This window comes from Mesorhizobium sp. M0239 (assembly GCF_040321815.1).
In the GTDB taxonomy this organism is placed as follows: domain Bacteria; phylum Pseudomonadota; class Alphaproteobacteria; order Rhizobiales; family Rhizobiaceae; genus Mesorhizobium.
Window position 1 is genome coordinate 1 of sequence record NZ_JAMYSG010000005.1, and the last position, 111,747, is coordinate 111,747.

Genomic DNA, 111,747 nt, shown 5'->3' on the forward strand with positions numbered 1-111,747 from the left:
GTTATTAATACCCGCTAGCGGGCTTGGTTGTGATGGTTTGGTAAACCCGGGCTCCGTGAACTATGTTTTGCCCTATTATTTTAATTCCATGGGGGGGCTCTTTTTTGTGCGCGCCGCTCTTTTTCGTGGCGGTGACATGAGCACGACCCCCCTCCTGCAAACGGCTTCCATGGCCTGCAAACCTGCCGGCCGGCTTGCCGCCGGCCTGTTGGCCGTGATCGTGTTTCTTGCCAGCCTTGCCGTGTCAGATCAGGCCTTTGCCCATGCCGCGCTGATCAAGACCGATCCGGCCGACGGCGCGGTGCTGGAACAGGGGCCGGCACAGTTCTCGCTGACCTTCAGTGAGCCGGTGTCGCCACTGGTGCTGACCCTGGTGAAGCCCGACGGAACGCCGGTTGCTCTGACGTCATTCCGTCTCAGCGACCAGACGCTCGAGATCGACAATCCGCAACCGCTCAAATCCGGTACGCATGTACTGAGCTGGCGTGTCATTTCGGCAGACGGTCATCCCGTCGGCGGATCGCTGCTGTTTTCCATCGGCGCGCCAAGCGAACCGCCGGCCGTGTCCGAAGCCGTCGACTGGCCGTTGCGGTCGGCGATCTGGCTCGGCAAGGTTTTTCTCTACCTCGGGCTTTTCCTCGGCGCCGGCGGCGCCTTCGCGCTTGCCTGGCTGGCCGGGGGCGGACAGGCTGGCCGGCGTTTCTCCATCGTTGCAATCCTGTGCGGGCTGGTCGCGGCACCCTTGTCGCTCGGCTTTCAGGGGCTGGACGCACTTGGGGCCCCGCTCTCGCATCTGGCGCAGCCGGTCATCTGGCGGACCGGGCTTAGCACCAGTTTCGGCTGGACAGTGCTGGTCGCGCTGATCGCGCTGGGCCTTGGCCTGCTGTCGCTGGCCGGCCCCCGCGCTACCGCCAAACCATTGGCGCTGGCCGGCCTGGCCGGGGTGGGGGTTGCCCTTGCCGCCAGCGGCCATGCCAGTGCCGCCGAACCGCAATGGCTGACACGGCCGATGGTGTTCCTGCACGGCGTCGGCATCGCGTTGTGGGCCGGCGCATTGGTCCCACTCGGGCTGGCGCTGAAGGGGCAATCGGCGGGGGCCACGCCATTCCTGCGGCGGTTTTCTTGGGCGATCCTGCCGGTGGTGGCCGTGCTTGCCTCTGCCGGCATCGTGCTTGCCGTCGTCCAGGTGCAAACACCGTTGGCGCTGGTCGACACCGCCTATGGAAGGCTGCTGTTGATCAAGCTCGGGCTGCTGGTCTTTCTGTTCACGCTCGCCGCCGTCAACCGCTGGAAACTCACGGCATCGGCCGAGGCGGGATCGACGGAAGTTCAACGCAGGTTGGTCCGCTCGATCGGCGTCGAGATGTTGATCGTGTTGGCGATTTTCGGCGTTGCCGCGGGCTGGCGCTTCACGCCGCCGCCACGAGCCCTCGCGATTGCGGCAGCGCAACCGGTGTCGGTCCATATCCACGCGCTGAAAGCGATGGCCGATCTCAACATCACGCCGGGCCATGCCGGACCGGTCGTCGCCTCGATGATCATCATGAGCGGCGATTTCGGCCCGCTCGACGCCAAGGAGGTGACGCTTGTGCTGTCGAAACCCGATTCGGGCATCGAGCCCTTGAAGCGCGCGGCGGCCAAGCCCGGCGACGGCAGTTGGCGTGTCGACAACCTCGTCATCCCGGTGGCCGGCCGGTGGACGGTGCGCATCGACATACTGGTCTCGGACTTCGAGATGGTGAAGATCGAGGCGCCCGTCGACATCCGCGCCGAGTGATATTCAGGTGATGCCGGCCTGCGAACGGCGGCTTCCTGCGCTTCCGGTGCTCACGTACTTTAAGTACGCTCCGCTCCGGTTCTCGGAAACCACCATTCTCGACTCGGCCTGACCTGAATCTCACACGCCGCGGCATCAACACAATTCGGCGAGGCGGTTGACGCAGCCCGAAAGGCCCGTCAATCATCGCGGCAAAACGCGATCTCAACAAAATCCGAAGGCAGGAAAAAAACGATGGAAAAAGCCGAAATCGGCCTGATCGGCCTTGGCACGATGGGCTCCAACCTGGCGCTCAACATCGCCGAGCACGGGCATCGCATCGCCGTCTTCAACCGCACCAGGGCGCGCACGGATGCTTTCATCGAGAATGCCGGCGCGCTCAGGGACATGGTCGTGCCCTGCTACAGCCTGGAAGAGCTTGCCGCCGCGATCCGGCCGCCGCGCCCGATCATCATCATGGTGCTGGCCGGCATGCCGGTCGACGAACAGATCGCGGCTCTGCGCGGCGTGCTGTCGGCCAACGACATCGTCATCGACGCCGGCAACGCCAATTTCCGCGACACGATGCGGCGCTTCTCCGAGCTTTCCAGCTCGGACCTCACTTTCATCGGTATGGGCGTGTCCGGGGGTGAGGAGGGCGCGCGCCATGGGCCGTCGATCATGGTCGGCGGCACGGAGGACTCATGGAAGCGCGTCGAGAAGGTGCTGACGGCGATCTCCGCCAAGTTCAAGGACGAACCCTGCGCGGCATGGCTCGGCACCGACGGCGCCGGACATTTCGTCAAGACCATCCATAACGGCATCGAATATGCCGACATGCAGATGATCGCGGAGATATACGGCATCCTGCGCGACGGCCTGGGCATGGACCCGAAGGAGATCGGCACGGTGTTCGCCAACTGGAACAAGGGCCGGCTCAATTCCTACCTGATCGAGATCACCGCCAAGGTGCTGGCATCAGACGATCCGAAGACCGGCAAGCCGGTGGTCGACATCATCCTTGATCGCGCCGGCCAGAAGGGCACCGGCAAATGGTCTGTCATCGAGGCGCAGCAGCTCGGCATCCCGGCCACCGCGATCGAGGCGGCGGTGGCGGCGCGCGTTCTATCGTCGATCAAGGACGAGCGGCTGGCGGCGGAAAAGGCCTATGGCAACATCGGCGTGACGAAGATTTCCGGTGACAAGGACGCCTTGCTGAAAGATCTGGAACTGGCGCTGTTCGCCGGCAAGATCGCCGCCTACGCCCAAGGTTTTGCGGTGATGAGCGGCGCCTCCAAGGAATTCAACTGGAACCTGCCAATGCCGACCATCGCCAGGATCTGGCGCGCCGGCTGCATCATCCGCTCGCAGATGCTCGACACCATGGCGGAGGCCTTCAGCAAGGGCGGCGCCTCGACCAACCTGCTGATGGCCCCGGCCTTCATCGCGCTGATGCAGGAAGCGCATCCGTCGCTGCGGCGCATCGTGGCGAGGGCTTCGGAGGCCGGCTCGCCGGTTCCGGCGCTGTCTTCCGCACTTGCCTATTTCGACAGCTACCGCCAGGGCCGCGGCACGTCGAACCTGATCCAGGCGCAGCGCGACTTTTTCGGCGCGCACGGCTTCGAGCGTATCGACGACAAAGGCGCGTTCCATGGGCCGTGGGGAAGCGGTGCGGCTGGTTAGCCCAAGGGCCTAAACGGAAACCGGCGGGCTGAACGCCCGAACCTCGCTGGTGGCGACCAGGCGCTGCAACGAGCCGGGTGCGGCGCCGCCGATCCAGCCGAGCACGGAGCGGGCGAGATCGGAGCCGGCCAGGCGGAAGTTCTCGTTGACGACGAGCAATTCCGGCCGGAACAGGTGCAACAGGTCCGACGACTGCTTGGACACGACATCGACGTCGCGGCCAAGCTTGAGGCCGGCATCCTCGATGCCGGCGACGATCGCCAGTGTCGCGGCGGCAGCGCTGCTGACGAAGCCGTCCGGCCTGTTCTCGCGGCGCATCACCTGCGCGGTTCTGGTCCTGATCTGCTCGATCGTGTGATCGATGGAAACGGTGTTGAACGGAATTTCGCTGGCTCCGACCTCGCTTAGCGCATCGGCAAAGCCGTTCAGCGTGTGGCCATAATAGGTCAGCCCGGGCGGCGGCGACAGAAGCGCCAGCTTGTGCCTGCCCATGCTCGCCAGGCGGCGCACGGCTTCCATCGCGAAAACATGGTTGTCGAAGTCATGGTAGGGATGGACGAGGCCCATGTCGGTGCGCCCATGCGTGGCAAAGGGCATGCCGTGCTCGAGCATGTAGCGGGCGCGCGGATCGTTCGGTTGGGTGCGCGAAATGATGACTCCGTCGGCCGAGCCGGTCTCGACGAGATAGCGGATCGGCTCCATCGGATCCTGCGAGCGGGAATAGGGCGTGACGATCAGGTGATAGGGCGTTTCGGCGAGCACTTCCGAAACGCCGTAGATGATGTCCGAGACGAAGCTCATGATCTCGCGGTCGGTGTTGAGCACGAGGCTGATGACATTGGTCCTGCCGGTGCGCAGACGCACGCCGGCGCGGTTCGGCCGGTAGCCGATCTGCTTGGCGACGAGCTGGACGCGACGCCTGGTTTCGGCGCCGATTTCCGGGGCATCCTTCAAGGCGCGTGACACAGTGGTGACGCCGAGCCCGGTCATGAAGGCAAGCGTCTTCAACGTCGGCCGTCCCTGTGCCGAGGTCTCCCCGTTCTTGTCCGTACGCTGTCTGTCCATTCGTCCCGCCCGTCAGGCGCATAGCAGCCGCGAGCCATGTCGGCAATCGCCGCCATAGCGGTACGATATGCGTTCCAGCCCCGGCAAAGCCTCAATATACTGAAACGTTACAGATTGCCATATCGAGTTACATGTCCATCGCCACGAGGTGGATGGTTCTTTTGCGAAACGCATTGGGATTCCAGGAGAAATCGCCTCTGCCGCCGCCTTTTGTCCGTATCAGGCGGCATTTCGGTGTTTGCGCCGCAGCAAACCATGCTGCAGTGCATGGGAAGCGCGATCATTCATGCGAATTTGTTCGCGGTCCGAAAAAATATCGAGGGCGCTTCGTTGATGGGTTGCACAGCCCGCGCAATTGCCGTATCGAAAATCTGTAACGTTTCAGATTCTGGGAGGAGCCGAAATGCGATACAAGCTTTTGACCGCTGGGCTGGCAGCGACGGCCGCGTTGCAGTTTGCCGGCCAGGCGGCCGCGACGGACCTGGAAGTCACCCATTGGTGGACGTCGGGCGGCGAGGCGGCGGCGGTTGCGGAACTTGCCAAGGCATTCGATGCAACCGGCAACCACTGGGTGGATGGCGCCATTGCCGGCTCCGGCGGCACGGCGCGGCCAATCATGATCAGCCGCATCACCGGTGGCGATCCGATGGGCGCCACGCAGTTCAACCATGGCCGGCAGGCGGAGGAACTGGTGCAGGCCGGCCTGATGCGCGACCTCACCGACGTCGCCACCAAGGGCAAGTGGACTGATGTCGTCCGGCCGAAGAGCCTGCTCGACGGCTGCACCATCGACGGCAAGATCTACTGCGTGCCCGTCAACATCCATTCCTGGCAGTGGCTGTGGCTGTCCAACGAAGCCTTCGCGAAGGCCGGCGTGCCGTTGCCGAAGGACTGGAATGAATTCGTGGCGGCAGCGCCGGCGCTGGAAAAGGCCGGCATCATCCCGCTCGCCGTCGGCGGTCAGGCCTGGCAATCCTCCGGTGCCTTCGACGTCCTGCTTGCGGCTGTGGGCGGTACGGACACATTCCTCAAGGTCTACAAGGACAAGGATGCCAAGTTCGCCGCCGGGCCCGAAGTCGCCAAGGTCTTCAAGGCCGCGGACGATGCCCGCAAGATGGCGAAGAACACCAATGTGCAGGACTGGAACCAGGCGACCAACCTGGTCATCACCGGCAAGGCCGCTGGCCAGATCATGGGCGACTGGGCGCAGGGCGAGTTCCAGGTTGCCGGCAAGACCGCCGGCAAGGATTATACCTGCCTGCCGGGCCTTGGGCTGAACGAGGTGATAGCCACGGGCGGTGACGCCTTCTACTTCCCGCTGCTCAAGGATGCCGACAAGAGCAAGGCGCAGGAGGTGCTGGCCGAGACGCTGCTCGATCCCAAGACGCAGGTTGCCTTCAATCTAAAGAAGGGATCCCTGCCGGTGCGCGGCGACGTCGATCTCAATGCGGCCAACGACTGCATGAAGAAGGGCCTCGCCATTCTTGCCAAGGGCGCCGTCATGCCGTGGACGGACCAACTGCTTTCACAGGACACCCAGAAACAGAAGGAAGACCTTTTCGCCGAATTCTTCGCCAAGCCGGAACTGACCGTCGAAGACGCGCAGAAGCGCTTCGCCGACCTCATCGCTTCGGCGGACTGACGCTGGAGGCAACCCGCCTCATTCCGGCCTTGCGAATGCAGGGCCGGGAATGCACCGCCCTTACCCAGCCGGCTGACGAGATGAGCAAGAGCGAACGCCCCAACCTTCTGTTCCGCAACCTCAATGCGAAGCTCGCCTCGATCCCGATGATCCTCACCGCCATGGTGGTTTTCGTCGGCGGCACCGTTTGGACGGTGCTCTATTCCTTCACCAATTCGAAGCTCCTGCCGCGCCTGAATTTCGTCGGGCTCGACCAGTATTACCGCCTGTGGGCGGCGCCGCGCTGGCTGATCTCGATCGAGAACCTGTTGATCTACGGCGCGATCTCGCTGGTGTTCTCGCTGGTCATCGGTTTTCTGCTTGCCGCGCTGCTCGATCAGAAGATCCGCTTCGAGGACACGTTCCGCACCATCTTCCTCTATCCTTTCGCGCTCTCCTTCATCGTCACCGGCCTGGTCTGGCAGTGGTTGCTCAATCCGGATTTCGGCATCCAGCATGTCGTGCGGGACTTCGGCTGGACGAGCTTCAGCTTCGACCCGCTCTACAATTCCAGCATCGTCATCTACGGCATATCGATCGCTGCGCTGTGGCAAGGCACCGGGCTCATCATGTGCCTGATGCTGGCCGGCCTGCGCGGTATCGACGAAGACATCTGGAAGGCGGCGCGCGTGGATGGGATCCCGATGTGGAAGACCTATCTGTTCATCGTCATCCCGATGATGCGGCCGGTCTTCATCACCACGCTCGTCATCATCGCTTCCGGCATCGTCAAGGTCTATGACCTGGTCGTGGCCCAGACCAGCGGCGGCCCGGGCATCGCCTCCGAAGTGCCGGCCAAGTACGTCTACGACTATATGTTCTTCGCCCAGAACCTCGGCCAGGGTTTTGCCGCCTCGACCATGATGCTGCTCTCGGTGGTGATCGTCATCGTGCCTTGGGCCTATCTCGAGTTCGGGCGACGCAAATGAGCATTGCAGACATCACCGCTCAAGCAAGCACTGCCGCCGGCGCGCGCCAGGACATCGCCGGGCCCTACGGTCCAAAGCCGCGCCGCATGATTTCGCGCCGCAACGTCTTCCTCTACGGCACATTGTTCGTCATGGCGGTCTACTACCTCTTGCCGCTCTATGTCATGGTCGTCACCTCGCTCAAGGGCATGCCGGAGATCCGGCTCGGCAACATCTTCTCACCGCCGCTCGAGATCACCTTCGAGCCGTGGGTCAAGGCGTGGTCAACGGCCTGCACCGGCCTTAACTGCGACGGGCTCTCGCGCGGTTTCTGGAATTCGGTGCGGATCACCGTGCCGTCGGTGCTGCTGTCGATCGCCATCGCCTCGGTGAATGGTTATGCACTGGCCAATTGGCGCTTCAAGGGCGCCGATACGTTCTTCATCATCCTGATCGTCGGCGCCTTCATTCCCTACCAGGTGATGATCTATCCGATCGTCATCATCCTGCGCGAAATCGGCCTCTACGGCAGCCTCAGCGGGCTGGTGATCGTCCATTCCATTTTCGGCATGCCGATCCTGACGCTGCTGTTCCGCAATTATTTCGCCTCGATGCCGGAAGAGCTGTTCCGGGCGGCACGCGTCGACGGCGCCGGCTTCTGGGGCATCTTCCTGCGCATCATGCTGCCGATGTCGCTGCCGATCTTCGTCGTCGCCATCATCCTGCAGGTGACCGGCATCTGGAACGACTTCCTGTTCGGCGTCGTCTACACCCGCCCCGACACCTATCCGATGACGGTGCAGCTCAACAACATCGTCAATTCGGTACAAGGCGTGAAGGAGTACAACGTCAACATGGCCGCAACCATCCTGACCGGGCTAGTGCCGCTGATCGTCTACTTCATTTCCGGCAAGCTTTTCGTACGCGGCATCGCCGCCGGCGCGGTGAAGGGGTGATGGCGATGACGGCAGCCAACGATACCAGCGTTTCGATCCAGGACCTGTCGCTGAATTTCGGCGCGGTGACCGTCCTGGAGACGCTCAATCTCGATGTCGCCGATGGCGAGTTCATCGTGCTGCTCGGGCCGTCCGGCTGCGGCAAGTCGACCTTGCTCAACTGCATTGCCGGCCTGCTCGATGTCTCCGAAGGCCGCATCTTCATCAAGGGCAAGAACGTCACCTGGGAAGAGCCCAAGGACCGCGGCATCGGCATGGTGTTCCAGTCCTATGCGCTCTATCCGCAAATGACGGTGGAAAAGAACCTGTCCTTTGGGCTGCGTGTCGCCGGCACGCCAAGAGAAGAGATCGCCAAGCGGATCGCGCGGGCGGCTGAAATCCTGCAGATCGAGCCGCTGCTGCAGCGTAAGCCGGCCGCACTTTCCGGCGGCCAGCGCCAGCGCGTCGCCATCGGACGGGCGCTGGTGCGCGATGTCGACGTGTTCCTGTTCGACGAGCCGCTGTCCAATCTCGATGCCAAGCTGCGCGCCGAACTGCGCGTCGAGATCAAGCTGCTGCATCGCAAGCTGCAGAACACCATGATCTACGTCACCCACGACCAGATCGAGGCGATGACGCTGGCCGACCGTATCGCGGTGATGAAGGGCGGCGTCATCCAGCAGCTCGATGCGCCGCAGACCATCTACAACCGTCCGGTCAACCGCTTCGTCGCCGGCTTCCTCGGCTCGCCCGCAATGAACTTCGTCGATGGCCGTCTGGAAGACGCGGACGGCGGCTGGCGGTTCGCGGCCGAGGATATCAAGATCCCGCTCGGCACTTACGACTTTGCCAAGCCTCCGGCTCCAGGCCCCGTCACATTCGGTATCAGGCCCGAGCATGTCAGTCTGAACAGTGGCACCGGCTGGCCGTTCTCGATAGCCGCCAATGTCGAGGTGGTCGAGCCCATGGGCTCCGACACGCTGGTCTGGCTGATGCTTGCCCAGCAGAATTTCAGCGTCCGGGTGACCTCGGAACGCACGCCCAAGAACGACGAGGCGGTGACGCTTGGCTTCGATCCGATGCGCGCCTCGCTTTTCGACACGGCAACCGGCACACGCATCTAGCTTCCGAGAACCAACCTTCCAACGACAATCCCCAAGCGAAACGGACAGAGACGATGAATTGGTCATTCCAACTTTACAGCGCCCGCAATTTCCAACCCTGGGACGGTGTGCTCGCCACGCTCGGCAAGCTCGGCTACGCTCAGGTCGAAGGTTTTGGCGGCGTCTATGATGATCCCGAGGCTTTCCGTGCCGAGCTCGACAAGAACGGGCTTGCCATGCCGACTGGGCATTTCTCGATCGACGCTCTCGAGAACGATTTCGACGGCGTGCGCAGAACCGCCGACGCACTCGGTATCACGCTGCTCATCTGCCCTTTCCTGATGCCCGACCAGCGGCCATCCGACGCCGCCGGCTGGCGCGGCTTCGGCGAACGCCTGGCCAAGGTCGGCGACGCCGCGAAAAAGGCCGGCTACGGCTTTGCCTGGCACAACCATGATTTCGAGTTCAAGAAACTTGCCGACGGATCGGTGCCGCAGGACCACATCCTGTCATCCGCGCCCGATGTCAGCTGGGAGATGGACGTTGCCTGGGTGGTGCGCGGCGGCGATGATCCGTTGTCGTGGATCGAAAAACACGGCAAGCGCATCAGCGCCGTCCACGTCAAGGACATGGCCAAGCCCGGCGAGGGGCTGGATGAGGATGGCTGGTCGGATGTCGGCCATGGCACCATCGACTGGGCCGGCCTGGTCAAGGTGCTGCGTGCCAAGAGTGCTGCCCAATACTACGTCATGGAACAGGACAACCCCAACGACATCGAGCGTTTCGCCCGCCGCTCCATCGCAGCCGCCAAAACCTATTAGGAGCAATCAGCATGGCAAAGAAACTTGGCATCGGCGTCATCGGCTGCGGCAACATCTCGAAAGCGTATTTTTCGCTGGCGCCGCTGTTTCGCGGCATCGAGATGCGTGCCTGCGCCGACATCAACATGGAGGCGGCCAGGGCTCGGGCGAAGGAGTTCAAGCTGCGCGCCGAGACCGTCGAAGACCTGCTCAGGGCCGACGACATCGACATCATCGTCAACCTGACCATCCCGGCGGTGCATTATGAGGTGTCGAAGCAGATACTCGACGCCGGCAAGCACGTTTATTCGGAAAAACCGTTCGTGCTGTCGGTCAAGGAAGGGCTCGACCTTAAGAAGCGGGCGCAGAAAAAGGGTCTTCGGATCGGCTCGGCGCCAGACACTTTCCTCGGCGGCGCGCACCAGCTGGTGCGCAACCTGATCGACACCGGCAAGCTTGGCAAGGTCACGAGTGGTACCTGTCATGTCATGGGCCACGGCATGGAGCATTGGCACCCCAATCCGGATTTCTTCTTCCAGCCGGGCGCCGGTCCCGTGCTCGATATCGGGCCTTACTACATCACCAATCTGATCCAGCTGATCGGACCGGTGAAACAGGTCGCGGCCTTCGCGACGACGCCGGCCAAGGAGCGGACGATCAGTTCAAAGCCGCGCGCGGGTGAAAAGATACCGGTCAACACGCCGACGACCATCCATGGGCTGCTGGAGTTCGAGAACGGCGCCGTTATCACGCTCAACACCAGCTGGGACGTCTGGGCCCACGGCCACGCGCCGATGGAACTCTATGGCGAGGCGGGTACGGTGTTCGTGCCGGACCCGAACTTCTTCGGTGGTGACGTTCGCTTCACCGACGCGGCCAAGCCGGTCAAGAAGCTGCCGAACTGGCCGCATCCGTTCGGCGTGCCCAACGAGATGCATTCGCAAGGCATGATGGCCAACTACCGCACATCGGGCCTCGCCGACATGGCGGTGGCGATCGCGGAAGGCCGGCCGCATCGCTGTTCCATGGAACTGGCGCTGCACGCCGTCGACGTGATGACCGGCCTGTTGCGCTCCGGCGAAACCGGCAAGTTCGTCGCCATGCAGACCACCTGCGAACGGCCGGCGGCACTTGGCGTCAAGGAAGCCAAGGCGCTTTTGGCGAAGAAGAAATAGGGCAGCACACCTCAACCCTCTCCCCGTTTCGACGGAGAGAGGGTAAGGGTGAGGGGCAGAGCCAACTCGCCGCGTTGTCGCGATGCAGCCGACCGGCTCGTTTTCATTTGAGGATTTTCCGATGCCCTACACGCCTGCCGAAAACCGCTATGAAAAGATGATCTACAACCGCTGTGGCCGCTCCGGCCTGAAGCTGCCGGCAATCTCGCTGGGGTTGTGGCATAATTTCGGCAACGACACGCCGCACAAGACCAAGCAGGCGATCGCGCGCAAGGCCTTCGACCTCGGCATCACGCATTTCGACCTCGCCAACAATTACGGTCCGCCGCCCGGTTCTGCCGAGACCGCTTTCGGCGAAATCCTGCGCACCGACTTCGCCGCCTACCGCGACGAACTGATCATCTCGACGAAGGCCGGCTACGAAATGTGGGCCGGCCCCTACGGCGAATGGGGCGGGCGCAAATACATTCTGGCCAGCCTCGACCAGAGCCTGAAACGCATGGGGCTCGACTATGTCGATATCTTCTATTCGCACCGTTTCGACCCCGACACGCCGCTGGAAGAAACGATGGGTGCGCTCGACCATGCGGTGCGCTCGGGCAAGGCGCTCTATGCCGGCATCTCGTCCTACAATTCGCAGCGCACGCGCGAGGCCGCCGATATCTTGAAGCAGCTTGGCACGCCTTGCGTCATCCACCAGCCGAGCTATTCGATGCTGAACCGCTGGGTGGAGGAAGACGGCCTGCTCGACACGCTCGAAGGGCTCGGTGTCGGCTCCATCGTGTTCTCGCCGCTGGCGCAAGGCATGCTGACCAACAAGTATCTCGGCGGCATTCCGGACGGCAGCCGTGCTTCCCAGGGCAAGTCGCTGAAGACAGCCTTCATCAACGACAAGACCATCGCCAACATCAAGGCGCTCGACGCCATCGCCAGCAAGCGTGGGCAGACGCTGGCGCAGATGGCGCTGGCCTGGGTGCTGCGCAAGGGCAGGGTGACCTCGGCGCTGATCGGTGCCAGCCGGCCGGAGCAGGTCGAGGACTGCGTCGGCGCGCTCAAGGTGCTCGACTTCAGCGATGCCGAACTCGCCGAGATCGATACCTACGCCCGGGAGTCCGATATCAATCTGTGGGCAGCTTCGGCCGAGCGCAAAGGCCCGCCGCGAAAATAGACCACTCGAGCCGGCAAAATAAGAGCGGCGGCACTCCCGCCGTTTTTCATGGGAAGCCAAATGGCCGCGGTTCAGGGCGTTTTCGGCTTCTGCGCCGTGCCGAGTCCCGCCTTGGGTTTGGCAGGCGCCGGAGCAGAGCTTTTCATCTTCGCCTCGATCCAGCCGGTGTAGTTGACCAGCCGCGTGTAGATGCCGTAGGCGTCCTTGTGGCCGCAGGCAGCACTGCCGTCAGCCGGGCCTTCGCCCCAGCTGACGACGCCGATTTGGACCGGCCCGCCGGTGCCGGTCATGAACAACGGGCCGCCGCTGTCGCCATTGCAGGCATCGCGCACGCCGCTGGTGGTGCCGGCGCAGATCATGTTGCCGGTCAGCGGGTCGGTCATGTCGGCGGCGATCGCATTGGCGGCCGCGTCGATGCCTTTTTTCGAATAGCGCATACGGCGCGACAAATCGCCAAGTGCTGCCTTCAGATCATGTGCATAGATGGCCTTGATGGCGCTGTTGCAGGCCTGGTTCGGCTGCAGGTCGAGGTCGGCGACCATCAGCGTGGTCGGAAAGGTGCCGTCCTGCATCTTGCCCCAGCCGGTGACCGTCGTCTTGCCGGTCTCGGGCGTTGCGTCCTGGGCGACCTTGATGGTCGGAGCGTCGGCCGGTTCGGCAAGCCGAAGCAGCCCGAGGTCGTTGTCGAGGGTCTGCTCGCTGTAGCCTTCGTTGACGATGACCTCCACCACCTTGTGGCGCTTGCCTTCGCTGAGATCGGTTGCACCGGTCAGCACGGTGACGCTCTCGGGCGAAACCGGCTGGCCCTTGTCGTTGAGGCAGTGTGCTGCCGTCAGCACCCATTGCGGCGCGATCAGGCTGCCGCCGCAGAATTGGGCGTTGGCCTGCGATGCCGGATTCTCGTCCAGCCTGTCGGTGGTGAGCAGCGCGACCTGGAACGGGTAGGCTCCCTTTTCGGCCTGGTTGCCGCCATAGACGCGGTCGGCCGCGTCGGGGTTCTCCGCCGCTGCTTTCGCCCTGGCTTCCGTCACGCGCTTCATTGGCGAGACCGCTGCCTCCGGTCGGGCGACCGCTTCGTCGGCCTGGGTGAAATTGGCTGCCGCAAGGACGGCCGCGATGCCGAGCAGCGATGCGGCGGCGATCGGCCTGAACCGATGGATGATGTTCACCTGAAGCCCTCCTGAGACATGTACCCGAGCGGACCAGCCCCGGCACATGATCAACGAAACAAGCCTCAGCCTGGGGATCAGACCGCGCAGCACAGTTGTTGCGGCACGGCAGGAACACCAAGTCGGGCACCGCTTCGCGGATCGCGTTCCTGTGCAGACCTCGCTCAAAATCCTATAGCCCCCCACGGGCTATGTGGAAGCGATTTGTCATTCCAATGTTGTATTAATTTAGGCAATATATCCGCGCGAGTGCCTCTGGCGGGACCTCGACAGACTGTAGGGGTAATGATCAGGTCAGGCACCGGTAATCAAAAACTCCTTTTTTGGCCTCACCACGATCTCGACAATATTTCTGTATCTTGATCCAGTCCTTGCTGACTTTTGGGAGAGTCTCACCATGACAAAACTGACAAACGCACTTGTTGCGTCCGCATTGCTTTCCACCGCAATGTGGACGGTTCCGGCTTTCGCCGCCGATCCTGGTTCCGCCAGTACCGGCAATGGCGAAAGCGCGCGCGACGTGACTTCAGGCGACTACAAGCCCGGGCGGGCAAAGCCAATCCCGCCACCGAAGCTGACCGACGAAGACAGCCGCGCCGCGCCGCTTGCCGACGAGGCAACGGCTGTCAAATCCTACGGCATCGTCGGACGGTCCGCCGATGGCAAGGAGATCAAGATCGAGCCGAGCCAAGCGCTGCGGGAGCTTATCATCAAGGAACTGAACGCTCCGGCCACTGGAAAAGACGGGGCCGAGCGCAAGACCGAGGATCCGGACCTCGGCGAAGGCGAAGCCGGCCGTCAGGTTTTCGGCACCGACGATCGCGAGCAGGTCAAGAACACCAAGACCTATCCGTTCTCGGCAATAGGCTATCTCGAAGCCAAATCGCCGAAGACGGGCAGCTTCGGCAGCTGTTCGGCAACGCTGATCGGTCCGCGAACCGTACTCACCGCCGCGCACTGCCTCTACAGTCATGAGGACAAGGATTGGCTCTCCGACTACCTGTTCGTGCCGGGCCTTAACGGCAGCACGGCCGACGACGCACCGTTCGGCGCCTTCGCCTTCGAAAGCGCCTATGTGCTGCAAGGCTTCATCGACAACTACCAGGGTTATTATGGTTCGGTCCTGCTGTGGGATCTCGGCATCGTCACGCTGAAGCAGGATGTCGGCACCAATCTCGGCTGGCTGGGCTATGCGAACTATGACGATCTCGGCGACTTCACCGCCAATCTCGTCGGCTATCCCGGCGACAAGCCGATGGGCACGATGTGGAAGGCAAACTGCGAAGTGCACGCCGAAAACATCGCGCCGGAATATTTCCAGTACGACTGCGATACGTTCCCAGGGTCGAGCGGCAGCTCGGTCTATGCCTACGACAACAAGGCCAAGCAGCGCATCGTCACCGGTGTCAACGTGGCGGAAAGCCCCGACGCGAACACCGCCGTGCGCCTGAACGCCGCCAATGTCCAGTGGATCAACAGCCTGTATAAGTAATCACTGCGCCTTCGCGGTGGAAAAAGGCGGCGGAGCAATCCCGCCGCCTTTTTCGCGCCGCTATTTGGCTTCGGCTGCAGGCGTGCCGTTGCGCACGTAGCTCTCGATTGCCGAAGCGAAAGTGGGAGAACCCGCCTTGCGCTGCTTATCTATGTAGCCGGCAAAATAGCTCCAGAAAGAGACGGCATAGTCACGGAAATAAGCATCGGTCACTTTGCGCGAACACAAATCGCCGTCGATGCAGAAGGACAGCCGGTTGAGGAAATAGACGATGCGATCGAAATTCTCGCTGAAGTCGGCGAGCGGCATGTCGCCGCCGGAGGCGGTCATCGCCTCGATGCCGATGCGTTGCCGGAACACCTGCTCCTCGGTCGGCGAGGGGTTGGCGCTGAGCAGATTGTCATATTTGGCGTTGAGCGCCGTCAGACGATCCTTCAGGGCACGCTGCGCCTGCTGGTAGTCCTTGTTTTCCCAGAGCTCGACAAGCGACATGGTCTGCTCGACGCGCTTCTGCTCTTGGTTGGCCAGGAACTGGTAGACCGAGAACATCAAGGTGAAGATGATGGCGAGACGCACGGCCATGCCCGACCAGGCATAGACCAGCATGCGCCAATCGCGGTCTGTGAAGGGGTTGCTCTCCTTCTTGATCTCGTGGCTGCTTGGCCACGGGAAACCCTCGGTGGTTTCCTGCAGGGCCGGTTTGCCGGCCTGCGCTTTTGCGGGTGCGGTCATTGCTGTCTGCCTGGTGTTGCCCGTCGGCTTCTTCATCCGCAGCTGTCCAGTTCAATGGTGGCGGAGGGATCAAGCACAATGCCCGGCGTCTCCAGCTTCTTTTTCAGGCATTGCAACTGCAGGCGCGAAATCATGAACTGTACGTCAGGCTCCGCCGCCCCCTTGTTCGGGGACGGCAAGGCTTCGACGACGCCACGCGAGGCGCAGTTGCTGAGATCGACGACAACCGCGTCGCTGCCGCTTTTGGCGAACTGGTCGTACTGATCGAGAAAACATGTCGCCAGTTCCGAGTTGGTGACGATCTGCTTGACGCATAGGCCGCAGGCCTCGTCCGCCGACGCGTTGGCGATCAGCAACAGGCCGCCGGCAAGGCCGACTACCGTTCCACGCCAGGAAAACACAGAATTCTTCACAATCGATCCTATCCATTTCATCCGCCGTCATGCGTCAGCGGCCGGGAATGTTCTCATATCGCGCCGATCGCGCAAGAGCCGCCGCAGAGCCCTGCGCGCCGGCATCCGCTCAGGCGCGCGGCACCGTCTCCAGCGGGAAGATCATTACCGCGCCTTTCGGGCCGCTCTTGTCGGCAAGCCGCATCACCGAGCGGGTTGCCGGCGCCATGCCGAGATCGGTCAGCATGTCGGAGAAGCCGGCGGAGCCCATTCCGCGTGTCGCCGAGGCGACGCCGTCCTGTGCCAGGAAGCTCAGATCCTGCTTCTCGCTCTCCGGCGGCGCCTCGGTCAAAACCGCGATCATCCGTTCCATGCCGAAGCTGGTGTCGGTGAAGGCCAGCAGCCCCTCTTCGAGTATGGCTTGCGGGGCGAGGCGTTCGGCAACGATATGGGTGATCGAATAGTCGCTGCCGACATAGAGCACGTTGATGTCGACCAGCAGATCCGAGCCGTTCCTGGCCAGCACATGCACTTCGTCGCCCGGCGAGACGCGCGGCACAACCGAAGCCTGCAGCGGTTCGAGGCCATCCTTGTCGCGACGTTTGACCTGGAACTGGACGTCGACGTCCTCGGGCCTGTAGTCCGAGGCCGCCGCCAGCCGCGAAAGCCCGGTGGCGCGGAAGATGGTGCGCAGGTTCCTGGTCGTTGCATCGGCCAGTTTCTGGCGGTCGTGAATGATGATCAGCGGCGGTTTGCCGCCCTCCTTCAAGGTCACGTCGCCCGACGCCGGCAGGAACCACAGCGCCGGCTTAGCGGTCGCATCCTTGGCGGCGCCGGGAACGGCATTCTCGCGCATCACCGCGAGGCGGAGGTCGGCGCTCTTGCCGGGCTCGACCAGCTCGATGTTGAAGCCGGTCTCCCTGGCTGTGGCCAGTTCGTCGAGAACCGCATTGACCAGAGCGGTTTCCTTCTCAAGTCCCTTGGCCGCGGCCGGCCGCGCCAAGACGAGCTTGTAGTCGACGGCGATCTCCGCCACCCGCCCATAGGCGTTGGCGGGAATGTCGGCGACTTTGAGCGCCGGCTTCTTGTCGAACTCGACCGGCTTGACGCGGCTTTCCAGGTTTTTTGCCGACTGCACTTCCAAAAATCCGACAGCGTCGGACAGCGGCGATAGCGCCGACGGCAGGATGGCGAGCTTGCTGCCGGGGGTGAGGCGGTGCAGCAGGCCGGCGCCGATCGTCGCTTCGCCGTCCTTGATGACGACAGGCCACTGCATGACCGCGTCGGTCTTGTCGGTGCCGAACACCCGCGCATCCAGTTCGCCCTCGAACAGCGGTGTCGGCCGGGTGCGGCTGTCGGCCGAATATTGCTGCAGCACGGCCTGGCCGAGCTGGCGATAGGTGACGTTGGGATTCTCGGCCAGTTTCGACAGGATGGTGAAGGTGAACAGGCCGAACCGCGGCGCATCCGCGATGCCCTTGGGCAGCGGCATTTCCGGTGTCGTCTCCACCGTCTGCGCGGCATAGAAGGCGACCAGTTTGCCCTTGGTGATCGGTTCGCCACCGGTCGGCGTCAGGGTGAAGGCGGGCTTGCGCGTGCCATTGTCGTCGACGCCGCGCGAGCCGGCGACCGAAATCACCTCGTCATAGGCCTTGATCGCGGCAGCCCGCTCGGCCTCGTTGCCGCCGACCAGGTCGGCGAACTCGACCTTGCGCTCCAACTCGTCATCGACCTCGACGGCGCGTGTCGCGGTGCCGGAATGGCAGCAGTCGAACACGACCCAGACGAAAGCGCCCTTGTCGCGAATGGCGTCGAGTGCCGCGCCGATCTCGTTGTCGATCAGCGCATTGGGCACGCCGGCATCGCGGTTGATCCATTTGCCGATATCGACGGGCAGGAAGATCTCGTCGAGCCCGTCGGTTTCGTCGCCCTTGACCATCTGCGGCTGCTGGGCGCCGTGACCGGACAGATGCAGATAGACGAAATCGTCGCGCTGAACCTTGGCGGCAAGGTCGGCCAATGCGGCCTTGATGGCCGCATGGGTCGGCAGGCCACTGGCGCCGGGGACATCCTTGGCGAGCAGCGTGACGTTCTCCGGCGCGAACCGCACCGGGTCGGGCACATTCTTCAGGAGATAGTCGCGGACGAGGGCTGCATCGTTCTTCGGCCCGACCAGCCAATTCCTCTGCGGAAGGTTGGGATATTCGGTGCAGGCGACCAGCAGCGCATGATAGGTGCGCGATGCGGCCATGGTCCGGAACGACACCATGCCGGCCATGGTCAAAGCGGACGTGCCGACCAGCAGCGTCCGCCGCGTCAATTTGATCATGATTGCTTCCCCAAGCCCGACCGAAATTCCAAGCGCGGCAATCCTCGCTGAAGATATTGTCAGTATTTTGAACGTTACATCGCAGAGCAACCTGCCTGTTGCCCCGCTCCGATCGATGTTCTCGACCGCCTTGCGGGCAGAATGCTGGAAACAGTAGCAAAAATGCCTGTTCGTCGCTATCTGGATGGGTACATGGATAGTTTGTGCGCGGCGCAAGCGACGGAAGGCGAGTTGGAAACAGGATCATGGCGGCAAGGGATGTGCTGACGAAGAACCAGCTGTGCGTGCTCGAGAAACTCGAGACCGCCAGCGGACCGCTCAGTGCCTATACCTTGCTCGACCAACTGCGCGAGCGCGGTTTTCGCGCGCCTCTGCAGGTCTATCGAGCGCTCGACACGCTGGTGAAGTCAGGTTTCGTGCACCGGCTCGAAAGCATCAATTCTTTCGTCGCCTGCGCCGAGCCGCACGACCACAGCCATTCGATGACCGCCTTCGCGATATGCGACACATGTGGGCAGGTGACCGAAATGTCCGACCACGATGTCGGCCACAGCTTGGACGAATGGGTGCGCTCGACAGGCTTCGCCGCCAAGAAGGCGGTGATCGAGTTTCGCGGGACGTGTGCCAAGTGCCTGGCCGAAGCGGCTTGAGGCCCATCGCTTCGTCATCCTAGGGTCTACGCCGCGTCGCTTCGCTCCTTGCTTCGCCCTAGGATGACGAAGAGGCGGAGCGTCAATGCGCCTCGTCCCAGTTGTTGGCGGCGCGCGCATCGACATGCAGCGGCACCGACATCGATACCGCTGGCATCGCCGCGTTTTCCATGACGTGACGCACGACCGGGATCGTCGCCTCGACTTCCGCCTCGACGGTCTCGAAAATCAGTTCGTCATGCACCTGCAGCAGCATGCGTGCGGAAAGCCCTGCTTTTTCCAGCGCCTCCTCCATGCGGATCATGGCACGGCGGATGATATCGGCGGCGGTGCCTTGCAGGCGGGCGTTGATCGAGGCGCGTTCGTTGAAGGCGCGAAGCGAGGGGTTGGACGATCTTATGTCGGGGTAATGGATGCGACGGCCGAAGATCGTTTCGACAAAGCCATGCTCGCGGGCATAGGCCTTGGTCTCCTCGATGTAATCGCGGATGCCGGGGAAGCGCTCGAAATATTTCTTGATGTAGTTGCCGGCCTCCTCGCGCGGGATCGACAGCTGGTTGGCGAGACCAAAGGCCGAAATGCCGTAGATGATGCCGAAATTGATCGCCTTGGCGCGGCGACGGACTTCCGAAGGCATGCCCTCGACCGGCACGTTGAACATCTCAGACGCGGTGATGGCGTGGATATCGGCGCCGTCGGCGAAAGCCTGCCGCAATTGCGGGATCTCGGCGACATGGGCGAGCACCCGCAGTTCGATCTGGCTGTAGTCGGCCGAGACCAGCCGATGGCTCTTGTCGGTGATGAAGGCGGTCCTGATCTTGCGGCCTTCGGCGGTGCGCACCGGGATGTTCTGCAGGTTCGGATCGGAGGACGACAGCCGGCCCGTCGTCGTCGCCGCCAGCGCGTAGGAGGTGTGGACGCGCTTGGTGTCGGGGTGGATGAAGCCCGGCAGCGCATCGGTATAGGTCGATTTCAGCTTGGTCAGCTGGCGCCAGTCGACGATCTTGCGCGGCAGTTCGTGGCCTTCCGCGGCGAGATCTTCAAGAAGCTGCGCCGAGGTCGACCACTGGCCGGTCTTGGTCTTCGAACCGCCGGGCAGGCCCATGCGCCCGAACAGGATGTCGCCGAGCTGCTTTGGCGAGCCGATGTTGATGCGTTCGCCGATGAGCTGGTAGATCTCCTCTTCGAGGCGAGCGGCGCCCTGCGCCAGTTCGCCGGAGAGCCGCGACAGGATCTGCCGGTCGACCGAGATGCCGCGCTGTTCCATGCGCGCCAGCACCGGCACCAGCGGCCGCTCCAGCCGCTCATAGACCGACACTAGGCCTTTGGCGGCAAGCCGCGGTTTCAGCACCAGCCAGAGCCGCAGCGTCATATCGGCGTCTTCGGCGGCATGAGCGGTCGCCTTGTCGATGTCGACCTGATCGAAACCGACGGAGCTTTTGCCGGAGCCGGTGACGTCCTTGAGCAGGAGAGGGGTATGACCCAGCCATTTCTCGGCTAGCGAGTCCAGGCCGTGACCATGGGGCGTGCCGGCATCGAGCACGTAGGAGATCAGCATGGTGTCGTCGAACGGTGCGACATCGATGCCGTAGCGGCTCATGATGACAAGATCGTATTTCAGGTTCTGCGCGATCTTGAGAACCGATCTGTCTTCGAGCAGCGGTTTCAGCACGGCCAGCGCCTCGCGCAGCGGAATCTGGTTTTCGAGCGCGCCACCACCGAGCAGGTCGCCATTGCCGCTCATGTGGGCAAAAGGAATGTAGGCGGCGCGGCCGGGCGCTGTGGCGATGGCCATGCCGATCAGTTCGGCCTGCATCGGATCAGCCGATGTTGCCCTGACATCGAAGGCGGTGATGCCGGCCTCTCGCGCCTCGGCGACCCAGGCTTTCAGGGCCGAGATATCGCGGATGCAGTGATAGGCCGAAGTGTCGATCTTGCCGGTGGCCGCGCGCTCCAGCCTTAGTGCCGCGAGCAGGGAAGGGGTATCGCCTTGTTTTGACGTCTCCGCCGTCCCGCCGGCTTCGTCCGATCCAGTGCCGGACGCGTTTCGGGCAACCGGCGGCAAACCGGCCCCAACATCCGGGCCATGGGCATGGTCGGCGCGTTCGACGGTGACCGCGACGGCCTGGACATCGCCGGCCTCGGTGCTGGTCGCCTCCGCGACACGGCGGGTCAGTGACGTGAATTCCATGGTCTTCAAGAAACCGATCAGCTTCGGGCCGTCCGGCGCGTGCAGGACGAAATCGTCCAGTCCCTCGGCGACCGGCACATCGTTCATCAGCGTCACCAGCTGACGCGAAATGCGCGCCTTGTCGGCGTTGGCGATGATCGATTCGCGCCTCTTGTCCTGCTTGATCTCGCCGGCCCGGGCCAGCAGCGTGTCGAGGTCACCGAACTGTTCGAGCAGTTGCGCCGCCGTCTTCGGCCCTATGCCGGGCACACCAGGCACATTGTCGACCGAATCGCCGGTCAGTGCCTGCAGATCGACCATCTTCTCCGGCGGCACGCCCCATTTTTCGATGACTTCCGGAATGCCGATCTGGCGGTCCTTCATCGGGTCGTACATGGCGACCGTGTCGCCGACCAGCTGCATCAGATCCTTGTCGGAGGAGATGATGGTGGTGTCGCCGCCAGCTTCGCAGGCCAGCCTCGCATAGGTGGCGATCAGATCGTCGGCCTCGTAGCCTTCGATCTCGACGCAGGGCAGGTTGAACGCCCTGGTCGCCTGGCGGATCAGGCCGAATTGCGGGATCAAATCTTCCGGCGGTGCCGAGCGGTTGGCCTTGTATTCGGGGTAGAGGTCGTTGCGGAAGGTTTTCGACGAATAGTCGAAAATGACGGCGAAATGCGTTGGCACAATGCCTACATCGGTGTTGCGGGCGTCGAGCATCAGCTTCCACAGCATGTTGCAGAAGCCGGAAACGGCGCCCACCGGCAGGCCGTCGGATTTGCGGGTCAGCGGCGGCAGCGCGTGATAGGCACGGAAGATGTAGCCGGAGCCGTCGACAAGGAAGAGATGATCGCCTTTTTTCATGCCGGCAGGGATAGCGCGGCGCGGCGGCTTGGTCCATGCCAAAGGCAGCCTCAACTATCGGTTCCGGCAACACCCTGACAGATCGCCGTCACCCCGCTCACGCCTATGTTACAAAACTGTAATTTTCGTGCCCTTGAATCGCCATGTTCAGAGACCCAAATACACGTCATCGGCAGTTTTCGCCGAGTCCGGAGCAAGGCCCGTCCCCCGCCTATCCCGGACACCTGCGGCAGCCTATCCCCCCTCTCCGGGCTGCCGCATCGTTTCGAGTAGAAGGCCGCCGTGGTTCCCCCTCCACCACGGCGGTCTTTTTTATCCCAGACAGACGTTTGCAGCCCGTGGTCCAATGATCGCGGGCTTTTCGTTTTGCTGTCCTGCCTTTACGGTTCGGGTTCTGAATCGAAAGGCTTCACATATGTCCGCAGTTTCCCCCGTCCTCGACCGTCTCGACAAGAATCTCGACCAGAGCCTCGAACGCCTGTTCGGCCTGCTCAGGATCAAGTCGATCTCCACCGATCCGGCCTATGCCGCCGACTGCCGCAAGGCGGCGGAATGGCTCGTGGCGGAGCTCAAGCTGATCGGCTTCGATGCCAGTGTGCGCGACACGCCCGGACACCCGATGGTGGTCGCCCATCACGATGGCCCGGCCGGTTCGCCGCATGTGCTGTTTTACGGCCATTATGACGTGCAGCCGGTCGATCCGATCGAATTGTGGGAAAGCGACCCGTTCGCCCCCGCGGTCAAGGAGGTCGGCCCGGATCACAAGGTGATCACCGGACGCGGCTCGGCCGACGACAAGGGCCAGCTGATGACCTTCGTCGAGGCCTGCCGCGCCTGGAAGCAGGTGCACGGCAATTTGCCTTGCCGCATCACCATCCTGTTCGAGGGCGAAGAGGAATCCGGCTCGCCCTCGTTGAAGCCGTTCCTCGAAGCCAATGCCGACGAACTCAAGGCCGATTTCGCGCTGGTCTGCGATACTGGCATGTGGGACCGCGACACGCCGTCGATCTGCGTCGGGCTGCGCGGGCTGGTCGGTGAGGAGATCACGGTGAAGGCGGCCGATCGCGACCTACATTCGGGCCTCTATGGGGGTGCCGCCGCCAACCCGATCCGCATCCTGGCCAAGGTGCTGGCCGATATCCACGACAAGGACGGTCACATCACCATTCCCGGCTTCTATGACGGCGTCGAGGAAACGCCGTCGCAGATCCTGAAATCTTGGGAGACGCTGGGCGAGACGGCCGAGACGTTCCTCGGGCCAGTCGGCCTGTCGATCCCGTCGGGCGAAAAGGGCCGCTCCGTGCTGGAGTTGACCTGGGCGCGGCCGACGGCCGAGTTCAACGGCATCATCGGCGGCTACACCGGCAAGGGCTTCAAGACGGTGATCGCGGCCGAAGCCTCGGCGAAGGTGTCGTTTCGCCTCGTACACAAGCAGGATCCCAAGAAAATCCGCGCGGCGTTCCAGAAATTCGTCAAGGAGCGGATTCCGGCCGACTGCTCGGTCGAATTCCATCCGCATGGCGGCTCGCCGGCAATCCAGCTTTCCTACGACTCGCCCTTCCTGGCCAAGGCCAAGGATGCGCTGTCCGACGAATGGCCGAAGCCGGCGGTGACGACGGGCAGCGGCGGGTCGATACCGGTGGTCGGCGACTTCCAGACCTATCTCGGCATGGAATCGCTGCTGGTCGGGTTCGGCCTCGACGACGACCGCATCCACTCGCCCAACGAGAAATACGAGCTCAGCTCCTTCCACAAGGGCCAGCGCTCCTGGGCGCGGATTCTCGATGCGCTGACCCGCTGACGCGGCGTGAAAATCAACTTTCAGTTGATTTTTCAGCGGAACGCGGCGAGGACGGGCCACAAGACAAAGCGCTACAGCGTCCCTTGCGGGTCAAGGGACGCGCAAGGCTCGACCGGAGAAGACAATGGCCGATATCCGTTTCCACAAGCATGATCTGCCCGACCTCTCGCACTACAATGTCGGGGCAGTGGCCATCGACACCGAAACGCTGGGGCTCAATCCGCATCGCGACCGGCTGTGCGTGGTGCAGATTTCGCCTGGCGACGGCACGGCCGATGTGATCCAGATCGCGCCCGGCCAGAAGAAGGCGCCGAACCTCGTCAGCCTGCTGCGGAACCGCGGCGTAACCAAGCTGTTCCACTACGGACGCTTCGACCTTGCCGTGCTCTACAATGCGTTCGGCGTCATGCCCGAGCCGGTGTTCTGCACCAAGATCGCCTCGCGGCTGACCCGCACCTACACCGACCGCCACGGGCTGAAGGACATCTGCTTCGAGCTTCTTGGCGTCGGCCTCTCCAAGGCGCAGCAATCGTCGGACTGGGCGGCCGAGACGCTGTCGCCCGAACAGCTCGAATATGCAGCTTCCGATGTGCTCTATCTGCACCGGTTGCGCGATGTGCTGGCCGGACGGCTGGCGCGCGATGGGCGGATCAAGGAAGCCGATGCCTGCTTCCGCTTCCTGCCGACGCGTGCCAAGCTTGACCTGATGGGCTGGGACGAAGAGGATATCTTCGCCCATAGCTGACGGTCGTCGGCGCGCTCCGCGGCCGGTGAGCGTTTGGAACCGGATGCAGGCCGCCGCGTTCTGTCGGCTCAGTTTGTCGGTGCAATTGGGGGATGATGACATGGCGGACAGAAAGCCGATGCGACCGCACCGACAGATGGCTCCAAGGTCTCCGTGACCTGGAAGGACAGCGACGGCGTCATCAACGAATCCATCGCGCAATATCGCGACGACGGCTGGTGGGTCTATATCGACAGTCACACGCAAAAGAAGGTCGAGCCGACCAGTTGGCGCCCTGCCGCAAGCGACGATGACGATCAATGATGGCGCCGCTGGTGAGGCCGGCCGCTTTCGAATAGCCTGAAGCTGTTGATATCGAGGCCGATTCGGAGCTTTCCGTTCCGCCGTCGTCCTCTTGCTCGGAGGAACTCTCTATGGGTGTCGAAAGCCTGCTCGTCTTCATCATCATCGGTGCCATCGCCGGCTGGCTCGCCGGTCTTATCGTTTCCGGCTTCGGCTTCGGTCTGATCGGCAACATCATTGTCGGTATCGTCGGCGCGTTCATCGCTGGCTGGCTGTTCCCGAGGATCGGATTTTCCATCGGCGGCGGCACTCTCGCCGCGATCATCCATGCCACAATCGGCGCCATCATCCTGCTGGTGCTGGTCAAGGTCCTGAAAAGAGCCTGAGGCTCGACAACGCAAAGAGCGCGCCATGAAACAGAATACGCTCTATCTCGTCATTGGCGCGCTCGTCGTCGTGGTCATTGCGCTCGGCATCTACGTCTATCGCGAGCAGACCAAACCCAAAGGCGTCGAACTCAAGATCGACGACAAGGGCATTTCGATCCAGCAGAACTAGCCTGCACCGGTGGGGCAGATGCAGGAGCGCGACATGGGGGCTTCCGACGCGCCGGAAGACGACGATCCGCCCAGAATTACCGTCGCGGAATGGGAGAGGCTGAACAGGCCGCCAAGGCGCGAGGCGCTGTTGCGCTATCATTGGCGGGTGTTTCGCTTTCTGAGGACATCCGCGCCGGTCAGCGAATTGCAAGGGCAAGAGCAGGTATTCCGCGGTGCGGTCGTCGCCACCGTGGCCTTCAACCGGCCCGAAATGATCGAATGGCAGATCCACCTGGTGCGCCGATACGTTGCCGAGCACGAGAGCTACATCGTCTTCGACAACAGCAAGAAGGACGAGGCGAGGCAAGCGATCCGCGATCTCTGCCGTCGCCAGCATGTTCCCTATGTGGCATTGCCGAAGAACAGGCTGGTCGTCAGCAGATCGCACGGTCAAGCGCTCAACTGGATCGTGCGGAATTTCTTGCCTGGGTTCGGGCCGAAGCTTTTCGGCTTCATCGATCATGACATCTTTCCAACTGAACCATTTTCGATCCGCGACCGGATGGAGGGCAAGAGCCTCTACGGCAGCGTGCGGCGCGATACGCCGACACCAGGCGGCTGGTTTTTGTGGCCCGGCTTCTGTTTTTTCGATGGAAGCCTGTTGCGACGGCGGCTGGATTTCGCCCCGAGCTACAAGTTTCATATGGATTCCGGCGGCGGCAACTGGCCGGTGCTCTACAGGTCGATCGACCCGGCGATGGTTCGGTTCGCTGAAAACAAATCGCTTCGCTTCGGCGCTGGACATGATCAATCCGAGGATTTTTTCATGGTGGTCGATGGCTGGCTGCATGTAACGAACGCCTCGAACTGGAGGCGACAGCAGGTTGACAGGAGCGAACACATTCTCGCGCTGTTGCGGCAAGCGGGCGGTCCCGACCAGCCGGATGTGAAGTTCGAGCCCATCTGAAATCAGGTCTGAGGCGGGTGGTGTTGACAGAAAACGCTGAGGGGCCTGTTGCATTGCGGCCTGAAATCCAGGGGCTGCGTGGCATTGCCGTTGCCCTGGTGGTGGTTTTCCACATCTGGCCCGCGGTTCTTCCTGGTGGGTATGTCGGGGTCGATGTGTTCTTCGTCATCTCGGGCTATCTCATCACCGGTCTGCTTGCCCGCATGGCGTTGCGCGATGGTCGCATCTCGCTGATGGCCTTTTATTCGCGGCGAGTGCGGCGACTGCTGCCGACTGCGATCCTGGCCCTTCTTGCCACGCTCGCCGGAACGCTGGTCTTCCTGTCCATGGCCCGTTGGGAAGAGACGGCGATCCAGGTCGCTGCCAGTGCGCTCTATGTGCAGAACTGGCGGCTTGCCTGGCAGGCGGTCGACTATCTCGGCGCCGAGGAGGCGGCGAGCCCGGTACAACATTACTGGTCTCTATCGATCGAGGAGCAGTTCTATATCGTCTGGCCATTGCTGATGGTGGCAGGCCTTTGGCTGGCGCGCCGTCTCGGGCGGCCAGCGAAAGGCGTATTCCTCGTAGGGCTGACCGCGGTTTTTGCCGGATCGCTGATCGCCTCGGTTCTCATCACCCGGAGCGATCCGGCCGCCGCTTATTTCGTAACCCATACCCGTCTGTGGGAGCTGGCGCTCGGTGGCCTGCTGGCGCTGACGGTCCATCGGTTCAGGGCAGGGCTGCCATTGCGCACCGCAATGGCGATGACCGGTATTGGCGCTATCGGGTTTTCAGCGCTTTTCCTTTCCGCCTCGACGCCATTTCCTGGCGCTCTTGCGTTGCTGCCGACCCTGGGAACGGTGCTCATCATTGCCGCCGGCGGCATCAAACTAGGTCGGTTTCGCGCACTTGACGCCAGCATCCTTTGCTATGTCGGCGACCGGTCGTATTCGATCTACCTCTGGCATTGGCCGCTGGTTGTTTTCTATTCGGCGCATCGCCCCGCCGCCGGGCTCTTTGCAGGTGTCGTGCTGATCGCCCTGACGCTGGCAATCTCGGACCTGTCCTACCGATATGTCGAACAGCGCTACCGGCAGCCGCGGCCGGATACGGAACGGAAACCTCTGGCCTATGCCACTGCCGCCGTTGCCGTCTGCGTGATGGTGTCGGGTGGGTTCGGCTATGCGCTCGACAGGCAAGACGTCGATATCACCCTGATCGGGACACCGAATTATCCAGGGCCGGCAGCGCTGCTTGCCAACGCTTCGGTTCCGCGCGACGTGGAACTGCTGCCATCCCTCGGCAAACTCAGGCGTGACGTACCGATCGTCTATCGACTGAAATGCCATCAGGAGCAGGACAGCACGCAAGCTGTGGGCTGCCAGCTCGGCGATCCCCAGGGAACCAGGACCATTGTCGTCGCAGGCGATTCACACGCAGCACAATGGATCCCGGCCATCGACGAGATTGCCAGGGACCGCAAGTGGAAACTGGTCACCTTCACCAAGGCTGCATGCCCTTTCACCCTTGCCGCGGTGACGGATGACGGTAAGCCGTATGAGGCCTGCGCAACATGGCGCGACAACGTTCTCGCCGAGATCAGGAAATTGCGGCCAGACCTGATGTTCACCAGCCAGTCTCGCTATTCCGACACACCGGAGCCAGCAATGATCGACGGTTTGCGCGGCATCTGGAGCGACTTGAACAGAGCCGGCGTGCGCATTATCGCCATCCGGAACACGCCTTTCGTCAAGTTCGATCCCGGTGATTGCCTGGCCGCCGATCCCGACAAATGCGTCAACGCGCGACACGAGGTGGAGACGAGCGACGTCTTCGCCCTCGCCGCAGGGGCATTGCCGGGGGTCCGCGTCGTTGACATGAACGATGCCTTATGTGGCAAGAACAGCTGTTCGGCCGTGGTCGGCAACATCATCGTCTGGCGCGACCATCACCATATGACGGCCACCTATGCGCTGGCGCTGGCGCCCTATCTGGCGAAGGCGGCGGGTCTCTAGCGAGATATCAAGGCGTAGCGGCTTTTTCGCATCAACATCGTTGACCAATGCCAAGGCCGGCATTCGGACACGACTTAACCCGCCCTTAAATCGCCGCATCTACTCTTCAACCCGAACGCCATAGGCATCGGGGATATCAAGCACAGCGCATGGCGAACCGCAGGGACAGTCGCATCGAACCCAGTTTCGAGGGGCCGCCGCAGGCGCGGTCCTCGGCGGGTCTTTCGGTGAACGAGGAGGATCGCGTCGTGCCGAGCAATCGCAAAGCCTCCGCAAAACGCAAGCCGGCCAAAGGGAAATCGTCGCGGGCCAAGCGCGGCAGAAGCCGGCGCGGCCTGTTCGGTGTGCTCGGCCGGCTGTTCTACTGGTGCTTCGTGCTGGCCATCTGGGGCGGCATCGGCGTGGCCGGCATCGTCGTCTACTATGGCGCCAAGATGCCGGCGGCGACGACCTGGTCGATTCCCGACCGCGCCCCCAACATCAAGATCGTTTCGGCAGATGGCCAATTGCTCGCCAATCGCGGCATGAGCGGTGGCGAGGCCGTCGGCCTGCATGAAATGTCGCCCTATATCCCGGAAGCCGTCATCGCTATTGAAGATCGGCGCTTCTACTCGCATTTCGGTATCGACCCGATCGGGCTTTCTCGCGCCATGGTCACCAATGTGCTTGGCGGGCATTTCTCGCAGGGCGGTTCGACGCTGACCCAGCAATTGGCGAAGAACCTGTTCCTGACACCCGACCGCACGCTGGAGCGCAAGGTGCAGGAAGTGCTGCTGGCGCTGTGGCTGGAGCACAAGCACACCAAGGACCAGATCCTCGAAATGTACCTCAACCGGGTCTATTTCGGTTCCGGCGCCTATGGCGTCGAGGCCGCCTCGCGCCGCTATTTCGGCAAGAGCGCGCGTGACGTCACCCTGTCGGAAGCCGCATTGCTTGCCGGCCTGTTGAAGGCGCCGTCGCGGCTGTCGCCGGCACGCGATCCGAAGGCCGCCGAGGAACGCTCGCAACTGGTGCTTGCCGCCATGCGCGACGAGGGAAAGATCAGCGCCAAGGAACTGACCTCGGCAATGAGCGCGCCGGCAACGCGTGCGCCGTCCTACTGGACCGGCTCGGAGAATTACGTCGCCGATACCATCATGGAGGAACTGCCCGACCTGATCGGCGACGTACGCGGCGACATCGTCATCGACAGCACCGTCGACCTGAACCTGCAGAAGCTCGCCGAACAATCGATCCGCAGGCTGATCGACGACAGCGGCAAGAAGCTCAACGTCAGCCAGGGCGCCCTGGTGTCGATCGACGATTCCGGCGCGGTGCGCGCCATGGTCGGCGGCTACGACTATTCGACGAGCCAGTTCGACCGTGCTTCGGAGGCACGTCGCCAGCCGGGCTCGGCGTTCAAGCCGTTCGTCTATATGGCCGCGCTCGAAGCCGGTCGCACGCCCGACAGCATCCGCAACGATGCGCCGATCAAGATCGGCAATTGGACGCCCGACAATTACGGCGGCAAGTATTTCGGCAAGGTGACGCTGGCCACCGCGCTGGCCAAGTCGCTGAACTCGGTGGCGGCGCAACTGACCATGGAGGTCGGGCCGAACGCGGTCGTCGAGGCGGCGCACCGCATGGGCATCCAGTCCGATCTGCAGTCCAACACCTCGATCGCGCTCGGCACTTCGGAAGTGACGCCGCTGGAGCTGACCTCGGCCTATGTCCCCTTTGCCAATGGCGGCTACAAGCCCGACATCCATTTCATCCGGCGCGTGACGACCACCGAGGGCAAGGTGCTTTACGACAGCGGCGGCGGCAGCGCGCCGCGCGTCGTCAAGCCTGAGATCGTGGGCATGATGAACTCGATGATGACGGGCACGGTTGAGATCGGCACTGCCCGGAAAGCGGCTTTCGCCTGGCCATCGGCCGGCAAGACCGGCACCAGTCAGAATTCGCGCGACGCCTGGTTCGTGGGCTACACCGCCAACCTCACCACCGGTGTGTGGTTCGGCAATGACGATGGCAGCCCGATGAAGAAGGTCACCGGCGGCGCACTGCCGGCGCAGGCCTGGCACGAGTTCATGGTTGCGGCCCACGAGGGTGTGCCGGTGCGGCCACTGCCCGGCACCTGGAAATCGACGCCGGCCGACACATTCGTCCCCGACGAGATACCCTCGGCGAACAACACGGCGCCGGTTCCGTCAACGTCGGTCGGCCAGCAGGCTCCGGCGCGGCCAGCAGCGCCGGTTGCCCAAGCGCCGTCCCGCGCGGCCCGTCCCGCCCAAACCGTAGATGCCGATGGCCTTTCCATGCCAGAGGATGACGGCGCCACCGCATCGATCAAGCACCCGGTGCCGCCAGGCGACGTCGGCGGTCCGCGCAAAAAGCGGCAGACCTCCATCCTCGACCTCCTTGGCGGCTGATCCGATCCGCTAATTCCGTGGTTTGGCGTTGCCCAATTTCTTGCTGTCAAAGGTCAGGTTGTCGCTGTGAATCTTGCCATCGCGGACGGTAAGGTGCTTGGCGCAGGAAAGCGCGCCGGACGACTTTGTCATCAAGTCATACATCAGCAGCGCCTGGTGATCGTCGCCGAAAGCAGCGATCATGCGCACACCGGTCACATCCTGTGAAAGTTTGGTCAGGCCCTTCAGGTAGGGGGCCTTGCCGGTCGATTGCTGCATCGGCCCATCAAAAACGACGTCGTCGGCGACATAGGATGCTGGCTTTTCGAGGTCGTGGCCTGTCCACGCCTTGGTGAAGGCCGTGGCGATGTCGAGGGGTGCTGTCTGTGTCATGGCTCTGTCCGATTGATTTGATGTGAAACCCCGCACCCTTGTCCTGCACTCCCGAACCAACGGCGAGTTGGCTTCCCGGTTCCTCCTTTGACGTGAATGGTGACATTTCGGCCTCTCGCCACCTCGGCGGCGTTCGGCTACATCTGCCGGCCGGAGACCTTGAAATGACTGAACTCGACACCAGAAAGACCATCGTGCTGACCGGCGCCAGCCGCGGCATCGGCCACGCCACCGTCAAGCGTTTTTCGCGCGAGGGCTGGCGCGTCATCACCTGCTCCAGGCAGGCTTTCGCCGAGGATTGCCCGTGGCCGGCCGGGCCGGAAGACCACATCAAGGTCGATCTCGCCGATCAGGAGGATGTCGGCATCGCCGTCTCCGAAATCCGCCACCGGCTGGAAGCGCATGGCGGCCAGCTGCATGCACTGGTCAACAATGCCGGCATTTCGCCGAAGCTCAAGGACGGCAACAGCCGCATGGATTCGATCGACACGCCGATGCATGTCTGGCGCGACGTGTTCCAGGTCAATTTCTTCGCGCCGATCATGCTGGCGCGCGGCCTGTTCAAGGAACTGGCGGCGGCCAAGGGCTCGATCGTCAACGTAACCTCGATCGCCGGAACCCGCGTGCATCCCTTCGCCGGCACGGCCTACGCCACATCGAAAGCGGCACTCGGCTCGCTGACGCGCGAGATGGCACATGATTTCGGCCCGCACGGCATCCGCGTCAATGCCATTGCGCCCGGCGAGATCGACACCGCGATCCTGTCGCCGGGCACTGACAAGATCGTCGAGACCATCCCTCTCAGGCGCCTTGGCACCACGGCGGAAGTCGCCGACATCATCTTCTTCCTGTGTTCGCAGCAGGCGTCCTACGTGACCGGCTCGGAAATCCACATCAATGGCGGTCAGCATGTGTGACAAATCAGGGTGCTCATCCGGTTATTGTGAGAACGGCCTTGCCGCTGAAGCTGCGCTGTCGCAGTGCGTCCAGCACTTGGGCGATGTCTGTCCACGGCACGGTCAAGGCCACGCGCGTTTCGAGCCGGCCGGCTGCGACCAGAGCGAGCAGCGAGGCGATGTCCTCGCCAATGCCTGGACCAGACGTGTAGTACGCGAAAGTCTGAAGCCTCGCTCCTTCACGATCCGGAACGAACTGGCGGAATCCGACGGGCGTCAGTTCGCCGCTGCTCGAACCGAACATGACGATGGTCCCGCCAGGTGCGATGCGCTCGATCGCGTGAGCGAGGCTTTTGCCGCCCACCGACTCCGTGATCAGCGAGAACGGTCCCTCGGCCAGATCGATCGCTTCGACAACCTGCTCGGCTCCAAGGCCGCGGAGATCCTCGGCGTGCCGGGCGGCGGCGATTGCCGTCACCGAGGCGCCCTGCTCGCGGGCAAGCTGGACCTGGAAACGGCCGACCGCGCCGCTTGCACCGGTAATCAGCACCTGCTGGCCGGTCAGGTCGCCGCCATGGCGTAGAGTCCTCAGCGCCGTCGTGCCCGCGACTGGCAACGTGGCGGCGGCGGCAAAGCTGACGTCATCGGGCAGGACGGCGAGACGGTCGGTCGGAACGGCGACACGTTGCGCCCATCCGGCTTCATCGACCAAAGCCGCGACGCGGGCGCCAACGGCCGGTCCTGAGCCATCGGCTGCTGCCCGTTCGACGATCCCACCGATGTCCTGGCCGGGTATCCAGCCGTTCGGACGTATGCTGAGCAGGCGCAGTTCGCCGCGATTCAACGAGGTCGCGTGGACCGAGACAAGCGCCTCGTTCGAGGCCGGTTGAGGCTCGGCAAGCTCTGAGATCCTCAGTCCGGTCGCGCTGTCGGAGGAGATGACGAGGGCGAGCATGGTTGATACCTCCTAGCTGCGCGGCGGTCGCACCGCTCATTCGCAAGTGTACCTTATCGACTTTTGCCTTTGAATAATTTAGATATGAAAGCAATTGATCGCTAAAAACTGTCAATCATGAGACAGCCCCTCAGCTACCCCTGGCTCGATTTCGATGTGGATGACCTTTCCGCGCCTGCGATTGCCGTGCGCGTCGATATCCCAGAGACCAGAGCGGAGGTACCCTCCCATTGGCACCGCAAGGGCCAACTCGTTTTCGCGCTTGCAGGCGGCGTCACATGCCGCGTCCCAAGCGGTTTATGGATGGTGCCGCCGCATTGCGGGGTGTGGATCCCCGGCGGCATGGAGCACAGCAATGTCGCAACCGCCAACGCCCGGATTTTTTTCGTCTACATAGAGCCGGGAGCCGCCGATCTGCCGGAGCGGTGCTGCACGCTTTCGATCTCGCCACTGCTGCGCGAATTGATCATCGAGCTTTCCGATCGGCTGCAGGACGACGAGGCGAGGGGCGAACTCTTGATCAAGATACTGCTCACCGAATTGCCACGCATGGCTGTCCAGCAGCTACACCTGCCGATCTCGTCCGAGCCGCGCTTGAACAGGATCGCCGAGGCGTTGGCGCAGGATCCCGCCGACCGCAGCACACTGGCGGAATGGGCCAATCGCGTGGCGCTCAGCGAAAGCAGCCTCGCCCGCCTTGTGGCAAAGGAGACAGGGCTGAGTTTCGGGCGCTGGCGCCAGCAATTGCACTTGATCGTTGCAATTCGGGAACTGGCTTCCGGCAAAAGTGTCCAGCAGGTCTCGGGCGATCTCGGCTATGGTTCCGTTACGGCCTTCATCACCATGTTCAAGAAGGCGCTTGGGAAGCCGCCGGCCAAATACCTCAGTGGCATCGCGCAAAATGGCGGCTCTGCATTCGTGGCGTGATGCTCGCTTGAAAGGGTGGTCGAGCCGATCACGGTGCCAGCGTGCGAGAGTGCAGCCTGGGCTTTGGAACTCAGGCCACCGATGGCTCGGCGGTTTCGCGCCTCAACTCCGGTTTGGGACCGAGAACTTCTTCCACAATCCCGCGCGCAATCTCGCGTTCACCCATGATCACCGTATCGGCGCCCAAACCCTTGAGATGTTCGACCTCGGCGTCGGAATGGGCACGAGCGATGACGTTGATGCCAGGGTTGGCGGTGCGGGCTCGGAGCACGATCTGGCCGGCTTCGAAGGCATTGGGGATGGCAAGGATCAGCCGGCTGGCGCCTTCGGGATTGGCGGCGGCGAACACTTCGGCATTGGCCGCATTGCCGGCGACGGTCTCGATGCTGTCCGCTTTCAATTTCGCCAGCGTCTTGTCGGCGTCCTCGATGACCAGGAAGGGCATTGCCGCGTCTTTCAGCGCCGAGCCGACCAGGCCACCGACACGGCCGTAGCCGATCAGGATAGCATGGCCGGTGAGTGCCGTCTTTGGAGGCGGGCCGTCCTCCTTTTTCGTCGTTGCCGCGACAGAGGCTACCTGGCCCGGCTCCGTCGCCGGACCAACCGGTTTTGCCTCGACCGGTGGTGCCGTCCTGGCGGCGCGCCGTTCCAGCCACGGCTTCATCCAGTCGATGGCCAGGAACATCAGCGGGTTGAGGACAATCGACAGGATCGCACCGGCCAGAATGAGGTCGCGGCCCTGTTCCGGCAGCAGCTTCAGCCCGACGCCGAGTTCAGCCAGAATGAAGGAGAATTCGCCGATCTGGGCAAGGCTTGCCGAAATTATCAGCGCCGTGGCGATGGGATAGCCGAAGGCGACAACGATGGCGAATGCGGCCAGTGATTTGCCAATGACGATGATGGCCAGCGTCGCCAGGATCGGCCAGCCATTGCTGATCAGGCTGAACGGGTCGAACAGCATGCCGACCGAGACGAAGAACAGCACGGAGAAGGCATCGCGCAGCGGCAGCGATTCCTCGGCGGCGCGGTGGCTGAGCTCGGACTCGCTCATGATCATGCCGGCGAAGAAGGCGCCCAGCGCCAGCGAGACACCGAATAGTTTTGCCGCACCGAAGGCGACGCCGAGCGCGATGGCCAAAACCGCCAGCCGGAACAGTTCGCGCGAGCCGGTATGGGCGACGTAATGCAGGATCCAGGGAATGACCCGGCGGCCGACCACCAGCATGACGATCACGAAAGCGGCGACCTTGGCCAGCGTGATGCCGACGACGCCCCAGATGCCGTAGCTGGCCGGCAGCGACAGCAGGCCGCTCGCATGGGCGTCAGCCTGCTCCTGACCGCCGAGCACGCCAGCGAGCGCCGGCAGCAGCACCAGCGCCAGCACCATGGCCAGATCCTCGACGATCAGCCAGCCGACGGCGATGCGGCCGCGCTCGGTCTCGATCATCCGCCGTTCCTGCAGGGCACGCAGCAGCACCACGGTCGAGGCCACCGACAGCGCCAGGCCGAACACCAGCCCCGCGCCCATCGACCAGCCAAGCATCCAGGCAAGACCGGCGCCAAGTGCGGTGGCGAAGCCGATCTGGACGATGGCGCCCGGCACGGCGATGGCACGCACCGACAGCAGATCCTTCAGCGAGAAGTGCAGCCCGACGCCGAACATCAGGAGGATGACGCCGATTTCGGCCAGTTCGTTGGCAAGGCCGGCATCGGCGACGAAGCCAGGCGTGTTCGGCCCGACCAGCACGCCGGCTACGAGATAGCCGACCAGCGGCGGAATGCGGAAGCGATTGGCGAGAGCCCCGAAGACGAAAGCCAGCCCCAGACCGGCGACGATGGTGGCGATAAGGGGCGTGTCATGCGGCATTGTCTATGGAGCGCCTTTCAAAAACAGCGATGTTGGATGAGCGCCGCCCAAAGCCGCCGCCTGTTTGCAATATGGTGGATGGTATGTCGGCGATGCAACCCGCAAAGCCATGAAATCGACGGCGCTGCCGCAAATATTTGACCGGCAGCTGAGAAAGCTGCCGGTCAAATCGGAATTTATGCGGTGCTATTCGTCTCGATCGGTCAGGGCCGATCGACAATGATCAGGCTGCCTGCAGCAAGGCCTCGATTTCCGGTATGGCATGGTTGGTCAATGTCTTGGGAATTTCGGCGGTCACCTTGTCCCCGACCTCCTTGTGCAGCTTTTTGCGCATTGTCCCAAGCACCACCGGCGGTGCGACCAGCACGATCTCGCTGAATTCGCCGTCATGCGCGAGCTTGTAGAGCCGGGCGGCGATTTCATCGGCGAAACGCTCCTTGCCGATGCGGTGCCAATCCGTATCCTCGACCGCGCTGCGGTGTACGGAGGGACCATCATTGTATCGGCCCGGGCTGTCACTGCCTTGCTCGCGGGTGGGCGGGTTGTCCTGCTGCATTTCCTGCACCACCTCGAGATTCGGATATTTATTGTCGCCAGCGTTCCTGAGGAAAAGCGCCTTCTCGCCATCGGCCACCATGACCCAGATACCGTGCTTGAGTATGATTGTGTTCATGATGACAGGCTCCTTTTCAGCCGCGTGGTGGCCTTTCGTGGCGTTCCGCAGCCGGGTTTCGATCCGATATGACAGGCCTTTTGAGAACGCGCCCGGAGCCACTAATGTTCCAGTCGGCAGCCGCGTCGGCGTTGGACATTCTGGCTATCCAGAGTTCGCGGCTTTAATCTACTAATTTGGTAGAATTTAGAAAAAACGGTTTTGCGGCTTTTCTCCCCAGGCGCTAAAAGACCCGGAAAACAAGGCCTGCGACAGCAGCTTGAATCCGCTCCATCTGTAAACGAGAAATATTTTTCTCTTGGCCGGGATGCTTTCAGAAAAGCAATTGCATCCCGATAAGGGATGCGCGAGTGCGTTCCTTCTGGTTTCTCGCGCCCGCGCGTAGAACTGCAAGCTCATTCAGGATTCCGCTCGCGTCCATGTCGCACACTGCTCCCAAGCTCAACGCCTTCCCCGTGTTCATGCGGGTCGAGGGCGAAGCCGTGGCCATCGTCGGCGGCGGCGAAGAGGCGCTGGCCAAGGCGCGGCTGATCGGACAGTCGAGTGCGGTCCTGCGGATTATCGCGGAACACGCCGAGCCCGACCTGCTCGCCTTCGTCGCCCAGGCCGGCGCGAGCCATTTTGCCGCCGCTTACGACGCATCGCAGCTCGAAGGCGCGATCATGGTGTTTGCCGCCAGCGGCGACGAGGAACTCGACCGTCGGGTGGCTGCGGATGCGCGCCGCCTAAGCATTCCGGTCAATGCCGTCGATCGGCCTGAGCTTTGCGATTTCTTCACCCCGGCGCTGGTCAACCGCGCGCCAGTCGCCATCGCCATCGGCACCGAAGGCGCCGGGCCGGTGCTTGCGCAGATGCTGCGCGGCCGCATCGACCGTATGCTGTCGCCGTCGCTCGGGCCGCTGGCAACGCTTGCCGCTTCGTTTCGCGGGGCTGCCGAGAAGCTGCTGCCGAGAGGCAATGCCCGGCGCCGCTTCTGGAATGATTTCTTCACTGGTGCTCCTGCACGCGCGGCTGAAATCGGTCAGCTTTCGCAGGCGCATGATGCTGCCGTCGATATTCTGCTGTCGAACACGCCCGCTTGCGGTCACATCGCGCTGGTTGGCGCCGGTCCGGGCGCCGAGGATCTACTGACCTTGCGGGCCCATCGTCTGCTGATGGAAGCCGATGTCATCGTCCATGACGCGCTGGTGCCGGAGGCGGTCGTTGCCATGGGTCGCCGCGATGCCGAGCGCCTGCCGGTCGGAAAGCGCAAGGGCTGCCACACCAAGAGCCAGGCTGAGATCAATGCGCTGCTGGTCGAGCTTGGCCGTGAAGGCAAGCGTGTCGTGCGGCTGAAGTCAGGCGATCCGCTGGTGTTCGGCCGGGCCGGCGAAGAGATGGCGGCACTTCGCGATGCCGGCATCGCCTATGAGGTGGTTCCGGGTGTCACCGCGGCCTTTGCTGCCGCCGCCGATTTCGAACTGCCGCTGACCTTGCGCGGTGTCTCCTCGTCGATGGTGTTCACCACCGGCCACGATCTCAAGGGCAATTCGCTGCCCGACTGGGCCAAGCTCGCCATTTCCGGCGCCACCGTCGCCGTTTATATGGGCCGCTCGGTGGCCGCCGAGGTTGCCGGACGGCTGATCGAGGCCGGTCTGTCGCCAGATACGGCGGTGGCCGTGGTCGAGAATGCCAGCCTCGCCAACCGGCGTCGCTTCCACGGCACGCTTGCCGACCTGCCGTCGCTGGAAACGCGCGCCGATCTTTCCGGCCCGGTCATGACCATCATCGGCGATGCGGTCGCCGGCGCCAACTTTGAACGGTCCGAGCCGCTGGCGGCACACAGGCATGAAGGCGCGTCCAGTTCGGTCGCCGAAGGAGTTCAGCAATGAAGATACTGACCGCCAACCGCCTCACCGACGGTATTGCCGTCTGGTACGCCGATGGCGGCTGGGCCGAGACGGTGGACCATGCCGACCTCGCCCATGACAAGGCAGCCGAGGACAGGCTCGAGGCGATCGGCGCCAAGGCCTATGCCGCCAACGAAGTGGTCGACGTCAATTTGATCGACGCTGAAGTCGTCAACGGCGTCGTCCAACCGGTGCGGCTGCGCGAGAAGATCCGCGCCGCCGGCCCGACAATCCGCAACGATCTCGGCAAGCAGGCTGCGCGGGCAGCATAACCGAGACACCAGGCATGGGCGGACGCGCCCTGAAAGACCAAGCATGTACCGTTACGATGAGTTCGACCACGATTTTGTCCAGGCCCGCGTCGCGGAGTTCAGCGACCAGGTGCAGCGTCGTCTTGCCGGCGAGATCACCGAGGACCAGTTCCGGCCATTGAGGCTGATGAACGGCGTCTATCTCCAACTGCACGCCTACATGCTGCGCATCGCGGTGCCTTACGGCACGCTGAACGGCAAGCAGTTGCGCATGCTTGGCCACATCGCCCGCAAATACGATAAGGGCTATGGCCATTTCACCACGCGCCAGAACATCCAGTTCAACTGGCCGGCGCTGTCGGACATTCCGGCGATCCTGGCGGATCTCGCGAGCGTTGAGATGCATGCCATCCAGACCAGCGGCAATTGCATCCGCAACGTCACCGCAGACCACTTCGCTGGCGCTGCCGCCGACGAAGTCGCCGATCCGCGTCCCTACGCGGAAATCCTGCGCCAGTGGTCGTCGGTGCATCCGGAATTCTCGTTCCTGCCGCGCAAATTCAAGATCGCGGTGACGGGTGCCGAGCGCGACCGCGCCGCCATTCAGACCCACGACATCGGCCTGCACCTGAAGAAGAACGCCGCCGGCGAACTCGGTTTTGCCGTCTATATCGGCGGCGGCCAGGGTCGCACGCCAATGGTTGCCCGGAAAATCCGCGACTTCCTGCCGGAAGCCGATCTTTTGTCTTACTGCACGGCGATCCTGCGCGTTTACAACCTCTATGGCCGCCGCGACAACAAATACAAGGCGCGCATCAAGATCCTCGTCCATGAGACCGGCGTCGAGGAGATCACCCGCCAGGTCGAGGCCGAGTGGCAGGAGTTGAAGGACGCCGAGTTGAAGCTGCCGGAAGCCGACATCCGCGCCATCGAGGCCTATTTCGCGCCACCGGTGCTCGCTGGGCGGCCGGAAGGCGACCAGGCGGTCAAGCTGGCGCGGCTCGATTCCAAGGGGTTTTCGGAGTGGCTCGACCAGAACGTCGTGACGCACCGCCATCCCGACTATGCGGCGGTGACGATCTCGCTGAAGGGCATCGGCGAGGTGCCCGGCGACGCTTCGGACAGCCAGATGGAAGCGATCGCCGACATCGCCGAGAAATATGGCTTTGACGAGCTGCGTGTCAGCCATGAGCAGAACCTGATCCTGCCGCATGTGGCCCGCGCCGACCTCAAGGCGGTCTATGATGCGCTGGTCGGCATCGGTCTGGCGACAGCCAACTCCAACCTGATATCGGACATCATCGCTTGCCCGGGCCTCGATTATTGCGCGCTGGCCACGGCGCGCTCGATCCCGATCGCGCAGGAAATCTCGCAACGCTTCGCCTCGCTGGAACGGCAGCGCGAGATCGGCGAACTGAAGCTGAAGATCTCCGGCTGCATCAACGCCTGCGGTCATCACCATGTCGGCCACATCGGCATCCTCGGCGTCGAGAAGAAGGGCTCCGAACTCTATCAGGTGACGCTGGGCGGCTCGGCAGACGAGAACACCTCGGTCGGCGAGATCATCGGCCGCGGCTTCTCGTCGGAAGAGATCACCGACGCCATCGAACAGATCGTCGAGACCTATCTCGGCCTTCGGCTCGACCCACAAGAGAAATTCATCGACGCCTACCGCCGAGTCGGTCCCGCGCCGTTCAAGGAGGCGCTCTATGCTGGCGAAGCCAAGGCCGCTTGACCGTATCGGAGACGTCGATGACGGCATCGCCGCCAAAGCGGCGGGGCTCGACGCGCTCTACGGTCATCTGAAGCCGATCGAGATCATCGAACGCTCGGCCCGCGAACTGTTCCTCGACGAGATCGCTGCGGTGTCGTCGTTCGGCGCGGACTCGGCTGTGCTGCTGCACATGATCGCCAAGATCGACCGGACACTGCCGGTCATCTTCCTCGACACCGGCAAGCATTTCGAGGAGACGCTCGGCTATCGCGACGCGCTCGCCGCCGATTTCGGGCTGACCAACATAAGGGTGATCAAACCCGAGGAAGCAGCACTCGAACGGATCGATCCGACGGGCAATCTGCATCAGAGCAACACCGACGCCTGCTGCGATGTACGCAAGGTCGAGCCGTTGGCGCGTGGCGTTGCACCCTTCCGCGCCTGGTTAACCGGCCGCAAGCGCTTTCAGGCCGCGACACGGGCAGCGCTGCCGGTGTTCGAGGCCGTCGGTCCGCGCATCCGCATCAATCCGCTGGCACACTGGACGACATCGGATCAGGCCGACTACATGCGCGCGCATGCGCTGCGCGAAAATCCACTGGTCGCCTATGGCTATCTGTCGATCGGCTGCTTCCCGTGCACGCAGCCGGTGCAGCCGGGCGAGGACGCGCGCAGCGGCCGCTGGGCTGGTCACGCCAAGACCGAGTGCGGCATTCACCTGTCGGGGCTGGAGAAGTCGCTGACCGACGCATCACTATAGGGTATGCTGAAATTCAGCCGGCCTGCGAACGGCGACCTTCATCCGGAGGCCGCCGGCTTTGCGTGGGATGGACTTTCAGCGGACCTGGATCTTGGGGCTTTAGGAATCTTTATGACTGGACCGACGACACCGGAGACCCGGCTCTGGACCCCTGCGGGTTTTCACGAGGATGAGTGGACGCATGCCGAAAGCGCCGATGCGCTGTCCGGCAACGGCCGCTTCATCCTGCCGTTGCAAGTCTTCCTCGATCTGGATCCGGAGGTGCGCCGCTCGGCCAAGGAACGGCTCGGCGTCCTGCTGCAGCCGGGTGATCAGCTCGAGAAGATTGCCGACCTGCTCGACCAGCTGTCGCTGGTGGCATTGGCCTTCCCGGCCTTCAGCGACGGCCGCTCCTTCTCTAAGGGAGAACTGCTGCGCGGCCGCTACCATTTCGAAGGTGCCGTTCGCGCCACGGGCCAAGTGCTGGTGGACCAGCTGCCGCATATGCTGCGGCTGGGCTTCGACGAGTTCGAGATTTCCAATCCGGTGCTGTTGAAGCGCCTGGCGGAGGACCGTACCGGCGGATTGGGGCTCTACTACCAGCCAGCCGCCGTGCCGGAACCAAAAGGCCCGAAATACTCCTGGCGGCGCGTTCGCAGCAGCTGACGTTGCGGTAATTCCGCGCGTCTTTACATCAGTCGTGTTCAGGCCTTTTCTTGATCATCCGGATGGAAATCCGTGGACGATCGGGGAGGGGTCTTCATGCGTTACGACTATGTCATAGCCGGCGGTGGGTCCGCCGGCTGTGCGCTTGCCGCGCGGCTTTCGGAAGATCCATCGAAAACGGTCTGCCTGATCGAAGCTGGCGGCGAGGGCAGGGATATGCTGATCCGCGCTCCTGCTGGCATTATCAGCATGCTTTCCGGCCGGCCCAGAATCAACAACTGGGCCTTCGAGACCGTGCCGCAGCAAGGTCTTGGCGGCCGCAAGGGCTACCAGCCGCGCGGCAAGGCGCTGGGCGGCTCCAGCGCAATCAATGCAATGCTCTATGTCAGGGGCCATCGCAGCGACTATGACGAATGGGCAAATCTAGGCTGCGAGGGCTGGTCGTGGGATGAGGTGCTGCCCTATTTCCGGCGCGCCGAGGGCAATGAGCGCGGCACTGATGCGTTGCATGGCGGGGACGGCCCGCTGAAAGTGTCGAACCAGCGCTCGCCGAGGCCGATCGCCAAGGCCTTCATAGAGGCTTGTGCCGAAAACCAGATTCGCGCCTCGGACGATTTCAACGGACCGGAACAAGAGGGCGCCGGCTATTTCCAGGTGACCCAGTTTGCCGGTGGCGCCCGTAATGGCGAGCGCTGTTCGACTGCCGCCGCCTATCTCCATCCGGTGATGCAGCGGACCAATCTGACCGTGGTCACGCGGGCGCACGCCACAGGCATCGTCCTTGACGGCAAGCGCGCCACCGGCATCCGCTACCGGACACGCAAAGGCGAGACAGTGGCACAGGCGTCGCGCGAGGTGATCCTCTGTGGCGGTGCCTTCGGTTCGCCGCAGCTTCTGTTGCTGTCGGGTATCGGCCCGGCGGCCGAACTTGCCGTGCATGGCATTCCCGTCGTCCACGAATTGCCGGGCGTCGGCAAGAACCTGCAGGATCACCTCGATTTCATCGTCGGCTGGAGATCGAAGGACACCGATATGCTTGGCATGAGCCCGCGCGGCGCGTTGAGTTTCCTCAGGCACATCGCGCAGTGGCGCCGGGATGGAACCGGGCTGATCGCCTCGCCGGCGGCCGAGAGCGGCGCTTTCGTCAAATCCGACCCGGCGCTTGAACGCCCTGACCTGCAGCTGCAATTCGTCATCGGCCTGGTCGAAAACCATGCGCGCACGCTGCACTACGGCTTCGGTTTTTCCTGTCATGTCTGCATATTGCGGCCGCACTCACGTGGCGAGGTTGGGCTGGCCAGCGCCGATCCATTTGCCGCGCCACGCATCGATCCGCGCTTTCTCGGCGACCAGCGCGATGCGGAACTGCTGCTGAAAGGCGTGAGGATCACCCGGCAGGTGCTGGCTTCGCCGGCGCTGACGCGCTACCGGCACAAGGAAATGCACATCGCCGGCGAGCCGAGCGATGCCGATCTGATGACCCATATCCGTACCCGCGCCGACACGGTCTATCACCCGGTCGGCTCCTGTCGGATGGGAGTCGACGAGATGGCGGTGGTCGATCCGCAACTCAAGGTGCGCGGGCTTGAAGCCTTGCGTGTCGTCGACGCCTCGGTGATGCCGACACTGATTGGTGGCAACACCAATGCCCCAACCATCATGATCGCCGAAAAGGCCGCCGACATGATCAGGGCTGCCTGATCGGAGCTCCAGGCCGCGGCGCCCATAGCGCGGCGGTCCTTTTGTTATGACGCAATTGCCCAGGGAAAACGTTACGCGCTTTCCCTGGAAAACCGTTCAAACTTCTCCTGGAATTGCTTAAGCCGCCGCCCGTGCCTCGCGGAACGACACCAGCTTGCGGCGGTTTTCGTCCCACAATGCCAGTTTGACGCAGCGCAAGCTTTCGAGCAGCGTGACACGGCCGATGTCGCGCAACTCGGGATAATCCCGCAGCACTTCCTGCAACCGGTAGCACGGCACCTTGGCGGAGAGATGATGGACGTGATGGACACCGATGTTGCCGGTGAGCCAGTTCAGCACCGGCGGTAGATCGTAATAGGACGATCCGTGCAGGGCAGCGTGCTGGAATTCCCAGTCGGCATCCTTCGCCCATTCCGTTTCCTCGAACTGGTGCTGGACGTAGAACAGCCAGATGCCGGCCGAACCGGCGAGGATGACGATCGGCAGGTGGACCACCAGGAAAGCGCCCGGGCCGACGAACCATATGAGGATGGCTGCTGCGACCGCGATGCCAAGATTGGTGGTCATCGACGACACCCAAGGGGTCAGGCCGCCGCGCATCATGCCGACGGGGAGCCTTTGCTCGAAGATGAACAGCCAGATCGGACCGAGCCCGAACATCACCAGCGGGTGGCGATAGAGACGGTAGGCGAGGCGGCCTCGCCACGACATCTGCCGGTATTCTGCAACGGTCAGCGTCCGGATGTCGCCCATGCCGCGTTCGTCAAGATTGCCGGCGCTGGCGTGGTGCGTCGCGTGGGCACGCCGCCAGCAATCGTAGGGCGTCAGCGTCAGGATGCCGAGCGCGCGGCCAATCCAGTCGTCGGCGTAGCGATTGGCGAAGAAGGAGCCGTGGCCGCAGTCGTGCTGGATCATGAAGATGCGCACCAGAAACCCGGCCGCGGGAAGGATGAGGACCAGTCCCCACCAATGGCCATAGGCATAAGCCGCCGAGGACAGTCCCCAGAGTATGGCGAATGGAATGAGGGTGATGGCGAGTTCGACGGCGCTGCGCCGCCTGTCGGGCTTCTTGTAGCGGGCGAGAATCTTCAGCCAGGCGCGCTTGCTGTTGGCCACCGCCTCAGGGGAAATCATGTTCATCAGGAAGCATAGGCGCGGTGCTTCGCCGCCGCAAGGCAACATCACGCAAAATTACTGTGCGTAATTGTCGCGTGGCTTGGCGGTCGAGCCAGCCAACCGCCAGCTCAACCTGCTGATGACGTCGACCGCTATTCGCGATCGAGGATAGGACAGCCGCGCTCGGTGCCAAAAGTCACGCGCACGCGGTCGCCACCCTGTCTGCCGCGGACCGTGATCTCCCGGCGGCCGATGGACTCAATTCTTGCGCGGCGGATGCCCATTCGCTCTGCCTTGTCGAGAGCCCGGTCTTCCGTGCAGCCTCGTTGACGCCGGTCGCGCCGATCGTCGCGACGGGGACCTTCGCAATCGTCGTAGGCGGGGTCGCAATCTTCCATGAGCTTCAGCCGCGGGCCATGTTTGCCCAATTGCAGCTGCAGATTGTCTGCTTGTGCCGGAAAGGCCGCCAAGGTGATGGCGCCGAGGCCGACAAGCGCCATCAGCGATGAGGTAATCGAAACCTTGCGCATTACGTCCTCCATTTGAACCAACCCATCTATCCTTAGATGGTTCGGCTCTCCACGGCTATTGCCGATAGGAGGTTTGCTGCCAAGATCGATTGTTGCGTTACGGCCGGCGCCAGCCGATGTCACCGCGCTCCGCCCCATCGAGGCGGTCGAGCAGTTCTCTGAGCCGGTCGGGGATGTCGGCCTCGGTGCGGAAGGCCGGCAAGGTGCGCAGAAAGCGGGTCACCGCCTCGGCGCCGAACTGGCGCCTGATCTCGATGGCCAGCCCCTCTGTCTGTTCGCCCATGTTGCGGGTCATCATCTCAAAATCCTGTCTCGGCTTCGAAACTCCTGCAGCAAGAGAATGGTTCCCCCATCATGCCTGTGTGGCAAGCAAAGCCGGCGGTTAAGGTAAAATTTGAATTAAAGTCGAAATGTCTTGCCTGTCATTGCCCGGCCTTGGCCGGCGGCTTCCATAGTCGCTTACCCCTTGATTTTTGGCCGCCAAACATCGATATCGGGCACAAAATCCACATCATTCGAGATTGACGGGAAACGGCGATGAGCGACCAGGCAAAAGACGAACGCGCGCCCGATGAAGTCGAGGCGACCGAGCCCACAGTCGAGCGCACGGAAGGCAGCACCGACGGTGATTATGAAGCCCTTGTGCGGCTGCTGAAGGAAAATGAAGAGCTGAAGGACCGCGCGCTGCGCGTGGCGGCCGAGATGGAAAACCTGCGTCGCCGCACGGCGCGCGATGTGCACGATGCGCGCACCTACGCGGTCGCGAATTTCGCCCGCGACATGTTGTCGGTGTCGGACAATCTGCGCCGCGCGCTGGATGCGATTCCCGCCGAGGCCAAGGCATCGGGTGACGCCGGCTTCAAGGCGCTGATCGAAGGCGTCGACCTCACCGAGCGCGCCATGCTGTCGGCGCTGGAACGGCATGGGGTCAAGAAGCTCGCGCCTGAAGGCGAGAAGTTCGATCCCAATTTCCACCAGGCGATGTTCGAAGTGCCCAATCCGGATGTCCCGGCCAACACCGTGGTCCAGGTCGTGCAGCCGGGCTATTCGATCGGCGACCGCGTGCTGCGCCCGGCCATGGTGGGCGTCGCCAAGGGCGGGCCAAAGTTCGCCGCCGCTGAAGCACCGGTCGAGCCGGGGCCGGTGAACGAACAGGCCGAGAAAGATGCGTGAGGCAGGGAATAGGCAGTAGGCAGTAGGCAGTAGGAAACTAGGGCAGTCGTATCATCGCGCGGCTTCGTGCTATTCATACTGCCTAATCCCTAATCCCTACTGCCTTGGCCTCATGAACCCTATCGCGCTTCTTGATTATGCCGGTGTCGCCGTCTTCGCGGCGACCGGGGCGCTGGCGGCTTCGCGTAAGCAACTCGACATTATCGGCTTCCTGTTCCTGGCCAGCGTCACCGGGATAGGCGGTGGCACGCTTCGCGACGTTATCCTCAACCTGCCGGTTTTCTGGGTCGCCAACTCCGGCTATGTGCTGGTCTGCGCCGCGGTTGCGGTGCTGGTCTTCTTCGGCGCGCATCGTGTCGAATCGCGCTGGAAATGGCTGCTCTGGCTCGACGCCGTCGGGCTCGCCGCTTTTTCGGTGATGGGCGCGGCCAAGGGGCTTGCGATTACAGGCTCGCCGGTCGTGTCCGTCATCACCGGCGTGCTCACCGCCACTTTCGGCGGCATTTTGCGTGATCTCCTTGCCGGCGAGCCATCTGTGCTGCTCAGGCCCGAGATCTACGTTACGGCGGCCCTTGCGGGTGCCGGCCTTTACACGCTTGGCGAACTTGCCGGACTGCCGCCGCTCGCCTCGGACCTCGCCGGTTTTGCGGCGGCGTTCCTCGTGCGCGGTGGTGCGCTCAAATTCGGCTGGTCGTTTCCGTCCTACAAGAGCCGACCCGGCAGGCGGCCGGAAGATATTCCGTGAAGAGAGGGAATAGGGAATGGGGAATAGGGAATAGGGAATAGGGAATAGGGAATAGGGAATAGGGAATAATCAGTAGTCACAGGAGCTTAATCGTGGCGTCATCACTACTGCCTACTGCCTACTGCCTACTGCCTACTCAATCTCACGCCGCGAAGCGCTGGGCTTCGCCGCCATAATAGTTGACGTAGCGTGCGCCGATCTCCTTGACCGGCATCACGACGAACACATCGACCGTCGAGAATTCGCGATCGATGACGCAACCATCGCCGATGCGGGCACCGACGCGCAGATAGCCCTTGACCAAAGGCGGCATCGCGGCGATCGCCGCCTTGGCATTGACGGCCTCGATCGGCATCAGATCCATCGAGCAATAGCGCCCGGACACCGCGCGCACGTCCCAGGCCGAGTTCGTCCGGCAGTGGTGGGCGAGGTAGGTGAGCGCCTCGGCATGCGCTGCCGGCACGGTGCCGTTAAAGGACGCGCAGCCGGTCATCACACCGATTTCGTAATGATTGATGTAAGCCCAGATGCCTTGCCACAACGCCTCGATGGTGCGCTTCGAGCGGTATTCCGGCAACACGCAGGAGCGGCCGAGTTCAAGGAAACGCTGGCCGGGGTGGCGGGCGATGAGCTTGGTCAGCTCGAATTCACCTTCGGAATAGAAGCCACCGGCCGTGGCCGCGATTTCTTGCCGCAGCAGCCGATATGTGCCGACGATGCGGCGATGTTCGGGACCGGAAAGCGTGGTGTCCAAAACCAGCAGATGGTCGCAGAGCGGATCGAACCGATCGGCGTCCCGGCGGTCATGGGCCTGGAACAGGTCCTTCCTGGCGCCAAGTTCGTCGTAGAACACCCGGTAGCGCACTTCCTGCGCGGCCGCGATCTCGGCCTCGTTGCGAGCGAGCCGCACTTCAAGATTGCCTATACGGCCCAGCGCAGCGCCCTTTATGACGGAATCGACGTTACGTCCGGCAAGCAAGGCGCTGCTGGCGTTCGGCCGAGTGTCACATTCCGGCATAACTGTATGCACGAGTGATTCTCCTTCGAGCCATCCCTCTTGGCACGGGGATACGGTGTAGGTGCAACAGGATTGTGACAGTACCGTGATACGACGTCATGGGCAATACTTCGTCGGCTGGCGAATACGATCAACCGGCTACGTTTAAGTGATCGCCCGTGCCGAATGACGGTGGAAAGCTCAGGCCGCGACGACCTGCCCCTCGACAGCATTGACCAGCGCCTCGGGGTCGAGCGGCTTGGTGACAAAGCCGCTGGCGCCATGGGCCAACACCGCATGACGGGTCTTTTCCTGGCTGTCGGCCGACAGCACCATGATCGGCACCGGCCGCACTGCACTTTCTTCCTCATGGCGGCGGATGGCGGCAATCGCGTCCAGCCCGTCCATGACCGGCATGTGCAGATCCATCAAGACCACGTCGAAGCGGTCCTTGTGCGCGGCGCCGGTGACAGCCTCGACGGCGGCCTTGCCGTTGCCGACCACCTTGACGCGATGCCCGGCCTTCAGCAGCGTGGCGCGGGCCAGCATGGCGTTGATGTCATTGTCCTCGGCGATCAGCACCGACAGGCCGCGCTGGCGGTTGCCGACGGCGCGCAGCGTCGGCGCGCCGCGCCTTTCCGGCTGCGGCGGGCCGAGGCTCGGAGCATGGCTGCTCAACAGCACACGCAGAAGTGTTCCGCCACGCACCGGTCTGGCCAGGAAGGTTGCGTAGCCGCTGGCTCGGAACTCGCCAAGCATGCCGCGATCGGTCGGCGCGATCAGCGTGATCGCCTCACAGTCGGAGAAACCGCTTTGGCGCAGGCGCTTGAGCAGCCTTCCGTCGCCTTCTTCCATCGCTGCATCGACCAGGATCGCATCGCAGCCGGCGGCGAAAGGCGCGGCCTGTGCGGCAGTGGTGGCGATGTCGACCGCGCCGCCATTGGCGCGGATGGTGCGGGCGATGGCGTCGGCCTCGACGGCGTTCTTCGACAGGATCACCGCGCGTCTGCCCGAGAGAGCATTCTGGTGGCCCTGCGGCGCTTCGGTGGCCGCTATCGCAGGGATTTCGAAGACGAACTCGGATCCCTGGCCGAGCCGGCTGGATACCGAGATCGTGCCGCCCATGGCGGCCACCAGGCGTCTGGAGATGGCAAGGCCGAGGCCGGCCCCGCCATGTGTGCGTGTCGACGTGCCGTCGGCCTGCTCGAACTCCTCGAAAATGCGCTCCAGGTCGGCATCACGCAGGCCCGGACCGGTATCGGCGATGGTGAAGCATATGCGGTCGCTGGTTTCGGTGCGTGCGCATGCTATGCTCACCAGCACGCCGCCGCTGTCGGTGAACTTGATGGCGTTGCCGATGAGGTTGAGAAGCACCTGCCTCACCTTGCCCGGATCGGCGGTGATCAATTGCGGCACGTCGGGTTCGACATGGCAACCCAGCCCGATATCCTTGGCGAAAGCCCGCGCTGCCAGCAATTCGATGATGTTGTCGGCGATCTCGCGCACCGACATCGGCTGCGGCTCGGGGTCGAAACGCCCGGCTTCGATCTTGGAATAGTCGAGAAGATCCTCGATCAGGGCAAGCAATGCGCTGGCCGAGGTCGAGACCGCGCCGACATAGGTTTGCTGCTCCGGCGACAGGCTGGTGTCGGCGAGCAACCTGGCCATCCCCATGATGCCGTTCATCGGGGTGCGGATTTCATGGCTGACGGTGGCGAGGAAGCGCGATTTGGCCTGGCTGGCATATTCGGCCCGTTCGCGTGCGGTGATCAGCGAGGATTCGGCGCGTTTGCGGGCGGTGATGTCGCGGGCGATGGCGCGGTGCGAAACCGCGCCGCTGTCCTTGTCGCGCACCGACAGTTCGATCCAGGAGAACCAGCGCTGCCCGCTCGGCGTGCTGATAGAGACATCGGTGGAACTCAGGCACTCATGGTCGGAAAAGGCGGCATCGGGAACCATGCCGACCTCGATGCCCAGTTCTGCCAGGGTCTTGCCGGCAAGGTCGCGCTGGTCGATCTCGACGAGATCGGCGAAGACCTTGTTGGCATAGACGATGTAGCCATCGCGGTCGCGATGGATGACGAGATCGCCAAGCGCGTCGATCAGGCCGCGAAAGCGCTCATCGCTCTCCTGCATCTCCCACATGCGGTCGGCCAGCGTCTCGATCTCGGCGCGGCTGCGGGCAGTGGTTTCGTCAAGAAGGGCAGAGGTGCGATGTTCGCTCCGCCTGGCGCGCAGATGCAGGGCAAGACCGGCAAGACCGGTTGCCAGCAATGCGACGCTAATGAAGATTGGTGCCCCGGTCAGATGCGCCAGCCCGGCCACCACCACGATGGCGACGAATGTCAGAAAGGGCAGGCTTTCGCGCCTGGAGAATTCCGGCTCGGGCACCAGCGGCGGGAGCACCGCATCGACGTCGTCGCCAGTGTCCGCCTGTTGGCTGCCGGATTCCGCGATCATGCGAAATCCTTGCCAGACAGAGATTATGGAAAATTGCGGCGGATCGTTCGAATTTTAGCGGATGAGCGCTTTTTGCCGAGGCGCGGCGGGTTTGCCGCAGATCTGGCGATTCCATCCCTTCCGGCAGTTGGGCGGAGTCACATATCCACGACGACGCGGCCGCGGATCTTGCCGTCGACGATGTCGCGCGCGGCATCGACGATGCCGTCGAACCCGATGGTGCTGGACAGGCTGGCGAGCTTCTGAAGATCGAGGTCGGTGCCGATGCGGCGCCATGCCTCGAGGCGGACTGCTTTCGGCGCCATCACTGAATCGATGCCGAGCAATGAGACGCCGCGCAGGATGAAGGGCGCGACGCTGGTCGGCAGGTCCATGCCGCCGGCCAGGCCGCAGGCGGCGACCGCGCCGCCATAGGAGGTCATCGAGAGCACATTGGCCAGCGTGTGGCTGCCAACTGCGTCGATGCCGCCGGCCCAGCGCTCCTTGGCCAGCGGCTTGGCCGGCTGGGCAAGCTCGTCGCGCGATATCACTTCGGCGGCGCCAAGGTCGATCAGATAGGGGCTTTCGGCATTGCGGCCGGTGGAAGCAATGACATGGTAGCCGAGGCTGGACAGGATCGAGACCGCGACCGAGCCGACACCGCCGGCCGCCCCCGTCACCACCACCGGGCCGCGATCGGGCAGGATGCCGTGCCGCTCCAGGGCCATGACGCAGAGCATGGCGGTATAGCCTGCGGTGCCGACGGCCATCGCGTCATGCGGGCTGATGCCCTGCGGCAGCGGCACCAGCCAGTCGCCTTTGACACGGGCGCGGCCAGCATAGGCGCCGAAATGGGTTTCGCCGACGCCCCAGCCGTTCAGGATGGCTTTGTCACCGGCGCGCCAGTCGGGATGGGAAGACGAGATGACGGTGCCGGCGAAATCGATGCCCGGCACCAGCGGCCAGCGGCGGATCACCGGCGCCTTGCCTGTGATCGCCAGGCCATCCTTGTAGTTCACCGTCGTTGCCTCGACCGCGATGGTGACATCGCCTTCCATCAGGTCGGCGTCGGTGAGATCGGTCACGGTTACCGACTGCTTTTTCTCGGCGTCACGCGAAACGAGGATGGCTTTGAAGGTTTCGGACATGTCTTTCTCCGCGATCGTGTTTGGCGACATGAACTGTGCGGCGATGGCGGCACGGGGTCAATCCTTCGAAGACTTGGCCTTCGAAGACTTGGCCTTGGAAGGCATGGCTTTGGAAGGCTTGGCGTTGGACGGCCCGGGCTCGCGCCGCCAGCCGAACAGCTCGTCGAAGACGACCAGTGCCGCGCCCACCGAGATGAAGGCGTCGGCAAGGTTGAAGACGGCGAACGACCAGACCGTCGTGTGGAACAGGATGTAGTCGATGACGTGGCCGTAGACGGCGCGGTCGATCAGGTTGCCGAGCGCGCCGCCGACGATCAGCGCAAAGCCGGTGCGGGCAAGGATCTGGGACGGCGCGATCCGCGTCGCCAGGAACAGCACGAAGGCAACGACGGCGAGCGAAATGACGATCAGCCCGGTGTCGCCGAAGGATGAGAACATCGAGAAGGCGATGCCGGTATTGTAGGTGCGAAACAGCGCCAGGAAGGGCAACAGATCAACCTTTTCCTGAAAAGGCAGACCGGCCTCGACCAGGTACTTTATCCACTGGTCGAGCGCGATGGCCGCGACGACGAGCAGTGCGTAGGGAGTCCATGATCTCACGGGCAGGCAACCTTCATTGCTGGTCCAGGATTGGCTCGAGCTTCAGCGCGCCGCGCCGGATCTCGAACAGCATGATGCCGGTGGCGACGGCCAGATTGAGCGAATCGGCACGGCCCGCTTGCGGAATCCTGAGCAGCCTGTCGCAGCTCGCAGCCAGGCTTTCGGGCAGCCCCTGCTGCTCGTTGCCCATCATCAGCAGCACGGGCCCGCGGGAAAAATCGACCGAGCGGTAGTCGACGGCGCCTTTCAGGTGGGTTCCGGCGACGAGGCCTGAGAAGCCGCCTCGCCAGGCAAGGAAAGCCTCGGTCGTCGCCTTGGCTACCGGCACGGCAAAGATCGAACCCATGGTGGCGCGCACCGTTTCCACGGAGAATGGATCAGTGGTATCGCCGACCAGGATGACGCCTTTGGCGCCGACGGCATCGACGGTGCGGATGACGGTGCCGAGATTGCCGGGATCGCGTACCCGATCGAGCGCCACCCAGACGTCGCCATTGTCGGCGCGCACATCCTTCAAGGCGAGGAATTTCTGCGAAAAGACGCCCACCACCATTTGCGGATTGTCGCGGCGGGTGATGGCGACCAGCACCTTTTCCGACACTTCTAGCACCATGCCGCCTGCGGCAACCGTGCGTGCGGCCACCTTCTCCACCGCCGCATTGCCGCGCCCTGCCTTGGCGAAAACTAACGTCCTGATCTGCCAGCCGAGATCGAGCGCATCGATAACCAGCTTCAACCCTTCGGCCATGAAGGCGTTCTGCTGGTCGCGGAATTTCTTCTGCGCGAGCGCCTTGATGTCCTTGACCAGCGGATTGGCGAGGCTGGTGACCTCCTTCACCTGGCCAGGTGCGCCTGCATGCCGCTCGTTCATTCAGCCACCCAACGCGAAAACAGTGAGGTCGAGAGCGCCCGGCCGGCGGACTTTTCACGGATGATCAGCTCACCCGATTCCATCTTGCCGCCCATGCCGGCAAACGTATCGCGCATCAAGGCGTGGATGGCGAAGAAGGAGGCGCGGATGGAATAGGCGGTCAGCACCACGGCAAGCGGCTTCGGCGTCAGGATCGCCCGGCAAAGTTCGGTCAAATCAGGCAGGTCCTCGAACAATTGCCAGACCTCGCCCTTGGGGCCACGGCCATAGGCCGGCGGGTCGAACAGGATGATGTCGTAGCGGCTGCCGCGACGCTCCTCGCGCTCGGCGAATTTGACCGCGTCGTCGACGATCCAGCGGATCGGCTTGCTGCCGAGGCCGGCCATCTCCTGGTTTTCACGGGCCCAGCCAATTGCCTTCTTCGAGGCATCGACATGGGTGACCTCGGCCCCGGCGCGAGCCGCCACCAATGAGGCGAGACCGGTATAGCCGAACAGGTTCAGCACCTTGACCGGCCGCTTCGCCGCCGCGATCAGCCCGGCCATGTGATCCCAATGGGAGGCCTGCTCGGGAAAGACGCCGACATGACGAAACGAGGTGAAACGGCCGAGATAGTCGATGCCGTCATGCTTCATCGGCCAGGTCTCGCCGAGTGGCAGCTTGGGAAAACGCCAGCGGCCGATACCCTCCTCGTCGGTGTCGCCGGTGAAGACGGCGTCGGCGCGCTCCCATTCCTTTGCCGGCAAGGCCTTTTGCCAGATCGCCTGGCCCTCGGGCCGTACGATACGGTAGGGGCCATATTGTTCGAGCTTTTGGCCGGTGCCGCTGTCGAGGAGCGCATAATCGGCATTGGGCGCCACTTCCAGGATCACGGGAAGATGTTCGGCGGGCAGAGCGCCTTCGCGGCGGGCCAGGATGCGCGGCGCCGAGTTCGGTTCGGAACGACTTTCCGTCTTCGCCTCATGGCGCTCGCGCGGTGGCGCTTCCGGTCTGGCGGGAGCCTGGCCGGGACGCGGACGCGACACGTCCGCCGCACCCTTCGCGGATGGATGTGGACGGTTGTCGCGGCGTTTGTCGCGAAAAGACTTCAAGCGGGGGCAACTCCGAACGGGGTGGCCGCTTTTGACATAGGGCAACCGGCTTCGCAACCAAGTCCGACAGGTCGGCCTCTCCGGTTCAGGTTGGCCGCGATGGACCAATGTCAAAGAAACAGGCAAATCTACCGGATGTCCCGCTCCGAACGCCTGCTCGACCTGATCCAGTGCCTGCGCCGGCATCGCCGGCCGGTGAGCGGGCAAGCGCTGGCCGATGAACTCGGGATTTCGATCCGCACGCTCTACCGCGACATCGCCACGCTGCAGGGCCAGGGCGCGCCGATCGAGGGCGAGGCGGGTGTCGGTTATGTGCTCAAGCCCGGCTTCATGCTGCCGCCGCTGATGTTCAGCGACGAGGAGATCGAAGCCATCGTGCTCGGCTCGCGCTGGGTCGCCAAGCAGCCGGACCAGCGTCTTTCGGCCGCCGCTGCCAACGCGTTGGCCAAGATCGCGGCTGTCCTGCCGGACGATCTGCGCGAGGATCTCGACGCGAGCACACTGCTGGTCGGCCCTCCCGCCATGGCCATCGAGACCATCGACCTTGGCCTCGTACGGCAGGCCATCCGCAACGAGCGCAAGCTCGGCTTTCTTTACCGCGACGCTGGCGGCGCTGCGTCCGAGCGTGTCGTGTGGCCATTTGCGCTGGGCTTCTTCGACAAGGTGCGGGTGGTGGTGGCGTGGTGCGAGATGCGGCACGATTTCCGGCATTTTCGCACCGATCGCATTACCGAACTCCATGCAACAGATACGCGCTATCCCCATCGTCGCCAGGCGCTGCTCAAGGAATGGCGGGCAACGCTCGACACGTCGCGTGGTTCGTGACGGCTACTGCCAGAAACTGACAGTAGCGCATCCTATGTTCGCCAAGTCGAAACGCTGAACCTTGGAGAGCAGACATGACCACCCCGAATTTCGTCATCCTCTATGTCGACCAGCCGCAGCAGAGCGGCGCCTTCTACAGCGCGCTGCTCGGCCGTCAGCCGGTCGAAAGTTCGCCGACCTTCGTGCTGTTCGTGCTCGATGCCGGCTTCAAGTTCGGCCTGTGGTCGCGCCATACGGTGGAGCCGGCAGCCGCCACGTCAGGCGGTGGCGCCGAAATCGTGTTTGCGCTGGATACGCCCGATGCGGTCGATGCCGCCCATGCCGACTGGTCCGGGCGCGGGCTGACAATCCTGCAGACGCCGACCGACATGGATTTCGGCCGTACTTTTGTCGCGCTCGATCCCGACAATCATCGCCTGCGCGTCTATTGGCTGTCCGACGGCGCACAAGCCGATGGTGACCAGAAATGAGCGCGTATTGGATCGCGGTGGCATCGGCCGAACATGTCCGGCGGGGTCGCGCAGCCGGCTTCATGCAGGTCAATCACGGCAAGGCGGCACCGCTGCGTCGCGTCAAGCCAGGCGATGGCATCGTCTACTATTCGCCGACCACTGTTTTGGGCGAGAAAGATGGCCTGCAGGCCTTCACCGCGATCGGCACGGTGCGGGAAGGCGGGCCCTATCAGGGCGATATGGGCGCCGGCTTCACGCCGTTCCGCCGCGATGTTGCGTGGGCTAAGGCCGAGGAAGCGCCGATCAAGCCGCTGCTCGACAAGCTCGAATTCACCGTCGGCAAGTCGAACTGGGGTTATCAGCTTCGCTTTGGCCTGTTTTCGGTCAGCGCGGCCGATTTTGCTCTGATCGCAGAGGCGATGGGCGCCAAAACGGCTGCGGCAGCGAATTAAGTCTTCATCGCCTTGTAGACGGCAATGCCGGCGGCAAGATCCTCGAGCGCCGCGCCGACCGACTTGAACAGCGTGATCTCACCGGCGCTCTCGCGACCCTTCTTCTGCCCGCGCGCCAATTCGTGCAGATCGGCGACGATGGTTTCCGGCTTCAGCACGCCGGAGGCCAGCGGCTGGACGATGTCGCCGGCTTCCTTGGTGGCGCCGGCGCGGGTGTCGACATAGACGCGGGCAAGCCTGATCGCGTCGTCATCGCTCTCGCGCATCGTCGGCGTAAAGCCTCCGACCAGGTCGACATGGGTTCCCGGCTGCAACAGCGCACCCTTGATCAACGGCGTGGTGGTGATCGTCGCCGAGGAGACGATGTCGGCCTGCCCAAGCTCGGCATCGAGATCGCTCGCCGCGCTGGCTGCAAAACCCTCGGCGCGCAGGTCGGCGGCGACTTTCTCGGCATTGGCCGGAGTGCGGTTCCAGATGCGGATGGTCTTGATCGGCCGTACGGCCGAGTGCGCCTTGGCGAGGAAGGGCGACAGCGCGCCGGCGCCGACCACCAGCAGCCGCGAGGCATCGTCGCGGGCGAGATAGGAGGCCGCGAGCGCCGAAGCGCAGGCGGTGCGCCACTGTGTCAGCCGCTGGCCGTCGATCAAGGCCTCGGGTTCGCCGGTGGCGCCATTGAGCAGGAGATAGAGCCCCATCACCGCCGGCTTGCCGATGGCATTGTTGTCGGGGGACACGGTAACGATCTTGACGCCGACGTGACCGCCGGCCGACGTGCCGGCCGCGTTGAGATCGGTCCAGGCCGGCATCAAAAGCAGGGTGGAGGCGGCACCATCTGGCCGCTCGATCGTATGATGATGCCTGACCGGCTGCACCGCACCGTCGCGAAACGCCATGCGCAGCGTCTCGACCAGCCTGGCAAAGCTCAGGGCATGGTCAACCTCTGCGGCCGAAATGGTCAGCATGCAAAACTCCGTGGGGACAAAACCGCCAACAGGCGGTTCAAGCGGTCGGCTTCGGCAATGCGGACCCTTGGGCGGACCCGTGGGCGGAGCCTGGGGCCGTTCCCGGAGCCTGGCTTTGTGATACCGCCGGCGCACGGCTGACCGCCTGGCGCAGGTTCTCGGCCTCGACGCCGCGCTGGCGCGCCAGCTTGCGATAGCGGCCCTGCTTGACCCAGGTTGCCAGGCTGCCGACGATCATGCCGATGGCGAGTGCCAGGAACAGGAAGATGAACAGCGGCAAAGTCAGGGTCAGCTTCGGATTGCCGGGGTTGAACGGATCCAGCGTGAAGGCGACCAGTTCGCGGTTGGCAACGGCGAGTGCGATCAGGATGATCGCCAGGGGCACGAAGATCGCGATGAGCATGAAGCGATTGAACATGATGTTTTCCGTCGGAAGCTGGCCTGTCCGAAGGCCGTCAGGCGCTGACGTCGCGCCTACTTGCCGCCGTTCAGCCTTTCACGCAGTTCCTTACCAGTCTTGAAGAACGGCACCCATTTTTCCTCGACCTCGACGGATTCGCCTGTGCGCGGATTGCGGCCGGTGCGGGCGGGACGATTTTTCACCGAAAAAGCGCCGAAGCCACGCAACTCGACCCGGTTGCCTTCGGCAAGGGCGTCGGTGATTTCATCGAAGATGGCGCCGACGATGTTTTCGACGTCGCGCAGGAAAAGATGCGGATTGCGCGTGGCAATAATCTGCACAAGTTCGGACTTGATCATGAGACGGGTCCCCGTGAAAGCAGTGCGGTCAAAATTATGAGGATGATTTTATTTGCTTTTTTCACTTGCCCCAAACGGCGTCTCAAGGGTGCCAGACGGAAACGAGACCGTCAAGAAACAAGCGGTCGGCTCCGAGTTCATGGATGACGTCGCCGCTGTAGGCGGGCAGGCCGAGCGCACTGCCGATGGTTTGCGCCATCGCTTTCGAGAACAGGAAGCTGCCGCGCCGTTCGGTATCCTTCCACTCGACGACCTTGAGCTTGGCATCGACGCCCTTGGTGGCCAGCCAGTCGACCGCTACGGCCTCGCCGCCGACGGCGTCGATCAGCCCGTTGGCAACGCCTTGGCGCCCGGTGAATATCGAGCCGTCGGCAAGCGCCAGCGCTTGTTCGCGGGTCATCTTGCGGCGTTCGGCGACGATGTCGACGAACCAGTTGTAACTGTCGAGGATGAGTTTGCGAACCATGGCGCGCTCGTCGTCATTGGTCGGCTTGAAGGGAGAGGGCGCGGCTTTCAGCGGCGAGGATTTCACCTCCTCCAGCTTGACGCCGAGCTTGTCCATCAGGCCGCTGACGTCGGGATACTGGATCAGCACGCCGATCGAGCCGACGATCGAGGTCTTGCGGGCAACGATGTGATCGGCGGCACTGGCGATCATATAGCCCGCCGATGCGGCGAGCGTGCCGACTTCCGCCACCACCGGCTTGTCGGCGGCCAGCTTGCGCACTTCTTCATAGATCGATTCACCGCCAACGGTGGTGCCGCCAGGCGAATCGATCGACAGGATCACCCCTTTCACCTTCGATGAAAGACGGATGGTTTCCAGGCGCTTGATCAGTTCCTCGTCCTCGGTGATCGTGCCTTCGATCTTGACCTTGGCAATATGGTCGACCGTCGAGCCGCCGAAATCGTCGCCATAGAACCAGGTTGAAAGCGCAATCACCCCAAGGGCTACGATGCCTATGGCGACAACGCGCCAGAATGTCAGCTTGCGCCGCAAACGGCGGCGGTCGATCAGGTCGTCGGCTCTCAGTGCCATGGTCAGCCTTTCAGTCGGCGGAAGGGGACGCTTTTAGACCATGATCCTCTCATCGGGAAGCAGTTCTCTTTCCGGCAGTGTCTCAGTCTGAAGTTTGCGCAAACGGCTAATCCTTTGGCCGAGTTGCGCAAACGCCCTATATACCGGCAAAAGGCATAGGAGATTTCATGATCGCCAAACACACAACCGCCGAAGATATGGCTCGAACTGTAGGCGTCGACCCGAACACATTCCGCCAAGCGTTGCGTAATGTGAAGCACCCTCGGAAACGCAACACTGATTGGGAAGTGAAAATTGGCAGCCCATCGTATTCGGGAATGCGCACCGTTCTTGTTGGTCTCATACAGAGGAAGGCGGCCTGACGCCGACCGGATCTAAAGCCAAAAGCGTCCCGCCGACGTGATCGGCAACGCCGCATACACGATCGGCCAGGCTGGCCAGGCGGGGCATCCGACATCTCCCCTCACGTTTTTGGGCAATTACCGCGAGGTCGGGCGGCGAGACAGGCGCTGATAAATTTTACGCCGCGTGTCTGTTTCTGCTATGGAGAACACGCAGTTGTGCGGACTTCGTTTTCGTCTGTACAAAGGCGGTTGTCACACTTTTGCAGTTTTCGTGGGCTTGTGCTTGCTTGAAAGCGCCGGCGTCCCACCTATAGGCGGTGCTCAAGGGCGGGCAGGGTTAGAAGAAAGCAGTGAATGTTAGCGCGACCTATTGAACCAACCAACGCCGAGGCGGTGTTGGCTCCCCCGGCGGACGGCCGGACGCGCGGCGATGCTTTCGACCGTGCACAGCGTCATTCGCGCCGCGTGCGCGTTCTCAAATTTGCCGTGCCAGTGGCCGCGGCACTGATAGCGGTCGCTTTCCCGGTCTATTCCTATCTCGCCGCACCCGTCGCCGTGAAGGTTCAGGCGGAAGGCACTGCCTTTTCCAACGGCAAGCTGGTGATGGCCAATCCCAAGCTCAACGGTTTCACCAAGCAGAAGCAGCCTTATTCGATGACGGCGCTGCGTGCCATTCAGGATGTCAGCACGCAAGGTATCATCGAGTTGGAAGGCATCGACGCCAAGGTGCCGATCGCGCCCGACAATGTGGCGGCGGTCAAGGCCTCGCACGGCACCTACGATCGCGACGGCAATACGATGAACCTGACCAGCGACGTGACGATCACCACGACCGACGGCATGCAGGCCAAGTTCAAATCGGTCTTCCTCGACATGGGCAAAGGCACTATGAAGACGGGAGATCCTGTCGATGTTAGCCGTGGCGGGTCGCGGATCACGGCGGATACGATGTCGGTCCAGGACAATGGCAAGGTTCTGGTTTTCGAGAACAAAGTGCGCGTCAACATCGATTCCGCCGCCTTGAAGGCGGCACAGGGAAACAGCGGAGAAACCAATGCGGCTCAGTAGTTCGACGCGGCTCGCGGCTGCAACTTCAGCGTTGCTGCTGCTCGGACTCGTGCCGTCATGGGCGCAGACGACCAGTCAATCAGGCCTCAAACTGTCCGGCGACAAGCCGATCCAGATCGAGAGCGACAAGCTGGAAGTCCGCCAGGCCGACAGTGTCGCCATCTTCACGGGCAATGTCAGCGTCGTCCAGGGGCCGACATTGATGAAGGCCGGCAAGATGACGGTCTACTACGTCAAGGACCCCAACGCCGCTGCCAAGGGCACGGAGGCCGCGGGTGCGGCGATGACGGGCTCGGCCAACATCGATCACCTGGAGATCTCCGACAAGGTTTACATCAAGTCGGATGCGCAGGTCGCGACCGGCGATCAAGGCAGCTTCGATATGAAGAGCCAGGTGCTGGTGCTTTCGGGCAAAAAGGTCGTTCTGTCGCAAAACGACAATGTTCTGGTGGGCTGCAAGCTTACGGTGCAGATGAAAAGCGGACTGGCTCAGGTGGATCCATGTGCTGGGCAACGCGTCCAGATGTCGATCACGCCGCCGCCGAAATCGGGAGCGACGAACCCCTGATGGCCAGCCTGTCGTCGTTGACGGCGCGTCTTCCGGGACGGGCCGCCGGCAAGCTTTCGGCGCCGGCCACGGTGACCGTCGATGCGGGAAAGTTCAAGGGAACCCTGATCGCCAAGGGGCTGACCAAGAGCTACAAGGGCCGCAAGGTCGTCAGCGGCGTCACCATCGGCGTGCGCGCCGGCGAGGCCGTTGGACTGCTCGGCCCCAACGGCGCCGGCAAGACGACCTGTTTCTACATGGTTACCGGCCTCGTGCCGGTGGATGAAGGCACGATCGAGATCGACGGCTTCGACGTCACGTCGATGCCGATGTACCGTCGCGCACGCCTCGGCATCGGCTATCTGCCGCAGGAAGCGTCGATTTTCCGTGGGCTCAATGTCGAGCAGAATATCCGCGCGGTGCTGGAAGTGGTCGAAAAGGACCGCAAGGTGCGCGAGCGCAATCTCGACGAACTGCTCGAGGAATTCCACATCAGCCATCTGCGCAAGGCGCCATCCATGTCGCTTTCGGGCGGCGAGCGGCGACGCCTGGAAATCGCGCGAGCGCTGGCGACGCGTCCGGCCTACATGCTGCTCGACGAGCCTTTCGCCGGCATCGATCCGATCGCTGTCGCCGATATCCAGCAACTGGTGCGCCACCTGACAGCGCGCGGCATCGGCGTCCTCATCACAGATCATAATGTGCGCGAAACGCTCGGCCTGATCGACCGCGCCTACATCATCCATGCCGGCCAGGTGCTGACCCATGGCAGGGCCGACGAAGTGGTGGCAAACCCGGATGTGCGGCGACTTTACCTCGGCGAGGGTTTTACGCTCTGAACGGTTCGTCGTTCATGGAAAACGCCAATCCCCTCCGTCTTTTCGTCTTGACGCAATTCCCAAGGGAAAGCGCTATGCGCTTTTCCGGGAAAACCGTTTCACACTTTTCCTGGAATTGCTCTGAGCGTGAAATTTGTTTCCTGACACGATTTTTGCGGTTCGCGCGGCGCTTTTTTCTCGATTTTGCTCCGGGATAACGCTCCGGTAAGCGCGTTTTGCTACCAATTGCCTTGACAAGCAAAAGCCGGGCCAGTTTTTATGGCCGGCTGCAAAATTCTTGCCCGGAAGTCGGGATGCGTAGACGAGGCGTTTGAAACCGAACCATGGCGTTGGCGGCCAAACTACAGCTACGACAATCGCAGTCGCTGGTGATGACGCCGCAGCTGATGCAGTCGATTCGGCTGCTGCAGTTCACCCATGTCGAGCTTGAGCATTTCATCGACGAGGAAATCGAGCGCAATCCGCTGCTGGAACGCGCCGAGCCGCAGGACGATGCCGCCAGCGACCAGGCGCAGAAGATCGAGGCGGAGCCGCAAGCCACCGCCGAAGGCGACTGGTTCGAAAACGAGACGCAGTGGAGCGCCGAGGCGATCTCGGACAAGCTCGACACGTCGCTGGAAAACCTGTTTCCCGACGACCCGGGCACCAGCGAGCGGCTCGGTCCCGACCTGACGGCACAATGGAAGTCGGCTTCGGGCAATGGCGCGGGTTCCTCATCCGAGTGGTTTGATGCGGGCGATATGGCGACTGCTGTGATCACGCTGCGCGACCATGTCGGTGAACAGGTGGCGCTAGCCTTCGCCGATCCGGCTGCACGGCTGATCGCCGCCGAACTCGCCGACGGCCTTGACGAGAGCGGCTATCTGCGTGCCGACCTGGCCGAGATCGCCGTTCGTCTCGGTGCGGATGCCGCCGCCGTCGCGAAGGTGCTGGCGGTGTGTCAGACCTTCGAGCCGGCCGGCCTGTTTGCCCGCGACCTAGCCGAATGCCTGTCGCTGCAACTTGCGGTGCGCAACCGGCTCGATCCGGCGATGAAGGCGCTGGTCGCCAATCTCGAACTCCTGGCACGGCGTGATTTTCACGCATTGAAACGGATCTGCGGTGTCGACGAGGAGGATCTGCTCGACATGCTGGCGGAGATCCGGGCGCTCGATCCCCGGCCGGGCATGGCGTTTTCGGGCGGCGCCAGCGACGCGATCGTCGCCGATGTCGAGGTGCGCGCGGCCAATGACGGCAGCTGGACGGTCGAGCTCAATGCCGAAACGCTGCCGCGGGTTTTGGTCGACCATATCTATTTCGCCCAGGTCTCACCGCAGGCCAAGAACCAGGCGGAAAAGGATTTTCTGGCCGAATGCCTGCAGAATGCAAACTGGCTGACGCGCAGCCTCGACCAGCGGGCAAAGACCATCCTCAAGGTCGCCTCGGAAATCGTTCGCCAGCAGGATGCCTTCCTCGTCCATGGCGTGCGGCAGCTGAAGCCGCTCAATCTGCGCACGGTGGCCGACGCCATCGGCATGCACGAATCGACGGTCAGCCGGGTCACAGCCAACAAATACATGCTGACGCCGCGCGGCGTGTTCGAGCTCCGGTATTTCTTCACCGCCTCGATCGCCGCCTCGGGCGGCGGCGATGCGCATTCCTCGGAAGCCGTGCGTGACCGCATCAAGCAGTTGATCGACGAGGAAAAACCCGTCGACGTGCTTTCCGACGACGCAATCGTCGACATGTTGCGTGAAAGTGGCGTCGACATTGCAAGGCGTACGGTCGCCAAGTACCGGGAAGGCATGAATATCCCCTCTTCGGTGCAGCGCCGACGCGAGAAACGGGCGATGGCCAGCGCCGGGCGCTGAGCGGGTCGATTTTCCACAGGCCGGCACTTCATTGACAAGCCGCGGTGAAGTGGCTAGAAGCCCGCCCGCATGAGACGGGCTAGATGCCCGCATGCGGATGGTCCGTCACGACGTTGGCCTCGGGACGGTCAAAGGGCGGCTTGTGATCAACCGGAAAGTTTGGATTTAAAATCGGCGCAAGTGACGCCGCAAAGCTTGTGCGCACGGATCACGAGTATAAACTCGGGCCAGTTTGAAGCCTGAGCAGGAAGGTCAGTTTTCAGATGAATCTGCGCATATCGGGAAAACACATGGACATCGGCGATGCGTTTCGGACACGCATCAATGATCGCGTCGGCGAAGCGATCGGCAAATATTTCGATCGCGGCTTTGCCGGACATGTCACGGTCATCAAATCGGGCTCGCGCTATTCGGCGGACTGCATGATCCGGCTGGATTCCGGCGCTTCGCTGCAGGCCACCGGCGATGCCCAGGATCCGACATTGGCCTTCGAGGCCGCGGCGGATCGTCTGGAAACCCGCCTGAGGCGCTACAAGCGCCGGCTGAAATCGCACAATTCGGGCGCCGCCAACGGCCAGCCGACCGACATAGCCTACACGGTGATGGCGCCGCTTGCCGATGACGACGAGGACATTCCGGAGAATTTCGCGCCGGCCATCGTCGCCGAATCAACCATGACGCTGAAGACCATGTCGGTGGCGTCGGCGGTCATCGAGCTCGACACCAAGGACAGCCCGGTCTTTGTCTTCCGCAATGCGGGAACCGACCATCTCAACATCGTCTATCGCCGACCCGATGGAAATATCGGCTGGATCGACCCGTCGACGACCAAGGTCGCGCAAGCGTGACGACAATGGTCGCACGGACGTGACGACCACGGTCGCACTGGGATAAGAGCCGGCCGCACGAGGGGTGGGGACTGGTGACGGCAGGCGAACAAGGGATTTTCAAGCATGGATCTGAGCGATCTTATCAACGTTCCGGCGATACTGCCGGCGTTGAAGGCGAACTCCAAGAAGCAGCTGCTGCAATTGCTGTCCGAACGGGCAGCGGCGATTTCCGGCATTCCGGAGCGGGAGGTGTTCGACACCATCTTGCAGCGTGAGCGGCTGGGTTCGACCGGCGTCGGCAACGGCATCGCCATTCCGCACGGCAAGCTGGCCGGCGTGAAGCGCATCGCAGGTGTTTTCGCCCGGCTGGAGACGCCTGTCGATTTCGAATCGCTGGATGATCAGCCCGTCGATCTGGTGTTTCTGCTATTGGCGCCGGAAGGGGCGGGCGCCGACCACCTCAAGGCACTGTCGCGCATCGCGCGGGTCCTGCGCGATGCCGACACGGTGGCCAAGATCAGGGGTACGCGCGACGCCACGGCTATCCACGCGCTTTTATCGGACACCCAGGCTTCGCACGCGGCCTGAATTTCGAGAATGATATCGCCACAGGGCCGCCATGGGCGGCCCTTTTCCGTTTCAGCGGGAAATCGCTCTCAGTGAATGGCGACCGTGGTCAGATCGTTTTCCATGGCACCGGCCAGAGCGCGGTCACGCGCATCGGAAAGCAGGATCGGCTGGCCATTGGCGGCAAACAGCGCCCACAGTTCCATGCCGGGGGCGATTTCGCCGAGATTGGGGAAACGGCCGAGCAATTCGTCGCTCGAGACCTTTCTGAGATAAGCGACCGAGCCTTCGCCGAGATGAGCGAATTCGCCATTGGTCATGGTGATGTTTTCAGTTCTGGTCATTTCAAAGCCTCCTTGGCGCGAGGACGCCGCTCAAGGCCATCCCGCATGAGAGCCATTCAATTTGCTGCATCGTGCTTTCGAAAAATCGGTGCCGATTTTCCGGCCGATGCAGTGGTAAAGATCAGTCTTTCACCGATATGTTTATTTTCCGTACCAGCCGTTCGGACTCCGGCCGATCGAGGTCGATCGACAAAAGACCGTTCTTCAACTCCGCCGCGATCACCCGCATGCCGTCGGCCAGCACGAAACAGCGCTGGAACTGGCGCGCGGCGATGCCGCGATGAAGAAATTCGCGCTCGGTGTCGTCGGTCTGACGGCCGCGCACGACCAGCTGGTTTTCCTCCGTGGTGACATCGAGATCGCTTTCGGCGAAACCGGCGACCGCCAATGTGATGCGCAACCTTTCGGTCTTGCCGTCGGCGCCGCTGAGGCGTTCGATGTTGTAGGGAGGGTAGCTGTCGCCGGATTTCGCCAAGCGTTCCAGGGTCTTTTCCATGGCGTCGAAACCAAGGAGAAGCGGGCTGGAAAAGGGCGTCATTCGGCTCATGTTACATTGTCCTCTCAAGAGCGACATAAAGTGGAAAAACCCAGATGGCATTTTTCCCGATGGCCTTGATATGGTCCGCCCCGCGACCAAGTTCAAGCCGTCAACAGACCCGCCCAAAAAGACCAGGCCGTGGACTCACAGGAATGATCGGCATGGCGCTTGAAACGGCGAGCAGATGCAAGGAGAAGCGCGCAGGTCGGGGATCGTCTTCCCCGGTCGAGCGGTTCGGCATGGCAGCTCGCGGCCGCTTCGGCGTCATTTGGATGTTTCGATCGGATCGGTTCAAGCCCACGACCTCGCCAAACAAGGAATTGAAATGCCCCAGTCACGCAAGATCATCATCGACACGGATCCCGGTCAGGATGATGCCGTCGCCATATTGCTGGCGCTCGGCAGCTCCGAACTGGAGATCGTCGGCATATCAGCCGTTGCCGGAAACGTGCCGCTGAAGCTTACCGAAAAGAATGCCCGCAAGATCTGCGAGTTGGCTGGCCGTCCGGACATCAAGGTCTATGCCGGCGCCATCCGGCCCCTGATGCGCGAATTGGTCACCGCCGAGGAAGTGCATGGCAAGACCGGTCTCAACGGACCGCAACTGCCCGAACCGACGATGAAGCTGCAGGACCAGTACGCGGTCGATTTCATCGTCCAGACGCTGATGAGCGAAGAAAGCGGCACGATCACGCTTTGCGCGCTCGGCCCGCTCACCAACATTGCGCTGGCGCTGATCCGCGAGCCGCGCATCGCACCACGCATCAAGGAAATCGTGCTGATGGGCGGCGGCTTCTTCGAAGGCGGCAACGTCACCCCGACCGCCGAATTTAACATCTATGTCGATCCGCAGGCCGCCGATGTCGTGCTCAAATCCGGCATCCCGATCGTGATGATGCCGCTCGATGTCACCCATAAGGCGCTGACCACTGCCAAGCGCACGCAAACCTTCCGCACGCTCGGCACCAAGGTCGGCACCGCCACCGCCGAGATGCTGGAGTTCTTCGAGCGCTTTGACGAGGAGAAATACGGCACCGACGGCGGCCCGCTGCACGACCCTTGCGTCATCGCCTATCTGTTGAAGCCGGACCTGTTCAAGGGCCGCAACTGCAACGTCAGCGTGGAAACGGCCTCCGAGCTCACCATGGGCATGACCGTGATCGACTGGTGGGGCGTCACCAAACGGCCGAAGAACGCCATGGTGATGCGCGACATCGACCATGACGGCTTTTTCGCGTTGCTGGTGGAGAGGCTGGGGCGGCTGTAGGTTCTTCCTTCTCCCCGTTCACGGGGAGAAGGTGCCGGCAGGCGGATGAGGGGCGGCACAAACGTTAATATTTTGTCTGCAGACCCGGCGTTGCCCCTCACCCGATCGCTTCGCGACCACGCTCTCCCCGTAAACGGGGCGAGGGAAGAGGCGCACCTTACTTCGCCTTTGAAAACGCCAACCACAGGCCGCCGCCGACCATGAAGCTGCCGCTGATCCTCGACAAAAGTTTTATGCGGCCGGCCGACAACAGGCGCCCGGCGCGGCCGGCGGCCAGCGCATAGGTCGAATCCGAGAAGGCGGCGAAGATCATGGCGGTCAGGCCCATGATGGCGATCTGCAGCGAGTAGTTGCCTTGCGGCGAAATGAACTGCGGAAAGAAGGCGCCGAAAAAAATCAGCGTCTTGGGATTGCTGAGCGCCACCAGCAAGCCCTGCAGGAAGAAGCCGCCGCGTGGCTTTCTCGCTGTTCCATCGGCATTCAGCGTGCCTTTGGAACGGAACATCTGCACACCCATCCAGATCAGATAGGCGGCGCCGATCAGCCTGACCCACTCGAACCAGTGGCCCATGCCTGCGATCAGCGTGTTGAGGCCGATGCCGACGATGGCGATCATCACGGCAAGCCCGGCCTGCGTGCCGGCGACATTGGCGAGGCCGGCGCGCGAGCCATGGCGAATGCTGTTGGCGATGATCAGCGTGACCGTCGGACCGGGCACCAGGATGATAACGATGCAAGCGAGGACATAGGCAGCGTAGAGTTCGAACGACATGATTTTTCCCCAGGAATACCGCCGAGGCGGCGCGGTTGAGGGTAATCAATGCATAGCAGCGCAGCCGGTGCAAGCCGCTACCTAGCGCCCTGCGACACGCCAGTCCGCCCGGTTCAGGCGCCGGCCTGCCAGGGCAGTGTAGCCTCATAGGCCGCCGCCGCCTTGAGTACGGCGAGGTCGCCGCGCGGCCGCCCGATCAGCTGCATGCCCATCGGCCGGCCCCGGTCGTCGAAGCCGACCGGCACGTTGACCGCCGGGCAGCCGCCTAGGGTCGCGAAGGCGGAAACCTGCATCCAGCGGTGGTAGCTGTCCATTGCGCGTCCGGCGACCTCACGGGGCCAATGCGTGCCTATGTCGAAGGGGAAGACCTGCGCCGTCGGCAGCGCAATCAGGTCATAGCGGTCGAAGAGCGACAGCAGCTTGAGATGCCAGGATGTGCGGGTCACGGAGGCGGCGCGGATCTGCGGCGCCGTCAGCCGCATTGCATTCTCCACTTCCCAGATGGCTTCCGGCTTGAGCAGGCCGCGTTTCGCAGGATCGTCATAGTGGGTTTTGAGCGCGCAGCCGCTGCTGGCTTGGCGCAGCGTGACGAAGGCCCGCCACAGCGCTTCGAAATCGAAATCCGGCAGCAGCGGCTCGGTCAGGAACGATGCCTTCGCAAAGCGGCCAAGTGCTGCCTCGCACAGGCCGAGAATGCCTGTTTCAACCGGCAGATGACCGTGGAGGTCACCGAGCCAGGCGATGCGGCCACCAGTTGCCGGTATTCCAAGCCCTTCGAGGAACGAGCCGGGTTTCTCGTAGGACAATGGCGCGTGCGGGTGGTAACCGGCCTGCACATCGAGCAGCAGCGCCATGTCACGGACGTTGCGGCCCATCGGCCCGTCGACGCCCATCTGCGCATGGAAGACTTCGAAATCGGGTCCGCCGGGAACAAGTCCTTGCGACGGGCGGAAGCCAAAAACATTGTTCCAGGCGGCCGGGTTGCGCAGCGAGCCGCCGAAGTCGCTGCCATCGGCGACGGGCACCATGTCGAGCGCCAGGGCCACCGCCGCGCCGCCGCTCGAGCCGCCGGCGGTCAGGGCCGGATCGAAGGCGTTCAGCGTCGGCCCGAACACGGCATTGTAGGTGTTGGAGCCAAGCCCGAATTCGGGGACGTTGGTCTTTCCGATGATGATGGCGCCGGCATTGCGGATACGCTCGACGAAGAAATCGTCTTCCTGCGGCACGAAATCGGCGAAGATCGGCGAGCCGAAGGAGGTCCTGAGGCCCGTGGTCGAGGCGAGATCCTTGATGGCGATGGGCAGGCCGAAGAGCGGCCCCGCCGCTTCGGCTCGCGACGGGCTGGCATCGGCCGCATCGGCTTCGCGCAGGATATCGGCGCGATCGCGCAAGGAGACGATGGCGTTGACCAGCGGATTGACCGCCTCGATGCGGTCGAGGAATGCCGCCACCACCTCGCGCACGGAAAGCTCTCTCTCCCGGATCGCGCCGGCGAGTTCGACCGCGGACAGGCGGCAGATGTCGCCTGCCGGCGGCACGGCATGCTTCGTTTGAGGACGCAGCATTTTAACGGGTTTCCTGCAGCGCCTGATCGACGTCTTTGGCGAGCGGGATCGCCGGTTGGGCGCCAGGCTTCAGGCAGGCCAGCGAGCCGGCCGCGCCGGCGCGCGCCAGCGCCTGTTCGAGCGTGAGGCCCGACGACAGGCTGGCGGCGAAATAGCCGCAGAACGTGTCGCCGGCGCCGACCGTGTCGACAGGGGTGATCTTGCGCGCAGGAACGGCCAGGAACTCGGTCGATGTCGCCGCCAGCACGCCGTCGCCGCCGAGCGTGACGACGACGGTGCGGCCGGTCTTTCCGGCAAAGTCGCGCATGCGGGCCGCCCGGTCGCGGCCTTGCAGCGACAGCGCTTCGCCATAGAGGTCGAACTCGGTTTCGTTGGCGACGACATAGTCGGCCTTGTCGAGAAAGCCGGCTGCCTGCCCCTGGAAAGGGGCGGTGTTGAGCACGGTGATGGCGCCGGCCGCCCTTGCCTGGTCGAGGGCGGCATCGACGGTGCCCAGCGGAATCTCATTTTGCAGCAGCACGACGTCGCCTTTTTTCAGAAAGGCCTTGGAGAGATCGCCGGGCACTACGGAAGCGTTGGCGCCCGGCACCACGGCGATGATGTTCTCGCCGTCGTCGGCGACCATGATCAGTGCCGTGCCGGTCGAGGCGTGAGTCTCGGCAACGCCGGACAGGTCGACCTTGCCGTCGCGCAGCAATGCCAGTGCCTCGGCGGCGAAGCTGTCCCTGCCGACGGCGCCGACCATGCGCACCGAGGCGCCGGCGCGTGCGGCGGCCAGCGCCTGGTTGGCGCCCTTGCCCCCGGGCGCGGTGGTGAAGGCCGAGCCGCCTACCGTCTCGCCGGGGCTAGGCAAGCGGTCGACCTTGGCAATAAGGTCGAGGTTGATCGAACCGATGACGATAATCAAGCAAGGCCTCCTGGCAACGCAAATTCAAATGTCGGAGCATCCTTGTGCGTCCAAGCGAACCCAGGTCGTTCCGATTGCGCGGAAGCTAACCTGTAAGGCCGCGGCTTGCCAGACCACGCGCATGGTCCAGCCCGATTTGGGGTGTCGTGGCCTTATTCGCAGCGCAGGGTGACCGTGCCCTGATAGTTGCCGGCGGGAAAGATACCGCTCGACCTGGTGGCGGTGAGGTCGACCTGCATCGTGTGGGTGCCGTTGGCAACCCTCTGCGGCACACTTCCGTTGACATCTGCCCCCGAGCCATCGAGGCGGAAGACCGAAGCGAAGGTCACGTTGGTGCCGCCGCCGCTCGGCGCGGACGAGAATGCGGCAGGCGCCGGCGCCGAAACCGAATAGCAGTCAAGCAAATTAAGTATCGAGCACAACAGGGAGCTTGCCACCACGGTGGCGCTGGCGCTCGATCCGCCTGCCTGTTTGGAGCCCAGTATGCTGATGGCGGGATTGGCCTTCATCGTTCCGGACGCCCCGACCATGATGGTGCAGGTGCCGATGATCGCCGCCTGCACCGGAAGGCAGGAACCGGCAAGTGCTGCCATCGCAAGCAGCGCGCGACTACTGCTTCTTCTTTTTCTTGCCATCACCACTTCCGGTCCTGATGCTCCAGCCTTCGTTGGCCCACCCCGGTGACGCGGCCGTGGAAGTGCTGGCAGCCACGCTCGCCGTCTGGCCGTCGGCGCCGAGGCCCATTTTGAGGAGCTTCAGTTCCAACTGCAGGCGCTCGACCTCAAGCTCATAGAGACGGCTGCAATCGACGCGCTTCGGCGTGCGCCCGATCGGGATCACCACCCGACCATAGGTGGCAACGCTGTTGTCCGACTGGCTGTTGCCTCTGATAACGCCGAGATCGACATAAGCGCCGGAACCGGAGACGGCGGAACGGCAAGTGGTACCGTCCGCGGCATGGACCTCGTCCTGGCCCTGGGGCAAGGTGACGCCGGGCAGGTTGAAGCCGCTCTCATTCTGGTTAAGGTTGTAGACGTCCTCGGCCCCGGCCGGCGACGCACCCGCCCAAGCAGCCGCGAGCGCCAGTGTCAGGACTTGCGGCGCCCAAAAAACTTTCCGCATATCTGTGCCCTTATCTGCGTCTGTTGATTGGGAAAGGGGATGCTTTCGGTACAGATACGCACTTTACGCTCGGCAGCGCCGTCAAAAGGCACAACCACAAGGACAGAACGGGAGGCCTGGGAAGCCAGCTGGAATATATCTGGAGAGATTCTGGCATCTACCGGCTGAAAATCCTGATCGTAGACATGGATTTCGACCCGGATCTTCCGGTCGTAGGGATTGGCGGGGAAGACGCGAACCGCGAAGACGTCGGTGAAGCTGTTGATCTCGCCACGCATCGGCGACATCGACTGGGCCTTGGCGGCAATGGGCGCCAATCCGACGGCCAGTGCCGTCGCCAGGATTCGAGCATGTTTCACGACCCCCTCCTTCGCTCGCGTCATTCGCAGCGCAGCGTTACCGTTGCCTGATAATTGCCGTTGGCGAAGCGATTGCTGCCGCCCTTGGTGCCGGCGAGGTGGACCGAAACGAGGTCGGCGCCGGGGGTGGTGATGCTGCTTGCCGAGCCGGTCTCACCGATGGCATGCGCGCCGGCGGCTGAGTAGGTGGGCGTCCAGGTCGTCGACGTGCTGTCTGCCGATGGCACCGTCATGGTGGTGACCGGGTCGACACTCAGCGACACACCTCCGGTCGTCGTCAGCGTCACGGTTCCAGCCGAGCCGCCGCTGTTGTGCGAACTGAGGGACTGGAGATCGGGGCTGGCCGTCATCGTGCCGTTGGTGGCAACAACAAGTGTGCAGGTGGGCGCGATCGTACCATTGAATATGACATTCTGCGTCGTGGCCAGCGCGGCCTCGTCGATGCTGGCAACCAGCAGAGCTGCGCCGCAGACGGCGCGAAACAACGTCATCGGGACCTCCTATCAAGCCGGATCGTCCGGATTAACATGGGGTATCATCACTTTATCGTGGTTAATTTAGAGTTACCTAAAATAAAGGCTCAAAATAACAATTACAGGAACCGGAGGTTGTCCTCGGTTGCAAAGGCGAAAACCACAGTGGAAATCGCGCTTATACTTAATAACGCCGGCATACCCATGGTTTTCTTCCTAATATCGAAAAAAACCGATATTACGATACCTGCCCGGCTTCCCAGCCCAGAATGGCGCGCTTGCGGGTCAGGCCCCAGTGATAGCCGGTGAGGTCGCCTGATTTACCGATGGCGCGGTGACAAGGCACCACGAAAGAGAGCGGATTGGCGCCGTTGGCCGCACCGACCGCACGGCTGGCGGACGGTGCGCCGATGCTGGCCGCAATCGAGGAATAGGTGCGGGCCTTACCCATCGGGATCTTGAGCAGCGCCTCCCAGACGCGAACCTGGAAGTCGGTGCCGATCATGACGACATGCAGCGGCTGGTCGGGGCGCCACAGCGCCGGGTCGAAGATACGGGCGGCATAGGGGCCGGTAGCAATCATGTCCTCGACATAAATGGCGTTCGGCCAGCGGCTGGACATGTCGGCGAAGGCGGCGCGTTCCTCGCCGGGGTCGCTGAAGGCGAGGCCGGCGAGTCCGCGCTCGGTGGCCATGATCAGGGCGGTGCCGAACGGCGAGGAATGGAAGCCGTAGCGGATGATGAGCCCGGCGCCGCGTGTCTTGTAGTCGCCCGGCGACATCGCCTCATGCGTGACGAACAGGTCATGCAGCCGGCCCGGGCCGGACATGCCCAGTTCAAACGAGGTCTCGAGCAGCGGCATGCCGGAATCGAGCAGCCTGCGCGCATGGTCCAGTGTCACCGCCTGCAGGAAGGCCTTGGGCGACAGGCCGGCCCAGCGGGTGAAGAGTTTTTGCAAGCCGGTTGGCGTCTCGCCGACCTCCTCGGCCAGTTCTTCAAGGGAAGGCTGATCACGATAGTCGAGACTGATCTTCTCGATGGCACGGCGCACGATTTCGTAGTCGCTGCCTTCAGGCGTGATGTCCTTTTTGAGGACCGCGGTGTGTGTGCTCATGGAACTGTCTCCTTGAGCCGGAATATCGCCCCTCGGGGCGTCGATCGCCACCCGAAACTTGCTTTCTTGCGGCGCATACCCAGATGGACACAGGATTCGAGCCCTGGAGTCGCTCGTGGCTGGCTCAGCGTGCCTTGGCGGTCGCCAGCGCCCGCGAAAAGGCGGCGGCAAAACTCTCGCGGGAATCGGGGTCCAGGAAGGATCCGATCGGCACGTTCTGCCCTTGGCCTTCCACCGTCATCCCTGTGATGCCGATCTCGGCGTGACGGGCCACCGAAAACCGCGCCCAGAACGGATTGAAGCGATGCGCTTCCGATTTCCCCGAGGGGGCTGTCTTGCGGATGTCGAGGCTGGTGCGCGAGACCGAGACTTCTTCGCGGGCACGAGCGGCACGATAGTTGATGCGAAAGGCGATGTAGACGGCGGCCACGTCGAGGCCGAAGAAGCCGAACACCGGCCAGGCGCCGCGCGACAGGAAAAACGCGCCTGTCACAAGCCAGCCGAACAGCAGCGCGCCCATCAGGACGAAGAATCCTGTCCGGCCCAGAGACCGGTGCGGGGTGAGTAGCGCCTGAAAGAATGGCTCGTCGGCCTGAAACGAGGCGTTTGTGTCGGTCATGAGGGGATATTATAGGAGGGAAATGGCAAGCCCCAAGTCCAAAGATTCTTCCCTTTCCAAAAAAGAGCTGTTGCCCGCACGACACGGCGGGTCGAACGCCAAGCCCCGTCCGCGGCCTGTGCGCCCCACTTCGCGCTACAGCCCGGCCGAAGTGCACGAGATATTCCGGCGCTTTTCCGTCCAGCGGCCCGAGCCGAAGGGCGAGCTCGAACATGTCAACGCCTTCACGCTGCTGGTCGCGGTGGTGCTGTCGGCGCAAGCGACGGATGCCGGCGTCAACAAGGCGACGCGGGCGCTGTTCAAGGCCGCCGATACGCCGCACAAGATGCTGGCGCTGGGGGAGGCAAGGGTCGGCGAATATATCCGCACCATCGGGCTGTGGCGCAACAAGGCGAAGAATGTGATTGCGCTGTCGCAGGCGCTGATCCGCGACCATGGCGGCGAGGTACCCGACAGTCGCGATGAATTGGTCAAGCTGCCCGGGGTCGGGCGCAAGACCGCCAATGTCGTGCTCAACATGGCCTTCGGCCAGCACACGATGGCGGTCGACACGCACATTCTCCGCATAGGCAACCGGCTCGGGCTGGCGCCCGGCAAGACACCGGAACAGGTCGAGCAGGGATTGTTGAAGATCATTCCGGACGAATATATGCGCCATGCACATCACTGGCTGATCCTGCATGGCCGCTACGTCTGCAAGGCGCGCAAGCCGGATTGCCCGGCCTGCGTCATCGCCGACATCTGCAAGGCCGAGGTCAAGACGACCGATGTGCCAGCACCGCTGGTGCCGATCGCACCGCTCGATCCTGTCGAAGAGATCCAGGACCGAAGCGGAACGACGACGTAGTTCAACTCTCCTCCACAAACACCTCTTCGCGCTTTTTCTTGACCGCCGGCAGGAAGACGATGACGAGCACGGCGAGCGCGATGAGCAGCAGGCCGGCGCTGATCGGTCTCGTCACGAAGGTGCTTGGGTCGCCGCGCGAGAGGATCATGGCGCGGCGCAGGTTTTCCTCGAGCAGCGGGCCGAGCACGAAGCCGAGCAGCAGCGGTGCCGGTTCGCAGCGCAGCTTGGTCAGGAGGTAGCCGAGGAAGCCGAAGAAGGCGACGGCGTAGAGGTCGTAGACGTTGCTGTTGACGCTGTAGACGCCGATCGAGCAGAACGCCATGATGATCGGGAAAAGCACGTAGTAGGGGATCGTCAGCAGCTTCACCCAAAGCCCGATCAGCGGCAGGTTGAGGATGATCAGCATCAGATTGCCAATCCACATCGAGGCGATGATGCCCCAGAACAGCGCCGGCTGTTCGGTCGCGACATTGGGGCCGGGCACGATGCCCTGGATGATCATGGCGCCGATCATCAGCGCCATGACCGGGTTGGCTGGAATGCCGAGCGTCAGCATCGGGATGAAGGAGGTCTGCGCACCGGCATTGTTGGCCGATTCCGGTCCGGCGACGCCTTCGATGGCGCCCTTGCCGAACTCCTGCGGGTTTTTCGAGACGCGTTTTTCGACCGTGTAGGACGCAAAAGCTGCCAGGATCGCGCCGCCTCCCGGCAGGATGCCGAGCGCCGAACCGATGATTGTTCCGCGCACGATGGGCGCTGCCATGCGCCGAAAGTCCTCGCGGGTCGGCATAAGGCCGGTGACCTTGCGGATCATCACGGAACGCTCATCCTCGTTTTCGAGGTTGCGCAGGATCTCGGCGACGCCAAAGACGCCGACCGCCACCGCAACGAAATTCAATCCGTCGGCATATTCCCGGATTCCAAGCGTGAAGCGCGGCGTGCCGGTGTAGATGTCGGTGCCGACAATGCCGAGCAGCAGGCCGAGCACGACCATGGCCAGCGCCTTGACGATAGAGCCGTGGGCGAGCGCGACGGACGAAACCAAGCCGACGATCATCAGCGAAAAATACTCGGCCGCGCCGAATTTCAGCGCGATCGCCGTCAGCGGCGGGGCAAAGATGGCGACGAGGAACGTCGACACCGTGCCGGCAAAGAACGAGCCGATGGCCGCGATCGCGAGGGCCGCTCCGGCGCGGCCGTTCCTGGCCATCTGGTAGCCGTCGATCGCGGTGACGGCGGACGAGGATTCGCCCGGCATGTTGATGAGAATGGCGGTGGTCGAGCCGCCATATTGGGCACCGTAATAGATGCCGGCGAGCATGATGAGGGAGGAAACCGGGTCGCCGATCTGGAAGGTGATCGGCAAAAGCATGGCGATGGTCGCGGTGGCGCCGATGCCGGGCAGGACGCCGATCAGCGTGCCGAGAAGGACGCCGATCAGGCAGAAACCGAGGTTGGTCAGCGACGTCGCCGTCGAAAAACCGAGCGCGAGGTTGTCGAGCAGATCCATGCTCATCGCCTCACGACACCAACCATGGGGCCAGCCACGGGCCGAAGCGGCGGAACGGCAGGCCGAGCGCGTAGCTGAAGACGAGGTACGCAAACAATGTCAGGCCGGCCGACAGCACGAGCGCGGTCAACGGCTTCATGCGGCGGCTGGCAAACGACGCGATCAACGCCGTCAGGAAGATCGACGGGATGAAGCCGAGGCCGCGCACCGTCAGGCCGAAGAAGATCGGAGCAGGCAGGATGAGCAGCATGCCGCGCCACGCAATATACCCGATTGCTTCGCCCCCGACGCGTACGGCCTGGACGAGAATGACGGCGCCAAGCAGGATCAGCACGATCGCCAGGACCAGCGGAAAATAGCCTGGACCCATGCGCAAGGCGGTGCCGATTTCGAGGCCGAGCGATTGCAGCGCGAACCATGCGCCGAAACCGATGAACAGGGCGGCGCACAGGCCGTTGGCCCTGTCGATCGCGAAAGGGTTCATGATGGTTCTCCCAAGCCCGCAGTGGCTAGCGGATGCCGAGCGAACAGGGGCGCGCTGGTGGCGCCCCTGTTCAAACCTCAGTCGGCGTACTGGCCGGCGGCTTCGATGATCGGCTTCCAGCGCGCGATCTCGCTTTCCAGCTTGGCCTTCAGTGCGGCGGGCGTCGCATCGGCCTCGGGCGACGGCTTGGTGCCGAGTTCGGCGAAGCGGGCCGCGACGTTCTGGTCCTTCAGCGCGACCTGCAGCGATTTCGACAGGCGTTCGGTGATCCCGGCCGGCGTGCCCTTGGGTGCATAGAGACCGTGCCAGATGCCGACCTGAACTTCGGGAAGGCCGCCTTCCACCGTCGTCGGCACGTCTTTCAGCACATCGAGGCGCTCCGGCGAGGTGACGGCATAGGCCTTGATGGTGCCGCCCTGGATCTGCTTGGTGGTGTTGGTCGTCTGGTCGCACATGATGTCGACCTGGCCGCCGAGGAGATCGGTCATGGCCGGGCCGGTGCCCTTGTAGGGTACGGTGACCAGCGGCGTCTTGATGGCGCTCATGAACAGCATGCCGCACAGATGCGAGGCCGCACCGATGCCGGCATTGGCGACGGTTATGGAATCCTTGTTGGCCTTGGCGTACTCCACCAACCCCTTGAGATCGGTCGGCTCCAGGTCCTTGCGGCCGACGATGGTCATCGGCACCTCGGTGACGAGGCCGACATATTCGAAGGCGTTCAGCGTGTCGTAGGCGAGCTTTCTGTACAGCGTCGCACTTGTCGCCATGCCGATGTGATGGAGCAGCAGCGTATAGCCGTCAGGCTCGGCGTTGGCGACGCGGCCGGCACCCAGCGTGCCGCCGGCACCGCCGACATTTTCGACGATGACCTGCTGGCCGAGATCCTTCGACATCGCTTCGGCGACGAGGCGCGTGACCGTGTCGGTCGGGCCGCCGGCCGCAAACGGCACCACAACGGTGATGGTGCGTTCGGGATAGGTCTGCGCGCCGGCAGTGAACCCATAAAGCGTGACGGCCGCGGCAGCAGCCAGAGTGGCGACAAATCTTCTCATCGTGATCTCCTCCCAATACGTAAATCTCCAACCGCTGTGCGGGGTCCTCTCAACACCCTGCAGATGGAGCAACAACTAGCGCAAATTAACAGATTGCAACCGGAGGCAAACGGCAAACTGCTGATCGGCCCTATCCTAAGTAGCCGTAGCCGCGCGCCATCGCCGCCGCGAAGACCGGGATGAGCAGGAAGATGAAAGCTTCGGCGCGGATATAGGTCTTCACGGACGCAAGTTCGGTCGCCGGCACCTGGAACGAGGCATTGCCGCTCGCCTGCCTGTTCCAGGATATGAAGCGGACGGTCGGGATGATCGACAGCAGGCCGACCACGATGAACGCCGCTATCTTGGCCCAGAACACCCAGTTGTAGACGTAGAATTCCCAGCCCTTGAGGCCATAGAAGACGCGGCCGATGCCGACGACGATGATCAGCGCGGCGATGACGCCGTAATGGCGGTCGATGCCGGCGAGCCTCTTGAGCGTCGCAGCACCCAGATCGCCGCGGATCAGGACGAATTCGGCGCCGATGATTCCCGCCAGCGAAAACACCAGCAGATGATGGAAGATCGCAAGCGCAAGATCGGTGGTGTCCATGCTCTTCCCCGGGTTTGACGGCGCCAATGCGCGCTTGAAAGTCGCGCTGGCAGGTGTTGAAATCGGCCTGCGGTGAAAAATAACACCGTCTCGCAAAATTCCCATAGCGGCGCCTGGATGATGGGCCGTGTTGCCCTGGCCCCTTGCGCCGCATCGGCGATTTGCTAATCGCTGGCGATCCGTGCGAGGCAGATCCCATGAACAATCCACAAGCGACCAGCGCTCCTGTCATCGAAACGAAGCGAACCATCCTGCGGGCACACCGGCTGGACGATTTCGACGCCTATGCCGCGATGTGGACCGATCCAGTGGTCACCCGTTTCATCGGGGGCAAGCCGCGCACGCGCGAAGAGAGCTGGATGCGCTTCCTGCGTCACGCCGGCCTGTGGTCGCTGCTCGGCTATGGCTTCTGGGCGATCGAGGAGAAGGCGACCGGGCGCTTCATCGGCGAGGCCGGGTTTCACGATCTGAAGCGCGACATGGAACCATCGATCGAAGGCATTCCCGAGGCCGGGTGGGCGCTGGTTCCGGCCGTGCACGGGGCGGGCTTCGCCACCGAGGTGGTTGCCCGCGTCCTGGCGTGGGGCGAAGCGATTTTCGGGCGCGAGAAGACCGTCTGCATCATCGATCCGGAAAACGGCGCTTCGCTGAGGGTGGCTGCCAAGTGCGGTTACCGGGAAGTGGTGAAGACCACCTATCATGACACTCCGACCATCCTGCTGGCGCGGTGACCTGAGCGGCGAGGCTGCCCGCTGCCGGCGCCGGCATGATGGCGCCTGTCGCCAGCAATGATGACGAGGCGGGCCCCGCCAAGAACCGCCGTGTGGTTCTGGTCAAATTGACCCTGAGCGAGCCTTCCAACCGGGACGCATTCTACGGCATGGCGTCCGCTGCCAGGCTTGCCCGCTCCAGCATGGAGGCGTCCTCGCCGAAGGCGCGGGTGGCGCGGGCCGCCGCCTCGAGCAGCGGACGCTTCATGCGCTGCAGAAATGCCGCGTCGACGCGCGTGCTGGGCCCAGCCAGGGTCAAGGCGCCGAGCAGGACGCCTCCTGGGCCGAACACCGGCGCCGACACGCCCCCCGTCTCGGGGTCCCGGTCGCCCACGGCGAGGCAGTTGCAGGTCTTGCGGATGGTCTCGTAGGGTTCGCCCTGCTGGCCCGAAAACGCTGCGAGCACGCGGCCGCCCGAGCCCAGCAGCAAAGGCAATACGTCGCCTTCGCGTATCGTGTAGCGGATCGGGTGCTTGGATTCGACGCGGTAGAGACAGGTGCGGACATCGCCCGAGCGAACATAGAAGGCAACGCTCTCCCAGCTTCGCTCGGAAAGATCGCGCATGATCGGCAGCAGGATATCGACCGCCACGACCGAACGCTGGTAGAGCGCACCGAGCCGAAAGGTCGCGGGTCCGACGCGGTAGCGCCCGTTGTCGAGGCGCTCGAGCAATCGTCCGCGCAAAAGGGAATTCGCAAGCCGCAGGATGGTGCTCTTGTAGAGGCCGGTGCGCGCCGCGATTTCGGCCAGGCTGAGCGACCGGTCATCCGTGGTGAAGGCATCGAGGATGGCAATGGCCCGATCAAGCGCGGCAACACCGTCCGCCGAGGTGCGATCTATTTCCCCATTTGCCGATTTGCTTGGCGAGTCCATGGCGGTTCCAGTTTGAAGAAAGCCGAGCACGCGACTCTGTCGCGCCGCCAAATCGTTCTGTCCAGTAGAATATCGTTTCCGTTGACAGAACTCCGTAACATCTGCTTGAAATCGATGACGGGTCTGGATGCAGGCGCGTTTTGGCGGGCACCGGAGGAGGTGTCGTGATTTGGAGGAATCCCCATGCTGAACAGACGCAGATTTTTGATGAGCACCGCAGCCGTGGGTGCCGGGCTGATGACGTCGCATCTTTCTCCCGCTTTCGCCGAAGGCGCGCCCCAGATACAGCTCTTCGTGCCTGCCGCACCCGGTGGTGGCTGGGACCAGACGGCGCGCACGATCGACCAGGTGCTGCGCAGTGAAAAGCTCATCTCGGGTTCGCAGATCACCAATGTCGGCGGCGCCGGCGGCACTGTCGGGCTGCCGCAATTCATCAGCCAGTGGAACGGCAAAGGCAATTCCCTGATGGTTGCCGGCATGGTCATGGTTGGCGCCATCATTGCCAACAAGGCCGCGAACAATCTGACGCAAGTCACCCCGATCGCCCGCCTCACCGGCGAGTTCGAGGCCTTGGTCGTGCCGGCGGAGTCGCCGTTCAAGACGGCCGCTGATTTCGTCGCCGCGCTCAAGGCCGATCCGACAAAAGTTCCCGTCGCCGGCGGCTCCGCCGGCGGTTCGGATCACATCCTGTTCGGCTTGATTGCCAAGACGGTCGGCGTGCCGGCGACAAACCTGTCCTACGTGCCGTTCGCCGGCGGCGGTGAGGCATTGTCGGCGCTGCTCGGCAACCAGGTCGCGGCCGGCATCTCCGGCTTTGGCGAGTTCTCCGAGCAGGTCAAGGCGGGCGCGCTGCGGCTGCTCGCCATCTCGGCAGACAAGCGCCAGGACGGCATCGATGCGCCGACGCTGAAGGAGGCCGGCATCGATGTCGAGCTGTTCAACTGGCGCGGCGTCTTCGCACCGCCGGGCATTTCCGACGCCGACAAGGCGGCGATGGTCACAATGATCGAGACCATGGCCAAGAGCGATGCATGGGCAACCGAGTGCAAAAACCGCAACTGGACGCCCATCCTTTTGACTGGCGACGACTACGCAAAATTCCTCACCGAGGACACGGCCCGCATCACCGCGATCCTCAAGGATCTCGGCCTCGCCTGATGTCTTCAGGGGGCGGTTAGAGTGCCGCCCCCTTCCCATCTCGCCTGCCGCATGGACATATGATGCGGCGAAACTGCGGATGCGGTCGGCTGGAGGATGCCGGCCACCTTGGGAGGACACCGATGAGCACCAGCGACCCTCAGGCGGCGCCCCCGCGCCTTGCCATGCCCGAATTGTTGATCGGCGTCGGGCTTCTCGCCTGCGCCGGGGCCGTAGCCTGGCAGACCTTGGCGATCCCGGTGTCGCCGCTCTATTCCAAGGTCGGGCCGACCGTCTTTCCCTATATCACCATGACCGGCATGATCGTGCTTTCGCTGCTGCTCATCCTCGCAGCGCTGCGCGGCGGCTGGCAGCCGGAGGAAGAAAAGGAAACGCCGACCGACTGGAAGGCGATGGGCATCGTCGTTATCGGGCTGGTGGCAAACCTGGTGCTGATCCAGCCGCTCGGCTTTACCGCCGCCTCGGTCATTATGTTCGTTCTGGTCTGCTACGGCTTCGGCAGCAAGCGCACACTGCGTGACGCAGTGCTCGGCCTGATCCTGGCGCTGGCCGCCTATTTCGGCTTCGCCAGGGCGCTTGGCGTCAACATCGGTGCCGGTTTCATCGAGAACCAGCTGAACACGGTCATCGATGCGTTCATCACCGTGTTGAGGGGCTGACGCCATGGAAACGCTCGGACATCTCGCACATGGCTTCTCGGTCGCCTTCACCCCGGTCAACCTTCTGTGGTGCCTGCTTGGCACCACGCTTGGCACCGCCATCGGCGTGCTGCCCGGTCTTGGGCCGGCGCTGACCATCGCGCTGCTTTTGCCGATCACCTATCAGGTGGCGCCGGAGGCATCCTTCATCCTGTTCGCCGGCATCTACTACGGCGCCATGTACGGCGGTTCGACGACGTCGATCCTGCTCAACACGCCCGGCGAAAGCGCCACCATCGTCACTGCGTTGGAAGGCAACAGGATGGCGCGTTCCGGCCGTGGCGGTGCAGCACTCGCCACGTCGGCGATCGGCTCGTTCGTCGCTGGCACGATCGGCACGATGGGCGTTGCCTTCCTGGCGCCGGTGGTGGTCAAATTCGCGCTGGCCTTCGGTCCGGCCGAATATTTCTCGCTGATGGTGCTGGCCTTCATCACCGTTTCGGCGGTGCTCGGCTCGTCGTCGGTGCGCGGCCTGACCAGCCTGTTCGCCGGCTTCGTCATCGGCATGATCGGCGTCGACCTGCAGACCGGCCAGCCGCGCTTCACCTTCGGCACGAACGAACTGCTCGATGGCGTCGATGTCATCATCGCCGCCGTTGGCCTATTTGCCGTCGGCGAGACACTGTACATGGCCTCGCGCCGCTATGCCGGCAAGGACGAGATCGTGCCGCTGAAGGGCTCGCTCTACATGACGGCAGCCGAATGGGGGCGTTCGTGGAAACCGTGGCTGCGCGGCGCTGCGATCGGCTTCCCGATCGGCGCCATGCCGGCCGGCGGTGCCGAAATCCCGACATTCCTGTCCTACGCCATCGAAAAGAAGCTGTCGAAGCACAAGGAGGAGTTCGGCACGGTCGGCGCCATCGAAGGCGTCGCCGGCCCGGAAGCCGCCAACAATGCGTCTGCAGCCGGCGTGCTGGTGCCGATGCTGACGCTCGGCCTGCCAACGTCGGCGACGGCGGCGATCATGCTGTCGGCCTTCCAGAGCTACGGCATCAATCCCGGACCGCTGCTTCTCACGACCCAGGGCGATCTCGTCTGGGGGCTGATCGCCAGCCTGTTCATCGCCAACGTCATCCTGGTCATCCTCAACCTGCCGTTGATCGGGCTGTGGGTGCGGTTGCTGAAAATCCCGGCGCCGCAGCTTTATGCCGGCATCCTGGTGTTCGCGACGGTCGGCACCTATGGTATTTCGCAGTCGCCCATCGACCTCGTCATCCTCTATCTGCTGGGAGCGGCCGGTTTCCTGATGCGGCGGTTCGATTTCCCGACCGCGCCTGTCATTATCGGCATGATCCTTGGGCCGCTCGCCGAAACCCAGTTCCGCCGGGCGATGACCATCTCGAATGGCGACTGGTCGGTGTTCTACACCCACAAGCTGTCGCTGACGCTGCTGACGCTCGCCTTCATCGGCCTCGCCGGCCCGCATATCTGGGCCTTCATCGAGCATCGGCGTCGGCGCGGACCGGAGCATGTGCCCGGCGATGCCTGATCGATCCATGATGCCATGACAGAACTGCTTTCCGGTATCCGCGTCCTCGACCTGACCAATGTGCTGGCCGGTCCCTACTGCGCCTATCAGCTGGCGCTGCTCGGCGCCGATGTGATCAAGGTCGAGGCGCCGCAAGGCGGCGACCTGGCCCGCCAGCTCGGCGGCTCGCCAAAGCTGAACAGCGCCGGCATGGGCGCATCGTTCCTGGCGCAGAACGCCGGCAAACGGTCGGTGGTGCTCTACCTCAAGAAGCAAGCCGATCGCGAGCGTTTTCTCGATCTGGTGGCCAGCGCCGACGCATTGGTGGAGAATTTCCGCCCGGGCGTGATGGATCGGCTGGGGCTTGGCTACGAGGCGCTGAAGGCGGTCCGTCCCGGCCTCGTCTATTGCGCGATATCAGGTTTCGGCCAGACCGGGCCGATGCGCGACAATCCCGCCTATGACCAGATCATCCAGGGCCTGTCGGGGATCATGAGCATCACCGGCACACCGGAAACGGCGCCGCTGCGGGTCGGCTATCCCGTGGCCGACACGCTTGGCGGGCTGGTCGGCGCGTTCGCCATTACCTCGGCGCTGGTGCGGCAGAAGACGAGCGGCGAGGGTGCCTTTCTCGACGTCTCGATGCTCGAATGCACACTTTCCGCGCTTGGCTGGCCGGTTTCCAACTATCTGACCGCAGGCATCGACCCCAAGCCGATGGGCAATGAGAACATGACGGCGGCACCCTCCGGTGCGTTTCGCACCGGCGACGGGCTCATCAATATCGCCGCCAACAAGCAGGAACAGTTCGTGACGCTGTGCCGGCTGATCGGCCGGCCGGAACTGGCCTTGGATGCCCGCTTTGCCGAGCGCGAGACGCGCAAGCGCAACCGTGCGGCGCTTAAAGTCGAGATCGAGCACGCCCTGGCGGGCGCGCCGGCTGCGGCCTGGGAAGAGATGCTCAATCGCGCCGGCGTGCCTGCCGGCAGGGTGCTGACGATCCCGCAAGTGCTGGCCGAGCCGCAAGTCCTCGAACGCCAGGTGACCGCGAATTTCGACGATGTGGCTGGCATGGACAAGCCGCTGACCGTTCTGCGCGGCGGCTTCATGGTCGATGGCGAGGCGCCCTTGCCGACAAAGCCGCCGCCGGCGCTCGGCGAACATATGGGCGAGGTGTTCGCCGACCTGCCACCGCGCGCCAAGACAAAGGCAAGCGCATGAGCGGCACGGAGAAGAAGACAGGCCGTGAGCGCGGCGAGGAATGGTGGCAGACCGACATCATCGAGATGCGGCCTGGTGTCATCCGGCTGCGCGGCTACGAGATCCAGGATCTGATCGGCCGCGTCAGCTTCCCGGCTGTCATCTGGCTGATGCTGCGCGGCGAACTGCCCAGCGAGGACCAGGCAGAGTTGCTCGGCATTGGCTTGGCTGCCGCCGTCGACCACGGACCGCAGGCGCCATCGATCGCCATCGCGCGCATGGCTGCAACCTGCGGCGTCGGTATCAACAGCGCCATGGCCTCGGCCATCAACGTTCTCGGCGACGTGCACGGTGGCGCCGGCGAGCAGGCGCTTTCCTTCTATGGTGACATTGCTGGGGCGATCGATGCCGGGATGACGCTGAATGAAGCAGTCTCCGCGCGGCTCGACCGGTTCTTCGCCGAGGAGAAGGGCTATGTGCCGGGGCTCGGACATCGCTTCCATCCCGTCGACCCGCGCGCGCCGCGCTTGCTGGAACTGACCCGCGAATTTGCCGCACGCGGTGCCGTCAATGGACGTTTCGCCGATATTGCAGAAGCGATCGAGGCGGACGTCGCGCGGCGCAAGGGGAAAAAGATACCGCTCAACATCGATGGCGCCACCGCCGTCATCTATGGCGAACTCGGCTTTCCACCGCCGCTGACGCGCGGGCTTTTCGTGCTGTCGCGTTCGGTCGGCATCCTGGCGCATGCCTGGGAGCAGTCGCAGCAGGCCGAGCGAAACAAAGGGCCGCTGCCGCGCGAGTGGCTGTGGGCCTATACCGGCACGCCGGTGCGGCCGTTTCCCGAAAGCGATGAGCCTGGCGAGTGAGGCTTTACGCCTGGTCCACCTGCATAGGCTGAGGAAGCTTCAGCGTTTTCACCAACGTTGAAAGATCCGGCTCGTCGATGAGCATGGCCGCGTCGGCCGGCGCCAGCCAGGCCCGCTGGCGTCGTTTGGCTTCCTGCCAGTCGGCCAGTTCCTCCGTTACCTCGAGCAGAAAGACGATGACGTCGACGCGGACAAAGCGATTGGCCAGCCGCTTCCAGTAGGAATAGGTGCCCGCCGGCTGCTTCAGCGTCTTGCCGAGTACGCCGGCTTCCTCCTGCGCCTCGATGGTGGCCGCCTTGCGCCCGCTCTTGCCCTTCATCGGCCAGCCCTTGGGGACGATGAAGCGCCTGGTGGTGCGTGACGTGACCAGCATGACCTCGATGTCGCCGTGCGCGGTCAGCCGAAAGGGAATAGCCGCCACCTGGCGGATCCTCTCACCCTTCTTTGCCTTGCGTACGGCCTTCTTCTTGGTGGCTGCCATTCGTCAATCCAGTCGATGCAATGCCGCATAGCGCGACAAGGCGTCGTTGCAAAACCAAAACTTTCGCATGTGCCGCCAAAACTTTCGCATATGCCGAAAGACACTCGAAATACCTAAGTCGGCTAAATAAATGAAAAAGGCCTTGTTGTCAGCGGCAATTGCTCACGGCGGTGGTGCCGATTATCTGGGTCTGGCAGCTTGGCTTGAGCTGCTGCACGACCGGGGGCGGTTGCTGAACGATCTGGCGGTCCTGGGCGCGGTACTGCTGCTGTTGCTGCTGATATTGCTGCCGCTGTATCCTGTTTTGCAGGATTTGCAGGTCGTTCTGCCGGATCAGCGCATTGTTGCCGGTAGCGGAATTGAGCGCTTGTGCGGAAGCCGGCAGGCAAACGCCCGCCAGCACTGCCGTGGCCAGCATTGCCACTGTGAAGATCGTTGATGGCCGAAGTGCCGACATTCGCTCATTCCCGCGCAAAAAACTCTGCCCACTGATATAGGACGTTTGCGCGGCGATGCCATGGCCAGCGGGTCGAGCATCACGAAATCGGGCAGTCCAATCGCTTTGTTCTGCGATTCCAGCCGCGAACCGCAGATAGTCGTCATATGACGACTATGAAACGCCAGCGGCTTTAGTCAGTGTTCCCACGTAAATTTTCGGTTTCATCCGGCATAAGTTAATGTATTCTAATTGAGTCAGAGCTCCGCAAGTGGGAATGCGGATGCTCTGTTTTAATGCATTGAACCTTATTGCACAGTGCCGGCATCCTTATTGCAATTGCATGAGCAGAGCATAGCGGCGGCGTCGGACTCAACCAGGCATTGAGGCGCGCCCCGTTAAACGGGGGGTAGGTGCATGGCTTTGTTTCCAAAGCGTGGTGGCTTTGCCATCAAACACGCATTCGCGGTTTCGGGTTCCGATATCGACGCTGCCGATACCTACTTGGCAGAGGTATCCCAGCAAGCAGCGCTTGGCCAAGCGCTGCTTGACATCATCTCGCCTTGTGCGCTCCGTGCGGCGCAAACGTGGACTTTGTTCAAACTGGGGCCGGCGCCACGAGTGCCAGAAGCGTCGGGCTCGGCTCACCGTCACCGGTCAGTGATTGCCGGACGGTTGATAGTCCTCCTCGGCGCCACCGCGCTGGTGGATTTTCCGCCGATACCGGCGGCGCATGCTCAGTTCGTCATAGACAAGAACGGCCCGGATGCTCCGGACAGGGGACCTGGTGGTTTTGACGCAGATGGCGATAATGGCGATCCCGGCGGATCGATTACAAATGCGACCCCTGGAGCCGTAAACAACGCTCCGCAGATAAACGTCAACGCATCTGGATTCGTCGGTACGGCGAATGGCGGCGATGGCGGTGATGGCGGCGAGGGCCTGGCTGGAACGCCCTTCGAAACCAATGGCGGTGAGGGCGGCAATGGCGCTGTTGGCGGATCCGTCGATATTCTCAACAACGCTACGATTTTGACCACAGGCACTGGCCATCACGGCTTCGTTGCTTCGGCGGTCGGCGGGGATGGCGGCAGCGGCGGCGGCGCGCTTCCCGCGATCGTGAACCTCGGCGGTGACGCCGGAAGCGGCAACACCGGCGGCAGCGCCAACGCCGTTGCGTCTGGCACCAGCGACATCACGACGACGGGCGACTTCTCCTACGGCATCTTTTCCAACGCCAGCGGCGGCAATGGCGGCCAGGGCGGGGACAACATCGTCAGTCTTGGCGTCGATGCCGGTGATGGTGGCGATGGCGCCTCGGGGGGCACCGCATCGGCAAGCAACGCCGGCAAGGTGGAAACATCGGGATTCGCCTCCTACGGCATGCTGGTACGATCGGCAGGCGGTGTGGGTGGCAATGGCGCTGATGGCGTCGGCGTGGTCAGCGGCGGCGGCAATGGCGGCGGCGCAACTTTGGGCGGAAATGCTACGGGCAGCAACTCGGGCAGCATCATCACGCATGGCGATTTCGCCAGCGGCATGGCCGTGCAATCGGTCGGCGGCGGCGGTGGCGGCGGCGGCGACGCCTTCGGCCTGTTCGGCGGCGGTGGCACCGGCGGCGCGGGCAATGATGGCGCCAATGCAACCGGTAGCAACACCGGGACCATCACCACCAACGGTCTCGGCGCTATTGGCATGCTGGTCGAATCGGTCGGCGGCGGCGGCGGTGATGGCGGCGGGGCAGCCGGCATCGTGTCGATCGGCGGCTCGGCCGGCGGCGGCGGCAAAGGCGGTACCGTCACCGCCAATGTCGGCGGGATGATAACAACCGGCGCTGACGGCAGCGGCGATGGCGCGCATGGCGTTCTGGCTCAGTCGGTCGGTGGTGGTGGCGGCAATGGCGGCTTTGCCCTGTCGGTCGCCCCGGCAGTCGCTGTCGCGATCGGCGGCGGCGGCGGAACCGGCGGCAATGCCGGAGCCGTCAACGTCAACCAGGCCGCGACCGGTCCGACGGTCGACACCAACGGTCGTTCGGCCATTGGCATCCTCGCACAGTCTGTGGGAGGCGGCGGCGGCAATGGCGGGGGCGCCTTTGCGCTTGGCGGCATCGTGTCCGTTTCTGTCGGCGGCTGCGGCAGCGCGGCGGGCAACGGAGACGAGGTCACCTACAACATCGCAAACGCCAAGGTCACGACGCGCGGCACCGATTCCATCGGCATCCTCGCCCAGTCGGTGGGCGGCGGCGGCGGCAATGGCGGCTTCGCTCTCGGTGGCGCGGGTCTCGTGGCTGTCGGCGTGGGCGGTTCGGCTGGCTCAGGCGGCTTCGCCAGGAAAGTCGACGTCACCACCGGCGGCTTCGTCGAGACCATGCAGGACAGGTCGGGAGGCATTGTCGCCCAGTCGCTTGGCGGCGGTGGCGGCAATGGCGGCTTTGTCGTGGAAGGCGCGCTCTTCGGCGCTAGCGTCGGTATCGGAGGCAAAGGCAGCGGCGGCGGCGATGGCGGCGACGTGTTCTTCCGCACCGCCAATGGCGGACAGCAATCGATCACCACGCACGGCACCGACTCGATCGGCCTGGTGGTGCAATCCGTCGGTGGCGGTGGCGGCAATGGCGGCTTCGTCGGCACGTTTGGCGCGATCGCCAATCTGGGCATCGGTGGTGGCGGCGGCGCGGCAGGCGCGGGCAAGACAGTCGATGCGACCTATAATGGTTCGGTCGAAACCTTCAAGGAAAGGTCGGCCGGTATCATCGTGCAATCGATCGGCGGCGGCGGCGGCAATGGCGGCGGCGTCATCGGTGTCGGCCTTGGCCTGACCGTCGGCATCGGCGGCAGTGGCGCCGGCGGCGGCGCCGCGGGCAAGGTCGCCTACAACTCCACGACGACCACCATCACCACCCATGGAGCCGACTCGGCCGGCCTGATCGTTCAATCGATCGGCGGCGGCGGCGGCAATGGCGGCTTTTCTTTCAACGGCGCTATCGCCGCGACCATCGGCATCGGCGGCAAAGGCGGAGCGGCCGGCGAGGCCGAGACGGTCAGGGCCACAATTGGCGCGGCTTGATCCATACGATCGGCGATCGCTCGACGGGCATTGTCGCACAATCCATTGGCGGTGGCGGCGGCACTGGCGGCGGCTCCGCAGGGCTGAACCTGGGCCTCGGCATCGGGATCGGTGGCAAGGGCGCCGGCGGTGGCGGCGGCAAGACCGTCGATGTCATCAACGGCGCCATCGTGCAGACCGAAGGCGTCCAGTCGCACGGAATCATGGCGCAGTCGGTCGGCGGCGGCGGTGGCTCCGGTGGCTTTGCGGTGACGGTTGGCGGGCCTTCCTTCTCGATTGGCGGCAACGGCAGTTCCGGCGGCGGCAGCCAGAAAGTCTATGTCGAAAATACGGGCAGGATCACCACTGACAGGGACCTTTCGATCGGCATCTTCGCGCAGTCGGTCGGTGGTTCAGGTGGTGATGGAGGCCTGGCGGGCGCCGGTGGCGCCTTTGCCGCTGTCGCTGTCGGTGGCCAGGGCGGCGCTGGCGGGGCGGGTGGCCAGGTCGAGGTCAAGAACACCGCAAACATAATCACCAAGGGCGCGCTCGCGCACGGCATCCTGACGCAATCGGTCGGCGGCGGCGGCGGCAATGGCGGCAGCGCCGGCGCGGTCGGTGTCTTCGGTGCGGCTGGCGTCGCGATCGGCGGCGGCGGCGGCGACGCGAACCTGAGCGATCAGGTCACCGTCACGCACAAGGGTGACATCCATGTCGCAGGCGCGGGCGCCAAAGCCATCCTGGCGCAATCGGTCGGCGGCAGCGGCGGCAATGGCGGCAATGCCTATTCCGGAGCCTTCAGCGCGGGTTTCTACGCATCGGCAGCGGTCGGCGTTTCGGTTGGAGGCGAGGGCGGCGATGGCGGCCCTGGCGGCAAGGTTACGGTCAGGGCGGACGGCAACATCATCGCCGACACCGACGCGGTCGGTTCGGGCGGCATCGTGGCACAGTCGATTGGCGGCGGCGGCGGCAATGGCGGCCGTGCGGCCACGATGGCCGGCTCGGTCAGCAACGGCGTCAATGTCAGCCTCGGCGTTACTGTCGGCGGGTGGGGCGGCGACGGTGGCCGCAGCGACCTGGTGATCGTCGATACCGGCCTCAGCGGCGGCGGCAGCATCGTCACCAAGGGTTACCAAGCTGGCGGCATTCTTGCCCAGTCGGTTGCCGGCAGCGGCGGCAATGGCGGCGATTCCTGGGCTGCGGCTGGCGGCTATGGCGTCAATGTCAGCGTCAACGCCACGGTGAGCATCGGCGGCGGCGGCGGCGACGGCAATGTCAGCGACGATGTGCTCGTCCACAATGCCATGGCGGTGCAGACGGATGGCGACATGAGCGCGGCGATCCTTGCGCAGTCGATCGGCGGCGGCGGCGGCAATGGCGGCTCGACCAACGGTGCGACCGCCGATCTGGGCGGCGGCCAAGGCGTCAACGTTGCGGCCAATGTGACCGTCGGAGGCGGGGGCGGCACCGGCAATATCTCCGGCGCGGTCGACGTGATCAACACCGGTAATTTGACGACCAAGGGCGATTTCTCCTCGGGCATCGTCGCGCAATCGCTGGGCGGCGGCGGCGGCATGGGCGGATCGAGCAACGCCAAGGCGTTCCATCTTGGTGGCACCAGCGAGACGAGTGTCACCGTCAATGTCGGCATTGGCGGTTCGGGCGGCTCCGGCAACGATGCGGCGTTGTTCCGCCTGGATGACGGCAACAACGTCATCGGCGCAGGTGTGCATGTCGACAATTCCGGAGTAATCCGGACGCAGGGCTTCAACTCCATCGGTATCCTGGCGATGTCGGTCGGCGGCGGCGGTGGCGGCGGCGGCGCGGCTTCGACCGACGAGGAGATCGTTGGCGGAGGCAGCGAAGGCGAGACGTCCGTCGGGATCGGCGCGGCGATCGGCCTCGCCGCGGGTGGCGCCGGCAATGGCGGCACGGTCTCTGTAACCAACCGGAGCCTGATCGTGACCGACGGCGCCGATTCGTATGGTATCAGCGCCAACTCGATCGGCGGCGGTGGTGGTGTCGGCGGCTCGGCGACATCGGGCGTATTGGGTAAATATGCGATCGGTGGCGCGCTTGGCGGGGCAGGCGGCGGCGGTGGCAGCGCTTTCCAGGTCGACGTCTTCAATCTCGCCACGGCCGGCATCTGGACCCAGCAGGAGCGTTCCATCGGCATCTTCGCACAGTCGGTGGGCGGAGGCGGTGGCGCCGGTGGCGCCGGCGAAAGCACCGGTCATACCGATGAATCGGAAGTCAGTGTCAACCTGTCACCGGGCGGGTCCGGCAACGTTGGCGGTAATGGCGGCAAGGTCAATGTCGAAAACAGCGGCTGGATCCAGACCGAAAAGGCCTATTCGCACGGCATACTGGCGCAGTCGATCGGCGGCAGCGGCGGCGTCGGCGGCGCTTCGGGCACCTCGGCCAAGGACTCCAATGTGGCCATAACCTTGAGCCTCGGCGGCGCCGGCGGCACCGGCGGCAAGAGCGGCGAAACCGTTCATGTAACCAATTTCGGGTCGGGCGAGATCCTGACCAAGGGCGACAATTCGCACGGCATCTTCGCGCAATCGGTGGGCGGTGGCGGTGGCGCGGCCGGCGCCGGCTCGACCGAGACAGGCAGCGCGGAAACGTCGGTGACGCTGGCGATTGGCGGGCTGGGCGGTGGGGGCAGCAGCGGTGGCGACGTAATCGTCGACAATCATGGCAAGATCACCACGCTCGGCTATCTTTCGCACGGCATTTTCGCGCAATCGGTAGGCGGTGGCGGCGGTGCTTCGGGTGCCGCGGCCAACGCTTCGGAGGCCGACATGACGATCGGCGGCGCGATTTCTCTGCCGAGCGGCGACGGCTCCAATGGCGGCCATGTCACGGTCAACAATGACGGCATCATCGAAACCTGGAAGGATGGGGCGCTCGGCATCTTCGCCCAGTCCGTCGGCGGCGGCGGCGGTTATGGCGGCGTGGTATCGGCCGACACGGCGGGAGATGATTCGGTCGCGCTGCAGCTTGGCGGCTTTGGCGGCAATGGCGGCAATGGTGGCAAGGTCGATGTCACGGTTTCCGGCACCATCATCACCCATGGCGAGCGCGCGCACGGCGTGGTCGCGCAATCGGTCGGCGGCGGTGGCGGCTATGGCGGCGACGCCAAGGGCAAGAGCTCGAATGCGTTGGCCATTGGCGGTCTCGGCGGCAATGGCGGCGATGGCGGGGATGTTACCGTCATCCGCACCGGCATGATCACGACGACGGGCAAGGATTCCATCGCTATCATCGCGCAGTCGGTCGGTGGCGGCGGCGGCATCGGTGGTGCCGGTTTCGGCCGCTTTGGCGCTGACGACGACGGCGGCGGGCCAAACGCCATCGGCTTCAACACGCCTGGCGGCACTAAGGGCACCGGCGGCAAGGTGACCATCATCCAGTCCGGCGCCATTGAGACCGATGGCGACCGTGGCCACGGCATCGTTGCCCAAGCGGTGGGCGGTGGCGGAGGCGCCGGCGGCATGGATTCGCTGGCCATGGGCCAGTCGGCGGCCGGCTCGCAAGGCGGTATCGGCGACGCCGCGGCGTCGGCCGCAAGCACGGACAGCCAAGTCTGGGTCAAGGGCGCAAGTTCGTATGCGATGTTCGGCCAGAGCGCCACTGGCGCCGGCAATGCCCATGCGGTCGATTTGACGGCAGGCGACAGCCTCTTCGCGCAAGGTGCCGATTCTGTGGCTGTCTATGGCGAGAGCACGGCCAAGGGCGCCAAGGGCAACATCACCATCAACCTGAATGGCCAGTACACGATTGGCGGTGCCGGAACCGGCGTGGCGGCGATGCTTGTCGGCGGTGCCGACAACAATCTGATCAATCACAGCCTGCTCTATGCGATGGGCGCAACGCCGAGCTTCACCATCCAGGCATCGCAATTCCAGGCATTTCAGGCCTTCCTGTTGGCTCCCGGTCCCGTCGTGCCGACGAATGCGATCCTGGAATCGCTTCTGGACGATTTCAGTCCACTGGCTATCACCGGCACATCGGGCGATGACCATGTGGAGAATTCGAAGATTGCCGACACGCTCGGACGGGTGATCGGCAACATGGATCTCGGCGGCGGCACGAACAGCTTCCACAATATCGCCGACGCCTCGATGGTCGGCCTCAAGACCATCGATCTCGGCGGCGGCAAGTTCACCAATGACGGGCTGTTTACCAACCAGGGCATCGGCGTCGTGGCCAAAGTGGATGTCACCGGCGGCTTCACCCAGATATTCTCCGGCGACTTCGTCACCGACGTCGATCTCAACAACCAGATCACGGATGCCCTTGCACTAACGGTGGCTGGCGACTTCGATGGCGAGGCGCCGTTGAACTTCCTGTCGATCGACAAATTGTTCGCCGAATATGTGCTGGCCACCGGATCGGCGATGACCGATTCCGGCATCACGCCGACGACGCTGCATCCGGCGGTCGGCTTCAATTTCCTGACCAAGGTGGTCGGCGGAACGGATCTGGTTCTCTATGCCGACAATCCGACTTTCCTGGAGTTGGCACAGGATCCTAACTCCGGCACGACCGATCCCGGCGTCTTCCAGATGGCGCAGTATCTCGACGATGTCGAGGCTTCATCGAGCCCAGACAATCCGATGGCGCTGTTGATCAACATGCTGCGCTTCCTGCCCGATGAAATGGAGCTCGGCGCGGCCCTGACGCGGCTGACGCCGCACTATGCCGTGCACACATTCGAGATGATCAACCGCTCCACGGACATCATGCTGGAGGCGGCGCGCGAATGCACCGGCGTTCCCGCCTACAAGGATCCCGACGGACGCTGTGTCTGGGCGTCGATCAGTCCGCAAGCCGAGTACAGCCGCGACGCGGGGGGGCGGAACCACCAGCCGCGACGACGTGTTGAAGACGATGTCGCTTGGCGGTCTTGGCGAGGTCAGTCAGCACTGGTCGCTTGGCGCAACCATAGGCCGGACCGAATTCGATTCGAAGATCGATTTCAACGGCGAGCTTCTGTCGGCGACGACAGGCGAATCCTGGCAGGCGTACGCGCTGGCGAAATATGCCGACAAGAACTATTTCATCGACTTTGCACTCGGCGGCGGCACCGGCTCCTTCAAGGGCGAGCGCGATACGCATCTCGATCAGGTGGCCTTCATTCCGGGCGAAACGCTGATCGGCGATTATCTGCCGGAGGCATTGCTGCCTGGCATCGGCAACAGTGTCACCTACACACAGAAAACCGCCCAGTTCGGCGGTTCGGCGCGGCTCGGCATAACGCAGGAGATGGGTGCTTTCTACCTGCAGCCGACCCTGCAGTTCGACGCGCGCTGGCTGCGTGTTTCCGGCAAGGAAGCGGGCTCGGTTGCCGCCTTCAACTTCGACGGCAGCGCCAACATGTATTATTCGGCGACGCCGGCTTTCGAGATCGGTACCGACCTTGCACTCAGCGACATTGCCAGCCTTCGCGTCTATGGCAAGGCTGGCGTGGAGTTTTCCGACAAGGAGTGGGAAATCGAAGGTCGCTTCGCGGCGGCGGAGAATCTGCCTGGCAACCCCGCATTGCACTTGACGGAGACCGTCGATTCGCCGCTCTATCGGGTCGGCGCCGGCCTTGAGCTGAATGGCGTCAATGGCGTCGGCATGTCCGTCAGATATAATGGCGCCTTCGGCGAAACGGTTAAACAGAACGCGATCAGCGCGTCTCTCAAGGTCAGTTTCTAGCTGGCCCGAGGCGGAGCCGGGCGGGAGGGATCTTGATGAGGAAGTACGCGTATTTCGTGGCGATGCTGGGTGTTGCCTGCACCGTGGGCGTGGCCGCCGTGGCGGCGCAAACCAAGAGCGACAAGGCGGTCGCGGCACCCGCTGCCGCGGATGCGCCGCAGTTGCCCGGCGGCGCGTCGGCACTGTCTGAAACCCACGGCGACTGGACGGTCAATTGCCAGATATCGGGCACGGCCAAGACCTGCAGCCTGTCGCATCAGCAATTCAACAAGCAAAGCAATCAGCGGCTGCTGGCGATCGAGCTGGTGAGCAAGACCGGCGAGGATGCCACGGGCACGCTTGCGTTGCCGTTCGGCCTGGCGCTGGCCAAGGGGGTCAGCCTGACCATCGACGATCAGAAGCTGGACGGCAGCCTGGCGTTCAACACCTGCCAGGTCGTCGGCTGTCTGGTGCCGGTGGTGTTCGATGCGACTGTCACGCCACTGCTGAAATCAGGCACCACACTGAAGATCGACGCTTTCGCGGCAGACACCGGACAAGCGGTGAGCTTCTCCATTCCGCTCAACGGCTTCGCCGGCGCGCTTGCCCGGACCGCCGAGCTTTTGACCAATTGATGTAGGCCGCAGGACTTAAAGCGCGCCGCCTGAATGCCATCTCGCGGCAGGGCGGTGCGTCACTGCAGCAGAACGTCTTTCAGCTCAAACGACGATCGTTTTAAGCCTTTCGGCGATCAGGGCGGCGAGCCGCGCCGCCACATCATCCTTGCTCATCTCCGGCCATTCCTCGACGCCAGCCTTTGACACGATCCGCACCCGGTTGCGATCGCCGCCCATCACGCCCGAAGAACCGACGCCGCTTCCCTGCGACACGTCGTTGGCGACGATGAGATCGGCGCCTTTTTTCTTGAGTTTGGCCTCGGCGTTGCGCAGGAGATCCTGCGTCTCGGCGGCGAAGCCGATAACCAGGCCGGGTCGCTGGCTGTGATGGCCGACGCTGGCGAGAATGTCGGGATTCTCGACCATGCGCAGCACCGGCGGCCCTTCGCCGGCGACCTTCTTGATCTTCTCACCGGCTGAATTCTCGGTTCGCCAGTCGGCCACGGCGGCGACGAACACCGCCGCGTCTGCGGGCAGGAGCTGTTCCACCGCGTCGCGCATCTCTTGCGCACGTTCGACATGGATGGTCTTCACGCCAGCCGGATCGACGATGCCGACAGGGCCGGAGACGAGGTGCACATCGGCGCCGAGCCTGGCCAGTGCTGCCGCGATGGCATGGCCCTGCTTGCCGGACGAACGGTTGGCGATGTAGCGCACCGGGTCGATCGGCTCATGCGTCGGGCCGGAGGTGACGATGATCTTGCGCCCCGACAGCGACTTCGGGCCGACGTCGAGCAGTGCCTCGATGGCGGCGACGATCTCCAGCGGCTCGGCCATGCGGCCTTCGCCGGCTTCATTGCTTTCGGCCATCTCACCCCTGGCCGGACCGACGAAGGTGACGCGGTCCTTCTGCAGCGTCGCGCGATTGCGGCGGGTGGCCGGATGCGCCCACATTCTGGTGTTCATGGCCGGCGCCATCAACACCGGCTTGTCCGTGGCGATGAGCACCGTGGAGGCCAGATCGTTGGCGTGGCCGTTTGCGAGCTTGGCCATCAGGTCGGCGGTGGCGGGCGCCACCACCAGCAGATCGGCCTCGCGCGACAGCCTGATGTGGCCGACATCGTGCTCGTCCTGGCGGTCGAACAGTTCGGTAAAGACATGGTCGGCGGAGAGCGCGCCGGCCGACAGCGTGGTGATGAATTCCTGTGCCGCCGATGTCATGATCACCCGCACCGCCGCACCACGCTCGCGCAGCCGGCGGATCAGATCGAGCGCCTTGTAGGCGGCGATGCCGCCGCCAATGATGAGCAGGATGCGCTTGCCGGAGAGGCTCATGCCTGAGACCAGTTCCTGTCCAGTGTCATGCCGGCTTCAGCGCCGGTTCGATATCGGTATGGATGAAATCATTACCCTTGAAAAGCAGCGGCAGGTTTCGCGTCTTGGCCAAGGCGTAAGCGAAACAGTCGCCCATGTTGAGATCAGCACGATGATGAGATCCACGGCCATAGAGAGAGTAGGCAAGCCGTGCGACTTCAAGCTGCGCTAAATCAAAAGGAACTACCGTCAACTCGAGAAGATCGATTAGCAGTTTGAGTTCGTTGACGTTAACGCCATCACTCGACCGGCTCGCGACACAATGCGCCTCCAGCAGCGTCGCTGCGCTTACCAGTGCAACAGATGAGGTACCGAAAACGTCGACGAATGCAGCGGCATCCGGCTCCGCGCCAAGGATTGCGATCAACGCCGAGGTATCGACCGCGACTGTCACAGAAGTCCCTCGTCCCACATATGGTCAGTAATCGCTTTGAGATCAAAAGGGCGTTCCAGCTTCCGCCCGAGCGCCAAGATTTCGTCACGGGAAGCCTTCAGTCGCCACGCCCCATTCTCAAGCCTGGTTTTTGGGATTGCCGCCTCACGCAAGGCATCCCGCACTTCCTGCTCCATCGAAACGCCGCGCGCGGCGGCGCGCTCGCGGAGCACCTGCTTCACGTTGTCGTCAAGGTTGCGGACTGTTATCGTGCTCATGGTCTTGCTCCATGCCGCTTAATATAGGCAACAAGCAGCGTGCATGCAATGACAGCATTGCTGTCATTGCATGCACTCAGATGATCTTCCAGGCGATATAGACGAGCGTCAGCGCGATGACCCACAGTGCCCAGCGGCCGGAGCGGCTGTAGCGCGCCTCGGCCTTGCCAATGGCGTGGGCGGTGGTTTCGTCGAAGCGCAGGCCGTGCTCCGCCATCAGGTCGATCTCGCGCGACAGCCGGTCGGTGCGCGCCGCAAGCTCGGGAATCTGGCGGGCCAGCGTGAGCAGCGCCCTGGCGCCGTCACGCGCATCGATCATCATGCCACGCGGCCCAAGATTGCCTGATATCCAGTCGCCGACCACCGGCTCGGCCGTCTTCCACATGTTGAAGGCCGGGTCGAGCGTGCGCGCCACGCCCTCGACCACCACCATGGTCTTCTGCAACAGGATCAATTCGGGCCGCGTCGCCATGTCGAAGAGTTCGGTGACCTCGAACAGCAGCGTCAGAAGCTTGGCCATCGAGATGGTCTCGGCCGGCTGGCCATGGATCGGCTCGCCGATGGCCCGGATCGCCTGCGCGAAGGCTGCAACATTGTGCTGGCGCGGCACATAGCCGGCCTCGAAATGGACCTCGGCGACACGCAGATAGTCGCGCGTGATGAAGCCATAGAGAATTTCGGCGAGGAAGCGGCGCTCCTTCTTGCCGAGCCTGCCGGCAATGCCGAGATCGACGGCAACGATGGTGCCGTTTGCCTCGACGAACAAATTGCCCGGATGCATGTCGGCATGGAAGAACCCGTCGCGCAGCGTGTGGCGCAGGAACGACTGGATGAGGTTTGCTGCGATCGCCTTCAGTTCATGGCCGGCGGCCTCCAGGCCGGCAATGTCGTTCATCTTGACACCGTCGACCCATTCCATGGTCAAGACGTCGCGGCCGGTGCGCTCCCAGTCGACGGACGGCACGCGAAAGCCGGAGTCATCCCTGGTGCTTTCGCCGAGCTCCGAGAGAGCCGCCGCCTCGAGGCGAAGATCCATCTCGATCTTGGTGGTCTGTGCCAGCGTCTGGGTGACCTCGACCGGCCGCAGCCGGCGTGACGAGGGGATGTATTTCTCTTGCAGGCGAGCGGCGAGGAAATAGCTTTCGAGATCCTGGAAGAAACGGCGGCGCACGCCGGGCCGGATCACCTTGACCGCCACCTTGGTGGCAATGCCGTCATGGAGAGCGTCGGCGGCATGGACCTGGGCGATGGAGGCGGCGGCGACCGGGTCGCCGAATTGCGTATAGAGATCGCCGACCTTGCGCCCGAGCGAAGCCTCGACCGCCGCGATGGCCTCGGCCCTGGGGAAGGTGTGCATCTTGTCCTGCAACGTGGCGAGATCGAGCGCCATGTCGTTGCCGACGACGTCGGGCCGTGTCGCCAGGAACTGGCCGAGCTTTACATAAGATGGACCGAGTCGGACGACCGCCTTGGCCAGCCGGTCGCTGCGCTCATAGGCCAGCGCGCGGCGGCGGGTGAACAGCCGCGCCATCCGCCAGCCGAACTTCGGCAGGCCGGACAGCTCCTCACCCGGCAAGGCGGCGACGACACCCTCGCGGACCAGCACCCAGCCGGCCCTTACGAGCCGGAATCCTGCACTGACATTGCTCATGGCAGCGCCAATCCTGCCGGCTCTTTGAACCGGCATAGCACGCGTCGATTATGAGAAATGCGGTCCGGCCTCAAAGCTTCCAGCCCGAATGAAGTGCTGCAATACCGCCGGAATAGTTGCGGAAGGAAACGCGGTCGAAGCCGGCGCGGGAAATCATCGTCGCGAAATTCTGCTGATTGGGAAACCTGGCGATCGATTCGACCAGATAGGAATAGGGTTCGCCGTCGCCAGTGACCATCTTGCCGATCTTGGGAATGGCGTTGAACGACCAGGCTTCATAGGCCTTGTCGAGCAGCGGCATCTCGACCTCGGAAAATTCCAGGCACAGGAAGCGCCCACCGGGCTTCAGCACGCGAAACGCTTCGCCCAAGGCCACCTCGATGCGCGGTACGTTGCGGATGCCGAAAGCGATGGTGTAGGCATCGAATGTGGCATCAGGGAAGGGCAGTTCCTCGGCATTGGCCTCGACGAAATCGGTGTTGCCGGACAGGCCCTTCTTTTCGGCCCGGTCGCGGCCGACAGCCAGCATCGAGCCATTGATGTCGAGCACGGTGGCATGAGCATTGCCGTGGCTGGCATCGACGATGCGGAAGGCGATGTCGCCGGTGCCGCCGGCAACGTCCAGCACGCGCCAGCCGATCCTTTTGGGAGGATTGAGCCAGGTGACCATGGCGTCCTTCCACAGCCGGTGCAGGCCGGCCGACATCAGATCGTTCATCAGGTCGTAGCGGTTGGCGACCTTGTGGAAAACATCGTTGACCAGGGACTGCTTGTCGCCAGCCCCTACACGCTTGAAACCATAGGAGGTTTCCATGCCGCCCGCGGCCGTGGTTCTCTCAACTGACATTTTTTTGATCCGTCATAAAACCGGCGGGACCATAGCCGATCGATGGTGCGGGCGCTATTGTTTAAGGCGCGGTGTTCAGCCGCGCTTCCAGGTGGCGGGTTTTCGAGACCTGGACGGACCGACGGGATGATTGAATGCCTTTGAAAGCGGAACTGCACTGCCACATCGAAGGGGCAGCGGCGCCCGAACTCGTCGTCCGCCAGGCGCAGAAATACGGCAAGGACACCTCGCCCTATATCCAGAACGGTTCCTTCGTCTGGCACGATTTCACCTCCTTCCTGGCGGCTTATGATTTTTCCGCCGATCTGTTCCGGACCGAGGAGGACTATGCGCGGCTGGCCGACCATTATCTGACCAGTCTCGCTCGCGATGGCGCCATCTATTCCGAAGTGTTCACCTCGCCGGACCACGCGAAAAAGGCCGGGCTGTCGCCGAAAGCCTATACCGATGCGCTCGGCGAAGGCATGGCCCGCGCCAAGGCCAAGACCGGCATCGAGGGCCGCATGATCGTTACCGGCGTGCGCCATGTCGGCGTCGAGTCGATCGAGCAGGCGGCGCGCTTCGCGGCGCGCTGCGGGCATCCGCTGGTCACCGGTTTCGGCGTTGCCGGCGATGAGCGCATCGGCGATATGGAGGACTATGTCAGGGCTTTCGAGATCGCCCGCGAAGCCGGGCTCGGCATCACCATCCATGCCGGCGAACTGACGGGCTGGGAGACCGTCCAGGCGGCGCTCGATCATATCCGTCCGTCCCGCATCGGCCATGGCGTGCGCGCCATCGAGAACCTGGACCTCGTCAGGCGCATCGCCGACGAGGGCGTCGTGCTGGAATGCTGCCCCGGTTCCAACATCGCGCTCAAGGTGTTCGACAGTTTTGCCGACCATCCGTTTCCGTCCCTGCAGGCGGCAGGCTGCAAGGTGACGCTCAATTCCGATGATCCGCCCTATTTCTGGACCTCGCTGAAGCGCGAATACGACATTGCCGCCGAGCATTTCTCGATGAACGAAAAGGCGCTGGCCGCCGTTACCCGTACAGCCATCGAAGCCGCTTTCGTCGACAGAAAGACAAAGACGGCACTTCTTGCCCGGTTGAGCAGCGCGGCACGCTGATTTCCGCCGACAAAGCTGTGGTCGGTGCGGGCCAAGCGGTTCCTTGGCCGGCGCATTGCCGCTAGGGTTCGCCCAGGCAGCTTGAAGCGCGGCGCGTCCGAAAGGGCCATGCGCGCATTTTCGGGCGCAGGCATCAGGAGAACACCATGAAGGGCGTCACCGTCGTCGACCACCCGCTTGTCCAGCACAAGCTGACCATCATGCGCAAGAAGGAAACCTCGACGGCCGGCTTTCGCCGGCTGCTGCGCGAAATCTCGCTGCTGCTCGGCTACGAGGTCACCCGCAACCTCGAACTGACGACGACGACCATCGAGACGCCGATGGAAACCATGGAAGCGCCGACGCTTGAGGGCAAGAAACTGGTCTTCGCCTCGGTGCTGCGCGCCGGCAACGGCTTGCTGGAAGGCCTGCTCGACCTGGTTCCGGCGGCCCGCGTCGCCCATGTCGGTCTCTACCGCGATCACGAAACGCTGGAAGCGGTCGAATATTTCTTCAAGGCGCCGAGCGACCTCGCCGACCGGCTGGTGATCGTCGTCGATCCGATGCTGGCGACCGCCAATTCGGCGATCGCGGCGATCGACAAGCTGAAAGAGCGTGGTGCCACCAACATCCGTTTCCTTTGCCTGCTGGCGGCGCCCGAAGGCATCGAGCGCTTCATCAAGGCGCATCCGGACGTTCCCGTCTTCACTGCTTCGATCGACCGCCAGCTCAACGAGAAGGGCTACATCATGCCCGGCCTTGGCGACGCCGGCGACCGCATGTACGGGACCAAGTAATATCAGGCGAAGTCGCCTGGTCCGATTTACCAAATATTTACGCAAAGGCGCGGTTTTGGCGCGCGTTAAAGCGTCAAACACCATCCGGGTCTAACGATCGGCTGTCACTACGGCGCCGCGCGTCCATTTCGGACGCGCAAAGGACGCTGTAGCACTTTGATTTTGCGCATGAGCCTTTCCGAAAATCGATCCCGATTTTCGGGGTCATGCGGCGAGGCCGATCCATGCTGCGCAAGCTTCTCATCCTTGCCGTTTTCGCCGGTTCATCGGCATCGATACCGATTGTGTATCAGTCCAATCCGCAACTCGTCGAAAACCTGCTGAGGTCGGCGGTGCCGGGCAAACAAGCGGTCGAAGCCCAACCAGACGTCAATCTGGCATCGGTGCCCAACAAGCCCGCGGTACCGCTGCCGATGGGCCGCAAGGTGGTCGTCGCGGCTGACGAGCGCGGACATTTCTCATCGGCTTTCAAGTTCAACGGACGCCAGGTCGACGGCATGATCGACACCGGTGCGACATTGGTCGCCATCAACATTTCGACGGCACGCAGGATCGGCTTGTCGCTGAATGCTTCGGACTTCAGCCACGAGGTCAACACGGCCAACGGCACCATCAAGGCGGCCGTGGCCATGATCGACCGCCTGCAGATCGGCAACATCACGGTCAATGACGTCCAGACCATTGTGCTCGACGACAGGGCGCTGCGCACCAATCTGATCGGCATGAGCTTTCTCAACCGGCTCGACAAATACCAGGTCGAGAACGGCACGCTGCTGCTCGTCCAGTAAGGCTGTTCGTTTCCGCAATTCCCAAGGGAAAGCGCTATGCGCTTTTCCCGGGAAGCCGTTTCACACTTTTCCTGAAATTGCTTTAGCCGCGCGGCAGAATCCGCCGGATGACCGACTTGTCGGCGGGCGGCTTCGAGGCGCCGACCGTATAGGCCGAAAGCACGGTTGCGGCAGCGCTCTCGGCATCGGCCGATGAGCGGGCATGGACCAGCGCCAGCGGCTCGCCGATCCCAACCTCCGCACCGACCGGCAACAGCCTGGTGATGCCGACCGCGGGGTCGATCTGGTCGTCCGGCCGCGTGCGCCCCCCTCCCAGGCCGACCACGGCGAGCCCGATATCGCGGGTGGCGATGCCGGTGACGAAGCCGTTTGCGGTTGCCTTGACGGCAAATTCGATCGCCGCCGCAGGCAGATATTTTTCCGGCTTCTCGATGAAATCGGCGGGGCCGCCAAGCGCGGCCACCATGCGTGCGAAAGTGGCGGCGGCGCGGCCGCCGGCGAGCGTTTCGGTGGCGCGCCGCATGCCATCCTGGTTGGACGACACCAGTCCCGCCGACTGCAGCATTTCGGCGGCCAGCGCCAGCGTCACATCCTCGAGCCGACGGTCACGATACCGGCCGGTGAGGAAATCAACGGCGTTGCGCACCTCGACGGCGTTGCCGGCGGCCGACGCCAGCGGCTCGTTCATGCCGGTGATCAACGCCGAAGCCTTCAGTCCGGCGCCGTTGGCGATCTCAACCAGGCTGTTGGCGAGTGCAGTGGCGTCGCGCGATTTTTCCATGAAGGCGCCGTTGCCGACCTTGACGTCGAGCACCAGCGATTGCAGCCCGGCCGCCAGCTTCTTCGACAGGATCGAAGCGGTGATCAGCGGCACTGATTCGACCGTGCCGGAGACGTCGCGGATCGCATAGAGCCGTCGATCGGCGGGCGCGAGGTCGGCGGTCTGGCCGATGATGGCACAGCCTGTTTCGAGCACCGCCTTGCGAAACAGCGCGACATCGGGCTGGCTGATGTAGCCGGGGATGGCATCCATCTTGTCCAGCGTGCCGCCGGTGTGGCCAAGGCCGCGCCCCGAGATCATCGGTACATAGGCGCCGCAGGCGGCGACGATCGGCGCCAGCATCAGCGAGACATTGTCGCCGACGCCGCCGGTCGAATGCTTGTCCGTGACCGGGCCGGGCAGGTCCGACCAGTCGAGCACATCGCCGGAATCGCGCATCGCCAGCGTGAGCGCCACGGCCTCGTCGCGGCTCATGCCGTTGAAGAACACCGCCATGGCGAAGGCGCCAGCCTGGCCATCGGTAACGGCGCCTGACGTCACGCCCTCGACGAAGCCGGCGATCTCCTCTTCCGACAGCCTGAGGCCATCGCGCTTGCGGCGGATGATTTCCTGGGGAAGCATCAGGTCTCCAGCAGTCCGTCGTGGAACACGCGCTGCAGGATCGTCGCCAGCCGCGCGCCGCCTACCGGCGCCATGTCCTTGGTCTCCTGGTGCGATAGCTCGGCCCCGGTCATGCCGGCCGCCAAATTGGTGATGACCGAACAGGCGGCGACGCGCAGTCCGAGGAAGCGGGCGAGAATGACCTCCGGTACGGTCGACATGCCGACCGCATTGGCGCCCATGATGCGCGCCATGCGGATCTCGGCCGGCGTTTCGAAGCATGGGCCGGAGAACCACATATAGACGCCCTTGTGCAGGGTGGTGCCGGTCGCATTTGCCGCCCGTTCGATGGCCTGGCGGATGCCGGCATCATAGGCTTCAGTCAGGCCGACGAAACGCCGGTCGCTTGGTTCGCCGATCAGCGGGTTGGTGCCCGAGAAATTGATATGGTCCGATATCAGCATCACCGAGCCCGGCGGCATGTCCGGATCGACCGAGCCGGCGGCATTGGTGAGGATCAGCTTCGTGATGCCGATGCCGGCAAGCACTTCCAGCACCGGCCGCATCGCCGCGGCAACGCCGTGCTCGTAGTAATGTGCGCGGCCCGACAGCATCAGCACCGGCACGCCGGCAAACAGCCCTGCCACCACTTCGCCGGCGTGCCCGGTGACACCGCTTCTGGGAAAACCCGGAAGGTCGGCATAGGAGACCCGGATCGGGTCCTCGATCTGGTCGACCAGACTGCCGAGGCCCGAACCGAGCACCAGTGCCGTGGCCGGCGCCAGGCCGTCCAGCCTTTCGACGAGATGATCCAGGGCTTTTTCCGTCATCGCTGCCAGCTGTTCATTTGAGCCCGTTGTTCACTTCAAAATATCGCCGCGGAAGCCGTAAGGCAGCATGTCGCCCATGGTCACGGTCTCGGCCACACCTGCATTGTCGCAGAGATAGAGCTTTGTTTCCGGCCGGCAGAATTCGGCCAGCCGCTGCCGGCAGCCGCCGCAAGGCGAGCATTTCGCCATGCGTTCGGCGATGACGGCGATCTCCACGATCTTGCCGCCGCCGCCCATGATGTAGTGGCCGAGCGCCGTGGTCTCGGCGCACCAGCCTTCCGGATAGGAGGCGACTTCGATGTTGGCGCCGGTAAAGACGCGCCCGTCTTCGGTTCGCAAGGCAGCGCCGACCGGAAACTTCGAATAGGGCGCGTAGGCCCTGGCCATGGCGGCCTTGGCGGCCTCGAACAGATCATGCGACATTCAGGTGTTCTCTCCGATGATCGTGTTCAAAACCCGGCGCAAAGCCGACCTGCCGCTCAACGTTCCTTGACATAAGGCACGCCGCCGGCGCGTGGCGGGATTGCCTTGCCGATGAAGCCGGCGAGCAGGATGACGGTGAGGATGTAGGGCAGCGCCTGCATGAACTGCGCCGGCACCTTGCCGATGATGGGCAGCGGTGATCCCTGCAGGCGGATCGACGCCGCGTCCAGAAAGCCGAACAGAAGGCAGGCGAACATGGCGTTGACCGGCTTCCACTTGGCGAAGATCAGGGCTGCCAGCGCGATGTAGCCCTTGCCGGCCGTCATGTCCTTCACGAAGCCGCCATTTTGCACCATCGACAGGTAGGCGCCGGCAATGCCGGTGAGGATGCCGGTGCAGATCAGCGCCCTGTAGCGCAGCCAGGCGACGGATATGCCGGCGGTGTCGACGGCGGCCGGGTTTTCGCCGACCGCGCGCAGGCGCAGGCCGAAGCGGGTGCGAAACAGCACCCACCAGGTGAACGGCACCATCAGGAAGGCAAGATAGACCAGGATCGAGTGGCCCGACAGCAGTTCGGCATAGATCGGTCCGATGATCGGCACGTCGCGGATGGCCTCGGCGCCCGGCAAGGTGATGGCCTCGAAGCGCTCGCCCGGTTGCAGCGCCGGCGTGCGCCCGCCCTGCTGGAACCAGGCCTGGCCGAGGATGATGGTCGAGCCGGCGGCGATGAAATTGATCGCCACGCCGGAGACGATCTGGTTGCCGCGATGGGTGATCGAGGCAAAGCCGTGGATCATGGCGAAGGCGACCGAGATCAGGATCGCCATGCCAAGGCCGACAAAGGCCGAATGGAACACGGAAGCGGCGGCCGCGCCGGCGAAGGCGCCGACCAGCATCTTGCCTTCGAGGCCGATGTCGAAGATGCCGGCGCGTTCCGAATAGAGCCCGGCGAGGCAGGCAAGCAGCAGCGGCACCGAGAGGCGGATGGTGGAGTCCAGTGTCTGGATGATCGCGTTGAACACATCCATCTCAGGCACCTTTCCCCTTGACCGCTTCCATGCCGACCGATCGCGGACTGAACGAGGCGAACAGCGCCTGGATGTAGGGCCGGAACATGTGCTCGAGAGCACCGGCAAACAGGATCACCAGGCCTTGAATGATGACGATCATGTCGCGGCTGATTGCCGGCATCTCGAAGGCGAGCTCGGCGCCGCCCTGGTAGAGCATGCCGAACAGGATCGCCGCCAGCACGATGCCAACAGGGTGCAGGCGGCCCATCAGCGCCACGGCGATGCCGACGAAGCCGGCGCCGGAAACGAAGTCGATGGCGACATTGTGCTGATCGCCCATCACCGGATTGAGCGCCATCATGCCGGCCAGCCCGCCCGAGATCATCATGGCGGTGATGATGATGCGGGTTTCGGAAATGCCGGCATAGCGTGCCGCTTTCGGGCTGTGACCGTAGGTGCGCATTTCATAGCCGAGCTTGGTGCGCCAGATCAGCAGCCAGACCAGGAAGGCCATGACCAGCGCCAGGAGGAAGGTGACGTTGAGCGGCGCCGAACGGATCTTGGCGCCGAACAGCTCGATGATCCAGTTGAGCTTGGGCAATTCCGCGCCGGCGAGGAAGTTACGCGTCTGCGGCGCTTGCGAGGCGGCTGGCTTCAACGGGCCGACCAGCACGTAAACCATGATCGAGGCGGCGATGAAGTTGAACATGATGGTGGTGATGACGATGTGCGAGCCACGCTTGGCCTGCAGATAGGCCGGGATGAGCGCCCACAATGCGCCCACCGCCGCCGCAGCAATGATCGCCAGCGGGAAGGTCAGCCACCATGGCAGTGTGCTGTCGAAGCTCAGGCAGACGATGGCGATGCCGAGGCCGGCGATGTAGGCCTGCCCTTCGGTGCCGATGTTGAACAGGCCGCAATGCGCGGCCACCGCCACCGAAAGCCCGGTGAAGATGAAGGTGGTGGCATAAAAGAGGGTGAAGGCGATGCCGGTGCCTTTGCCGAAGGCGCCTTCGACCAGGATGACGGCTGCGCGCAACGGATTCTCGCCGACCAGAAGCACGACGAAGCCGGCGACGACGAAGGCGACGAACAGATTGATCAGCGGGATCAGGCCATAGTCGGCCCAGGCCGGCAGTTTGGCGTAAGGCGCGCTCATTCGGCGGCCTCCTGGTGCTCGATGCCGGCCATCAGCAGGCCGAGCTCGCCCTCGGTCGCTTCGGGGCCGCGCTCGCCGACGATGCGGCCGGCAAACATCACCAGGATACGGTCGGACAGCGAACGGATCTCGTCAAGCTCGACCGACACCACCAGCACCGCCTTGCCCTGGTCGCGCATGGCGATCAGGCGCTTGTGGATGAATTCGATGGCGCCGACATCGACGCCGCGTGTCGGCTGGCCAACGATCAGAACACCAGGGTCCTGTTCCATCTCCCGCGCCAGCACGATCTTCTGCTGGTTGCCGCCGGAAAAATTGGCGGTCTTCAGCCGGCAGTCGGCCGGGCGGATGTCGTATTTGGCGATCTTGTCCCTGGCATCGTTGCGGATGGCATCGATGTTGAGGAACGGCCCCTTCAAATAACGGGGATCATCGTGATAGCCGAGGATCGAATTCTCGTTCTCCTCGAAGGCCAGCACCAGCCCGACGTGATGGCGGTCCTCCGGCACATGCGCGAGGCCACGGTCGCGCAGTTCGCCGGGGTCGGCGGCGCCGGTCAGGTCGATCGGCTTGCCGTCGAGCATGACCGAGCCGGACACGGCACGCCTGATGCCGGAAATCGCCTCGAGCAGTTCGGATTGTCCGTTGCCGGCAACACCGGCGATGCCGACGATCTCGCCGGCCCTGATATCGAAGGAGATGTCGTCGACCATGGTGACGCCGCGCGTATCCTTCACCGTCAGGTTCTTGACCGCGAGCTTGACGGCGCCGGCCTCGGCCTCGCCCTTCTCGACCCGCAAGAGCACGCGCCGCCCGACCATCAGCTCGGCCAGTTCCTCGACCGTGGTCTTCCTGGTCTCGCGCGTCGCCACCATCGTGCCCTGGCGCATCACCGACACGGTGTCGGTGATGGCCATGATCTCGCGCAATTTGTGGGTGATCAGCACCACCGTCTTGCCCTGGTCTTTCAACTGCCCGAGGATGCGGAACAGATGGTCGGCCTCGGCCGGTGTCAGCACGCCCGTAGGCTCGTCGAGGATCAGGATCTCGGCGCCGCGATAGAGTGCTTTCAGGATCTCCACTCGCTGCTGCAGGCCGACCGGCAGTTCCTCGATGATTGCATCGGGATCGACTTCCAGCCCGTATTCACGCTCCAGCCGCTCCAGTTCGGAGCGCGCCTTGGCGATGCTCTTCTTCAGCAGCGCATCGCTTTCGGCGCCGAGGATGACGTTCTCCAGCACCGTGAAATTGTCGACCAGCATAAAGTGCTGATGCACCATGCCGATGCCGAGCGCGATGGCGTCATTGGGGGTTTTGATCGAGGCCGGCTGGCCGCCAACGCGGATCTCGCCGCTGTCGGCCTGGTAGAAGCCGTAGAGGATCGACATCAGCGTCGACTTGCCAGCTCCGTTCTCGCCGACAATGCCGTGGATCGTGCCGCGACCGATCTCAAGATTGATGTCCCGGTTGGCGCGCACCGCACCAAAACTCTTGTTGATGCCGATCAACTCGATTGCGGCTTGCGCCATGCAGCCTGTCCCACTCTTATTTTTTTATCGCTTGGTCAAAACGCCTAGCATGACGCTCCGCCCGTGCCAATTGCCGGAGCCGGTTCACTCTCGACAAATCCCGGTGCGCTTGTCAATTTGCAACGTGGCCGGGGCCTTCACATTCGCTAGTATGACGGCGCCGGAATTCGCATTACGGCGCAAGACATCGCGGTCAACGACATCGCGATGAGACTGGGGAATTCACATGATCACGCCCGCTGACCGGCTGACGACGCTGGAAATACGCGCCGCCGAGCAGGAGAAGATCATCGAGGAACTGTCCGGCCAGATCGCCGAGCAGTGGAAAGTGATCGAGCGCATGCAGCGCAAGCTCGACGCGCTGACGGATCGCTTCCTGGCGCTGGAGGAGCAGACAGGAGATGAAGTGCCGGTAACCAAGCCGCCGCACTGGTGAGGAAAAAGGGAAGGTGCACGCCGTGGTCAGTGAAAACGATCGCATCGCGCGGGCCGGCGAATATGTGCTCGGTCTTATGAACGACAAAGACCGCGAACGGGCCGAACGTGACCTGGAGGTCGATCCCGCCTTCCGCGACGCGGTCGTGCGACTTGCCGAGCAGATGTATTTCTTCGACCGTTACGGAAAACGCGGCCTGCTGCCTGGCAGGCATTGGGAACTGGTTACCCAACGCCTAGCCGAGTTACCTCAGATGCGCAGCGTCGAGCTCGGCGGCAATGAGGTCAAACCGCGCACGGCGATCCGAAGCCTGTCCCGGCCACCATACGGCATTGGCGTGCACGCGCTTGGCGGCCGGCGCGGAGTTTTCGTTGCCGCCGGGCTGATGGTGGCGTTCGCGCTGGGCTGTGTCGTCGCGAAGCTGCTATAGGCGGGGCCGGCGCGACATCAGCGCCATCTTCTCGCCGTCCGAGCCGCTTATCTCAACGGTATTCCAGCCGAGAGCCGCGTAGAAATCACGCGCATCCCACGTGTAGAGATGGAGCATCTCGACGCCCCGTGACGCCGCATGGGCTTCCGTTGCCTTGACCAGCGCGGTGGCGATGCCTCGGCGTCGATACCTTGCATCGACAACCAACCCGGCCAGCCATGGCGTCAGATCATGTGCGGGCTCCAGTTCGTGGCGGACCAGCAGGCATGTCCCGACCGGGGTGTCGCCGATCCGGGCCACGAATGCCGCCTCGAAGCCGTCACCGGCGATCAAGTCGCGAAGCCCTGCCGCATCTTCACCGAGGGTCCTTCCGGTTCCCGCGAAAAAGGCAGCCAGGCGCAGTTGCGCGACAGCTGCTATGTCGTGCTCGCCCATGGGTTCGATCGTCGGCTGCATCCGTATCCCCAAACGGTGTCCGGCACGGAGCGAAGGTTTCGCTCGAACCCGTATAAGGCAAAACCGCCGGGCTGGCGCCCGGCGGTTTGCAGATCATGGCTGTGTGTTCGTGCCGCTCAATAGGGGCAAGCGTTGTCAGCCGTATAGTCGTGTACTTCGACCTTGCCGGCAATGATGTCGGCCTTGGCTTTTTCGACGGCCGCCTTCATCTCTTCCGTCACCAGCGCCTTGTTGTTGTCGTCCATGGCGTAGTCGACGCCGCCTTCCTTGAGGCCCAGATTCTCGACTCCGCCTTTGAAGGTGCCGTTCTTGCCGTCCATGAAGGCGGTGTAGACGGCGACGTCGACGCGCTTCAGCATCGAGGTCAGCACCTTGCCCGGCTGCAGGCCGTTCTGGTTGGAATCGACGCCGATGCCGAGCTTGCCGGCATCTGCCGCCGCCTGCAGCACGCCGACGCCGGTGCCGCCTGCCGCGGCATAGACCACGTCGGAGCCCTGGTCGATCTGCGTCTTGGCGATCTCGCCGCCCTTGGCCGGATCGTTCCAGGCAGCCGGCGTATCACCCGTCATGTTCTGGATGACGTCGGTCGCGCCCGCTGACTTGGCGCCGCCGACATAGCCGCATTCGAACTTGCGGATCAGCGGGATATCCATGCCGCCGACGAAGGAGACCTTCTTCGACTTCGAAGCCATGGCCGCCAGGACGCCGACGAGGTAGGAGCCCTCCTGTTCCTTGAACTTCAGCGACCGCACGTTCGGCAGATCGACCTGGTCGTCGATGATGGCGAAGTTCAGGTCGGGATATTCGGCGGCGACCTTGGCCAGCGCGTCCGTCCAGGCAAAGCCGGCCATGACGATCGGGTTGCGGCCGTCCTCGGCGAAGCGGCGCAGCGCCTGCTCACGCTGCGAGGCATTGGAGACCTCGAATTCGACGTAGGCCGTACCGGTTTCCGTCTTGAATTTTTCGGCGCCGTTGTAGGCAGCCTCGTTGAAGGATTTGTCGAACTTGCCGCCGAGATCATAGAGGATGGCCGGCTGGACATCCGCGGCGAAAGCCGGAAGAACCATTGCGGTTGCGGCCAGGAGGCCGAGAACGATACGTTTCATGTGATCCACACCCTGTCGGTTATTTTTTCCGTTACGCGCCGCATGCCGGCCCGGTTCTCCGGCAGGCATACGACGTCAGCCAGGAGTGTACTCCCTCCCGCTCGGCGGCAATCTGGCATGGCCCGAAACAAAATTCACGCGGAATTTTGACCTTTTGGAAAAGCTTGGTGCGGGCAAGCCGCACCGCAGCTTGTCCTTGCGCCAAGTGTCAGGC

110 protein-coding genes and 1 pseudogene (1 of these 111 only partly in view) are annotated in these 111,747 nt (G+C 63.4%); 56 read left to right on the forward strand and 55 right to left on the reverse strand.

Annotation, left to right across the window (positions count from 1 at the left end; genetic code table 11):
- The first annotated feature begins 136 nt into the window (after nt 1–136).
- Together NKI99_RS05880 and gnd are read left to right on the forward strand one after the other, a co-directional pair.
- Nucleotides 137–1,777, forward strand: coding sequence for a copper resistance CopC/CopD family protein (locus NKI99_RS05880; RefSeq protein ID WP_352610119.1), 1,641 nt, complete (start codon nt 137–139; stop codon nt 1,775–1,777).
- 234 nt (nt 1,778–2,011) lie between these two features.
- On the forward strand, nt 2,012–3,439 hold the full coding sequence (gene gnd, locus NKI99_RS05885; RefSeq protein ID WP_352610122.1) for an NADP-dependent phosphogluconate dehydrogenase: 1,428 nt from the start codon (nt 2,012–2,014) through the stop codon (nt 3,437–3,439).
- 9 nt (nt 3,440–3,448) lie between these two features.
- On the opposite strand, the gene NKI99_RS05890 is transcribed toward gnd, so the two are convergent.
- Nucleotides 3,449–4,504, reverse strand: coding sequence for a LacI family DNA-binding transcriptional regulator (locus tag NKI99_RS05890; RefSeq protein ID WP_023812490.1), 1,056 nt, complete (start codon nt 4,502–4,504; stop codon nt 3,449–3,451).
- A gap of 403 nt (nt 4,505–4,907) precedes the next feature.
- Between NKI99_RS05890 and NKI99_RS05895 the strand changes: the two genes are divergently transcribed.
- From NKI99_RS05895 to mgrA, 7 genes are all read left to right on the forward strand, one after another.
- Nucleotides 4,908–6,146, forward strand: a complete 1,239-nt coding sequence (locus NKI99_RS05895; protein WP_352610125.1) for an ABC transporter substrate-binding protein — start codon at nt 4,908–4,910, stop codon at nt 6,144–6,146.
- Between the two features lie 80 nt (nt 6,147–6,226).
- Nucleotides 6,227–7,114, forward strand: coding sequence for a carbohydrate ABC transporter permease (locus NKI99_RS05900; protein WP_352610128.1), 888 nt, complete (start codon nt 6,227–6,229; stop codon nt 7,112–7,114).
- Nucleotides 7,111–8,049: a carbohydrate ABC transporter permease gene (locus NKI99_RS05905; RefSeq protein ID WP_352610131.1), complete on the forward strand. Its 939-nt coding sequence runs from the start codon at nt 7,111–7,113 to the stop codon at nt 8,047–8,049. Before NKI99_RS05900 ends, NKI99_RS05905 begins: the two co-directional genes overlap by 4 nt.
- 5 nt (nt 8,050–8,054) lie before the next feature.
- Nucleotides 8,055–9,152 (forward strand): ABC transporter ATP-binding protein, encoded by a 1,098-nt coding sequence (locus NKI99_RS05910; RefSeq protein ID WP_352610134.1) that lies wholly within the window; start codon nt 8,055–8,057, stop codon nt 9,150–9,152.
- Between the two features lie 53 nt (nt 9,153–9,205).
- Complete coding sequence (locus tag NKI99_RS05915) at nt 9,206–9,952, forward strand: sugar phosphate isomerase/epimerase family protein (RefSeq protein ID WP_352610137.1); 747 nt, start codon at nt 9,206–9,208, stop codon at nt 9,950–9,952.
- 11 nt (nt 9,953–9,963) lie between these two features.
- Nucleotides 9,964–11,106 carry a Gfo/Idh/MocA family protein gene (locus tag NKI99_RS05920; protein WP_352610140.1) on the forward strand — a complete coding sequence of 381 codons (1,143 nt, stop codon included), beginning with the start codon at nt 9,964–9,966 and terminating at the stop codon, nt 11,104–11,106.
- Between the two features lie 121 nt (nt 11,107–11,227).
- Nucleotides 11,228–12,274 (forward strand): L-glyceraldehyde 3-phosphate reductase, encoded by a 1,047-nt coding sequence (mgrA, locus tag NKI99_RS05925; RefSeq protein ID WP_023812497.1) that lies wholly within the window; start codon nt 11,228–11,230, stop codon nt 12,272–12,274.
- 71 nt (nt 12,275–12,345) lie between these two features.
- Here the strand turns inward: mgrA and NKI99_RS05930 are convergent, their stop codons facing one another.
- Nucleotides 12,346–13,443, reverse strand: a complete 1,098-nt coding sequence (locus tag NKI99_RS05930) for a S1 family serine peptidase (RefSeq protein ID WP_352610143.1) — start codon at nt 13,441–13,443, stop codon at nt 12,346–12,348.
- A gap of 397 nt (nt 13,444–13,840) precedes the next feature.
- Here NKI99_RS05930 and NKI99_RS05935 point away from each other — a divergent pair, with 397 nt between their 5' ends.
- The gene (locus NKI99_RS05935) at nt 13,841–14,935 is read left to right on the forward strand and encodes a trypsin-like serine peptidase (protein ID WP_352610145.1); all 1,095 of its coding nucleotides are present in this window, start codon (nt 13,841–13,843) and stop codon (nt 14,933–14,935) included.
- Nucleotides 14,936–14,995: 60 nt separating this feature from the next.
- On the opposite strand, the gene NKI99_RS05940 is transcribed toward NKI99_RS05935, so the two are convergent.
- From NKI99_RS05940 to NKI99_RS05950, 3 genes are all read right to left on the reverse strand, one after another.
- Complete coding sequence (locus tag NKI99_RS05940; RefSeq protein ID WP_352440844.1) at nt 14,996–15,703, reverse strand: DUF4760 domain-containing protein; 708 nt, start codon at nt 15,701–15,703, stop codon at nt 14,996–14,998.
- The gene (locus tag NKI99_RS05945; protein WP_245486102.1) at nt 15,700–16,023 is read right to left on the reverse strand and encodes a hypothetical protein; all 324 of its coding nucleotides are present in this window, start codon (nt 16,021–16,023) and stop codon (nt 15,700–15,702) included. Before NKI99_RS05945 ends, NKI99_RS05940 begins: the two co-directional genes overlap by 4 nt.
- Nucleotides 16,024–16,189: 166 nt before the next feature.
- Nucleotides 16,190–18,388, reverse strand: a complete 2,199-nt coding sequence (locus NKI99_RS05950) for a caspase family protein (RefSeq protein WP_352610148.1) — start codon at nt 18,386–18,388, stop codon at nt 16,190–16,192.
- A gap of 245 nt (nt 18,389–18,633) precedes the next feature.
- Here NKI99_RS05950 and NKI99_RS05955 point away from each other — a divergent pair, with 245 nt between their 5' ends.
- A complete protein-coding gene (locus NKI99_RS05955; RefSeq protein ID WP_013529546.1) occupies nt 18,634–19,038 on the forward strand; it encodes a Fur family transcriptional regulator in 405 nt (134 codons plus the stop codon).
- 82 nt (nt 19,039–19,120) lie between these two features.
- Here NKI99_RS05955 and polA read toward each other — a convergent pair whose 3' ends face one another.
- A complete protein-coding gene (gene polA / locus NKI99_RS05960) occupies nt 19,121–22,072 on the reverse strand; it encodes a DNA polymerase I (protein ID WP_023812503.1) in 2,952 nt (983 codons plus the stop codon).
- A gap of 415 nt (nt 22,073–22,487) precedes the next feature.
- Here polA and NKI99_RS05965 point away from each other — a divergent pair, with 415 nt between their 5' ends.
- From NKI99_RS05965 to NKI99_RS06000, 8 genes and pseudogenes are all read left to right on the forward strand, one after another.
- Nucleotides 22,488–23,873, forward strand: coding sequence for a M20/M25/M40 family metallo-hydrolase (locus tag NKI99_RS05965; protein ID WP_352610150.1), 1,386 nt, complete (start codon nt 22,488–22,490; stop codon nt 23,871–23,873).
- Nucleotides 23,874–23,997: 124 nt separating this feature from the next.
- A complete protein-coding gene (locus NKI99_RS05970) occupies nt 23,998–24,618 on the forward strand; it encodes a ribonuclease D (RefSeq protein WP_031213535.1) in 621 nt (206 codons plus the stop codon).
- A 100-nt stretch (nt 24,619–24,718) separates the two neighbouring features.
- A pseudogene (locus NKI99_RS05975) lies at nt 24,719–24,921 on the forward strand (hypothetical protein).
- 110 nt (nt 24,922–25,031) lie between these two features.
- Complete coding sequence (locus NKI99_RS05980) at nt 25,032–25,286, forward strand: GlsB/YeaQ/YmgE family stress response membrane protein (protein WP_013529551.1); 255 nt, start codon at nt 25,032–25,034, stop codon at nt 25,284–25,286.
- A gap of 25 nt (nt 25,287–25,311) precedes the next feature.
- The gene (locus NKI99_RS05985) at nt 25,312–25,458 is read left to right on the forward strand and encodes a hypothetical protein (RefSeq protein ID WP_013529552.1); all 147 of its coding nucleotides are present in this window, start codon (nt 25,312–25,314) and stop codon (nt 25,456–25,458) included.
- 33 nt (nt 25,459–25,491) lie between these two features.
- Nucleotides 25,492–26,406: a hypothetical protein gene (locus tag NKI99_RS05990; protein ID WP_352610152.1), complete on the forward strand. Its 915-nt coding sequence runs from the start codon at nt 25,492–25,494 to the stop codon at nt 26,404–26,406.
- 23 nt (nt 26,407–26,429) lie between these two features.
- Nucleotides 26,430–28,400, forward strand: a complete 1,971-nt coding sequence (locus NKI99_RS05995; RefSeq protein ID WP_352610154.1) for an acyltransferase family protein — start codon at nt 26,430–26,432, stop codon at nt 28,398–28,400.
- Nucleotides 28,401–28,549: 149 nt separating this feature from the next.
- Complete coding sequence (locus NKI99_RS06000) at nt 28,550–30,811, forward strand: transglycosylase domain-containing protein (protein ID WP_127296407.1); 2,262 nt, start codon at nt 28,550–28,552, stop codon at nt 30,809–30,811.
- Nucleotides 30,812–30,820: 9 nt separating this feature from the next.
- Here the strand turns inward: NKI99_RS06000 and NKI99_RS06005 are convergent, their stop codons facing one another.
- Nucleotides 30,821–31,183 carry a nuclear transport factor 2 family protein gene (locus NKI99_RS06005; protein ID WP_352610157.1) on the reverse strand — a complete coding sequence of 121 codons (363 nt, stop codon included), beginning with the start codon at nt 31,181–31,183 and terminating at the stop codon, nt 30,821–30,823.
- A gap of 164 nt (nt 31,184–31,347) precedes the next feature.
- Between NKI99_RS06005 and NKI99_RS06010 the strand changes: the two genes are divergently transcribed.
- Nucleotides 31,348–32,100: an SDR family NAD(P)-dependent oxidoreductase gene (locus NKI99_RS06010; RefSeq protein ID WP_023812510.1), complete on the forward strand. Its 753-nt coding sequence runs from the start codon at nt 31,348–31,350 to the stop codon at nt 32,098–32,100.
- Nucleotides 32,101–32,113: 13 nt separating this feature from the next.
- Here NKI99_RS06010 and NKI99_RS06015 read toward each other — a convergent pair whose 3' ends face one another.
- Entirely contained in the window at nt 32,114–33,034 is a 921-nt protein-coding gene (locus NKI99_RS06015; RefSeq protein WP_352610160.1) for a zinc-binding dehydrogenase, read from the reverse strand.
- Nucleotides 33,035–33,151: 117 nt separating this feature from the next.
- Here NKI99_RS06015 and NKI99_RS06020 point away from each other — a divergent pair, with 117 nt between their 5' ends.
- Nucleotides 33,152–33,961 (forward strand): AraC family transcriptional regulator, encoded by an 810-nt coding sequence (locus NKI99_RS06020; RefSeq protein ID WP_352610161.1) that lies wholly within the window; start codon nt 33,152–33,154, stop codon nt 33,959–33,961.
- 70 nt (nt 33,962–34,031) lie between these two features.
- On the opposite strand, the gene NKI99_RS06025 is transcribed toward NKI99_RS06020, so the two are convergent.
- Together NKI99_RS06025 and NKI99_RS06030 are read right to left on the reverse strand one after the other, a co-directional pair.
- Entirely contained in the window at nt 34,032–35,828 is a 1,797-nt protein-coding gene (locus NKI99_RS06025; protein ID WP_352610164.1) for a cation:proton antiporter domain-containing protein, read from the reverse strand.
- A 223-nt stretch (nt 35,829–36,051) separates the two neighbouring features.
- Nucleotides 36,052–36,501, reverse strand: a complete 450-nt coding sequence (locus NKI99_RS06030) for a baeRF12 domain-containing protein (RefSeq protein ID WP_023812513.1) — start codon at nt 36,499–36,501, stop codon at nt 36,052–36,054.
- Nucleotides 36,502–36,920: 419 nt separating this feature from the next.
- Here NKI99_RS06030 and cysG point away from each other — a divergent pair, with 419 nt between their 5' ends.
- The 6 genes from cysG (at nt 36,921) to NKI99_RS06060 (ending at nt 43,461) form a co-directional block, all read left to right on the forward strand.
- Nucleotides 36,921–38,372, forward strand: coding sequence for a siroheme synthase CysG (cysG, locus tag NKI99_RS06035; protein WP_352610166.1), 1,452 nt, complete (start codon nt 36,921–36,923; stop codon nt 38,370–38,372).
- The gene (locus tag NKI99_RS06040) at nt 38,369–38,662 is read left to right on the forward strand and encodes a DUF2849 domain-containing protein (protein WP_027037731.1); all 294 of its coding nucleotides are present in this window, start codon (nt 38,369–38,371) and stop codon (nt 38,660–38,662) included. The genes cysG and NKI99_RS06040 overlap by 4 nt, the downstream gene beginning before the upstream one ends.
- Before the next feature lie 43 nt (nt 38,663–38,705).
- Nucleotides 38,706–40,376, forward strand: coding sequence for a nitrite/sulfite reductase (locus NKI99_RS06045; RefSeq protein ID WP_128303223.1), 1,671 nt, complete (start codon nt 38,706–38,708; stop codon nt 40,374–40,376).
- The gene (locus NKI99_RS06050; RefSeq protein ID WP_127272509.1) at nt 40,351–41,115 is read left to right on the forward strand and encodes a phosphoadenylyl-sulfate reductase; all 765 of its coding nucleotides are present in this window, start codon (nt 40,351–40,353) and stop codon (nt 41,113–41,115) included. The genes NKI99_RS06045 and NKI99_RS06050 overlap by 26 nt, the downstream gene beginning before the upstream one ends.
- Before the next feature lie 111 nt (nt 41,116–41,226).
- Nucleotides 41,227–41,760: a DUF934 domain-containing protein gene (locus tag NKI99_RS06055; protein ID WP_352610169.1), complete on the forward strand. Its 534-nt coding sequence runs from the start codon at nt 41,227–41,229 to the stop codon at nt 41,758–41,760.
- A gap of 96 nt (nt 41,761–41,856) precedes the next feature.
- Nucleotides 41,857–43,461, forward strand: coding sequence for a GMC family oxidoreductase (locus NKI99_RS06060; protein WP_128303220.1), 1,605 nt, complete (start codon nt 41,857–41,859; stop codon nt 43,459–43,461).
- Nucleotides 43,462–43,578: 117 nt separating this feature from the next.
- Here NKI99_RS06060 and NKI99_RS06065 read toward each other — a convergent pair whose 3' ends face one another.
- From NKI99_RS06065 to NKI99_RS06075, 3 genes are all read right to left on the reverse strand, one after another.
- Entirely contained in the window at nt 43,579–44,601 is a 1,023-nt protein-coding gene (locus NKI99_RS06065) for a fatty acid desaturase (protein ID WP_023812521.1), read from the reverse strand.
- 128 nt (nt 44,602–44,729) lie between these two features.
- Complete coding sequence (locus NKI99_RS06070) at nt 44,730–45,107, reverse strand: hypothetical protein (RefSeq protein ID WP_023812522.1); 378 nt, start codon at nt 45,105–45,107, stop codon at nt 44,730–44,732.
- A 97-nt stretch (nt 45,108–45,204) separates the two neighbouring features.
- Nucleotides 45,205–45,405, reverse strand: coding sequence for a hypothetical protein (locus NKI99_RS06075; RefSeq protein WP_352610170.1), 201 nt, complete (start codon nt 45,403–45,405; stop codon nt 45,205–45,207).
- Nucleotides 45,406–45,644: 239 nt separating this feature from the next.
- On the opposite strand from NKI99_RS06075, the gene grpE reads away from it, so the two are divergent.
- Both grpE and NKI99_RS06085 read left to right on the forward strand, forming a co-directional pair.
- Complete coding sequence (grpE, locus tag NKI99_RS06080; RefSeq protein WP_352610173.1) at nt 45,645–46,280, forward strand: nucleotide exchange factor GrpE; 636 nt, start codon at nt 45,645–45,647, stop codon at nt 46,278–46,280.
- Between the two features lie 112 nt (nt 46,281–46,392).
- On the forward strand, nt 46,393–47,025 hold the full coding sequence (locus NKI99_RS06085) for a trimeric intracellular cation channel family protein (RefSeq protein ID WP_352610176.1): 633 nt from the start codon (nt 46,393–46,395) through the stop codon (nt 47,023–47,025).
- Nucleotides 47,026–47,167: 142 nt separating this feature from the next.
- Here NKI99_RS06085 and olsB read toward each other — a convergent pair whose 3' ends face one another.
- From olsB to NKI99_RS06115, 6 genes are all read right to left on the reverse strand, one after another.
- Nucleotides 47,168–48,043 carry a l-ornithine N(alpha)-acyltransferase gene (gene olsB / locus NKI99_RS06090; RefSeq protein ID WP_352610380.1) on the reverse strand — a complete coding sequence of 292 codons (876 nt, stop codon included), beginning with the start codon at nt 48,041–48,043 and terminating at the stop codon, nt 47,168–47,170.
- A gap of 180 nt (nt 48,044–48,223) precedes the next feature.
- The gene (locus NKI99_RS06095; RefSeq protein ID WP_352610179.1) at nt 48,224–50,482 is read right to left on the reverse strand and encodes a response regulator; all 2,259 of its coding nucleotides are present in this window, start codon (nt 50,480–50,482) and stop codon (nt 48,224–48,226) included.
- Between the two features lie 137 nt (nt 50,483–50,619).
- The gene (acuI, locus tag NKI99_RS06100) at nt 50,620–51,609 is read right to left on the reverse strand and encodes an acrylyl-CoA reductase (NADPH) (protein ID WP_128303215.1); all 990 of its coding nucleotides are present in this window, start codon (nt 51,607–51,609) and stop codon (nt 50,620–50,622) included.
- Nucleotides 51,610–51,666: 57 nt separating this feature from the next.
- Nucleotides 51,667–52,209 (reverse strand): signal peptidase II, encoded by a 543-nt coding sequence (lspA, locus tag NKI99_RS06105; protein ID WP_352610182.1) that lies wholly within the window; start codon nt 52,207–52,209, stop codon nt 51,667–51,669.
- A 13-nt stretch (nt 52,210–52,222) separates the two neighbouring features.
- Nucleotides 52,223–53,080: a TrmH family RNA methyltransferase gene (locus NKI99_RS06110; protein WP_013529576.1), complete on the reverse strand. Its 858-nt coding sequence runs from the start codon at nt 53,078–53,080 to the stop codon at nt 52,223–52,225.
- Nucleotides 53,077–54,171 carry an RsmD family RNA methyltransferase gene (locus NKI99_RS06115; RefSeq protein ID WP_352440855.1) on the reverse strand — a complete coding sequence of 365 codons (1,095 nt, stop codon included), beginning with the start codon at nt 54,169–54,171 and terminating at the stop codon, nt 53,077–53,079. Before NKI99_RS06115 ends, NKI99_RS06110 begins: the two co-directional genes overlap by 4 nt.
- Before the next feature lie 135 nt (nt 54,172–54,306).
- On the opposite strand from NKI99_RS06115, the gene NKI99_RS06120 reads away from it, so the two are divergent.
- From NKI99_RS06120 to NKI99_RS06130, 3 genes are all read left to right on the forward strand, one after another.
- Complete coding sequence (locus NKI99_RS06120) at nt 54,307–54,996, forward strand: helix-turn-helix transcriptional regulator (protein WP_128303212.1); 690 nt, start codon at nt 54,307–54,309, stop codon at nt 54,994–54,996.
- Nucleotides 54,997–55,070: 74 nt separating this feature from the next.
- On the forward strand, nt 55,071–55,466 hold the full coding sequence (locus NKI99_RS06125; protein WP_128303211.1) for a VOC family protein: 396 nt from the start codon (nt 55,071–55,073) through the stop codon (nt 55,464–55,466).
- Nucleotides 55,463–55,900, forward strand: coding sequence for an EVE domain-containing protein (locus NKI99_RS06130; protein WP_023812532.1), 438 nt, complete (start codon nt 55,463–55,465; stop codon nt 55,898–55,900). Before NKI99_RS06125 ends, NKI99_RS06130 begins: the two co-directional genes overlap by 4 nt.
- Here NKI99_RS06130 and lhpI read toward each other — a convergent pair.
- From lhpI to sppA, 4 genes are all read right to left on the reverse strand, one after another.
- Entirely contained in the window at nt 55,897–56,862 is a 966-nt protein-coding gene (lhpI, locus tag NKI99_RS06135; protein WP_023812533.1) for a bifunctional Delta(1)-pyrroline-2-carboxylate/Delta(1)-piperideine-2-carboxylate reductase, read from the reverse strand. The genes NKI99_RS06130 and lhpI overlap by 4 nt on opposite strands.
- 37 nt (nt 56,863–56,899) lie before the next feature.
- The gene (locus tag NKI99_RS06140; RefSeq protein WP_023812534.1) at nt 56,900–57,280 is read right to left on the reverse strand and encodes a LapA family protein; all 381 of its coding nucleotides are present in this window, start codon (nt 57,278–57,280) and stop codon (nt 56,900–56,902) included.
- A gap of 56 nt (nt 57,281–57,336) precedes the next feature.
- Nucleotides 57,337–57,621 carry an integration host factor subunit beta gene (locus tag NKI99_RS06145; RefSeq protein ID WP_006200394.1) on the reverse strand — a complete coding sequence of 95 codons (285 nt, stop codon included), beginning with the start codon at nt 57,619–57,621 and terminating at the stop codon, nt 57,337–57,339.
- Nucleotides 57,622–57,703: 82 nt separating this feature from the next.
- Nucleotides 57,704–58,660, reverse strand: a complete 957-nt coding sequence (gene sppA / locus NKI99_RS06150; protein ID WP_023812535.1) for a signal peptide peptidase SppA — start codon at nt 58,658–58,660, stop codon at nt 57,704–57,706.
- A 167-nt stretch (nt 58,661–58,827) separates the two neighbouring features.
- Between sppA and NKI99_RS06155 the strand changes: the two genes are divergently transcribed.
- The 7 genes from NKI99_RS06155 (at nt 58,828) to ptsN (ending at nt 64,726) form a co-directional block, all read left to right on the forward strand.
- A complete protein-coding gene (locus NKI99_RS06155; protein ID WP_127296383.1) occupies nt 58,828–59,022 on the forward strand; it encodes a hypothetical protein in 195 nt (64 codons plus the stop codon).
- A 336-nt stretch (nt 59,023–59,358) separates the two neighbouring features.
- Nucleotides 59,359–60,072, forward strand: coding sequence for an LPS export ABC transporter periplasmic protein LptC (lptC, locus tag NKI99_RS06160; protein WP_128303210.1), 714 nt, complete (start codon nt 59,359–59,361; stop codon nt 60,070–60,072).
- Nucleotides 60,059–60,640, forward strand: coding sequence for an LptA/OstA family protein (locus tag NKI99_RS06165; protein ID WP_023812537.1), 582 nt, complete (start codon nt 60,059–60,061; stop codon nt 60,638–60,640). Before lptC ends, NKI99_RS06165 begins: the two co-directional genes overlap by 14 nt.
- Nucleotides 60,640–61,458, forward strand: coding sequence for an LPS export ABC transporter ATP-binding protein (gene lptB / locus NKI99_RS06170; protein ID WP_013529586.1), 819 nt, complete (start codon nt 60,640–60,642; stop codon nt 61,456–61,458). The genes NKI99_RS06165 and lptB overlap by 1 nt, the downstream gene beginning before the upstream one ends.
- A 323-nt stretch (nt 61,459–61,781) precedes the next feature.
- The gene (rpoN, locus tag NKI99_RS06175) at nt 61,782–63,308 is read left to right on the forward strand and encodes an RNA polymerase factor sigma-54 (RefSeq protein WP_128303209.1); all 1,527 of its coding nucleotides are present in this window, start codon (nt 61,782–61,784) and stop codon (nt 63,306–63,308) included.
- 263 nt (nt 63,309–63,571) lie between these two features.
- The gene (hpf, locus tag NKI99_RS06180) at nt 63,572–64,156 is read left to right on the forward strand and encodes a ribosome hibernation-promoting factor, HPF/YfiA family (protein ID WP_013529588.1); all 585 of its coding nucleotides are present in this window, start codon (nt 63,572–63,574) and stop codon (nt 64,154–64,156) included.
- Nucleotides 64,157–64,261: 105 nt separating this feature from the next.
- Nucleotides 64,262–64,726 carry a PTS IIA-like nitrogen regulatory protein PtsN gene (ptsN, locus tag NKI99_RS06185; protein ID WP_111548784.1) on the forward strand — a complete coding sequence of 155 codons (465 nt, stop codon included), beginning with the start codon at nt 64,262–64,264 and terminating at the stop codon, nt 64,724–64,726.
- A 68-nt stretch (nt 64,727–64,794) separates the two neighbouring features.
- Here the strand turns inward: ptsN and NKI99_RS06190 are convergent, their stop codons facing one another.
- Both NKI99_RS06190 and NKI99_RS06195 read right to left on the reverse strand, forming a co-directional pair.
- The gene (locus NKI99_RS06190) at nt 64,795–65,049 is read right to left on the reverse strand and encodes a BQ00720 family protein (RefSeq protein WP_023760740.1); all 255 of its coding nucleotides are present in this window, start codon (nt 65,047–65,049) and stop codon (nt 64,795–64,797) included.
- Nucleotides 65,050–65,170: 121 nt separating this feature from the next.
- Complete coding sequence (locus NKI99_RS06195; protein WP_023760739.1) at nt 65,171–65,596, reverse strand: Hsp20 family protein; 426 nt, start codon at nt 65,594–65,596, stop codon at nt 65,171–65,173.
- Between the two features lie 316 nt (nt 65,597–65,912).
- Here NKI99_RS06195 and NKI99_RS06200 point away from each other — a divergent pair, with 316 nt between their 5' ends.
- On the forward strand, nt 65,913–66,854 hold the full coding sequence (locus tag NKI99_RS06200) for a nucleoside hydrolase (protein WP_023812539.1): 942 nt from the start codon (nt 65,913–65,915) through the stop codon (nt 66,852–66,854).
- A gap of 157 nt (nt 66,855–67,011) precedes the next feature.
- Here the strand turns inward: NKI99_RS06200 and NKI99_RS06205 are convergent, their stop codons facing one another.
- From NKI99_RS06205 to NKI99_RS06245, 9 genes are all read right to left on the reverse strand, one after another.
- Nucleotides 67,012–67,626 carry a LysE family translocator gene (locus tag NKI99_RS06205; RefSeq protein WP_352554956.1) on the reverse strand — a complete coding sequence of 205 codons (615 nt, stop codon included), beginning with the start codon at nt 67,624–67,626 and terminating at the stop codon, nt 67,012–67,014.
- 113 nt (nt 67,627–67,739) lie between these two features.
- Nucleotides 67,740–69,191 carry an amidase gene (locus NKI99_RS06210; protein ID WP_352610186.1) on the reverse strand — a complete coding sequence of 484 codons (1,452 nt, stop codon included), beginning with the start codon at nt 69,189–69,191 and terminating at the stop codon, nt 67,740–67,742.
- A gap of 1 nt (nt 69,192) precedes the next feature.
- Entirely contained in the window at nt 69,193–70,098 is a 906-nt protein-coding gene (locus tag NKI99_RS06215) for a ribokinase (protein WP_352610189.1), read from the reverse strand.
- A gap of 152 nt (nt 70,099–70,250) precedes the next feature.
- Nucleotides 70,251–70,733: a hypothetical protein gene (locus tag NKI99_RS06220; RefSeq protein ID WP_023812543.1), complete on the reverse strand. Its 483-nt coding sequence runs from the start codon at nt 70,731–70,733 to the stop codon at nt 70,251–70,253.
- Nucleotides 70,708–71,220, reverse strand: a complete 513-nt coding sequence (locus NKI99_RS06225; protein ID WP_023812544.1) for a hypothetical protein — start codon at nt 71,218–71,220, stop codon at nt 70,708–70,710. Before NKI99_RS06225 ends, NKI99_RS06220 begins: the two co-directional genes overlap by 26 nt.
- Nucleotides 71,187–71,579, reverse strand: coding sequence for a hypothetical protein (locus NKI99_RS06230; protein ID WP_023812545.1), 393 nt, complete (start codon nt 71,577–71,579; stop codon nt 71,187–71,189). The genes NKI99_RS06225 and NKI99_RS06230 overlap by 34 nt, the downstream gene beginning before the upstream one ends.
- A gap of 20 nt (nt 71,580–71,599) precedes the next feature.
- On the reverse strand, nt 71,600–72,070 hold the full coding sequence (locus tag NKI99_RS06235) for a hypothetical protein (protein WP_023812546.1): 471 nt from the start codon (nt 72,068–72,070) through the stop codon (nt 71,600–71,602).
- Nucleotides 72,071–72,290: 220 nt separating this feature from the next.
- Nucleotides 72,291–73,166 (reverse strand): methylated-DNA--[protein]-cysteine S-methyltransferase, encoded by an 876-nt coding sequence (locus NKI99_RS06240; protein WP_023812547.1) that lies wholly within the window; start codon nt 73,164–73,166, stop codon nt 72,291–72,293.
- 124 nt (nt 73,167–73,290) lie between these two features.
- On the reverse strand, nt 73,291–73,785 hold the full coding sequence (locus NKI99_RS06245; protein WP_352610192.1) for a DUF2244 domain-containing protein: 495 nt from the start codon (nt 73,783–73,785) through the stop codon (nt 73,291–73,293).
- Between the two features lie 22 nt (nt 73,786–73,807).
- Between NKI99_RS06245 and nth the strand changes: the two genes are divergently transcribed.
- Nucleotides 73,808–74,632 carry an endonuclease III gene (nth, locus tag NKI99_RS06250; RefSeq protein WP_352610195.1) on the forward strand — a complete coding sequence of 275 codons (825 nt, stop codon included), beginning with the start codon at nt 73,808–73,810 and terminating at the stop codon, nt 74,630–74,632.
- Nucleotide 74,633: 1 nt separating this feature from the next.
- Here nth and NKI99_RS06255 read toward each other — a convergent pair whose 3' ends face one another.
- The 4 genes from NKI99_RS06255 to NKI99_RS06270 all read right to left on the reverse strand — a co-directional run bounded on the left by NKI99_RS06255 (nt 74,634) and on the right by NKI99_RS06270 (nt 78,273).
- Nucleotides 74,634–76,142: a tripartite tricarboxylate transporter permease gene (locus tag NKI99_RS06255; protein WP_023812550.1), complete on the reverse strand. Its 1,509-nt coding sequence runs from the start codon at nt 76,140–76,142 to the stop codon at nt 74,634–74,636.
- A 10-nt stretch (nt 76,143–76,152) separates the two neighbouring features.
- Nucleotides 76,153–76,626 carry a tripartite tricarboxylate transporter TctB family protein gene (locus NKI99_RS06260; protein ID WP_352610198.1) on the reverse strand — a complete coding sequence of 158 codons (474 nt, stop codon included), beginning with the start codon at nt 76,624–76,626 and terminating at the stop codon, nt 76,153–76,155.
- Between the two features lie 77 nt (nt 76,627–76,703).
- On the reverse strand, nt 76,704–77,681 hold the full coding sequence (locus tag NKI99_RS06265; protein ID WP_352440873.1) for a tripartite tricarboxylate transporter substrate-binding protein: 978 nt from the start codon (nt 77,679–77,681) through the stop codon (nt 76,704–76,706).
- 130 nt (nt 77,682–77,811) lie between these two features.
- Nucleotides 77,812–78,273 (reverse strand): DUF2214 family protein, encoded by a 462-nt coding sequence (locus NKI99_RS06270; RefSeq protein WP_352610201.1) that lies wholly within the window; start codon nt 78,271–78,273, stop codon nt 77,812–77,814.
- A gap of 197 nt (nt 78,274–78,470) precedes the next feature.
- On the opposite strand from NKI99_RS06270, the gene NKI99_RS06275 reads away from it, so the two are divergent.
- Entirely contained in the window at nt 78,471–79,004 is a 534-nt protein-coding gene (locus tag NKI99_RS06275; protein ID WP_128303198.1) for a GNAT family N-acetyltransferase, read from the forward strand.
- A 142-nt stretch (nt 79,005–79,146) separates the two neighbouring features.
- On the opposite strand, the gene NKI99_RS06280 is transcribed toward NKI99_RS06275, so the two are convergent.
- A complete protein-coding gene (locus NKI99_RS06280; protein ID WP_023812555.1) occupies nt 79,147–79,917 on the reverse strand; it encodes an IclR family transcriptional regulator in 771 nt (256 codons plus the stop codon).
- Nucleotides 79,918–80,100: 183 nt separating this feature from the next.
- Here NKI99_RS06280 and NKI99_RS06285 point away from each other — a divergent pair, with 183 nt between their 5' ends.
- The 5 genes from NKI99_RS06285 (at nt 80,101) to NKI99_RS06305 (ending at nt 85,310) form a co-directional block, all read left to right on the forward strand.
- Complete coding sequence (locus NKI99_RS06285; RefSeq protein WP_128303197.1) at nt 80,101–81,075, forward strand: Bug family tripartite tricarboxylate transporter substrate binding protein; 975 nt, start codon at nt 80,101–80,103, stop codon at nt 81,073–81,075.
- A gap of 122 nt (nt 81,076–81,197) precedes the next feature.
- Entirely contained in the window at nt 81,198–81,734 is a 537-nt protein-coding gene (locus NKI99_RS06290) for a tripartite tricarboxylate transporter TctB family protein (protein WP_127290747.1), read from the forward strand.
- 4 nt (nt 81,735–81,738) lie between these two features.
- Complete coding sequence (locus tag NKI99_RS06295) at nt 81,739–83,262, forward strand: tripartite tricarboxylate transporter permease (RefSeq protein WP_023812558.1); 1,524 nt, start codon at nt 81,739–81,741, stop codon at nt 83,260–83,262.
- Nucleotides 83,263–83,277: 15 nt separating this feature from the next.
- Nucleotides 83,278–84,462 carry a CaiB/BaiF CoA transferase family protein gene (locus tag NKI99_RS06300; RefSeq protein WP_352610204.1) on the forward strand — a complete coding sequence of 395 codons (1,185 nt, stop codon included), beginning with the start codon at nt 83,278–83,280 and terminating at the stop codon, nt 84,460–84,462.
- A complete protein-coding gene (locus tag NKI99_RS06305; RefSeq protein WP_352610207.1) occupies nt 84,459–85,310 on the forward strand; it encodes a citryl-CoA lyase in 852 nt (283 codons plus the stop codon). Before NKI99_RS06300 ends, NKI99_RS06305 begins: the two co-directional genes overlap by 4 nt.
- Nucleotides 85,311–85,314: 4 nt before the next feature.
- Here NKI99_RS06305 and NKI99_RS06310 read toward each other — a convergent pair whose 3' ends face one another.
- On the reverse strand, nt 85,315–85,791 hold the full coding sequence (locus NKI99_RS06310; RefSeq protein ID WP_352610210.1) for an NUDIX hydrolase: 477 nt from the start codon (nt 85,789–85,791) through the stop codon (nt 85,315–85,317).
- A gap of 130 nt (nt 85,792–85,921) precedes the next feature.
- Between NKI99_RS06310 and NKI99_RS06315 the strand changes: the two genes are divergently transcribed.
- The gene (locus tag NKI99_RS06315) at nt 85,922–86,230 is read left to right on the forward strand and encodes a hypothetical protein (protein ID WP_164780000.1); all 309 of its coding nucleotides are present in this window, start codon (nt 85,922–85,924) and stop codon (nt 86,228–86,230) included.
- Nucleotides 86,231–86,884: 654 nt separating this feature from the next.
- Here NKI99_RS06315 and NKI99_RS06320 read toward each other — a convergent pair.
- Nucleotides 86,885–87,280, reverse strand: a complete 396-nt coding sequence (locus tag NKI99_RS06320; RefSeq protein ID WP_352610213.1) for a hypothetical protein — start codon at nt 87,278–87,280, stop codon at nt 86,885–86,887.
- Here NKI99_RS06320 and NKI99_RS06325 point away from each other — a divergent pair.
- The 3 genes from NKI99_RS06325 (at nt 87,260) to NKI99_RS06335 (ending at nt 95,595) form a co-directional block, all read left to right on the forward strand.
- Nucleotides 87,260–89,290 (forward strand): hypothetical protein, encoded by a 2,031-nt coding sequence (locus NKI99_RS06325; RefSeq protein WP_352610216.1) that lies wholly within the window; start codon nt 87,260–87,262, stop codon nt 89,288–89,290. The two genes, NKI99_RS06320 and NKI99_RS06325, sit on opposite strands and share 21 nt — an antisense overlap.
- Entirely contained in the window at nt 89,287–94,875 is a 5,589-nt protein-coding gene (locus tag NKI99_RS06330) for an autotransporter outer membrane beta-barrel domain-containing protein (RefSeq protein WP_352610219.1), read from the forward strand. Before NKI99_RS06325 ends, NKI99_RS06330 begins: the two co-directional genes overlap by 4 nt.
- A 141-nt stretch (nt 94,876–95,016) precedes the next feature.
- On the forward strand, nt 95,017–95,595 hold the full coding sequence (locus NKI99_RS06335) for an invasion associated locus B family protein (RefSeq protein ID WP_352610222.1): 579 nt from the start codon (nt 95,017–95,019) through the stop codon (nt 95,593–95,595).
- Between the two features lie 84 nt (nt 95,596–95,679).
- On the opposite strand, the gene coaBC is transcribed toward NKI99_RS06335, so the two are convergent.
- The 5 genes from coaBC to ubiE form a co-directional block, all read right to left on the reverse strand.
- Entirely contained in the window at nt 95,680–96,912 is a 1,233-nt protein-coding gene (coaBC, locus tag NKI99_RS06340; protein ID WP_352610225.1) for a bifunctional phosphopantothenoylcysteine decarboxylase/phosphopantothenate--cysteine ligase CoaBC, read from the reverse strand.
- 25 nt (nt 96,913–96,937) lie between these two features.
- Nucleotides 96,938–97,345, reverse strand: coding sequence for a type II toxin-antitoxin system VapC family toxin (locus tag NKI99_RS06345; RefSeq protein ID WP_127290735.1), 408 nt, complete (start codon nt 97,343–97,345; stop codon nt 96,938–96,940).
- Entirely contained in the window at nt 97,342–97,602 is a 261-nt protein-coding gene (locus NKI99_RS06350; RefSeq protein WP_023812567.1) for a FitA-like ribbon-helix-helix domain-containing protein, read from the reverse strand. Before NKI99_RS06350 ends, NKI99_RS06345 begins: the two co-directional genes overlap by 4 nt.
- Before the next feature lie 76 nt (nt 97,603–97,678).
- The gene (ubiB, locus tag NKI99_RS06355) at nt 97,679–99,253 is read right to left on the reverse strand and encodes a 2-polyprenylphenol 6-hydroxylase (protein ID WP_128303194.1); all 1,575 of its coding nucleotides are present in this window, start codon (nt 99,251–99,253) and stop codon (nt 97,679–97,681) included.
- A gap of 70 nt (nt 99,254–99,323) precedes the next feature.
- Nucleotides 99,324–100,100, reverse strand: a complete 777-nt coding sequence (gene ubiE, locus NKI99_RS06360; RefSeq protein WP_127328341.1) for a bifunctional demethylmenaquinone methyltransferase/2-methoxy-6-polyprenyl-1,4-benzoquinol methylase UbiE — start codon at nt 100,098–100,100, stop codon at nt 99,324–99,326.
- Nucleotides 100,101–100,234: 134 nt separating this feature from the next.
- Here ubiE and NKI99_RS06365 point away from each other — a divergent pair, with 134 nt between their 5' ends.
- The 3 genes from NKI99_RS06365 (at nt 100,235) to NKI99_RS06375 (ending at nt 102,773) form a co-directional block, all read left to right on the forward strand.
- Nucleotides 100,235–101,209, forward strand: coding sequence for an adenosine deaminase (locus NKI99_RS06365; protein WP_128303193.1), 975 nt, complete (start codon nt 100,235–100,237; stop codon nt 101,207–101,209).
- A 146-nt stretch (nt 101,210–101,355) separates the two neighbouring features.
- The gene (gene upp, locus NKI99_RS06370) at nt 101,356–101,985 is read left to right on the forward strand and encodes a uracil phosphoribosyltransferase (RefSeq protein ID WP_023812571.1); all 630 of its coding nucleotides are present in this window, start codon (nt 101,356–101,358) and stop codon (nt 101,983–101,985) included.
- Between the two features lie 224 nt (nt 101,986–102,209).
- A complete protein-coding gene (locus NKI99_RS06375; RefSeq protein ID WP_352610227.1) occupies nt 102,210–102,773 on the forward strand; it encodes a TIGR02281 family clan AA aspartic protease in 564 nt (187 codons plus the stop codon).
- 82 nt (nt 102,774–102,855) lie between these two features.
- On the opposite strand, the gene deoA is transcribed toward NKI99_RS06375, so the two are convergent.
- From deoA to NKI99_RS06405, 6 genes are read right to left on the reverse strand one after another with little or no spacing between them, the layout of a single operon-like run.
- On the reverse strand, nt 102,856–104,175 hold the full coding sequence (gene deoA / locus NKI99_RS06380; protein WP_352610230.1) for a thymidine phosphorylase: 1,320 nt from the start codon (nt 104,173–104,175) through the stop codon (nt 102,856–102,858).
- A complete protein-coding gene (locus NKI99_RS06385) occupies nt 104,175–104,984 on the reverse strand; it encodes a purine-nucleoside phosphorylase (RefSeq protein ID WP_352610232.1) in 810 nt (269 codons plus the stop codon). Before NKI99_RS06385 ends, deoA begins: the two co-directional genes overlap by 1 nt.
- A gap of 30 nt (nt 104,985–105,014) precedes the next feature.
- Nucleotides 105,015–105,407 (reverse strand): cytidine deaminase, encoded by a 393-nt coding sequence (cdd, locus tag NKI99_RS06390; protein WP_023812575.1) that lies wholly within the window; start codon nt 105,405–105,407, stop codon nt 105,015–105,017.
- 56 nt (nt 105,408–105,463) lie between these two features.
- A complete protein-coding gene (locus NKI99_RS06395) occupies nt 105,464–106,435 on the reverse strand; it encodes an ABC transporter permease (protein WP_352610235.1) in 972 nt (323 codons plus the stop codon).
- Between the two features lies 1 nt (nt 106,436).
- Nucleotides 106,437–107,576 carry an ABC transporter permease gene (locus tag NKI99_RS06400; RefSeq protein WP_352610237.1) on the reverse strand — a complete coding sequence of 380 codons (1,140 nt, stop codon included), beginning with the start codon at nt 107,574–107,576 and terminating at the stop codon, nt 106,437–106,439.
- A complete protein-coding gene (locus NKI99_RS06405) occupies nt 107,573–109,105 on the reverse strand; it encodes an ABC transporter ATP-binding protein (RefSeq protein ID WP_128303187.1) in 1,533 nt (510 codons plus the stop codon). The genes NKI99_RS06400 and NKI99_RS06405 overlap by 4 nt, the downstream gene beginning before the upstream one ends.
- Nucleotides 109,106–109,334: 229 nt before the next feature.
- Here NKI99_RS06405 and NKI99_RS06410 point away from each other — a divergent pair, with 229 nt between their 5' ends.
- On the forward strand, nt 109,335–109,541 hold the full coding sequence (locus tag NKI99_RS06410) for a SlyX family protein (RefSeq protein ID WP_206517192.1): 207 nt from the start codon (nt 109,335–109,337) through the stop codon (nt 109,539–109,541).
- Nucleotides 109,542–109,563: 22 nt separating this feature from the next.
- Nucleotides 109,564–109,971, forward strand: coding sequence for a hypothetical protein (locus tag NKI99_RS06415; protein ID WP_352610240.1), 408 nt, complete (start codon nt 109,564–109,566; stop codon nt 109,969–109,971).
- On the opposite strand, the gene NKI99_RS06420 is transcribed toward NKI99_RS06415, so the two are convergent.
- The 3 genes from NKI99_RS06420 to msrA all read right to left on the reverse strand — a co-directional run.
- The gene (locus tag NKI99_RS06420; protein ID WP_128303186.1) at nt 109,966–110,427 is read right to left on the reverse strand and encodes a GNAT family N-acetyltransferase; all 462 of its coding nucleotides are present in this window, start codon (nt 110,425–110,427) and stop codon (nt 109,966–109,968) included. The two genes, NKI99_RS06415 and NKI99_RS06420, sit on opposite strands and share 6 nt — an antisense overlap.
- A 116-nt stretch (nt 110,428–110,543) precedes the next feature.
- Complete coding sequence (locus NKI99_RS06425) at nt 110,544–111,533, reverse strand: BMP family lipoprotein (protein ID WP_128303185.1); 990 nt, start codon at nt 111,531–111,533, stop codon at nt 110,544–110,546.
- Nucleotides 111,534–111,741: 208 nt separating this feature from the next.
- A protein-coding gene (msrA, locus tag NKI99_RS06430; protein WP_128303184.1) for a peptide-methionine (S)-S-oxide reductase MsrA crosses the window boundary here: on the reverse strand, nt 111,742–111,747 show its 3' portion. 660 nt of this gene lie beyond the right edge of the window; 6 of the gene's 666 nt are visible here — the last part of the coding sequence; its start codon lies off the right edge, out of view; it ends in the stop codon at nt 111,742–111,744.

Excerpts from the sequence above, each read along its gene's own strand:
- lptB (WP_013529586.1), top strand. The coding sequence starts at position 60,640 with ATGGCCAGCCTGTCGTCGTTGACGGCGCGTCTTCCGGGACGGGCCGCC.
- mgrA (WP_023812497.1), top strand. The coding sequence starts at position 11,228 with ATGCCCTACACGCCTGCCGAAAACCGCTATGAAAAGATGATCTACAAC.
- grpE (WP_352610173.1), top strand. The coding sequence starts at position 45,645 with ATGAGCGACCAGGCAAAAGACGAACGCGCGCCCGATGAAGTCGAGGCG.
- NKI99_RS06110 (WP_013529576.1), bottom strand. The coding sequence starts at position 53,080 with ATGAACGAGCGGCATGCAGGCGCACCTGGCCAGGTGAAGGAGGTCACC.
- NKI99_RS06220 (WP_023812543.1), bottom strand. The coding sequence starts at position 70,733 with ATGGCAAGAAAAAGAAGAAGCAGTAGTCGCGCGCTGCTTGCGATGGCA.
- gnd (WP_352610122.1), top strand. The coding sequence starts at position 2,012 with ATGGAAAAAGCCGAAATCGGCCTGATCGGCCTTGGCACGATGGGCTCC.
- rpoN (WP_128303209.1), top strand. The coding sequence starts at position 61,782 with ATGGCGTTGGCGGCCAAACTACAGCTACGACAATCGCAGTCGCTGGTG.
- olsB (WP_352610380.1), bottom strand. The coding sequence starts at position 48,043 with ATGCCGGAATGTGACACTCGGCCGAACGCCAGCAGCGCCTTGCTTGCC.
- ubiB (WP_128303194.1), bottom strand. The coding sequence starts at position 99,253 with ATGAGCAATGTCAGTGCAGGATTCCGGCTCGTAAGGGCCGGCTGGGTG.
- NKI99_RS06075 (WP_352610170.1), bottom strand. The coding sequence starts at position 45,405 with ATGATGACCCGCAACATGGGCGAACAGACAGAGGGGCTGGCCATCGAG.
- NKI99_RS06070 (WP_023812522.1), bottom strand. The coding sequence starts at position 45,107 with ATGCGCAAGGTTTCGATTACCTCATCGCTGATGGCGCTTGTCGGCCTC.
- NKI99_RS06315 (WP_164780000.1), top strand. The coding sequence starts at position 85,922 with ATGAAAAAGGCCTTGTTGTCAGCGGCAATTGCTCACGGCGGTGGTGCC.
- NKI99_RS06335 (WP_352610222.1), top strand. The coding sequence starts at position 95,017 with ATGAGGAAGTACGCGTATTTCGTGGCGATGCTGGGTGTTGCCTGCACC.
- NKI99_RS06155 (WP_127296383.1), top strand. The coding sequence starts at position 58,828 with ATGATCGCCAAACACACAACCGCCGAAGATATGGCTCGAACTGTAGGC.
- NKI99_RS06320 (WP_352610213.1), bottom strand. The coding sequence starts at position 87,280 with ATGGCCAGTGCCTGTGGTCAAAATCGTAGCGTTGTTGAGAATATCGAC.
- NKI99_RS05900 (WP_352610128.1), top strand. The coding sequence starts at position 6,227 with ATGAGCAAGAGCGAACGCCCCAACCTTCTGTTCCGCAACCTCAATGCG.
- NKI99_RS06280 (WP_023812555.1), bottom strand. The coding sequence starts at position 79,917 with ATGGACTCGCCAAGCAAATCGGCAAATGGGGAAATAGATCGCACCTCG.
- NKI99_RS06195 (WP_023760739.1), bottom strand. The coding sequence starts at position 65,596 with ATGAGCCGAATGACGCCCTTTTCCAGCCCGCTTCTCCTTGGTTTCGAC.
- NKI99_RS06385 (WP_352610232.1), bottom strand. The coding sequence starts at position 104,984 with ATGACGGAAAAAGCCCTGGATCATCTCGTCGAAAGGCTGGACGGCCTG.
- NKI99_RS06305 (WP_352610207.1), top strand. The coding sequence starts at position 84,459 with ATGAGCGGCACGGAGAAGAAGACAGGCCGTGAGCGCGGCGAGGAATGG.
- upp (WP_023812571.1), top strand. The coding sequence starts at position 101,356 with ATGAAGGGCGTCACCGTCGTCGACCACCCGCTTGTCCAGCACAAGCTG.
- NKI99_RS06225 (WP_023812544.1), bottom strand. The coding sequence starts at position 71,220 with ATGCGGAAAGTTTTTTGGGCGCCGCAAGTCCTGACACTGGCGCTCGCG.
- NKI99_RS06025 (WP_352610164.1), bottom strand. The coding sequence starts at position 35,828 with ATGCCGCATGACACGCCCCTTATCGCCACCATCGTCGCCGGTCTGGGG.
- NKI99_RS06245 (WP_352610192.1), bottom strand. The coding sequence starts at position 73,785 with ATGACCGACACAAACGCCTCGTTTCAGGCCGACGAGCCATTCTTTCAG.
- NKI99_RS05890 (WP_023812490.1), bottom strand. The coding sequence starts at position 4,504 with ATGGACAGACAGCGTACGGACAAGAACGGGGAGACCTCGGCACAGGGA.
- NKI99_RS06095 (WP_352610179.1), bottom strand. The coding sequence starts at position 50,482 with ATGATCGCGGAATCCGGCAGCCAACAGGCGGACACTGGCGACGACGTC.
- NKI99_RS05895 (WP_352610125.1), top strand. The coding sequence starts at position 4,908 with ATGCGATACAAGCTTTTGACCGCTGGGCTGGCAGCGACGGCCGCGTTG.
- NKI99_RS06290 (WP_127290747.1), top strand. The coding sequence starts at position 81,198 with ATGAGCACCAGCGACCCTCAGGCGGCGCCCCCGCGCCTTGCCATGCCC.
- NKI99_RS06255 (WP_023812550.1), bottom strand. The coding sequence starts at position 76,142 with ATGGATCTGCTCGACAACCTCGCGCTCGGTTTTTCGACGGCGACGTCG.
- NKI99_RS06405 (WP_128303187.1), bottom strand. The coding sequence starts at position 109,105 with ATGGCGCAAGCCGCAATCGAGTTGATCGGCATCAACAAGAGTTTTGGT.
- NKI99_RS06295 (WP_023812558.1), top strand. The coding sequence starts at position 81,739 with ATGGAAACGCTCGGACATCTCGCACATGGCTTCTCGGTCGCCTTCACC.
- NKI99_RS05980 (WP_013529551.1), top strand. The coding sequence starts at position 25,032 with ATGGGTGTCGAAAGCCTGCTCGTCTTCATCATCATCGGTGCCATCGCC.
- NKI99_RS06065 (WP_023812521.1), bottom strand. The coding sequence starts at position 44,601 with ATGAACATGATTTCCCCTGAGGCGGTGGCCAACAGCAAGCGCGCCTGG.
- NKI99_RS05965 (WP_352610150.1), top strand. The coding sequence starts at position 22,488 with ATGTCCGCAGTTTCCCCCGTCCTCGACCGTCTCGACAAGAATCTCGAC.
- cdd (WP_023812575.1), bottom strand. The coding sequence starts at position 105,407 with ATGTCGCATGATCTGTTCGAGGCCGCCAAGGCCGCCATGGCCAGGGCC.
- NKI99_RS05985 (WP_013529552.1), top strand. The coding sequence starts at position 25,312 with ATGAAACAGAATACGCTCTATCTCGTCATTGGCGCGCTCGTCGTCGTG.
- NKI99_RS06010 (WP_023812510.1), top strand. The coding sequence starts at position 31,348 with ATGACTGAACTCGACACCAGAAAGACCATCGTGCTGACCGGCGCCAGC.
- acuI (WP_128303215.1), bottom strand. The coding sequence starts at position 51,609 with ATGTCCGAAACCTTCAAAGCCATCCTCGTTTCGCGTGACGCCGAGAAA.
- NKI99_RS05950 (WP_352610148.1), bottom strand. The coding sequence starts at position 18,388 with ATGATCAAATTGACGCGGCGGACGCTGCTGGTCGGCACGTCCGCTTTG.
- NKI99_RS06165 (WP_023812537.1), top strand. The coding sequence starts at position 60,059 with ATGCGGCTCAGTAGTTCGACGCGGCTCGCGGCTGCAACTTCAGCGTTG.
- NKI99_RS06200 (WP_023812539.1), top strand. The coding sequence starts at position 65,913 with ATGCCCCAGTCACGCAAGATCATCATCGACACGGATCCCGGTCAGGAT.
- coaBC (WP_352610225.1), bottom strand. The coding sequence starts at position 96,912 with ATGAGCCTCTCCGGCAAGCGCATCCTGCTCATCATTGGCGGCGGCATC.
- NKI99_RS06120 (WP_128303212.1), top strand. The coding sequence starts at position 54,307 with ATGTCCCGCTCCGAACGCCTGCTCGACCTGATCCAGTGCCTGCGCCGG.
- NKI99_RS06130 (WP_023812532.1), top strand. The coding sequence starts at position 55,463 with ATGAGCGCGTATTGGATCGCGGTGGCATCGGCCGAACATGTCCGGCGG.
- NKI99_RS05940 (WP_352440844.1), bottom strand. The coding sequence starts at position 15,703 with ATGAAGAAGCCGACGGGCAACACCAGGCAGACAGCAATGACCGCACCC.
- NKI99_RS06125 (WP_128303211.1), top strand. The coding sequence starts at position 55,071 with ATGACCACCCCGAATTTCGTCATCCTCTATGTCGACCAGCCGCAGCAG.
- NKI99_RS06365 (WP_128303193.1), top strand. The coding sequence starts at position 100,235 with ATGCCTTTGAAAGCGGAACTGCACTGCCACATCGAAGGGGCAGCGGCG.
- deoA (WP_352610230.1), bottom strand. The coding sequence starts at position 104,175 with ATGCTTCCCCAGGAAATCATCCGCCGCAAGCGCGATGGCCTCAGGCTG.
- NKI99_RS06265 (WP_352440873.1), bottom strand. The coding sequence starts at position 77,681 with ATGAGAAGATTTGTCGCCACTCTGGCTGCTGCCGCGGCCGTCACGCTT.
- NKI99_RS05920 (WP_352610140.1), top strand. The coding sequence starts at position 9,964 with ATGGCAAAGAAACTTGGCATCGGCGTCATCGGCTGCGGCAACATCTCG.
- NKI99_RS06420 (WP_128303186.1), bottom strand. The coding sequence starts at position 110,427 with ATGCAGCCGACGATCGAACCCATGGGCGAGCACGACATAGCAGCTGTC.
- sppA (WP_023812535.1), bottom strand. The coding sequence starts at position 58,660 with ATGGCACTGAGAGCCGACGACCTGATCGACCGCCGCCGTTTGCGGCGC.
- NKI99_RS06000 (WP_127296407.1), top strand. The coding sequence starts at position 28,550 with ATGGCGAACCGCAGGGACAGTCGCATCGAACCCAGTTTCGAGGGGCCG.
- NKI99_RS06400 (WP_352610237.1), bottom strand. The coding sequence starts at position 107,576 with ATGAGCGCGCCTTACGCCAAACTGCCGGCCTGGGCCGACTATGGCCTG.
- NKI99_RS06190 (WP_023760740.1), bottom strand. The coding sequence starts at position 65,049 with ATGACCAGAACTGAAAACATCACCATGACCAATGGCGAATTCGCTCAT.
- NKI99_RS06085 (WP_352610176.1), top strand. The coding sequence starts at position 46,393 with ATGAACCCTATCGCGCTTCTTGATTATGCCGGTGTCGCCGTCTTCGCG.
- NKI99_RS06375 (WP_352610227.1), top strand. The coding sequence starts at position 102,210 with ATGCTGCGCAAGCTTCTCATCCTTGCCGTTTTCGCCGGTTCATCGGCA.
- NKI99_RS06060 (WP_128303220.1), top strand. The coding sequence starts at position 41,857 with ATGCGTTACGACTATGTCATAGCCGGCGGTGGGTCCGCCGGCTGTGCG.
- NKI99_RS06205 (WP_352554956.1), bottom strand. The coding sequence starts at position 67,626 with ATGTCGTTCGAACTCTACGCTGCCTATGTCCTCGCTTGCATCGTTATC.
- NKI99_RS06140 (WP_023812534.1), bottom strand. The coding sequence starts at position 57,280 with ATGTTCAATCGCTTCATGCTCATCGCGATCTTCGTGCCCCTGGCGATC.
- NKI99_RS05880 (WP_352610119.1), top strand. The coding sequence starts at position 137 with ATGAGCACGACCCCCCTCCTGCAAACGGCTTCCATGGCCTGCAAACCT.
- NKI99_RS06240 (WP_023812547.1), bottom strand. The coding sequence starts at position 73,166 with ATGAGCACACACACCGCGGTCCTCAAAAAGGACATCACGCCTGAAGGC.
- NKI99_RS06285 (WP_128303197.1), top strand. The coding sequence starts at position 80,101 with ATGCTGAACAGACGCAGATTTTTGATGAGCACCGCAGCCGTGGGTGCC.
- lptC (WP_128303210.1), top strand. The coding sequence starts at position 59,359 with ATGTTAGCGCGACCTATTGAACCAACCAACGCCGAGGCGGTGTTGGCT.
- NKI99_RS05990 (WP_352610152.1), top strand. The coding sequence starts at position 25,492 with ATGGGGGCTTCCGACGCGCCGGAAGACGACGATCCGCCCAGAATTACC.
- ptsN (WP_111548784.1), top strand. The coding sequence starts at position 64,262 with ATGGATCTGAGCGATCTTATCAACGTTCCGGCGATACTGCCGGCGTTG.
- hpf (WP_013529588.1), top strand. The coding sequence starts at position 63,572 with ATGAATCTGCGCATATCGGGAAAACACATGGACATCGGCGATGCGTTT.
- cysG (WP_352610166.1), top strand. The coding sequence starts at position 36,921 with ATGTCGCACACTGCTCCCAAGCTCAACGCCTTCCCCGTGTTCATGCGG.
- NKI99_RS06395 (WP_352610235.1), bottom strand. The coding sequence starts at position 106,435 with ATGGATGTGTTCAACGCGATCATCCAGACACTGGACTCCACCATCCGC.
- NKI99_RS05935 (WP_352610145.1), top strand. The coding sequence starts at position 13,841 with ATGACAAAACTGACAAACGCACTTGTTGCGTCCGCATTGCTTTCCACC.
- NKI99_RS06020 (WP_352610161.1), top strand. The coding sequence starts at position 33,152 with ATGAGACAGCCCCTCAGCTACCCCTGGCTCGATTTCGATGTGGATGAC.
- NKI99_RS05915 (WP_352610137.1), top strand. The coding sequence starts at position 9,206 with ATGAATTGGTCATTCCAACTTTACAGCGCCCGCAATTTCCAACCCTGG.
- NKI99_RS06310 (WP_352610210.1), bottom strand. The coding sequence starts at position 85,791 with ATGGCAGCCACCAAGAAGAAGGCCGTACGCAAGGCAAAGAAGGGTGAG.
- NKI99_RS05905 (WP_352610131.1), top strand. The coding sequence starts at position 7,111 with ATGAGCATTGCAGACATCACCGCTCAAGCAAGCACTGCCGCCGGCGCG.
- NKI99_RS06210 (WP_352610186.1), bottom strand. The coding sequence starts at position 69,191 with ATGCTGCGTCCTCAAACGAAGCATGCCGTGCCGCCGGCAGGCGACATC.
- NKI99_RS06045 (WP_128303223.1), top strand. The coding sequence starts at position 38,706 with ATGTACCGTTACGATGAGTTCGACCACGATTTTGTCCAGGCCCGCGTC.
- NKI99_RS06300 (WP_352610204.1), top strand. The coding sequence starts at position 83,278 with ATGACAGAACTGCTTTCCGGTATCCGCGTCCTCGACCTGACCAATGTG.
- NKI99_RS06260 (WP_352610198.1), bottom strand. The coding sequence starts at position 76,626 with ATGAACCCTTTCGCGATCGACAGGGCCAACGGCCTGTGCGCCGCCCTG.
- NKI99_RS06040 (WP_027037731.1), top strand. The coding sequence starts at position 38,369 with ATGAAGATACTGACCGCCAACCGCCTCACCGACGGTATTGCCGTCTGG.
- nth (WP_352610195.1), top strand. The coding sequence starts at position 73,808 with ATGGCAAGCCCCAAGTCCAAAGATTCTTCCCTTTCCAAAAAAGAGCTG.
- NKI99_RS06055 (WP_352610169.1), top strand. The coding sequence starts at position 41,227 with ATGACTGGACCGACGACACCGGAGACCCGGCTCTGGACCCCTGCGGGT.
- NKI99_RS05970 (WP_031213535.1), top strand. The coding sequence starts at position 23,998 with ATGGCCGATATCCGTTTCCACAAGCATGATCTGCCCGACCTCTCGCAC.
- NKI99_RS06050 (WP_127272509.1), top strand. The coding sequence starts at position 40,351 with ATGCTGGCGAAGCCAAGGCCGCTTGACCGTATCGGAGACGTCGATGAC.
- NKI99_RS06005 (WP_352610157.1), bottom strand. The coding sequence starts at position 31,183 with ATGACACAGACAGCACCCCTCGACATCGCCACGGCCTTCACCAAGGCG.
- NKI99_RS05910 (WP_352610134.1), top strand. The coding sequence starts at position 8,055 with ATGACGGCAGCCAACGATACCAGCGTTTCGATCCAGGACCTGTCGCTG.
- NKI99_RS06235 (WP_023812546.1), bottom strand. The coding sequence starts at position 72,070 with ATGACGTTGTTTCGCGCCGTCTGCGGCGCAGCTCTGCTGGTTGCCAGC.
- NKI99_RS06030 (WP_023812513.1), bottom strand. The coding sequence starts at position 36,501 with ATGAACACAATCATACTCAAGCACGGTATCTGGGTCATGGTGGCCGAT.
- ubiE (WP_127328341.1), bottom strand. The coding sequence starts at position 100,100 with ATGTCAGTTGAGAGAACCACGGCCGCGGGCGGCATGGAAACCTCCTAT.
- polA (WP_023812503.1), bottom strand. The coding sequence starts at position 22,072 with ATGAAAAAAGGCGATCATCTCTTCCTTGTCGACGGCTCCGGCTACATC.
- NKI99_RS06275 (WP_128303198.1), top strand. The coding sequence starts at position 78,471 with ATGAACAATCCACAAGCGACCAGCGCTCCTGTCATCGAAACGAAGCGA.
- NKI99_RS06270 (WP_352610201.1), bottom strand. The coding sequence starts at position 78,273 with ATGGACACCACCGATCTTGCGCTTGCGATCTTCCATCATCTGCTGGTG.
- NKI99_RS06425 (WP_128303185.1), bottom strand. The coding sequence starts at position 111,533 with ATGAAACGTATCGTTCTCGGCCTCCTGGCCGCAACCGCAATGGTTCTT.
- NKI99_RS06015 (WP_352610160.1), bottom strand. The coding sequence starts at position 33,034 with ATGCTCGCCCTCGTCATCTCCTCCGACAGCGCGACCGGACTGAGGATC.
- NKI99_RS06350 (WP_023812567.1), bottom strand. The coding sequence starts at position 97,602 with ATGAGCACGATAACAGTCCGCAACCTTGACGACAACGTGAAGCAGGTG.
- NKI99_RS05955 (WP_013529546.1), top strand. The coding sequence starts at position 18,634 with ATGGCGGCAAGGGATGTGCTGACGAAGAACCAGCTGTGCGTGCTCGAG.
- NKI99_RS06145 (WP_006200394.1), bottom strand. The coding sequence starts at position 57,621 with ATGATCAAGTCCGAACTTGTGCAGATTATTGCCACGCGCAATCCGCAT.
- lhpI (WP_023812533.1), bottom strand. The coding sequence starts at position 56,862 with ATGCTGACCATTTCGGCCGCAGAGGTTGACCATGCCCTGAGCTTTGCC.